We start from the raw sequence: 115343 nt of genomic DNA on the forward strand, positions 1-115343 counted from the left end.
CCCGTTTTGTGGCGTTTCATGCTTTGGATGGCGTATTTGGAGCAGAAGAACGTGCCTTTGACGTTGACCGCGAAGACGTCGTCGAAATCTTTCTCGGTGGCTTCGTGGGTCGGGCGCGAGGTACCGGTGATGCCGGCTGCGTTCACCAGGATGTCGATCGACCCCAGTCGATTCTGGATCTCGCTGAAAGCCGCTTCGACGGTTGCGTTCTCGGTGATGTCGACGGCCAGTTGGATAGCCGTCGACATCACTCACGTTCAGTTGCGAAGCGGCATCGATGACATCGGGGCGGTCGAGTATCGCGACGTGTGCGCCTTGGCGGGCCAGTTCTCGGCAGATCTCGATTCCCAAGCCACCAGCCCCTCCCGTGACGACGGCAACTTTGTTGTTCAGCTTCATGTTCACTCTGCTTTCCAGGTGAAGGAGTCCGGCGCGTGGTGCGCAGGGTTTGGTTGGAGTTTCGAGCCGTTCAGTTGCCGTCGATGCCCAGAGCGCGGCGAGTAGACGCACCCAGAAGTCGCCCGGCGTTCTGTGCCGATTCGGTGTCCAGACGGTCGGAGAACACTTCAGGTCCAGCGGTGCCGACCGATCGACGTTTCTGGACGACCTCGAGCACACTCTCCAGGTCGAGGCTTCCTTGACCCGGGAGATCGCGGGTGTGCAAGGTCAACTCCACGAGATCCGCACCGTCCGGTGCCTGGAAGCCGTCGGCGAGTTGCAGATTGACCGTGACGTCTTCGTCGATACCAGCCAGGAGGGCTAGGTCTTGCCCGCTGTGCGCGAAATGCCAGGTGTCCAGCAATCAAGCCGCTGTTGGGCTTTTGTGCGCGCTCGACGATGTTCCAGGCTGCGGCCAGGTCGGGAACGCCCCAGAACGGCATGAACTCGAGGTTGACGGGGATTTCGCGTGTCAGCGCGGCATCGCACAGGTCGGCGAAACCTCGTACCAGAGTGTCCGTGGGCACGGTATCGTGATCGAATACCGCAACGGCGAGCAGGGAGCGGAGGTCGAGTGCGTCGACCAGTTCCAAGCACTGCTCGACGGTGAAATCGAAACGCGCGACCAGCGCGTCGTCTGCACCACTGGGAACGCGGATCGGTGCCCAACCTGTAACGGTGTCCAGGTGCAGTCCGATGCCTCTGTCGTCGGCTGCCTTCTTCACGCCCGTAGCGCCGAGGCCGCTGTTGATTGCCGTCAGGAATGCGGCGGGTGTCAGTGCCAGTGAATCGAATCCGGCTTCGGCTGTTGCTTCGAGTTGTTCGCGGTAGGTCAGGGTGCGTACGCTGCCCTCCCACATGATCAGCTCGGTGGGGGTAGTCATGGATTCCTCCAATATTGTTGCAAATCAGTGGTTTTGGATGTGGTTCAGATGAGTCGATCAGGACGAAGATGTCGGCAGTCGGTCGGTGCGGCGACCGGGAACGATTGCCGCGCGACGCCCGGCGAACGCGAGAGCGAAGACGACGACGATCACTGCCAGTGCCGCCCACGGGAACAATCCGGGGCCGGCGTTGTCGAGAAGGATTCCGCCGGTCGTCCCCGCGCTGAAGATCGCGAGGTTCGCGGCCGTGGTCAACATGGAGTTGGCTACGTCTGCGTCGGGTCCGGTGGCGTCCGACACTGCTGTCTGTAGCAGGGTCGATGCTCCGGCAAAGGTTCCGCCCCACAGGATCACGGCGACAAGTAGCACCAGGGTGTTTCCGCCTGCCAGGCCGAGGGCCAGTGTTCCGGCGGCAAATGCGGTCAAGCTGAGCAGCACCATCTTGCGCAGTGCCCGGTCGATGATCGAGCCGGTGAGCACGATACCGCCGACGGATGCGAAGCCGAAGACGAGAAGGGCGACGTCGACCCGTAATCCGGCGTCGACGGAGGTCAGGAAGGGCGCGATGTAGGTGTACAGCATGTTGTGCGCGAGAAACCATCCGAACACGATGCACAGTATGATCGCGACACCGGGGACTGTGACAACGCGTTGGAGCGGTGTGCGGGTCTGCTGTTCCTGCCCGGGGGCGTCAGGAACGGCGCCGACGATCCAGACGAGGAGAATCGCGGAGAAGACGGCCAAGATCGTGAATGCCCAGCGCCACCCGAGCGCCGATCCGAGGTAGGTCCCCAGTGGTGTGCCGATGGAGAACGCAATTGTCGTGCCGGCCATCGCGATGGCGAGTGCTTTTCCAGTCTTCGCTGCTGGAGTGATCTTCCGGGTGTAGCCGGCGAGCATGCCCCACAGCACACCGGAAAATGCTCCGGCGACGAATCGTGCGACCAACGTAACGGTGAACGAGTCGACGACCGCGGTGATGGTGTTCGCGAGGAGCATCCCCGTAACGACTGCCAGCAGGATCGGTTTTCTCCGCAAACCTCGCGTAAGAGTGATGGCCGGAATCGCAGCGATGACAGCACCCAGCGCATACACGCTCACCATCTGACCGGCTGCGGATTCACTGATGGTCAGTCCCGAGGAGATCTGTAAGAGCAGTCCGGCGGGAAGTGTCTCGGTGACGATGGCGAGGAATGCCGTCGCAGTCAGAGGGAGAAGCGCTGCAAGTGGCAGAGTGGTGGCTCGGGCGTCAGACCCGGGAATACTGTCAGAGCGTGGTGCTTGACGCGGAATAGTCATTGTCGTCCTTGGGCAGATGAATGGTGCCCCGGTCACTTTCGTGGACAAAGCGGAAAGCGGGATGGGGCTGTAAGGTAACGGAGACAACGATTTCGGTGCTGGAAGCGACTCTCCGCTGAGCATGCTCTCGTCGCACTCGAGTCCGTTGACGGCAATCAGCCGCAGGTCCGCGGGAACCACCGACCCCAAAGTGAGGCGAAGGATGTCGCCGAGTACCAGATCGGCGACGTCGACCTCCGTCGCGGATCCGTCTCGTAGTGTCACCGCCGTGTGCCGTACCTGCGAATGGAGCGCTGCACTCGCCCGCTCCGCCCGGTATTCGTTGGTGAATCCGAGCCCGATGCTCGCCGTCAAGATGATGCCGATGATGACGGCATCGTTTCGGTCGCCCAAGAAGAACGAGATGACCGCAGTGACAGCGAGGAGCGCAAGGATCGCGCTTTTCAGTTGACGGGCCAGGACCGCGGTGGCACTGACGCGATGCGAGCGGACGGCATTGGGGCCGTACTCGGCGAGCCGCCGTGATGCTTCTGCGCTAGTCAATCCAGCCGAGGTGGTATCCAACAACGCGAGTACGTCCGCGAACTCGGCGACGGACGCCTCAGCCGCACCGTATTCGTCGGGCGCCTTCGACGGATCGAGCGAGGTAACAGGTAACGCGGACCGGCTCATCAGTACACCAGCACCGCAGCACCGGTGACACGATCGTCAGCCAGGTCCATGAGCGCGCGATCCGCGTCGGCGAGCGGATACCGCTGCACCCTGACATCCAGATGATGGTGGCCCGCAAAATCAAGGAACTCGACGGCATCGACGCGGGTGTTGGCTGTCACCGAGCGCACTTGACGTTCGTAGAAGAGGTGCCGCTGATAGTTCATCGGCGGGATGTTCGACAGGTGAATACCGGCGATCGACAGAACACCCCCTCGATCCAAGGACTCGAGCGCAACAGGAACCAGGTCGCCGACAGGGGCGAACAGAATCGACGCATCGAGCGGCACGGGCGGTCGATCGTGCGAGCCTTGAACGGAGGCCACGCCCAACTCGAGTGCGAGTGTGCGCGCCGAAGGACTGCGCGTCATCACGTGCACTTCGCATCCTCGTGCCATCGCGATCTGCGCCGCCAGATGCCCGCTACCTCCGAAACCGTAGATACCCAGACGCCCACCTTCGGGCAGATCGGTGCGTTCGAGAGCGCGGAAGCCGATGATGCCAGCACATAACAACGGCGCCAACTCGACGTCGCTGTAGCCCGAAGGCAACGCAAGCGCGAATGCTGCAGCAACGGAAATGTATTCGGCGTATCCGCCGTCGACGTCCCAGCCCGTGTACGTGGAATTCGGGCACAGATTTTCGGCCCCCCGCACACAGAAACGGCAGCTGCCACATGTGGAGTGCAGCCATGGCACCCCGACTCGATCACCGAATGCGAATCCGGATACAGAAGCTCCCACTTCCTCGACCAACCCGACGACCTCGTGACCGGGGACCACACCGGATTTGTGGATGGGGAGGTCCCCTTCACTGACGTGAAGATCGGTCCGGCAGACCCCGCACGCGACGACTCTGACGAGAAGCTCGTCAGGCAGAATCGTGGGCCGCGGAATGCGCCCGAACGTCATAGGGTGCGCATGGATCGACGTGGGTTCAAGGACGCGCCAACCCAGCATCGTGGCCGGCCCAGACGCCGACGTGTCGGCGCGTTCAGTTCCCGCTCGCGCTCTGTCCATCCTGTGATGATCGCCGGTTCAGCGACCCGACCATAGGGTCACTGGTCACCACGACGACCAGCGGGGCCGAGTGGTGCGGACTGCCGAAAGACCCTGCCACTGCGAGTAGGTGCCCACGGTCTGGGCGAAGGTCATCATCAGTTCGAGAGCCCCGAGCTCACTAGTGCTGTGCGGCGCTCGACATCTGCATCCGTAAAGAACTGCCCCGCAGGTACAAAGACTCTACGCACGCGATATGCCGTCCTCGACACTGATGACGGGTAGTCGATCGGCTACCCGGCGCCCCGATATCGCACCGCGTCCACATCGTGCGTTGGTACAGAACGGAATGTCGACTATGCAGGAACAGGGAAATTCAGTAAACGGATCCATGGGCGCCGCTCCTCCTACGAACAGCTTCCAGGTTCAGGGAGCTGAGGTCACTGATGCGGTGAAAAAGCTGCTACATGATGGCAACGTCCGAAGAATTGTGGTGAAAAACGACCATGACCACACTATTTTCGAGATTCCGGTCACGGTTGGCGTCGTGGTCGCCATAGCGGCACCTGTTCTGGTCGCAGTTGCTGCCGTCGCCGCTGTGGTGAAGGACTGTCGAATCGAGGTTCATCGCGAGACCGAAGAGATACCGGTCTCCTGACAGCGTTGCCGATTACCACAGACCCTGTCCGCTCCCTCAGTTCATCCCTCCGACGAAGGAACCCATATGCGTAGGCTTACAGCAACTCCGGGAGCCGAGGGGATGCGCGATCGCAGCCCGCAATTTCACGTGAGTGCCAGCGATGAGGAACGCGAGGCCGCGGCCTGTGCGACCGATACATGGCCCGGAACGATCTGCACCGCACCGACAGCGTCTGCGCAACCGAATTCTGGTAGGCCGTGATGAGCCACACGATCGAAGTTCGAGAGCTCAGCAAGAGCTACGGCGACAAGCTTGTGATCGACAACCTGTCTTTCGAAGTCGAATCCGGTTCAGTGACAGGGTTTCTCGGACCGAACGGGTCAGGCAAGTCCACCACGATGCGATTGATCGTCGGGCTCGACTACCCAAGTCATGGACACGCCCACATCAACGGCCTGAACTACACCCAGCTCCGTCAGCCCTTGCGTGAAGTCGGCACACTCTTGGATTCCGAGGCTGTTCACCCAGGTCGATCGGCGTACAACCATCTGCTCTATCTCGCTCAAACACAGTCTATTTCGAGGCACCGTATCGATGAGGTCCTCGATCTCGTCGGCCTCCGTGACGTCGAGGGAGAACGTGCGGGTTCCTTTTCGCTCGGTATGCGCAAACGTTTGGGAATCGCAGCAGCACTCTTGGGGGATCCGACGACCTTCATCATGGATGAACCGATCAACGGATTGGATCCAGACGGCATCTTCTGGATGCGCTCCATGATGAGGCACCTCGCAAGCGAGGGAAGAACTGTGTTCGTCTCCAGCCATCTCATGGGCGAAATGGCGCAAACCGCTGACAACCTCGTCGTGATCGATCACGGAAAACTGATAGCACAGTGCACCACCAAGGAATTGGTCGCTCGAAGCAGCCACACCTCGGTGTTGGTGAGGTCATCCGATTCGCCGGCACTCGTCGAACGTATCGCCTCGGCCGGCGGGCATACCGGCGCGCGTGATGACGGCGCACTCACCGTGCGTGATATTTCCGCTCAGCGTGTCGGCGAACTCGCCAATCAGCATCACATCGCGATCTACGAGCTGACACCGGAAGTGGCTACGTTGGAGGAAGCGTTCATGAACCTCACCCACCCTGCAATGACGCCCCACGAGCGGTCGCTGATGCCTCTCGCCACAGAAAGCGCCGCGAGATGAGTATCTCCGCGTTCCATGACGAACCCGCTGCGCCTGCGCAGCACCTCAGCAGCCTGAATTTTGTGGGATTGCTGAAATCGGAGTGGACCAAACTCGTATCGCTCCGCTCGGCGATCTGGTCCCTGTCGCTGCTGGTTGTCGTCACTGTCGGTTTCACTGCGCTGTTCACGTGGTTTACCGTGGCGTACTGGGACAGAGTCGATCCGCTGGCCCAAATGCAGATTGTGGCCGACCCTACTCGCCAGATTCTCGGCGCCGGTTTTCAGCTCGGACAGCTGGCGGTGTGTGTCCTCGGCGTTCTCGTCATGACCAGCGAGTATGCCAGCGGAACGATCAGAGCGAGCCTGCTGGCGGTTCCTGCGCGGATACCGGTCCTGGCCGCCAAGTCCGGACTGTTCATGGTTGTGGTCTTCGTGGTCGGCGAGCTCGCGGCCTTTCCGGCGTTCTTTGTCGGATCGGCGGTGATGGGGTCGCGTGTGTCGGTGTCGTTGGGTGATCCGGGTGTCCTGCGAGCCGTAGTCGGTGCGGGTCTGTACCTTTCGGTGCTGGGAGTGATAGCGATCGCGATCGGCGCTCTCGTCCGCCACACAGCGGGAGCCGTCACCGGCATCATCGGTTTCGTTCTCGTTTTGGCGCCCCTTGCTCAGCTGCTGCCCGGCAGTATCGGGCAGCACGTCCACGCCTATTTACCCTCGCAGGCCGGGAGCTTGATCGCCTCACCGAAGCAAGCCCCCGGAGATCTGCTCTCGGCATGGCAAGGTTTCGGCGTCGCGGTGATCTGGACCGTACTCTTGATCGGCTTCGCCGGTTACATGCTCAGACGTCGAGACGCGTAGACCGCACCCAAAACTGGTGTCGAACCGATTCGAAGACAAAACAATTGAGGCTCCCGTGACGACCATCGACCACAGTCCTGCACATGTGCTGCCAACCGTTGTGACCACAGTATTCGCCGCCGACCCAGAAGCGCTCCACCCGCTTGCCTGGTCGAATGCCGCTTTCGCGGCAATCGGTGCAGTCGCGGATCCGACAACCACCTCTGCAGAGGCGTGGCCGAAAGTCGCGTCGACGACAGCGGGGTGCACAGGCGAGTTCGGTGCCCGAGGGGCCTGGAGCGAAACCAGCCGCGTCTCGGCTGGGCAGCACGAGGATGTGGGCGCGGAATGAATGAGGCTGCGGAATCGATCGGCGGTGCTGGTCTCATTGCTTTTCACATACTTGCATCGAGGCCGTTGCGTCGGTGGAGAATTGGCTGGGGTGCGACGGCATCGGAGATCGCAGAGACGCTTCCCGGGGATGAGTTCGTCCCGAACGCGTCATGGTCGTACACACACGCGATCACTGTCGATTCCGCAGCAGATCAGTTGTGGCCGTGGCTGATTCAAATAGGCCAACAACGTGCGGGTTTCTACAGCTATCGCGGACTGGAGAACATGGTGGGATGTAACATCACGAGTGCGGCAGGTATCAATCCCGACTTCCAACTCCTCGAAGTGGGTGACAAGGTAGCTCTGCACCCGAAATCACCCCCTCTGACCGTGACGATGATCAAACGCGGCACGACAATGGTTCTTCTCGGCGAAGGCCCAGACATAGCCGACCATGCTCTGTGGTCGTTCCATCTACGTCCCATAACCTCGGACAGAACACGACTGATCGAGCGGGGGAGATACTCACATGGACAGTCATGGGCCAGCCGCCTTGCTTTCGGATGCTCGATCGTCGAACCGATAGGTTTCGTGATGAGCAGGAAAATGTTGCACACACTCCGCGCGAACGCCGAAGCGATGCCACGCTAGATCGAGCCGCTGCTGAGCTGGTACGGCCCTCGAACCTGTCGACGAGACGACATAGCAGGCAGGGCGCCGTCAGAGAGAGTGCCCTGCAGACTGGTCGCTGGCCCACCACCATCTTGGCAAGTGGCCGGCCAGCGGCGGTGTCGACAGCTTTCCGGTTGCGAATCATGCGAGGGTGGTTACCCGCGGAATCGGGCAGCGATCACCTCGCGCGGGAACTGCGTCGGGCTCGGATACGCGATGACGATTCTGATTCCGTCCGGGTCGCGTCCGTCGAGAAGCGTCAGCCCGTCGGACGTCGAGACTGATGCCGACGCGTCGTGCGCGCGCATCCGTTCCGCTATCTGTGTGAATTCGTCTTCGCTGTCGGTGGACCACATGATGTAGAGGACTCCGGTGATGCCGGCATCGACGGGGTGAAATGCAGACTTCGCGTGCATGTAGATGTGAAATCCGTCAGGGGTCAGGAGCAACGCCGAGTCCGGCGTGCGCAGGCCCGTAGTGCAGGAGAACACATCACGATAGAACTGCACAGAACGATCCAAGTCGCGTACATGCATCATCGACGACGACACCTTCATCTCGGTCCCCTTTCTCGGACATGATCCACCAGCGGCAACTGCGGGCCACTGTCCTGTGTGAACCTTCCTTCGTTTCGCACCTGAGGACGTGAACACAGATTCTTTGCTTCGCCAACGGTGATCGAAAAAAATTGTGGCTCAATGTTTTTCGGATCGGCACCAAATGGACTGTCGCGCTTCCGCTCCGCGACGGCTCTCACCGCAACCCAGCGATATCGCGATCGTAGACACCGGTGAGCGCCTTTCGTAGGGTGGGCCAGTGCGTGGGTAAACGGATTGTGTTGCATGGCATGGGCGCTCGCACGCCAACGGGGGTGTGGGAGATGTCCATCCGGGATTCCTCATCGCCGTTCTGTCGTCGTTCATCGCGTGACCGCCGTGTTTGTCCAGTGTGCTCGGTTGCTGCTTAAGTCGAGTAGGGCCGAAAGACCGCCATGGACACATACGCCCGGAAGTGCACCGCGGTTCCGGTGAAACACCGGTGTCGGCACCGCCGCACCAGTGGCAACATGCATGGCCGCACCGCCGAAGCAGCGGTGCACCTCATCGCTCTTACGGTGATGCCAGTGTTCTCCTGAGGCGATTCCGGCGAGAGATTCGACGATAGGCAGTGCGGAAATGGGAATCATAGGCAAATGGGCGGCCATGACTGCAGGAAATCATGGGCCCGACCTTTTGGGGTGTTCAGCATTCGGGGTCCTTCGACCTGCCGGGGTGACCTCTGACCCTACTTGGGCTGTGCTTGGTCGCGGGAGCATCAGTAGGTGCGGCGCCGAGATCGGCCGTCGACTTTTCGAGTCCACCCCAATCTGAGGATGATCGCGATGAGAGCAGCAGTAGTGACAGAGTTCGGAGCACCCCTGGTCGTCCAGGACATTGCGATCCCAACGCCTGGGCCGGACCAAGTTCTGATCAAGATCGAAGCCTGCGGACTGTGCCACACCGATATACACGCAGCGAAGGGCGACTGGCCCGCCAAACCCACCGTCCCCTTCGTGCCCGGTCACGAAGGTATCGGAGTGATCGAAGCGGCAGGAGAGAACGTTTCCCGCGATCGTATCGGTCAACGTGTCGCGATCGCATGGCTCGGTTCCGCGTGCGGTGAGTGCGACCACTGTGTCTCCGGATGGGAGACACTGTGCGAGAAGCAGCAGAACAGCGGATACTCCATCGACGGGGCTTACGCCGAATATGCTGTGGCGCAAGCACAGTACGTAGTTCGTGTTCCCGATTCGATTTCGTCGTTCGATGCTGCCCCGCTCACCTGCGCGGGTGTGACCACGTACAAGGCGGTCAAGGTCGGTGGGGTGAGGCCAGCGCAACGTGTCGCGATCTTCGGTGTCGGCGGCTTGGGGCACATGGCAGTTCAATACGCCAGGATCGCCGGAGGTTTTGTCACGGCAATCGACATCGAGGACGACAAGCTCAAGCTCGCCGCAACATTGGGGGCGGACCACACTGTCAACTCACTGACCGAAGACCCCGTTGAAGCGATCCAGAAGCTTGGCGGTGCGGATGTCGCGATCGTGCTGGCGGTCGTTCCGAGCGTCTTCGACCAAGCGTTCCGCTCACTTCGGCGCGGGGGCCGACTGGTCTGTGTCTCGATGCCGGCGCATGGTGTGTTTCCGATCCCGATCTTCGACACCGTCGTCGGGGGTATCTCCGTTCTGGGATCGATAGTCGGCACACGTGAGGATCTGCGCGAGGTGCTCGAGCTTCATGCCGCCGGAAAAACCACCGTATCTGCAGTTTCGCGCAAACTCGACGACGTCAACGAATGCTTCGACGACATTCTCGCCGGCCGTGTCACCGCGCGCCTGGTATTCGAATTCTGATGATGGCGAAGCCGGTTCGGGCTGGCGCTCTGCTGACCAGGTGATCGGTGCGCGTTTCGGAGAGGTGTTCCACAGGCCACACACCACCTCGACGACAACGGTCGGGTCGGAATGCTGTCAGACCCCTGCCACTCCGAGTAACTGGCCGACGGCGTAGGTGATGATCATTGCCAGGGCCCCTCCCACGACCACGCGAACCACCGCGCGTCGGCGACTGGCGCCGCCCAACTGTGCACTGACTGCGCCGGTCAGAGCCAACGCAAGCAGAACAGCGACGAACGTCACCGGCACCCGCACCCCGGGCGGTGGGGCGAGGATCGCGATCAAGGGAAGCATGGCTCCGACGGTGAACGATATTGCTGATGACAGTGCCGCCGAGATCGGGTTGGCCAATGCATCGGGGTCGATTCCTAGTTCGATGTCGACGTGTGCGGCGAAGGCATCGTGAGCAGTCAATTCCCCCGCGACGTGGCGGGCGGTTTCTTCGCTCAGGCCTTTGTTCTGGTACATCGCGATCAATTCGTCGAGTTCGGCGTCCGGGGTGTGGTCGAGTTCGTGGCGTTCTGTGGCCAGCAGTGCGCGTTCGGTGTCGCGTTGGGTGCTTACCGAGACGTATTCGCCGAGTGCCATCGACACCGCGCCGGCGACGAGGCCCGCGACTCCGGCGGTCAGGATCGGGCCGCGATCGGTGGAGAGGGCAGCGACTCCGACGACGAGGCCTGCGACGGAGACAATGCCGTCGTTGGCGCCGAGTACGCCCGCGCGTAGCCAGTTCAGCCGTGACGACACGCCACTGGTGTGCGGCTCGTCGTGGGTCGGGCCGCTACTGTCGTTGTCGGGTCCGTCCGGGATCGCGGGCTGGGGCGCGGCCGTCATGATCGTGGGCGTTTCGTGAAGTGCGCGCTGGCGCAGGTTTCGTCGCCGCACACGAACCACTCCGCGCTGGCTTTTGTGTCGTGCGAGGTCGAATCTCGACGATCACTTATGCTGCCGCAGGCCAATTCACGGATAGTCCAGGGCAGTGGTGTCACCTGAATCCTCTGTTCTTGCTGTGGCAGTAGCTCGAGATGCGTTGACGGGCCAACCGTTCGCTCAACTCGGGCATCGCTGCGTAGGACACCCAGGAAAGGTCGAGAATGCACCCGTCGAGGACGATTTCCACTCCTTCTAGGGAAAACTGGCCCGCGAACTCCAACGCCAACCGTGCGACCGTCACAGCACGACGGGGGCCGTATGGATCTGTAGTCGCTTCCTCTTCGACGATTCGCGAAGCGATGGAGCTTCTTTCCCTCGACGATCGGGTCACGGTGTGCGTCATGTGCATCGAACTTTCCTTTACAGGTGAAGAGGTGAATTCAATTACCCGCCAAGGATGCTCGGCCGACCGGACGATCAGGTAGGGCCGAACGGCCACCGAAAGCCACTGTTGTCCCAAAAGGGGACTTAGTAGTAGTCCTCGAGATGCTCGTCTGTCGACATCGAGGGACCGAGGGGAGCGGCCGTCCGGAGCCCTGAAGTTTAAGTACGGAACAAGTGACAAAAGACCTCGAATAATCAGCTTCAGGGCGCCGATCGCCAGTGAGAGATCCGTAGGCTGGTGAGGGGCGGGGAAGAGGAGAACAGTTGTGATCTCGGTGTTTCTCGTTGACGACCACGAAGTGGTCAGACGTGGTCTGGTCGACTTGATCAACAATGATCCCGATCTCACCGTGATCGGTGAGGCAGGAACTTACGCGCACGCTCTGGCTCGAATCCCAGCGTTACGCCCGAACGTGGCGGTGCTGGACGTGCGATTGCCCGATGGTGACGGCATCGAACTGTGCAAGAAACTGCATTCGAAACTCCCCGACGTCAAGTGCCTGATTCTGACGTCGTTCACGAAGACAAGGCCATGCTTGACGCGATTCTCGCCGGCGCGCACGGCTATATCGTCAAGGACATCACCGGCATGGCTTTGGCGAAGGCGATCAAAGACGTCGGCCACGGAAAGTCCCTGCTGGACAATCGCGCCGCCGCTGCTCTGATGAGCAAACTCCGAGCCGCTGATGAAGCGGACAACGAGCTGAGCGACCTGACCGATCAAGAATGTAAACTTCTCGCCCTTTTAGGGGAAGGTCTGACCAATCGTCAGATCGCCGAGCGCATGTTTCTCGCTGAAAAGACGGTCAAGAACTACGTGTCGCGGCTCCTGGCCAAACTAGGTTTGGAACGTCGAGCCCAAGCAGCGGTGTTCGCATCGAAACGCACACTGAAACTGAACCGGCGATGACGGAACCCACCGTACCCGCGGAGCCAGAGCAAACCGACGCCATCGCGCACTCGGAGCTGCCCGACGATCACATCGAAAGTCGAGCTGCTCGCGAGAGGACCGATGGGCTACTGAAGGCGATGCTTGTCGTCGGCGCCGGCCTTGATCTGGAACAGACGCTGCGCTCGATCGTGCATGCCGCGATCGAGCTCGTCGGCGCTCGCTACGGCGCACTTGGAGTCCGCGGACACGACGACCAGCTCACACAGTTCGTCTACGAGGGCATCGACGAACTCACTCGCGCCCGCATCGGTCCGCTGCCGACTGGTCGCGGCCTTCTCGGGTCTATCGTGACCGAGTCGCAGCCACTACGAATGACGACACTGTCCTCGCACCCTTCCTCCGTGGGATTCCCGCCCCACCATCCGCCTATGAACACCTTTCTCGGCGTGCCTGTCCGGGTCCGTGAGACCGTGTTCGGAAATCTCTACCTCACCGAGAAATTCGGGGGAGGCCCCTTCTCCGAGGAGGACCAGGCGGTCGTCGAAGTGTTGGCGTCCGCGGCCGGGGTCGCGATAGAAAATGCACGACTGTTCGAGGAATCCACTTCGCGGCAACTCTGGCTCGAGGCAACCCGCGAAATAGGTGAAGCACTGCTCTCGGGAGTCGCTGTCGAGGACGTGCTCCGCCTGATCGCGTGGCAAACTCGTCAACTCACCGGTGCGGACCGCACCTTCATCGCCGAACCAGTCGATGCACTCAGCCCGGACTCCGACCTGGTCGTCACCGTCGCGGACGGCAATTCGCCGGAAGAAGTTGTCGGGCACGTGATTCCGGCGATCGGCTCGACGATCGGCAGGTCCTTCCTCACTCGTACTTCTATCCGCGGCGAACACCTCGAATTCGACGTCAATCGTGGCTCTCATATGCAGTATGGGCCGGCGTTGGTCTCTCCACTGCAGACACCGGACTCGGTCTCGGGTGTCCTGGTGGCGCTGCGAGAGCGAAACGCCGAGCCCTTCAGCGAACAACAACTGGCATTGCTGACCACTTTCGCCGACCAGGCCGCTGTGGCACTTCAAATGGCGTATGCGGCGAGGCGATTACGTGAACTCGACGTGCTCAAGGATCGTGATCGGATCGCCCGCGACCTGCATGACAGTGTGATTCAACGTATCTTCGCCGCCGGCCTCTCGTTGCAGGTCACCGCCCAGCAAAGCCCTTCCGAGACTACGAAAGCTCGATTGGCGGCCACGATCGACGACCTGCAAGAAGTTGTCCAAGATGTTCGCAACGCCATCTTCCACCTGCAGGGCAGCACGCTCTCGGAGTCGACACTGCGAGCCAGACTGCACGATGCCGTCGACGAAATGTCCGCGGATTCATCCGTGCGCATCACTATTCGCGTGAACGGTCCTCTGTCGGTCATCGACCAGACCATGGCCGATCACGCGGTGGCGGTGATCAGGGAGGGAGTCAGTAACACCGTTCGCCATGCCCGAGCACGGACTGTGAAAGTCGCGCTCTCGATCAGCGACGACATCCGAATAGACATCACCGACGACGGCATCGGCATCGCCGATTCGGTGGCGTCGAGTGGACTCGACAACCTCCGCAGTCGCGCCACCGAGTGCGGAGGTTCATTGACTGTCCACAAGATGCCCAGCGGTGGGACCTCCCTGGTGTGGGCGGTTCCGCTGCCGTAGTCGGCACTGCGTGACCAACTACTACCGGCCTCGATTCGGCAGAAACAAGTACAGATCGGGCACAATCCTCGTTCGTGGCGACTCCGCCTACGGCACTCGTTCCGTCGTGACCGCCTGCTTGCGCGCGAAAGTCGAATTCTCGGTCGTGATGGCCAAGAACACCGCCGTCGCGCGCGCCATCGATTCGATTGCCGATGAAACCTGGACACCCGTGAAGTATCCCGGCGCGGTCCGTGACCCCGACACGGTGCCTGGATTTCCGATGCCGAGGTCGCCGAAACCACTTACACCGCTTTCGCTTCCAGCAAGAACCCGGTCACCGCCCGGTTGATCGTGCGCCGAGTCAAAGATGCGCGATTTCCGGACGCGTTGTTTCCCCGTCTGGCGGTATCACCCGTTTTTCACCAGCACCACCGGGCTCACCGCCGACGCAGATGTCACCCACCGTCGGCACGCGATCATCGAAACCGTGTTCGCCGATCTCATTGACGGACCACTTGCACACATGCCGTCGGGGAAGTTCGGGGCGAACTCCGCGTGGGTGTTGTGCGCGGCGATCGCCCACAATCTGCTTCGAGCTACCGGCGTTCTTGCCGGTGATCGGTATTCTCATTCCCGAGGTGCGACGCTCCGACGCAAGATCGTCAACATCCCAGCTCGATTGTGTCGGCCGCAACGAAAACCGATTCTGCGACTACCGACTCACTGGCCGTGGTCCGCTGCGTGGCTTCGATTGTGGGCCAACACTATCGGACACAGCCCGCCGTCCATCGCTTGAAACCTGACCGAATCGCCGGAAGCGGCCCGACACCTTTCAATCGTGGAAAAGCTGGGTAGACCAGCGGTCACACCATGTCTGGAAGCAGCGCTTGCTCGGGCCTTTCATCCGCATTGACTCTCACGGGCTCGTCGGTGGATTCAGGCTTAATAATGTTTTGGAGCAATTTCCGTGATTGGTCCTGAATGTGTCAACGAATGAGAAGTATTCGTTTGTGGAGCAAGTCGAAACCAGCTCGTCCATACATTTGCCGTTTGAGCGTCTTGATCCTTCGGTGGAATCTGACCACGCGGACGATCATGTTCTCCTCGGGTTGACCACGGAACTGAGGAGACGATATGAGCGGCACGGTGACGCTGGAGAACAAGTGGCCGATACTGGGCCTGTCCGGTGTGCCGAGTGAGGACGGTTGCCAAGCCTGTCCTGGCGTCGGGCTTGTCGCCGTCACCAGGGGAGCACGCCGGTGCGGTCGGTCACCGTGCCGGTGGGCGTGTTGGGCCCAAGGGTGGCGATACGCACCGCTGCCTCGGCGCCCTCCTCGACGCTCTGCCCGATGTGGCCGGTGAATTCGGTCGCGGTCTGCCCGGGGTCTACCGCGTTGAAGCGGACGTCGGGGATTGTTCTGGCGTACTGCGTGGTCAGCATGGTGACCGCGCTCTTTGACGAGCCGTAGGCGGCGAGCGGATACTGCGACTCGACCCGCTCAGGGTCGTGGGTCAGCGTGAACGAGCCGAGGCCGCTGGTGACGTTGACGACGGACGGGGCGGCCGCTTTCCGCAGCAGGGGCAGGAACGCGTGCGTGACGCGCACCAGTCCGAAGACGTTGGTTTCGTAGACGTGGCCGATCTGGTCGACCGTCATGTCCTCGGGGGCCGTGACTTCACCGAGGATGCCGGCGTTGTTGATGAGAATGTCCAGGTGGCCGACCCGTGCGCGCAGCGTCTTGACCGCCGCGTCGACCGACGCGTCGTCGGTCACGTCCAGCTGGACGAAGTCGGCGCCGAGCCGGTCGGCGGCCTTGCGTCCGTTCTCAGCGTCCCGGGCTCCGATCCAGACCGTCTGGCCCGCCTGGACGAGTCTGCGCGCGATCTCGTGGCCGAGACCCCTGTTGCCGCCGGTGATCAGTGTGATGGTCACGTTGTGTCTCTCCTGTGTATGTCGTCGGAGCGGGTGCTCCCGCAAAAGCGGTCAACGGGAGCACCCGCAGGGTAGGTTCGCGGTTGTGCGGCTCGCCGGCGGGCGTCCGGCGCTAGTGGGTGGGACGGAACGGGCGCAGGAGGCGGATGCCGTCCTCGATGGATCCGTCGATCAGTTCGAGCATCTGCGGGACAAGTTCCCGCATCCGGGGTGCAGCGAGGTGGGCGTCGAGGTGGGCGCGTGTCTCCCAGCGTTCGTAGATGACGAATTCGCAGGGTCTGCCCTCGATTTCGTGGGCCTCGTAGTCGATGTTGCCGGGGTCGTTGCGCGAGGGGGTGACGGCGGCGGTGATGAACGCCTTGAGCTCGGCCTCCCTGCCGGCCTTCGCCTTTGCGTCCCAGACGACGGTCACGTAGCCGGTAGGTGTTGCGGTCATGGTGATTCCTGTTCTGTTCCGTGCTGACGGGCTGAGTGTCGGTGCCAGACCGGTGTCAGCTCTCGATGAAGCTGAGGAGGTCGGCGTTGACGGTGTCGGCGTTCACGGTGCACATGCCGTGCGACTGCCCCGGGTAGACCTTCAGACGCGCGTTCTTGACCAACGTGACCGCCGTCTCGGCGGAGTTGGTGATCGGGACGATCTGGTCGTCGTCGCCGTGCATGATGAGCGTGGGCACGTCGATCGCCCGGAGGTCGTCGGTGAAGTCGGTCTCCGAGAATGCCTTGATCCCCTCGTAGTGCGCCTGCGCGCTGCCGGTCATTCCCTGGCGCCACCAGTTCTGGATGACGCCCTGGGAGATGTCCGCGCCCGGGCGGTTGAACCCGTAGAACGGCCCGGAGGCGAGGTCGAGGTAGAACTGGGAGCGGTTGGTAACCACGGCCTCGCGGAAGCCGTCGAAGACCTCGATCGGCAACCCTTCCGGGTTCGATTCGGTCTGGACCATGAGCGGCGGGACCGCTCCGATGAGGACGGCCTTGGCGACCCGCCCCGCACCGTGCCTGGCAACGTACCGGGCGACCTCTCCACCACCGGTGGAGTGGCCGACGTGGACGACGTCGCGCAGGCCGAGGTGCGCCACCACGGCGGCGGCGTCCGCTGCGTAGTGGTCCATGTCGTGCCCGTGGCCGACCTGGGCGGAGCGCCCGTGCCCGCGGCGGTCGTGGGCGATGACACGGTAGCCCCGCTGGACGAGGAAGAGCAGCTGGGAGTCCCAGTCGTCCGAGCTCAGCGGCCAGCCGTGGTGGAACATGATCGGCCGGCCCGAGCCCCAGTCCTTGTAGAAGATTTCGGTTCCGTCGCTGGCGGTGACGAACGGCATGGTCTGCTCCTTGTGGTCTCGCCCGGGTACCGGGCGGTTTCGATGTCTCCACAAGAATGACTCGGCCACCGTACCGACAGCCTCCGTCAGCTGACTGACATCCGGCCGGCGGCTCGCTTACGTCAGTGCCGGGGCCCGGCCGGTAGCGCTCACAGCCGGGCGGCCGAAGGCTCGGGAGGCAGCGCATCCAGAGCGTCGCGGAGCTCGGCCCGCGACGTGATCCCCAGTTTCGGGAACACATGGTAGAGATGCGATGACACAGTCCGCGGCGAAAGAAACAGACGCGACGCGATCTGCGGGTTGGACAGCCCCGTCGCCGCCAGCCTGGCGACCTCCAGCTCCTGCGGGGTGAGGGCCTCACCGGACTTACCCCGGCCGGTCCGCGTCATGCCGGTGGCGCGGAGCTCTGCAGCGGCCCGGGCCGCCCACGAATGGGCCCCGAGTTCCTCGAAGCAGTCGCGGGCGGCGGCCAGCTGCACCCGGGCGTCACGGTTGAGTCCTTGCCGGCGAAGCGCTTCGCCGTACGCCAGACGAGCATGACCGACCTCGAAGGGCCACTGCTCGATGTCCGGCAGTCCGAGGGCCTCCTCGAAGTACCGGACCATGTCCTCGGCAGTCGATGTCATCGCCGTGACCATGGCCGAGCTCAGCGCGAGCCGCGACGAGAGGTGGCCGACACCGGCGTCGCGCAGCGCGTCCGCGTGCCGTCGTGCCTCCGCGTGCCTCCCGGTGCGCACGGCGGCCTCGACGAGGTCCGGCGCGGACCACAGGGCCTCGGGGTTAAACGGCGGCAGCACGCCCGGGGCGCAGATCGCTGTGGCATGCCGGAAGGCCGTCTCGAAGTCGGCGGCGCCGAGGGCCGCCCGCGCCGCCGCTTGGTGGGCGCAGTTCTCCAGCCGCTGCAATCCCCTGGGCCTAGCCCACTCCCAGACGGCCTCACAGTGGCGGCGGCACGCGTCGAGGTCGCCGCGCTGGGCCGCGGTCATCGCCGCGATGTAGTGCCCCACCTGGGCGAACAAGTGGTATCCCGTCTCCTCGGACAGTGCGATGAGCTCGTCCGCGGCGTCGGCCGACGTCCGCCACCGGCCGCTGTACAGGTCGTCGAGGGCGACGAACATCAGGGCTGGCATGCTCGACCCCAGCGCGCCGCCGTCGCGTATGACCCGGGATACGGCCTCGCGACAGCCCGGAAGCCGGTCGAGGTACGAGGCGGTCAGGGCGGTGCGGATGACCACGTCGGCGTCACTCTTGTCCCTCAGCCGCGAGATCTCCTCGTCCAGGTGGCGCAGCATGCTGTCGGTGATGGAACCGAGGTCGTGGTGGACGCGCCCCAGTGACGCCGCGGCGGCGGGCGATGCCTCGGGGAGCTGATCGAGGACGTTGACCAGAGGCTGCCAGTGCTCGGGTCGGCCCGAGTACTGGCAGGCGAGGGTGAGAGTGAAGAGCGCGGTCTCCAGCTCCTCACGCGGCGGTCCGGGTATCACCGAGGCCTGCTCGACCGCCTCCATCAGGAGCGCGTGCGCGGTATCGGCTTCGCCTTCCGTGACGAGCACGAGGAAGCCGGCCGCCGCGGCCGCCGAGAGCGACCGGGCCGCCGGATCGCCCTCGACCTCACGCATGATCTCGTGGCTGATCTCCAGATGACCCGCGACCCAGGCGGCTACGTAGGCGGCCTTCGACAGGCGGCGCCTGCGGACCCCTCGGTCGGGACTCAGTTCGGCCGCACGCCGCAGCCTCGCGATGGCGCCGTCGGCGTCACCGCGTCGCAGGCTGCTCCGGGCTGCCGACTCCACGGCGGCGGAGACCGCCTCGTCAGGCGCCGTCGTGGCTCTCGCGAGGTGATCACCGCGCCGCTCGGGCTGGTCGCCCAGCGCGTCGGCCAGTTGGCGGTGGGCGCTGCGCCGCTGCTCGCCGGTGGAACCGTCGACCACCGCGGACCCGACCAGCGGGTGCCTAAAGCGCACCGCGCGGCCGTTCTCCGCGACCATGACCAGATGGTCACGCTCCGCGGGAGAGATTTGCTCGAGGCTGTCCGGCCCGCCGGCTGCCTCGAGAATGCCGATGTCGCCGGAGCCCTCGAGAGCTGCGAGCAGCAGTACCTCGCGTGTTCTCTGCGGCAGTCGTGCGACGCGGGCGCCGTACAAAGCGCGCACGTCCCGCCCTGGGCCGCTCGCCCACGCCGTCCCTTGCCCGTGTTCGTCGCCGGTCGCCCCCGTCGACCCGGCGAACTCGAGTAGAGCAAGGGGGTTTCCCTGTGCCTCGTGGGCCACGGTTGAAAGCACCCGGCGGGGGAGGTGGGCGAAACGCCGGGACAGCAGTCGCAGGGCGTCCGCGTCGTCCAGCGGCGCGATCTTGAGCTCCGGTAGGCCGACGGACCGGAAGGATTCGTCGGACTCCTCTCGCTGTGCTCCCAGCAGCCCGATGCGGCGACCGCCCAGTCTTCTGGCGACGAAACCCACCGCAGCTTGGCTCGCTTGGTCGACGGCATGAAGGTCATCGACCACGAGGAGGAACGGTTGCTCTTTCGCGGCCTCGTCGAACAGGGCCAGTGCCGCGTTCAGGACGGCGATCCGGCTCGACGCGGGACCGGCGCCGAGACCGAGGGCAACCTCGAGGGCCTCCCGCGTGGAACGCGGCAGACGACCAAGCTCGTCCGGCAGTGAACCGACGAGCTGGTGGAGTCCCGCGAAGCTGATGTCAGTCTCGTATTCGACGCCACTCCCGCGGACGACCCGCACTCCTTTCGCCACCGCCAGCTCGGCTGTCGCGTCCAGGAGCGCAGTCTTCCCCACGCCCGGATCGCCGGTGAGCAGCAGGGCGGCTCCATTCGTCCCGGCCATGTCCAGGAACGCCGCCAGCTCGGCGAGTTCCCCCTCCCGGCCGACCAGTCCGGCCGGGCCGACGCTCGTGTCTGTCCTTGACCTCGCCCACATTCGCCGCGTCCTTTGCTGTACCTCGCGAAGCGGTCGATCCACCAGCCACGCACTTGCCCAGTGATTATCGCACCTACCGGCAAACGGAGCGTGAAACCATCTGCTTCGCCGCCACCCACAGCTTCTAGACGAAGAGCATGCAGAACACCAGCCAGGCGCTGCAGTCCCACCGCAACGACAGCACGAAGGTCACGCGGATCATCGCGCCGGTCGCCTCCGCCGGCTACCGCCCCCTCGTCGCCGTCCTCCGAGACCTGCACAGTCATGATGAACGGCTCGCCGAGCAGTTCGCCTCCCGCGTCTACGCCAGCGGTCGGCGTAAAATCCACGTCCGATGCGACCGAGACGGACGGATCGTCGGCGTCGACGAGGACGACGCCGAAGACCAGGAACGCGGCGACGGTGACGCCGCTCCCGAGTCCACCTGCTCCACTTCTCCGCCCTGCCCGACCCGGCGACCATCGCGGCCGTATTGCCCACCTGGGTCTGCCGACCCGGATCCCTGGTCTGACCGCAGGTCTGAAGGCCCTGCGGCGCTGATGATTCGAGAACGAGATCGCCGAGAGTGACCCAGACCGGAATTGCCCCCTGGCCCTGTTGAGGAGCCAGAGGTCGTCCTTGGTGGAGAACAAGCCCTCGATGTCAGTCTTCTTGGGGAAGCCCTTCGAGTTGGCTGGGGACGGTGATGGGGGTGGCGTCGACATTGGCTGCCTGAGCAACGTTGAGGGCCGTGGCGGTCTCGGCTCCGTCGATGACTGCGTGACCTACTCGGCGGTGCCCACAGCGCGTACGGTCGCGTGAGTCACCGCGTCCGCGCCCCGCCGTGAGAGCGTCGTCCGGGGCCAGCGGGTTCGCGGTGCCGAGCGGGTGCATCCCCGGCGTCGGCGTGAACAACGTGTCGCCGTCGTTGAGCAGGGGCACCGGACGCACGGCGCGGGCGCCTTCGTACGCAGCGCCGGCCAGTTTCCCGCGGCGGCGAGGGTTCCCTCACAGAGCTGGCACCGCGGCGCTTTCCTCGCCTCTCCGGCGCTCCGGGCCGGCCCCGAGCGCCGTTAGCGTCACCCCGGCTGTCACCGCCAGCGCCGCCACCAGTCCCACCGCGAGCACCGTCCAGTGACCCAGGAACGTACAGACGACTACCAGCAGCGCGGTGACCGGCAGCACCGACTGCTGGGCGATTCCTACCTTGTAGAAGTGCGAGTGCAGCGCCCACACCGTGAGCAGGAACAGCGCTGTCGGCAGCGTCACCGCCGCCGACGCCGACAGCGCCGAAAGGTGCGCCTTGCCCACTGCCTGCTCCACCGCCACCTCCAGGCCGGCGCCAATCGCGGCACCTGAGACGAAGATCAGATAATGGCCGTAACCCCAGAGGAAGGACTGCCGGTTGGACCGGAGGTGCCCGTGGATGGGCACCGCGAAGTACACCCACCAGGCGGCGAAGATGATCAGCAGTCCGCCGGCGGCGATGGGCACCAACTCACCCAGAGCCTCGTGCTCGTCGATCCCCGACTTCACGGCGACGGTGGCCGCTGCGATGGTCTCGCCGAGCACGATGAGCGTGAGCAGCCCGTACCGTTCAGCGATGTGGTGGGGGTGCCAGGGCGTGGGGTGGGCGCGCTCCGCATACAGCGGTACGGCCATCTCCAGCAGCGCCATCACCAGGAAGACCCACGGGCGGCCGGCCTCCGGCAGGATCAGTAGCCCCAGCCAGCCGATCTGGCACAGCCCGATGGCGTACCGCAGCGCCATCGTCCGCTCGGGGCCCCGGCTCGACCGCGCCACGCGCAGCCACTGCGCCGTCATGGCTAGCCGCATGATCACATAGCCCAGGATGACGACCGGGTACGCGTGTTCCTCGAACGCCTGGGAGACCCCTGCCGTCAGGACGAGCACGCCGGCTATCTGGATCAGCGTGACGATCCGATACAGCACGTCGTCGTTGTCGTAAGCCGAGGCGAACCACGTGAAGTTCATCCACGCCCACCAGATAGCGAAGAAGATCATCAAGTAGTTGAGGATCCCATCGCCCGTGTGTCCCTCGACTATGGCGTGCACCAACTGGGCGCCTGCCTGGGCTATGGCCACGATGAAGCACAGGTCGAAGAAGAGCTCCAGTGAGGAGACGCCGCGGTGGGTCTCGTCGCGGCCTCGCGCCGTGAGCCTGCTCAGTGGTCTGTAATGTGCGGGCGCCGTGGAGCGTACCGGCGGCGGAGTTGGGCTGCTTGTCATCTGGTGAGCCAAGCTCCGAAACGCCGCTGCAGTCGGGGATTGATCTGCCAGACCATCGCTGCTGCTGCCGCCGGGACGAGTACAGCAAGTCGTACCGGCAGGTACAGATCTTCCAGAACAGGGTTCGTGGCCAGGCCCAGCAGGACGATGGTGGGGTAGATAGCGCACACGGTGAGCAGCCACAGCTTCCAAGGCCGGACGACGGCCGGAACGGTGGGGCCGAGACGGGGTTCGGCGTTCGCGAGATCGTTCCGTCTCTGCTCCCGGAGCATATGCCGGACGTCTGTCACTGTCGGTGGGCTTGGCAGTCCGGGATCGTCGGCACCGTAGGCATGGGAAACAAGTCTCTCGTTCATGGACCACTCCAAATCGTAATGTTGCGTTTTGATTCCATCGGTTCCTGCACGACCGACGCGATGTTGGCGCTGCGTGATGGGCTGTCCGCGCGCAACAGCGGCAGCAGTTGCCAGGTGAACAGCACAGGGCTCGGATGGTTTCACCGCCAGCCGCTGCGGGTGTCGTGCCGTCACTTCGGCCTCGAGATGCTGGGTCTTGGCCGGAGCGGACAAGTCGGCGATGAATTGCTCGGCCCTGAAATGTTGCGCCATCGGCACCGGTTGCTGCGGGTTGCGATCGTGCAGAAGCAACTGGTGCTCGGTTTCGTCAGACTCCTCAGCCAAAACAGACCAAGACCGTTCGTCGCTCCGGTGATCAGAATCGACGGCATGGTGCGGCCTTCTCATGCGAGGGCCCGGAGCCCGGGCGGGCTCCGGGCGAGTCATGTTCTGATCAGTGAGTGGACTGGGCGTGGTCCTGCTCCACATACACCTTGAGGGCCTGGAACTCCTCAATCGCTCGCGGGCCGCATAGATAGCCGTAACCGCTGCTCTTGACGCCGCCCTCCTCAAAGTCCTCGCTGATAGCTCCCCAGGTGTTGATCCATACAGTGCCGGTACGGATGCGCCGGGCGATCCGGCGGGCCTTCATCGAGTCCGAGCTGAACACCGAGGCGGCCAGGCCGTAGATGGTGGCGTTCGCCTTGGTCACGGCGTCGTCCTCGTCGTCGAAGATCTCGAACGTCTGGACCGGACCGAAGACCTCTTCCTGCACGATCCGGACGTCGGTGCGGTCCACCTCGATCAGGCTCGGCCGGTAGAACGCACCGGCGGCCAGGGGACCGTCGGTGACCACGCCGCCGCGCAGCAGTACCGTGCCATATGAGGTGGCTTCCTCGACGATCGCGTCCACCCGCTGGGCGGACGCCCTGTCGATCACCGGGCCGAGCTGGGCATCCTTGTCGTCGCCCGAACCGAGCCGCACCTGCGCGAGCGCGTTGGTGAGTCGAGTTCGCACCTGGTCGGCGATGTCCCGGTGCACCAGTACACGGGAGCCGGTGCAGCAGAACTGTCCGTTCATCAGCACCAGCGACTGCACCACGGTCGGGATCACCATGTCCAGATCGGCGTCAGGAAGGATCACCATCGGCGCCTTGCCGCCCAGTTCCAGACCGAGCCGCTTAAGCGTGGTGGAGGCCGCGGCCGCGATACGGCGCCCGACCGGCGTGCTGCCGGTGTAGTTGATCACGTCGACCTTGTCGGAGGAGACCAGGAACGGGGCCCCGGTGTTGCCGGACTCGGTGAACACGCTGACCACGCCCGCCGGGATCTCCGTGACCGAGGCCAGGGCCTGCGCGAAAAGCTCATTGGTCAGCGCCGTCTGAGCTGGAAGCTTGACCACGACGGTGCAGCCGGCGGCCAGCGCCGGGCCCAGCGCCCGCACAGTCAGCATGATGGGGGAGTTCCAGGGTGAGATGATCCCGGCGACACCAAGCGGTTCAGGCACCGAGTGGGTGTACTGGCCGGGTTCCGTCTCGGCGGCGCGCCCGGCGTTCTGGGTGCGCGCAGAGGCCGCCGCGTACCGTAGCCACCCGACCGCACCGCTGACCTCCCACGTGGTCTCGCCTAGCAGCTTGCCGTTCTCCCGGGACAACATGGCCGCAACCTCGGGTACCCGGGCTTCGAGGGCGTCGGCCAGCCGACTGAGTGCGGTCGCCCGAAGCGAGGGAGTGCGCGCCCATTCGGTGGTCTCGAACGCGGCGACGGCGGCGTCCACGGCGGCCGAGGCCTCCGCCTCGCCACCGTCGTAGAACGAGCCGACGACTGTGCCGTCGGCCGGGTTGATCGATTCCAGAACCGAGCCGGAGCCGGTCCACTGTCCGTTGATCCAGTGCTGCGCGATGGTGTTGATGGTCCGCTCCTCGTGGTCACGCCCGGGTACCGGGCGGTTTCGATATCTCCACAAGAATGGCTCGGCCACCGTACCGACAGCCTCCGTCAGCTGACTGACATCCGGCCGATGACTCGCTTATAAGCCGTTACCTTTCCGAGAACGGCGGGTGCGTTTCCGCTGTTCAAGGGGGGCGGTGTTTCGGAGGCAGGGACGAGGTGTCGTGTCGTGCTGGCTACAGCATGTGCATTTTGAATGACCGCCAGAACAGCCGAGCCGGCGGTATCGAAACATCGTTCTTCACGAAGAATCGCGTTTTGGATGGGGACAAGTTCCGAGTTAGGGGAGGTTCTTAAGGTTCTGAAGAACCTTGCGGGATGCTTCGGGGTCTCGAGCAGTTGCTCGGGACCCCCGGACGCATCACATGCGGGTTCTAGCGTCCGAAGCATTCGAGGAACTGTCTGACAAGTTCTTCGACGTCAAGGCCATAGCTGTTCAAGGCCTTCGCGGACTTCGACAGCTGCGACGACCGCGGGTGGTCGATATGCCGGGTCTCAAACGGGTGCGGCAGTCGGGTCGCTACCGAGTGTGGCGGACCTCGCACTCTTATCACGAGGGTGTGGTGGTACGGGTGATCTGCTGGTTCCCGCCCGACAGTGACGTAATCGTCGGTCACGTCCAGTTGGATGAAGTGCGCACCGAGCCGGTCGGCGGACGCACGGCCGTTCTCGGCGTCTCGGGCTCCGATCCAGACTGTCTGTCCGGCCTGGACGAGGCGGCGTGCCACTTCGTGGCCGAGGCTCCTGTTACCACCGGTGATCAATGTCGTGGTGATAGTTCTCTTTCTGGTATGTGGTGGTGCCGCTACCCTGCGCGGAGAAACACGCGGAGCACCAGCGACTTTCGGGGTGGCGGTAAGACTTGTCGCCTCCCGGGGTGGAAGGGGACCGCCGACGAGGGCCCTTCTAGTGGTCGGGCCGAAAGGGCAGCAGCAAACGAATGCCGTCCTCGATGGAACCGTCGATCAGTTCAAGCATCTGCGGGACGAGTTTCTGCATGCGCGGTGCGCTCAGATGAGCGTCGAGCAGCTCGTGGTTTTACCAGCGCTCGTAGATGATGAACGTGCCGGTGGACGTGTCTGATCTGGAAACGCGTGAGCTCCGGTATTTCCTCGCCGTTGCCGACGAGCTGCACTTCAGTGGGGCTGCAGACCGGCTCGGTATCGCGCAGCCGCCGCTGTCGTGTGCGATCCAGCGACTCGAGTCGAGGCTCGGCGTGAAGGTGTTCGAGCGCGACCGTCGCGGCGTCGAGCTCACCGACGCCGGACGGGTCCGGGTGAGCGAGGCGCGCATGGTGATCGAGGCGGTCGAGGCTGCGGCTCACCGGACTCGGCGAGCCGGAGGCCCTCGGGGACAGCTGGTGCTTGCGACGAAAGCAGGTGCGTCCCTTGAGCTGCTTGAGGAGGCTGCCAAGCGGAGTGACATTCCTGATATCGAGGTGCTGCTGTGTGAGGTCGGGGAGCAGGCGGCGCTGCTGCGTGGTGGCCGGGCCGATATGGCGATCATGCACCGGCCGGTCGATGACCTCTACGGCTTCGACACCGAAGATATGCTCGCCGAGGGGCAGGTGGCCATTGTTCCTGCGGGCCACTTTCTCGCGACGCGGACGCATGTCACGCTTTCCCTGATTCGAGATATCCCCGATCTGCCGTTGGCCCGGTGGCCGAAACTTGACGGCAGCTACCCGGAGGGTCCTGGGCCGGAGGTGCGTACCCAATCGGCTATAGCCCAGCTAGTCGCATGGGCAAGGCGCTCTTGGTAATTCCTGCCTCCAGTCGTGCGTGGCAGTGGCCACAACATGTGGCGATCCCGGTCACCGATGCCGTCGCGATCACCACGGTGCTGGCCTGGCCGGCAGGTAGTCGTTCCGCGGACATCGGGGCCCTGGCGCGATTGGCGGCCGAGGTCGATAGGTAAGAGGAACAGCCGGAACCAGCGTCGAGGTGCTGCGATAGCAGCTCTGTGCGCTGTCGGCATCCGACGAGAACAAGAATCAATCACGACCGCCAAATACACCCCCAAGCCGAAACGTATCGAAGTGAGCTAGCAACAACACATGTGGTACAGCCGCGTGGACTTGCGTTGCACTAGTGTGCTGGTTCTGGAATCTTCGATATATATTGGCGAGGAGACGAGCATCTCTTCGGCGGTCTTGCGCCAGACGAAGGGTTTCGGGTCCTGGTTCCAGTTGTCGATCCAGACATCTTTCTCCAGTGCCGCAACGCTTTTGCGGTCTTCGGCGCCGGTGAGGAACTCGCGCCAAAACTCGAACGACGCACTGTCGCCGACTGCGGTGACGAGGACTTCGCGGGTCCGTCGATCGAGACGCCGTGGACGCATGGCTGAAATGATGAGCGCGTGTAGGGCTTTGTCGATCCGCTGTCGCCGCAACCGTTTCCCATCGGCATGGGCAGGGGTCGGCAGGGCCGACTTGACCGGGCCCGTCAGCCGCCGACGCCGCCCGATGAACAACGGCACCTCTCGACCAGCTCCGGCCGGTCAGACACCGAACGGCACCCGGACGGGCCAGCACAGCAAAGAGAGCCGCTCCGCAGCGGGGCGTTCGCGTCAGGAGCTACCTCATTCCGCGGCGCACTGCCGCGTCGGCAATGCCGGGCAGAATCTAGGCCTATCGTACGGATTTTGACCACACCGACCAAGTTGTTCATTCGTTTAACCAGAAACTCTGCTTCTAGACGCGGCGGTCGGTTACAGATGATCAACACACCTTGCTTAGGCTTGCCCGCCAACGACTTCCACGTAGACAAGTCCCGAAGTTCGACACCAAGGCGCCAAAATATGGTCGTAAGCCGGGGAATGACGCTGGCAGTATCCTCACAGTCAATTGAGTACATTTCAAGCCTATCGGTTGTCCCCATCGACCGAAGGTGCGCCAAGCCGCAGCTAGTTAGACTGACATGCGCGTCCCAAGAGACATCAGCTGGGATTGCTTTTCTAGACATCTGAGTGCGATCTTCCGAGTTCGCGCAGGCGAGTCTTGTACAGCTCGATGTTGCCGAGCTTGATGTCTTCGTAACCGCGAACCACGTCCGGCAGTGCCGCGATCTCGACGGCGCGATCGTATCCGTCGGTTGCGAGCGTACGAGAGAGGTCAGCGATCATGGCCTCGTACTCGGCGAGCAGTTCACGCTCGACCTTGCGGACGTGCATGTAGCCGAAGGGGTCGAGCTTGGTACCGCGAAGCTTCTTACCCTTGGCCAAAACCTTCAGTGCAACATGCGACTTGGGCCCGAGACCGATCTTCTTCTTGCGGCCCATCACTCGGAGGATCGGGGGGTGGAGCTTGTAGGTCAGGTTCTCCCCGGCCGGCACCTGCGACTTGACGTCTTCGATGAAGGCAGGATCGACCAGCATGCGAGCAACTTCGTACTCGTCCTTGTACGCGGTGAACTTGAACAGGCCGCGGGCAACAGCCTCGCTGAAGTCGGTCCGCTCGGTTGCGGCACGTTCGGCGGTCCAGACTGCCTGAACCTGATCGATGTAACGCTGGGCGATCTTGACGGACTGGAACTCGATGAGCTGCGCCGCACGCAGTTCCACCAGTCGCAGGGTTTCACCGGTGAAGGTGGTTCCGGCGAACATGTGAGCCGGTGCGACCACGGGTTCGCGGACGGACTTGGCCGGCGTGGTGACGGCCGAGAACGCTGCGGTGTCGGCAATTGCTGCACGACCCCAACGGAATGCCGCGATGTTCGCGTCCACGGCAACGCCGTTGATGCCGATCGCTTCTTCGATGGCCTCGGCCGGCAGACGGAGTCCGCCGCTCTGGTAGGCCGCACCGATCAGCAGGAAGTTGGCGGCTGCGGTGTTACCGAACAACTCCTGTGCCGCGGCGAGTGCGTCGAACGAACGCAGGGTGCGCGACACCTTGTCGAGACGGGCGAGGAGTGACGTCTCCTCGGGGTAGCGAACAGCCTTGTCGTAGACCATGTCTCCGGTCGGCGTCTGCGACGTCGAGGCGATGGAGACCGTCTTCTCGGCGTTGCCGTAGTCGAGGTTCTTGTTGTCCGTCGCGGTCAGCAGGTCGAAGGCGACGATGCAATCGGCACTGCCCGGGGTGAGGCGGTTGGACGGCTCGAGCGCGCTGGAGCTGAAACGCAGGTGCGAGACAACCGGTCCGGCCTTCTGGCTCAGTCCGATCTGGTCAAGGCTCTCCACCTCGAGGCCGGCGCGCAGTGCAGCCGTTGCGAGCACCTGGTTGACGGTCACGATGCCGGTGCCGCCGATGCCCGCGAGGAAAACGTTCTGCGTGCTGGTGAGCGGTCCGAAATCGGGGTCTGCGACGACGGGCGGGACGGGACGTGCGGCCTTGGGAGCCTTCTTGCCCGGTACCAATTCGACGGTCACGAACGACGGGCAATCGCCGTCCATGCAGGTGTAATCGGTGTTGCAGGACGTCTGGTCGATCTTCGTCTTGCGGCCGTACTCGGTGTCCACGGGCTGGACCGAGAGGCAGTTCGACTTCACACCGCAGTCACCGCAGCCTTCGCACACTGCCTCGTTGATGACGACGCGAGTGTTGCGAGTGGGCAGCGTGCCACGCTTGCGCTGGCGACGAGCGTCGGCCGCACAGTGCTGGTCGTAGATCAACACTGTGACGCCCTTGATCTCGCGAAGCTCCTTCTGGGCCTCGTCGAGGCGATCGCGGTGCCAGAGCTTGGTGCCCTTGGCCAGAGCGCGCTTGTTGTGACGCGAAGGCTCGTCGGCGCAGATGATGATCTGCTTGACGCCCTCGGTGGTCAGCTTGTGGCTGAGCTGAGCAACGGAGAGGGCACCTTCCGCGTCCTGTGCACCGGTCATCGCCACTACTTCGTTGTAGAGCAACTTGTAGGTGATGTTCACGCCTGCGGCGATGCATGCCTGGACAGCCAACTGACCGGAGTGGAAGAAGGTGCCGTCGCCGATGTTCTGGAACAGGTGAGGCACGTCGGTGAACGGTGCCTGCCCGATCCACTGGCTGCCCTCGCCGCCCATTTGCGTCAGGCCGGTGACAGCGCTGTCCTCACGGCCGGACATGGTGACGAGTGTGTGGCAACCGATTCCGCCGCCGCCGATGGAACCCTCGGGAATAGCGGTGGAACGGTTGTGGGGGCACCCGCTGCAGAAGTACGCGGTTCGCTTGGCGGAGAGCACGTTGAGCGACAGCGGGGCCGGGAGGGTGCGCTTGAGTTCGACGTGCGGCTTCAGTACGCGGCGCAACGGGGCGAGCAGCCGGCCTGCGGTCAGTTCACCACTGGCAGGCATGAGCAGACGGCCCTGGCCGTCACGCTTGCCGATGATGCGAGGGGCATCGTCGGTGCCGTACAGGACTTCCCGGATCTGAGCTTCGATGAACGCGGTCTTGTCCTCGACCACGACGATCTGCTCGAGACCTTCGGCGAACTCCTTGATCTTCTCGCCCACGACGGGGTAGCACATTCCGATGCGAAGGAGACGGATCCCGGCGCGGTGCAGCGCGGCATCATCGACACCGAGGTCTGCCAGAGCTTGTCGGACGGAGTCGAAAGTTGTACCGGTGGCGGCGATACCGATCTTCGCACCGGAGGGGTTAACCTCGATCACATCAAGCTTGTTCACGGCGCCGTAGGCCTGCACCAGATCCCAACGTGGACCTACGAGATCGGCTTCAGCTGGAATGATCTTATCGGGAGACACATCCATCGGTCGTTGTTTGTAGACGAAGGGCTTGCCCTCGAACTGCACCTCGGGCACCACGATGTCGAAATCGGCGATGCTGCCGTCGATCGTCCAGGCGCCGTCCGCCACGTCGGCAACGATCTTCAGGGCCACAACACAACCGGACGCGCGTGAAAGTGCCACGGCGTGCATACCCATCGTGATGATCTCTTCGGCATTGCGCGGGAACAGAACCGGCACACCCATCGCGGCAAGCGAGCGCTCACTGACGGCCGGAACCGTGGAGGACTTCGACGCCGGGTCGTCGCCCACCAGCAGGACTACGCCGCCCTTGGGGTTCACGCCGTACATGTTGGCGTGGCGAATGGTGTCGGTAGCGCGGTCGACACCGGGCCCCTTGCCGTACCAGTAGCCAGTGACTCCATCGAACTTCGCGGTTCCCGCAGGTAAATCTGCCTGGCTACCCCACACCGCGGTGGCCGCAAGTTCCTCGTTGAAGCCAGGGATGAAGGTGATGTCGTGCTCGGCGAGAACCTTGGGCATCCCGTGGAGCATCTTGTCGACGCCGCCGAGGGGGCTGCCCTGGTAACCGGAGACAAAGGTGGCGATCCGCTTGCCTGCGCGGACGTCGCGGACATGCTGTTCGACGAAGCCGCGAGCGATTGCCTGAACGCCGGTCAGCAACACCGGTCCCGATCCCGAACGGTACCGATCATCGAGATCGTAAGGCTTCGAGTCTGATTCTGTCGATATCAGTGCAGTCATCGTGACCACGCGTCCCATCTCGTTGCGCCTGCGAATGCGATTAGTTGATATGGATTGAGAGTTGAATTTCATTCAATAAAAGTAGAATATGATGATCATTTCGATCATATGATGGGGCTGCTCGTCCCGGTCGAATGGCGGAATTTTCTGTGACATTTCGCCAAGTGTCAAAGTTGAAGTTCCGGTACACCCCGATGTGGATAGTTTGATCCTGTTTCTTCTAGGCTTTTGCGGGAAGTGTAAATTCTTTTGTTTCTTTGTTGAATGGGTTCTCCTGCAACCTGAACTTCTCGACCTTTCCGGTTGGAGTCTTCGGCAAATCGGTAACGAACTCGATATAGCGAGGAACCTGAAACCTAGCCATCGTGGCATAGCAGAATTCCCAGACTTCTTTCTCTGTCAAAGCCGCCTCAGATTTTACGACGACAGATACCTTGACTTCTTCTTCGGTGAGGTCTGACTTTACTCCAAATGCGGCACAGTCCAGAACAGAAGGATGTTCTCGAATTCCTTCTTCCACCTCAAATGAAGAGATGTTTTCGCCTCGACGTCGAATACTTTCCTTCTTGCGGCCAATAAAGAACACATTTCCGTCGACATCCATGCGCACCAAATCTCCACTGTGGAACCACATGTTCCGGAGGGCCGAGGTGCTTGCATCAGGATTTTCATAATATCCGGAGAAGGTAGTCCACGGCACTTTGGGACGAATTAGCAGTTCCCCAGGCTCACCCGGTGCAACTTCTTGATCAAATTCATCCGCGACGATAATTTCGAATTCCTCTACGGCGCGTCCGCATGAACCTGGAATGCGGGGTTGCGAAAAATGCTGAGTTATCGGAATATTCGCCTCGACGGATCCATAGAGTTCGACAACTGTCAACCCGAATCGTTTTTCGAACATATCGACAGATTCCGGAACCGGTACACCCCACGCCAGTCGCACCGGATTGTCTGCGTCGTTTGGCTTCGGTTCGGCCTTCGCCAAGATAGATAACGTCGCTCCCATGAAGTCGAAAACAGTGGCGCCTGCTTCGCGGATTTCGTCCCAGAATCGCGAAGCGCTAAATCGTTTACTAATCGCAGCAGTCCCACCCACAAGGAGAGCGGGAACAGTTGTCAAAGCTGTGGCATCGGCGTGAAACAGTGGGAAAGGACAGTACAGGACGTCCGCTTCCGTTAAGCCGAAGTCTCGAATCGCGATCCGCGCCTGAGAGGTGAAGTAGCGATGCGAGAGCATACATGCCTTCGACCGCCCGGTCGTTCCCGAGGTATAGAGAAGGGCCGAGATGTCTGAGAACTTGACATCGACAGTGGGGGCTTTTCGATCAAGATAGAGATCGGAGAGCCAAAGGCCATTACCTTTCGCATCCTCGTTGCTGGCCACAACAACGGTGGCGTCGATACCTGCTTTGAACAATGCAGTAGTCAGGATTTCATAGAGATCCTCGTCAACCACGTAGACTTGTGCGTCAGCTAGGTTCACTGCGTGCTCGAGACTCAATCCCCTGAACTCGGTGTTGATGGGCACCCAGATTGCTCCGAGCCTGTTGGCAGAAAACCATGTGTGCTCGCATGCCAATGAATTCCGCATGAACACGCTCACGCGATCGCCAGCGTTGATCCCGCAGATATCACTCAAACCTGCGGCCAGCCTGCCGACCTGGTCCTCAAACTGCGAGAATGTGATGTCCTGTCCATCAATTTTGAGGAATACTCTGTTGGGCCAATGTTCGATTGCGTCGTTCAGTGCCGAATTCAAGGTCGTTTCGTCATGCATTTTTTCACCTCAGTTGGCTTGGTACCGAATAAATGTGCGGAATGCTATGGGGTGTGTGTCGTGCGTGTCCGATTCTGGAACGCAGAGAAGCTTTCTTTGGTCTCAATAGATGCAAAACAGTATGAGGCAAGTTCTACTTCTAGTTGGAGATAGGATTCTTGTTGCGGAACGAGTGCGAGTTCGATGGCCCGCTTTACTCCAGTCTGCGACCGTCGCGGATGTCCTGCGAGTTCCGTGGCGATCTCCAAGGCCCGTGCCTTCGGATCTGCATTCAGTTCGGTATAGAGCCCGAGTGACAAGCCCTCTTCTGGCTCAACCCACCGACCTGTCAACAGCAGTTCTTTGGCGCGAAGCAGTCCCACCATCAACGGCAGTCGTGCTGTGATTCCGCCAGTCGGAGCGTGTCCGATTACTGCCTCAGGGAATTTGAGCCGGGCTTGCGGGCCTCCGACGACAAAGTCGGCGGTGAGCGCGATTTCGGCGCCTCCACCAACAGCGTATCCGTGGACGGCGCTAACGACAGGGCACGGCGCTCCGGCCATCAATCTCGTCAAATCCTGCAGCTGATGGAACGCAACGCGCAACTCCTCAGCTGTTCCGGTTTGCGGGGCGAGAGTCTCATTCAAATCTTCGCCTGCACAAAATCCGCGACCCGCGCCTTGCACCACAATTGCACCGGCTGACTGCGAAGCACGTAACGCGTCGACCAGGTTTGTCAACAGGTCGGTATTCAACGCATTCAATGACTGAGGCCGATTGAGGGTAATTACTGCGACGTCTCCGACGTATTCCGTCAAAACTGTGCGTTCACTCATTGCATTTCTCCTCTATGTGTGGGGTGATACCTCAGCTGGGGTACCACGCCTTCACTACCAAGCGCTGTAAAGAGCAGTGTTTGATGGCAGCCCCGGGCTGAAGGAAATTGGCCAATCGTCCCTTTTGCCTCCGCCAACATCACTCACATCGACCCGCCCTAGTGGACTGACCAGTAGAACACCAGCTGTGTCGAGTGTTGTCAAGCCCACGCGCGCACAACAAGTCGTCGCAACCCATCGGAATCGGGGTGCCAAGTCCGCAAGGCCCGCCGGCTGGGTGGAGGTTCGAGAAGCGAAACATGGGTTCTGGTTTGCCGACCCATTGCACTCCAGCGCTTCTCGCCGCAGCCGTCATTCCCAAGTTTCAGTAAAGTCCTTGATGGTGGCGGCATTTCGATCTCTCAAGCACGCAGATCGAGTCGCTAACCGTTGCGAACCGCAGGCCTATGCAAGGCCTCCGAGTCCCCCCGCAATGGCAAGCGGTCGGACGTCGATGTTGTGACAATCCGCTCGGTCCCACGCCTTTCTGGGAAAAATTCTTCGGCCGGTGGTTGACAGAGTGATGGTGATGTAGTTCACTTACCGCACTGGCTAGACCACTGAATTTTGGCCCATTCTTTCGGCACGGAGATCGACTTCCCTTGTAGGGTTACAAGGATTTTACGGAGCGATCGGTAAGCGAGTCACAATGCTGTCGCCCAATAGAAAATTACGGGACTGCTGAAGGGTGTGACGAATAGGCCGATCTCGATGTGACGAAAGGAACTGCAATCCATTGTATTTTCAGAGACGACAAGGAAAGCTATGAAACAGAATCAGGCACAGATGGCGCCGGTTGCTAACCGATCCACGATGAACAGGGTAGCTTTCGCGAGTTTTGTCGGTTCGGCGATCGAGTACTACGATTTTTACATCTACGGCGTAGCAGCCGCACTTGTATTCCCGCATGTTTTCTTTCCAAATCTCTCACCTACTGTTGCAACGATCTCTTCATTCGCTACATTTGCGGTCGCATTCATCATTCGTCCCGTCGGTTCGGCTTTCTTTGGCCATTATGGAGATCGAATTGGAAGGAAAAAGACTCTGATCGCAACTCTATTGATCATGGGATTGTCGACGGTTGCGATCGGTCTAATCCCTAGCGCTTCCTCGATCGGTGCAGCAGCACCGGTAATTCTCATATTCCTTCGTGCGCTCCAAGGATTTGCAGTGGGGGGCGAATGGTCGGGAGCGGCGCTACTTACAGCAGAGTATGCACCGGAACGAAAACGTGGCCTCTATGGCATGTTCCCGCAGATAGGCGTCGGTACCGGACTTGTGCTGAGCAGCCTCGTTTTTCTCCTCGTCAGTCAAACTGTGGGAGAGGGGAACGATGCCTTTCTAACCTGGGCATGGCGACTTCCTTTCCTCTTCAGTATCGTCCTTGTTGCAATTGCGCTGTACATGCGCTTGAACATTGAAGAAACTCCGGTATTTCGCGAAAGTGCGGGTAACATCACAAAAAGTCCATTGAAGGAACTTCTCCGCACACAACTGAAGCAGACGATGCTCGCAGCAGGAGCCATGATGAGCGTTTTCACTTTCACCTTCATGGGCGGGACGTACCTGACCGGGTACGGGCGCACTGAACTTGGACACTCCTTTTCTTTGGTGCTCGTTTCGAATGTTGCGGGCGGGCTTGCCATGGTTGTCTTCTGCGCGCTATCGGCTGTTCTCTGCGATGTCTATGGCCGTCGGCGAGTCATTCTATGCGGATTTATGCTGGGGGTTCCATGGTCGTTCGCCGTGCTGCCAATTCTCGACACAGGATCGCCATTCCTATTTATCATTGGAATTGTCGGAACCTTTACCGTTCTCGGAATCTCGTATGGACCGATGGCCTCGTTCATACCTGAACTCTTCGCTACGAAGTACCGTTATACTGGAGCCGGACTTGCATACAATCTTGCGGGCGTAGTTGGTGGCGCCGTTCCCCCGGTTATCGCCGGCGTCCTGCTGGCAGCCTTCGGCAGTTACGCCATTGCAATTCTGTTGGTCACGTTCGTTCTGATCAGTTTCCTCTGCACGTATGCACTACCCGAGACCAATGCCAAGCGTCTCTAGACGGTATGCAGATCGAGCTGTTGTGGGGATTCGCTTGCACGTTGCTGAGTAGATGAAACCTAGATTGGTAGTGCCAACATATGCAGGAGGCCACAGAGATCTACCAACGACGAGCGGGGGCTTGGATGGTCGCGCGCTCTCCGTCGTCGGCTGCAGAAAGAATTCGATCCGCAGCAGAGGGGAGAAGATATGGTCCTTCGAGGTTGAGGAGGCCATCCGCGAACATTCTGCAACCTTGGAATGCGCGTCATACGGCTTTCGATCGAATCTCATCGAGGGAGAAGTCAAAGTATCGGTAGTCGCCAAAGACGGATCGGAGCTGTCGGAGCGGGAACCGCGGAAATTCTGCTACACGACTATGGCGCATTTTCAAGTTCCCCGCGATGTCGAGCTCGGCCGTGAGCTGGCGAAGACCCGACCGGCAAGATTGAGAAAGCCCGCCTGCAGGAGCGCCCTTCAAACGAGGACACCGTCGAGTTCGAGCTCCCCGCCATCACTGACCCACCACCACCTTGGAAGAAGAACTATGACAACGACGAAATGGCTCACCTTCGACTGCTACGGAACCCTGGTCGATTGGCGGTCCGGCATGACAGCAGCTCTTCGTAGTGTCGCAGGCAGCGATGCCGACCGGCTGCTCACGGAGTACCACCGCCACGAGCCGAATGTCCAGACCGAACACCCGGAGTGGGCGTATCGCGTGGTACTCGCTGAAGGTCTCCGTCGAGCAGCTGAGCGATGCGAGATCGAACTTGATGAGGAACAATTGGACGTACTCGGCAGAACACTGCCGACTTGGCCGATGTTTCCCGACACCAACGAAGCGTTGAAGGCGTTGGAAGCCAGGGGTTACAGACTGGGCATACTCTCGAACGTGGACCGCGAAATGCTGCTGCTCACATTGGAAAGCTTCGAAGTGGGAATCGATGAGATCGTGACCAGCTCGGACATCGGAAGTTACAAACCTGCTGCCCCTCATTTCGAGACTTTTCGCGCCCGAACCGGCACGGACTGCACCACCTGGATTCATGTCGCATGCAGCTTGTTCCATGATGTAGAAGCCGCGGATAGCGCCGGCATCAGATCGATATACATCAACCGCGAGAATACCGACTACCCGGCCGAACTTGTGGCAGCCGTAATGCCTGATCTCAAGAGACTCCCAGAGGTGGTGGAGGAACTGTTCGGCCAGGAGCCCAGCTAACGGAGCTCGATCGAAAGACCGCGGTTATTGTCTCAATCTGCAACATGATGCGGCCCTGGGCCGAACTGGTCCAGGGCTGCAGTGGCTGGTTCAGCTGGTTTGCAGGATTTGACTTGCACGGGTGCTGTCGCTTCGGGGCGCCCGCTACGCGTTCATAAATGCATGGATGAGCAACTATGGGGTGCAAAAGGAATGCTCCATGTTCACCGTGAACTTTGAGGAGTGGGGCAATCTGCGATGGGCCTGACTTTTTCGAGCAGCTCGCGGAGGATTGCCTGTGGATTGCTTCCTTCCTGCATCTAGTGCGGCGTGGGATAAATAATTAGACGGTGTGGTTTGCGGTACTTGCTTGCATGCGAGTTGCGCCTTTGGTTTTACGGGACGGGGATCTCGGGCGTGTGACGGCGTTGATACGGTCCAGATCGGTGCGGGCCGGTATCGCGCAGCGGGCTCGGATCATCGTGCTCGCATCTGAGGGCGAATCGAACACACGGATCGCGGAATTGGTGGGCGTAACCCGACAGACTGTCATCACCTGGCGGGCACGCTACGACGAAGCCGGGATGAACGGGCTTGTCGACGAGCCGCGTTCGGGGTGTCCGCGCACGATCGATCACCGCCAGATCGTGTCGGAAACATTGATGCCGCCGCCGAAGAAGCTCGGCGTCACCCATTGGAGTACACGTTTGCTGGCAGATCGATTGAAGATCAGCAACAACACCGTTGCCGATGCGTGGCGTGAGTGCGGTGTACAGCCTTGGCGCAGTGAGACATTCAAGTTTTCCACCGATCCGGAGTTGGTTGCGAAGGTGACCGACATCGTCGGCTTGTACTTGGAGCCGCCGGAGAACGCGATCGCGGAAGTGCGTGGACGAGAAATCGCAGATCCAGGCATTGGATCGGACGGCTCCGACGTTGCCGATGCAGATCGGGATCCCCGAACGGCAAACTCATGACTACGTGCGCCACGGCACGACCACCTTGTTCGCTGCGTTGGAGATCGCGACCGGAAAGGTGACCGGGATCTGCCGGCCCCGTCACCGTCACCAGGAGTTTCTGGTGTTCCTCAAGCATGTGGCGCGGGCATATCCGGACCAGGAATTGCATCTGATCATGGACAACTACGCCACGCACAAGAAAGTCGAGGTCCGGGACTGGCTGGCGGCGAACCCGCGAATCTACGTCCATTTCACCCCGACCTCGGCATCGTGGATGAACCTCGCCGAAGTCTGGTTCGGCATTATCGAACGACAAGCCATCCACCGCGGCACCTTCCGAAATGTTCGCGAGCTCACCGCCAAAATTCGGGACTTCATCAACGGGTGGAACCCACGAGCGCAGCCGTTCATCTGGACAAAAACCGCCGAGCAGATACTCGCGAAAGTCGACCGTCGAAAAACTTCATGAACACCGCACTAGAACCGCAACATGGTTATGGGATGATCTACAAAATATGGCGTCGCCGAGCACGGTCTGTGTGGGCTTCCTGGCTGTGTGCAATGGATCAGCTCGTCTGGTGGAGCTTTCTTGCGAGGGTTCGTTTGAGGTTTCAGATTCATCTACCGCGACGTCGACCGGCTGCGGGAGATCATGCGCGCACCGGCACGTCGTCAGCCACCGCAGATCGAAGTGGCGATGGGAATCAGTCTGATGTCGCTACTGCGGCAGTTCGACGCCGCCTGCACAGCAGCTGGTACTGTGCCCGACCTTCAGTCTTCGGATCGAAGTCCGATGGCCTCGACGCGGTGATGTTGGCGAACATCGTGCGTATCGATGCCGCGTTGGCCATTCGGGTCCCAGCCCACGCCCAGCAGGACGCGGTCTGGTCTCGGCAACGCTTCCAGAACTGTTTGCTGGTGATGCTCGGGTCTGAGCAGACGGTCGGAAGGAGTTCGTCGCCCTCGCCCTCGCCCTCGCCGACGGCTACCGCGAATCGACTTCAGTCCTGGGTGGACCTGCTGCGCGACTGCCGCCGCCGAGGGATGTGGGCCCCGGTGTTGGTGGTCGGGGACGGCGCGCTGGGGGTCTCGGAAGGCGTTGAGGGAAGTGTTCCCCGAGACCCGGGAGCAGCGCTGTTGGTTCCCCAGGAAAGCCAATGTGCTTGCTGCGCTAACGAAGTCAGCCGACCGGGGTGCATTGGCTGCGATGAAGAAGTCCTACAACTCCGTGGATATAGACAAGGCGGTCGCGACGATCGCCGACGACGCCGAGCCACCAGATTGGACTATTTCTCACCGGAAGATCTCATCGAAACAGTTGTATGGATCGCAGGCGACGACAATGTCTGCGGGGCAACGGATCTTGGGCTCCCGTGGCGCGGCACTACTGATCGCCTTGCTTGGCAACCACTCCCAGCAGTTGTTCTATATCCCGGGACGGATCGTGCACCGCGCGGCAGCCACCTACCGTGGCGACGGTAAGACCGACGCGAAAGATGCCCGGATCATCGCCGATCAAACACGGATGCGCACCAACCTGCACGTACGTCCGCGGAGCGGACCAGATCAGTGTCGACCTACGCCTGACTGCTCACAGCCCGCCGCACCGACCGGGTCCGCGCGATCAGCGAATGTTTTCGATCGCCGATCGCCGATCGTCAATCGCCGCTCTCGTCGCCCATCATGCCAGGAAAACGCGTCTGTGATTGTCCGGCCGGGCATCGTGGTCCGGCCTTGTTGCTGCGGTATTGGCTAGACTCGCGCTACCTAAACCGACTTGAACCGGCGAATCACGTTGGCACGAGCGGAAAGAACACGACTCCGAAAAGTGGAATCCGGCAGCATCCCAACTGCACACAGGTCGGTCTGCCACATCCGAACATAGATTCGGAACACAAACATGATCGGTGAACCTCTCGGATCGCCGGCGACCTCTCGTACAAGATCGAGGCTAACGAGTAGCGATGATCGGATGGGGAAGGCCTTCAACCAGCCTCAGCCTATCGGCCCGTATGCCGCAAATGCCTCCATCGGTGCTCTGCGGTCGTCTGGGATGAACCGGCCGTAATGCTCGATGATGTCCTTAAGTGCCATTCTGGCGGCATCAGCTCCATTGCCTTGTTCGATCTGTTCGAGAACCAATCCGTGCCGACGACAGCTGTCGATCATCATTTCTTCGACGTCGAAGGAGGCCTTGAGTTTGATTTCAATCAGGTTCATGACCACGCCGCACGCGACATCGTTGCATACTTTCAGCAACCCGCTGTTCGCGGATTCAGCCACGGCTTGGTGAAATTTTACGTCCGCCGCAGAGAACGCTTCGTACCCTGATCTGATTGCACTGGCAGCCTCGGAATGTGCCTTCTTCATATTCTCCAGCTGTTCGGCCGTGTGGGCCACCGCTGCGAGAAATGTGGCCGATCCTTCGATGGACATGCGGAACTGAAGTAGATCCGCCAGGTCGAAGTGCTCGAGATGGACCATGGTGGTCAGCGACCGGTTCAAGGCAGTAGGTGAGAATTCCTGCACCACCGCACCTCCCGTAGGGTCACCTTGGCGTGACTGGATCAGTCCGGAACTTTCCAATACCCGCAGAGCCTCACGAACTGTGGTACGGCTGACTGCGAACTCCGTCGTGAGCTCGCGTTCACTTGGGAGCCTGTGACCTGGCCGTAGCTCACCCCTCAGTATCGCGTCCTCGATCTGTTTGACAATGCTCTCGTATGCACGCACTCGTTTGGCCGGAGCGAACTGACGGCGTGGTTCCGTGGTGGGTTTCGCTGGCACGAGTTTGGCTCCCTAGCGCGTAAGTGGTCGGACCGCTATCACTCTACCCTCCGATAGTCGACATCATCCGCCGTGCTGGGCGAGGCGGTCGGCGATCTTCTGCGCTTGAGCTACAGCTCTGCTGTGGGTCAGGGTCGCGCACACATTGTCACCATCGAAAACCTCGACGGTGAAGTGAAGGCGTCTGCCGTCGCGCTCGACGAGTGTCGCACGAGCTGTCAACGTTGCTCCTACCGCGCTGGGCAGCAAGTGCTCGATCGTAGCGGCGGTACCCACAGTGAGTTCTCCGTCTTGCAGCTCACCGGCAACGATGTTGTGGCATGCCACTTCCGCCAGGCCCAGCACGAACGGCGTTGATGCCGCCTTGGGGAAGTCGGGTCCAAACATTGCTGCAGTGTCCACATCGCTGACGGTCTGCGATAACGATCCTGTTAACGACATGTGTTCTCCCTGTTGATGATCCAGCTCCCGGTAGGTGCGTCGGGTCACTGTTTTTTGAATTTTCCGAAACGACTTGTGCCGCCAGCCATAAAGCATACTATCCATAGTGGCTAGACCACTAGTCGATTCGTTTACTGCCTGAAGCGCGGTTCCACCGATTGGCTTTGGCCGGCTCAGTGCGGCACCCATTCCTACGAGGAGATCTACTGTGAAGCTCCACCCTCTCGACGACGCACCGCTGTCCGGATTCCACAAACGCTTGGCGCTGTATGCGGCAGGTGGTCCATTCCTTGACGGTTACATCTTGAGCAGCATCGGGGTTGCGCTGGTCGCCGCTGGTCCCGAACTGGAACTATCGACTGTGATGAAAGGACTGATCGGCGCCGGCGCCCTGATCGGAATGCTCTTCGGGGGGGCGGTATCAGGCTTCCTTACCGACCGCTTCGGACGACAGGTGATGTTCACCCTCGACTTGGGACTGATAGCAGCAATTTCCGTGTCCCAGTTCTTCGTCACCGAAGGATGGATGCTGCTCGTTGCCCGACTGTTCCTCGGCGCCTGCGTGGCGGCCGATTACCCGATGGCATCATCCCTACTCACCGAATTCTCGCCCCGAAAATACCGAGGACAATTTCTCAGCGGACTCGTATGCATGTTCTTCATCGGCGCAGCGGCGGCGTACTTCGTCGGCGACGCCATGCTCAGGCACCTGGGCGATGATGGCTGGCGCTGGTTCCTCGCCAGCGCCGCTGTTCCGGCGCTCACCCTGCTTCTTCTACGACTCGGAACCCCAGAGTCGCCGCGATGGCTGCTGAGCCGAGGGCGCGGGAGTGAAGCACAACAAGTACTCACCCGGGTATACGGGGCACATGTGACCGTGGCAGACATCGCCCAGGACGCGGGTCCCACCAGCACGTGGCGTGACCTCCTGCGACGCGGCTACCTCGGACGTCTTGTCTACGTCGTGATCTTCTACACCTGTTCCAACATCCCAGTTTTCGCGATCTACACCTTCGGACCCGAGATCCTCGGAGCGTTCGGCTTGGAATCCATATCCGACAACATCGGATCCGCTGTGCTCGAATTCCTGTTTCTCATCGGGGTAGTGACAGCGTTGTTGGTCATCAACAAGACCGGACGCAGGCGAATGGTCATCTGGGGCTCGATCCTTGCCGGACTCGCCCTACTAGTTCTCGGTCTGGCTCCCGAGGCATCGCCCCTCGTAGTAGTTACCGCGTTCACATCTTTCGCGATCTTCAACGGCGGACCCCAGGTCCTGACATGGGTCTACCCCAACGAACTGTTTCCCACTGCCATCCGTGCGACCGCAGTGGGTATCGTGACGGCATTGACACGCGTCGGCTCAGCAGTAGGCGTCTTTCTCGTCCCCCTGTCGCTCGAGCACCTTGGAATTGGTGGCACGATGCTGATCGCTGCTGCGATCCTGATATTCGGCGGCGTGGTGTCCATCATCTGGGCCCCAGAGACCACTGGCTTATCCCTCGACGAAGCCAGCAGCATCGACAATGGAGCAGGCGGGCACCGGCCTGCTGCGCAGACCGGACAATCACCCCTGGCCGCAAAGTCCGATCGCTACTGACACCCCGTAACGTGTTCCCCGAACGCCAGAACACGTGGCATGTCTCGTCTCGAAACCGAGGCGAGCGATGTCGTGTCTCCAACAAACGGGGACACGATGCGACCGGTCGTGGCAGTGGGAACTCCCGCAACGGCACGCGGGCGAAGGTGGTGTTCACCGAGATCGGACCGGTGCAGATCGAGGTACCTAGGGTCAACGATTCCTTGTCCGCGCCGCAGATCGTCAAGAACCGTCAACGACGCTTGACCGGTATCGACGAGATCGTATTGTCCCTCACGGCAATGGGGTTGACGACCGGAGAAGTATCTGCACATTTTCAGGACGTGTACGGGGCAACGGTCTTGAAAGACATCATTTCCTGGATCACCGACAAAGTCGTCGGAGAAGTGATCCAGTGGCAGAACCGGTCACTCGATCGGGGGCGGACTCCACTAGTCGTGGCGAATCGTCGGGTCATTATGCGGGGTCACCATCGTCGCATGGCCTGAGCTGGATTGAAGTCGTTCGGGCATAGCCTCGGACGATCGTTGAGTCAGGTGGCAACCTCGTCGAGCTGGTCTTGGGTCCAGTAACCAGGTCGGTTCCCTTCGGAAAATGTTTCTGCAGAAGGCTATTCATGTTCTCGTTCGATCCCCGTTGTCACGGCGAATGTGGATCCGCGAAGTAGATCTTCACTCCTGTGGCGGCTGCGATGCATTCGTGTTGGAATATCTCATTGCCCTGGTTCCAGGTCAGCGACCGTCGCAGTACGACAGGCGTCAGCGTGACGCGTGCGATGAGAGCGTCCCCGACGATCTGGGCGGAGTGTCCACGACGGATCGCGACCAGGATGGTCAATCGCATCTTGTGATCGACGAGAATCGCGATGGTGTTGTCAAGTTCTTTGGGATGCAGCAGTTTTCGGGCGCACACGGAGCAGTCGGTCAGGCCCTAAGGGGCAGTTCGGTGACCTGATCCCACACCCAGAGTCGTCATGTCGGTGCGGTGATCGGTGGCGGTCACACCGGTGTCTCGGTGGGTGGAAGTGCGGGGAGATGCGCCTGAAAGCGGCCAGAAACCGTTGCGCTGCACCGACAGAGAGGAACCCTTTCATGGCGCGTTCGCGTTGCCGGGTCGGTTGATGGGAGTTCTCGCACCGATTGTTGAAGTATTTGTTCTGCCGGTGCTCGACCGTCGACATAGTGGTCCGGTGCGTGACCTGGTAGCTGGGGAGTTTGTTGGTGACCAGCATCCGCGGCGGGTGACTCTGGTGTTTGAGGAGTATGCGGAAGAACCTGGGTGCAGCCTTCCCATCCCGCTTGTCCTGAGTCAATACGTCGGGCACGTTTCCGTGCTGATCGACAGCCCGCCACCGATATTTTCGGACTCCGCCGATCTTGATGAAGACTTCGTCGAGGTGCCACCTGTCACCAGGTCGGGGTGTCTGCCGCCGCAGTCGGCGGGCGTATTCGGGCCCGAACCGGGTGCACCAGGTACGGATCGTTTCGTAAGTCACCTCGACCCCACGGTCGGCCATGAGTAACTCGATGTCCCGGAACGAGAGGGTGAATCGGTGGTGCAGCCACACGCAGTGCGCGATGATCTCCCGCGGAAACCGGAACCCTTTGTATGTCGACGACACCACCAGATCATCCCAGATCCCGCGATCTCAACAACTTGACAGTGCCCTCAAGGACCGTTACTTCCAGGCGGATGTCCCGTCCGACGAGAAGCTGATCCGCGAGGGCATCGAGGGTCAGGTTCCCTATCGCGGACCTCGAGTCGAGCGGGCTGCTGAGCACCGACAAGTGGCGTACCAACGCCCGAAGACTTGATCGACACCGTGATCGGCGCAGTCACACCGGAGCGCACCTCACCAGTGACGAAATGTCCTGCCCGCCCGTGGGCACCCCTCGAATGAGGATTGGGCGCCAGAGTGATGTTCTCGAGCGCGTGACTCGTTCTGAGCTCACTGACGATATCGCTGGCAAAGCTCTCGACGACGATTCAATATTGGGACCTGGACGTGGAGGGTGTGCAGTACGAGTGCGAGACCAGTACAGACAACCTTGAACGCATAGAGCACGGTCGAGTTCTCGTGGCCACGCCTGTTCAAATCACGCGGAGCCGGTAGCCGCAAAAGCGGGTCGGCACACCCACCGCCGCAGACACACCCACCATCCGCTGGCCCCAACCCGATCAGGCGATGGGCACAAGTAAACGGATGAACTCGGCAGTCGTAGTCGCGCGCCCGCCGGCATCATCGACGCCTTCCACACGCAGCACTAGTAGCCGTGCATGCACTGGCCAGCGTCGAGCACACGTCGTTGCCCCTCAGCACCCGGCCGGGCCTGATACGCCCCGAAACTTCCGCAGCGCTCAGGGCGCGTATGCCGCAGCTGTCGCAGCAGTGTCCTCGAAAAGGTGCATACGCGTAATCTTTCCATCCGTCACGGTCAGCCGCAGGGCGACATCGGTGTGGAAGGGTCGGCCGGTGGGAACTGCGACATGGTCAAAGCTGCCGAAGATGACTGCGTTCTCGCCCTCCGCGACGACAGCCTCGGCCGAGACGACGCTCTTGCCGGGTTCGACTGCAGCCCAGAGGGATCGAAAATACTCCGGCACTTCGCTGTTGCGTGTCCGCCTGCCCACCCACGATGCCACATCCGGGTTTCCGGGAACGAACCAGTCGATCTTGTCGGCGAAGAGCTCGCCCAGGCCTTCGGCGTCCTGTGCGCCGAGACGCTGCAGGAAGGCGGTGACGGCCTCTGCGGTGGTGTTCATGAGTGCCCTTTCTCGAGCTGCTGGTGGTGTGGGATCGCTACTTCTGTAGTGATCGATACAAAACGGTATCACATCTGTAGTGATCGTTATACAATCGGTGAATGGGCCGACCACGAAGCTTCGATAGAGGCGTCGCCCTGGATACGGCGATGCGCCTGTTCTGGGAGCGCGGATACGAACAGACCTCGATCAGCGATCTCACCCGGGAGCTCGAGATTTCGGCGCCGAGTCTGTACGCGGCGTTCGGGGACAAGCGAACACTGTTCGAGGAGGCAGTAGCGCGTTACGAAGCCAGTCCGAAGTCGGTGACCACAGCCGGGCTCGCCGGGACGAATGCACGCGAGGTGCTCAAAGCGATGTTCGACCGCGCGTCGGAGGAGTATCCGAGCGCGGCGCATCCGCGTGGATGTCTGGTCAACACCGAGCCCGGGTTGAGCGTGAACCGCACCCAGAACCGCGAGATCACAGCCGCACGGCTGCGAGAAGTGGCCGCGGACCGCGAGGCTGTCCCCGACGCGGAGACGCTGGCGGCGTTCACCCATGTTCTGCTCGTCGGCTTGTCGTCCTACGCCCGCGACGGCGCCGACGAACAGCAACTGCGCCGCGTGACTGAACTCGCCTTACGCGTAACTGGGCCATGAACTGGCCGCCATCGAAGTGGCACTGTCACGTTGTTGAACGCGGCAAACTGGGAGAATGTGGCGTGACCACCCCGATCCTGTCGTACAAAGGTCACCGCTACCCGGTCGAGATGATCAACCACTGCGTGTGGCTCTACGTCCGGTTCCCGCTCAGTCTCCGTGAAAGTCGAGGAGATGATGCTCCAACGCGGTGTCGTGGTGAGTTACGAGACGATCCAAAAGGTGGTGTGTGAATCGCACCGGCGAGTCCGGAGACTTACTGATTTGAGAACTCCGCAATTCGCGTAGTTCTGTGTTCACCGTAGTAGAACGCCTCGAGTTCGGCAGGAGGCACATCCCCACAATGCTCGTAGAGTCGCCGGTGGTTGAACCAGTCCACCCACTCCAACGTCGCGATCTCCACATGCTCGACCGTTCGCCACGGCCCACGAGGTTTGATCAACTCGGTCTTGTACAACCCGTTGATCGTCTCGGCGAGAGCATTGTCGTAACTCGACCCAGTCGCCCCGATCGAGGCATCGATACCCACCTCAATGAGCCTGTCGGTGAACGCAATTGACGTATACTGGGCGTATTCAACCCGTCGTCGCAACAGTGTGTAGTTGTGCAGATCGTAGCTGTTCTTCGAACACTTCCGCGGGGGTGCGCCAATCAAGGATCCCTCGCGGGCGGTTGTTGATCACGTTCGCCACTGCAGCGATCTCCGCGGAACTCCATCGGGAAAGGTCGGTCCCCTTCGGAAAGTACTGGCGCAGCAAACCATTGAGATGCTCATTGCTGCCTCGCTGCCACGGACTCTTGGCATCAGCGAAATATACTGGGACACCTGTCTGTTCGGTGAAGAGAGCGTGAGCTGAGAGTTCCTTGCCTCGATCCCATGTCAAAGACCGCCGGAGGGTTTTCGGTAGAGGGGTGACGGCCTTGGCCAGAGCGTCCTTCATGGTCAAGGCGCCGTAACCGGCCAGTGCTGGGCCGTTTTTCCTCGGGGAAATCACCCCGTATCCTTTCTGGCGAGGGAGATGGACGAGCATCGCATAGCGGGAGGTGCGCTCGATCAATGTAGCTACCGCGGAACGCTTGAGCCCGATGATTAAGTCGCCCTCCCAGTGGCCGGCGAGTTTACGATCAGCGACCTCTTTCGGGCGTTTGGCCAGCACGGTATCCGCAGTGACATGAGCCCACGTTTGCTGACGTGCACGCGATCTGGGCATTCTTTTGGTCCTGCCTCGCCGTAGATGCCAGGATTGCATTCGCTCCAACCCGCCACGGCTTTCGATGTAAAGTGCCTGATAAATCGCCTCGGCCGAGATTCTCATCGATTCGTCATCGGGGAAATCCAGCGGCAGCCGTTTCGAGATCTGCTCGGGACTCCACCCCGTCACCCACGCCCGATCTCCGCGATGGGGCTTGTTCTTCCCATCCCAAGACGGACCGTCTGGACCTACGACTTTCCCTGCGGTGGTGTGGACCTCACCGCTGAGCCTGTCCTGCACGTACTCACGCAATCGACCGTTGGTGACCATTTTGGCGACTCTGGGCCTGCGAGCACGCCGCTCGGCGTGCCATTGAGCTGTCGATGCTTTGTACTCGAGTCGGTAGGTCCGCGTTGACGCGTTCCGGCGCAGTTCCCGCGAGATCGTCGACGGGCTGCGATGAAGTCGGCGAGCAATTTCTCGGACGCCTTCGCCTTGCGCACGCCACAGGGCGATGTCCTCACGCTCGGACGACGAGATGTACCGAACAGAAACATTCGGGGACAGTTGCGGATTCACCCCACCAGCATGCTTGAATCAACGATGAGCGACCGGCTCTGACACTCCGGCAGCGATCCCCGCGTCAACGGTTTTCGCTCCACCCGCGATCGCGATCCAGAAGCGAACACGGTCTTGCCGCCACGCTATTGTCGGTCGCCCTGGCGAAGCGATCTGTCCTCGATACTCCCGGACTCGCTTCTGCTTCTCGACGACCCTCATCGAACACCTCTATCGGGTAGGTGTTGCGACGATGGGTTGAATACGCCCTGAGTTCCTCTGTCCGAGTGCATGATTGTGCCGACCACATCACCGCCGCGAGCAGCTACAGTCATGTCCAAGGCTTCGATGACCAGTTCGGTACGCATGTGATCCGCAATCGACCATCCCAGAACCCTTTTCGAGTGCTCGTCCTTGATCGCACACAGGTACATGTCATTTGCGCCGCAGGTCAGATAGGTGATGTCGGAGGTCCATACCGCATCGAGTCGTCCCTGATCGAACTTGCGCCGCACTAAGTCCTCCGGAAAGGAAGCAAACGGGTCGACTACGGTGGTGCGGACCTTGAACGTCCGGGGGCTGATCCCGACTATGCCAAGCGATCGCATGATCTTCGCGACCGTCTTCTCGGTGATCACCTCGGCGCGATCGTTGAGCTCAGCGGTGATTCTCGGTGCCCCGTAGACGCCTTTCGACTCCTGGTGGATCGTGAGGATCTTTCGTTCCAGATCAGCTCTTCGCTTCTGTCGTTCTTCCAATCGGGTTGTCACACTGCGACCTTGATGTTTGTAGAAACCGGAGGTCGATACTTCGAGCAGGCGTGCCATCCGATGAATTGCGGAGTTCGCGCACTCCGTGGCCATCAACGCGTAGAGTTCTACTTTTGTTGATTGGCTGCGAAGTACGCGGACTTACAATCAAAGGGTCAGTGCAACAGTGCAGTTGAAGGACGGTGTGAGTGTCGAAGATCGGCCGGCCAGGGATGTCGGATGAGAAGAAGGCGGAGTTGTGGCGCCGGTGGCGGGCTGGAGAGTCGATCAGCGTCATCTCTCGTGCGTTGCGAAAGCCGCCGGGCTCGGTGTTTACGGTACTGAAGTATCACGGCGGCATCGCACCCGAACCGCATACGGTGCGTTCCGGCCATTTGACTCCTGTTGAGCGCGAGGCAATTTCGCGGTCGATCGTTTCGGGCGATTCCGTGCGCTCGATGGCCTCAGCTCTCGGCCGGGTGCCCTCGACGATAAGCCGGGAAATCAACAGGAACGGTGGACGGCACGCCTACCGAGCTGCGGCCGCACAGGAACGTGCAGGCACGCATGCTAAACGACCCAAGCCATGCTTGCTGCAACGACGACCAGCGCTGCGCGAGAAGGTGGTATCGATGCTCGAAGACGAGTGGTCGCCGGAGCAGATCGTCGGACACCTCAGACGCCACCACAGCGGCGACGACGAGTTGGCGATCAGCCACGAGACGATCTACCGCTCGATCTACACCACGCGGTGGGGTGTTATTCCTCAAAAGCTGTGCAAACGCCTACGAACACGACGACCGATCCGAAAGAACAAGCGACACACTGTCAAAGGACAATGGAGGTCGCAGATCATCGATGCTCGCCCGATCGAGGGTCGGCCCGCCAGCGCCGAAGATCGTAGCGTAACCGGCCACCTGGAAGGAGATCTGGTGATCGGTTCGAAGAACAGCCAGGTTGCCACCCTGGTGGATCGCAAGGCCCGCTACCTGACGATCGTGGCGACACCCACCCGGCACACCATATCGGTGGTGCCCGCACTGGTGCGGGAATATGCACGGATGAATCCGGCATTGCGTCGGAGTTTGACCTGGGATCGTGGGATGGAATTGGCCGATCACAAGCTGCTCAGTGCCGCAACGGGTATCGAGATGTTCTTCGCAGCACCACGCAGTCCCTGGCAGCGAGGAACGAATGAGAACACCAATAAGCTTTTACGCCAATATCTTCCGAAAGGAATGTATCTCGGGGATCTGAGTCAGGCAGACCTCGATGCCATCGCGGCCAAGCTGAACAACCGGCCACGGAAGTGCCTCGGGTTCCGAACACCTGCGGAGTTCATGGCGGACGAGAGTGTTGCGTTGACAGGTTGAATTTACGGCGGCTTCTTTCAGAAACTCGTTTTCCATCCGTAGCCTGCGGATTTCTGACTCCATCTCCGCCACACGTGCCGCCTCCGCAGGGGTCGTCGCGGTCGCGGGGTCGGGATTCTCCTCGCGCCACGCTTTGACCCAGTTACCGAGCGTGCCCGGATTGATCTCCAGGTCCCGGGCGACAGCGGCGAATGAATGTCCCAGTCCGACAACCATGTGCACCGCTTCCGCCTTGAACTGCGGGCTGAACTGACGACGCTTCTCGGTCATGTACAGATCCTCTCTCATCCCGAGATTCACTGTCCAAGATCATTGGTACACCCCGCCTCCCGAAAACAGCCGCGAAGCAGGACAAACCCGCGCACAGTGGAGAGATGAGTCCCGCCGCGGGAAAGCCGGTGCCGCCGATGCTCGCCACGCTCGGCAATCCACCCACGGGGGAGCGCTGGCGTATTAACTGAACTAACGAATCGCATTATTGCAGGTCAGGGTGTGTGCTGATACTTTCCTCAGTATGTGCAGCGAGATGCGCCGGGCTGATCTTGCAGGGCTGGTCGTTCCCGACGTGGGGCGGCTGATTTCGACAGGTTCCGAAGCAGAGCCCTACCGGTTACTCGATGCGTCGGGTGAGGTAATCGGCGCTGCGACACTATTTTTCGAGGAACTTCACGCGTGTGACCGATCGTCGGCGACGATCCGATCGTACGGGCATGACTTGTTGCGGTGGTGGAGATTTCTCGCAGCGGTCGACGTGGGATGGGAGAGAGCCAGTCCCGCGGAGGGCCGTGATTTTGCGCGTTGGATGAAGATTGCGGATAAACCCAGGCGTGAACATTGGCGGAGGCGGGGCGAAAAAGTCTCCGGCACAACACCTGTAGGGGGCAATGCGGCCAAGAGTGGTCATTGGGTGGTCAACGAGGTCACCGGCAAGCCGCGGCAGGGACAGAAATTCTCCCCGGCCACTCGAGCGCACGCGGAAACGGTGTTGCGGGCGTTCTACGATTTTCAGATGAGCATCGGTGCTGGGCCGGTCGTCAATCCGTTCCCGGTGGATCGCTCGCCCCGCGCTTTTCGGTCGAACGCGCATCACGATCCGCAGGATCCGTTTCGTAACGAGCGGAAGGGGCGATACAGACCCAAGGTTCCGAAACGGATACCCAAGCGCATTCCCGATGATCGTTTCAACGAACTATTCGCGGCGTTGTCGTCTAACCGAGATCGGGCAATGTTGGCCTTCTGGGTTTCGACCGGCGCCCGCGCCGACGAGCTCCTGTCGATGTCCCAGAAGAGTGCGGACCCGGGCCAGCAATTGATCACCGTAATAAGGAAGGGGACCCGGGAGGTCCAACAGTTGCCGGCGTCGCCAGATGCATTCGTGTGGTTGCGGATCTATCAAGAAGAGGCCTGGGGAAAGGATGCCCCTCACGGCTGCGATCATCCCTTGTGGATGACGTTGCGCAGGCCGTGGCGGCAGCTGTCGTATTCGGGAGCGCGCGCGATGTTCTCACGGGCGCAGTCGATGTTGGGATCCAATTGGACCATTCACGACCTGCGCCACACCGCAGCCTTTCGGATGACGAGCGATCCTGACATGCCGTTGTCCGATGTGCAATGGATCCTGGGCCACGCGCACCTGACAACCACTCAGCTGTATCTGACCCCGAGCCGCGACGAAGTTTTCGCGCACGTACGAGCCCACCATGCTCGGTACACCGGCAACACCCAATCGCTGCACGCACCGCCAGCGCCGGGCTACAACCCGGCAGTGTTGGACGTACTTTTCGGAGGTCGACGCTGATGGTTTCTGCACGTGTCTCCAAAGCGCCTGCCAGTTGGAGCCTGAACGTCGATGCCCGCGAAGGTGCGAATCGCAGTGTCATCGACACACTCCTCGATCGGTATCCACCGCGTGTGGTGCCATCGTCGTGGAAGACGACTGAACTCGGCCGAGCGGCCGCACTGAAGCGGGTGGAAGCACTCATGATCCGGGCTCCGGGTAGCGAGAACTTTCAGCGCGATGCTGTCCGAGGTGCGGGGATGCTTCTGCGGTGGCTGAATTCGTTTCCAGGAAAGAGCTGGCAAGGCCGCTGGAACGGCAGTTGCGTCGCCGAACACGGTCTCGGATGGGTTTCGATACCGGAAACGTGGATGGACGAACAGGGAGTGCAATCGGTTCGGCCCACAGTCCTGACGCATGCCCTGATCGGATTGTTCGTCGCGGATCTGATTCGCCCCGATTTACGTTTCGTGGTCCAACTGCACCGGTCGCACTACTGGCGCGACTGGGCGGCAATCAGCCGAGATCCGAGAGGATTCGAACGACTGGAGGCCGCGGCCGGTGCAGAGACTGCCCAAGCAATGCAAGGTCGAACTGCACGATGGCAGATCTCCATGTTGATCCTGTCCAAAGGCGGCGGCCTATCCGACATCACCGTCGGCGACTGCGTCGAACTTCGCCAGGCGGAGCTCGCCGTATGTTCGAGAGGTAAAACGCGCTACCTCTTCTACAAACTTCTCCACGACATCGGGATCTTCCCACCAGACGCGCCACCGACTTTACGATTCGTCACGGTGTACCGAGGACAGAGCACCGTCGCAGAACTCGTCGATCGCTTCGACATCGCAAACGCCGACGTCCGGAATCTCCTCGTGGACTATCTGTCCGAACGTCACCCTTCGCTGGATTACACGACGCTCGACAATCTCTCACGACATTTGGCGCTGCATTTCTGGAAAAACCTGGAGACCACCCATCCCGGAATCAACTCGCTGCAACTCGACCGCGGCGTAGCCCAGGCATGGAAAGAACGCATGCATTGGAAGGTCAGCCGCCGCCGACTCCCCGACGGAACGTACGCCGAGACCCGTAGTCCACGAATGAACTACACCGACATGCTGACAGCTGTGCGCGCGTTCTATCTCGACCTGGCGGCGTGGGCAGCACTCGACCCCGCACGGTGGGCGAGGTGGGTAGTGCCGTGCCCGATCGGCCCAGGAGAGACGAGCGCGAAGAAAATCGGACGCCGACGCAAAGCACGCATGGATCAGCGCACACGAGAGCGACTACCTCGACTGCCAGAACTGGTGCGTATCGCAGAACAACGAGCCCATGACGCCAGGATGCTCCTCGAGGCCGCTGTTGCAGCATCGCCGGGCTCCAAATTCACCGTCCTCGGCAAGACCTACACCAAGTCGGACCCATGGTTGAAAGCAAGCGCTGACGGCATTCCGGTCATCTACGACTCCGAGGGACGAACCATCCGGCTCCGAGAAGCCGAGAACCGAGCATTCTGGGCTCTGGCAACTGTGGAAGTCCTGCGACACACAGGCGTTCGAATCGAAGAGATGCTCGAAATCAGCCATCACAGCATCACCCAATATCGATTACCCGCCACCGGAGAGCTCATCCCGCTACTGCAGATAGCACCCTCGAAGACAGACGAGGAACGCCTACTTGTGGTCAGCCCGGACCTCGCCGACATGCTGTCGACAATCGTGTCCCGAATACGCGGCGCGGACGGAGGAGTACCGCTTGTGCCTCTTTACGACCGGAACGAACGTATCTGGGTGGCCCCGGCCCCACTCTTGTTCCAATGGAAATGCGGTGGTCACCACCGCGCGGTATCTGCAGGTTTGATCCGCAATGCACTGACCGAACTCATCGATGCGGCAGGAGTGAAGGACGCAGCAGGCGAACCGCTGTACTTCCAGCCCCATGATCTGCGCCGAATCTTCGCTACCGACGCCATCATGAACGGCATGCCTCCGCATATCGCTCAAGTTCTGTTGGGGCACAAGGACATCAACACAACCATGGGATACAAAGCCATCTACCCGGAGGAAGCGATCAACGGTCACCGCGCCTTCATCTCGCGCCGACGTGCCCTCCGCCCGAGCGAGGAGTACCGCACCCCGACAGATACCGAATGGGATGAGTTTCTCGGACACTTCGAGCGCCGCAAACTCGCCCTCGGCGAATGCGGCCGCGCCTACGGCACCAGCTGCCAGCATGAACACAGTTGCATCCGGTGCCCTGTATTGCGTGTTGATCCCGCACAACGTTTCCGGCTCGTCGAGATACGCGACAACCTTGCTGCCCGAATTGCCGAGGCGGACAGCGAAGGCTGGATCGGTGAAGCAGAAGGTCTCCGCGTGAGCCTCGTGGCTACCGAGGAAAAGCTCGATCAGATCGATCGACGGGCCCGTCGTGCCGTTCAACTCAACATGCCCAGCTTCCCGGACATCGTCGCGCACATCGTCCAACCTCCTGCATGACGAGCATGAACCTGATTGGGGTGAGCGTGCCGGATCGGGAACCTTCCGTGCCGGGTGCAGCAGCCGGTAGACGGATGGCAGGTGGTAGCGACCGAGAATTTCCGGTAGGCACTCTACTCTCTTGTGAGGGTAGAGTGCCTCTGTGTTTGTGCGCTGCCGAGCGCGGTGGTGTGCACAGGTAAATCCGATTCGTAGGCGCTTGCAGCCTCGAAAATTACGTATTGATTCCGCGCTCGAACGTGGGCGGAGTCGGATGGAGCAATGTGATGGCCCAGAACACGGGCGGTACGGCCCCGCAGGTGCGAGAGGCGGGGGAGGCGGGTACGTCTGTGCGTGCGGCGTTGCGTTCACCTCGCCGGCTCAAGATCGAGGTCCTTGCCGGACTGGTCGTCGCGCTCGCGTTGATCCCCGAGGCAATTTCTTTTTCCATCATCGCCGGGGTCGATCCGCGGATCGGGCTGTTCGCCTCGTTCACGATGGCGGTCACCATCTCGATCGTCGGGGGCCGCCCGGCGATGATTTCCGCTGCTACCGGTGCGATAGCGCTTGTCATTGCGCCGGTTGCGCGTGAGTACGGGATGGATTACTTCATCGCCACTGTCATCCTGGCCGGCATTTTCCAAGTGGTGCTCAGTGTTCTCGGTGTCGCCAAGTTGATGCGTTTCATCCCGCGCAGCGTGATGGTCGGGTTCGTCAACGCGTTGGCGATCTTGATCTTCACTTCGCAGCTGCCGCATCTGATCGGTGTGCCGGCTTTGGTGTATCCGATGGTCGGAGTCGGTTTGTTGGTGATGATTTTCCTGCCGCGGTTGACCTCGGTGGTGCCGGCGCCGCTGGTGGCGATCGTGCTGTTGACTGCGGCGACGGTGGTGTTTGCGTTGAACGTTCCCGATGTCGGGGACGAGGGCGAATTGCCGTCGAGCTTGCCGTCGTTGTTCTTTCCTGATGTGCCTTGGAATATGGAGACGCTGACGATCATTGCGCCGTATGCGCTGGCGATGGCGCTGGTCGGCCTCCTCGAATCGTTGATGACGGCGAAGTTGGTCGACGACATCACCGACACTCACTCGAACAAGACTCGCGAAGGGTGGGGGCAGGGTGTGGCGAACCTGGTCACCGGGTTCTTCGGTGGCATGGGCGGTTGCGCGATGATCGGGCAGACGATGATCAACGTGAAGGTCTCCGGTGCCCGCACGCGCATCTCGACGTTCCTGGCCGGTGTGTTCTTGTTGATTCTCGTCGTCGGGCTCGGTGACGTCGTCGCGTTGATCCCGATGGGCGCTCTGGTTGCGGTGATGATCATGGTGTCCGTCGGAACCATGGATTGGCACAGTATCGATCCGCGCACTCTGAAGCTGATGCCCAAGAGTGAGACGTTGGTGATGGTGGTGACGGTCGCTGCGACTGTGGGTACTCACAATTTGGCGATCGGCGTGATCTTGGGTGTGTTGACGGCGATGGTGATGTTCGCCCGCCGCGTCGCGCATCTGACGAATGTGGAGAAGGTGTCCGAAGCGGACACCAACGAGGACGGCCTGGTCGATACCCGCGTCTATCGGGTGACCGGGGAGCTGTTCTTCGCTTCGAGCAACGATCTGGTCTATCAGTTCGACTACGTCGACGATCCGGCGAACGTGATCATCGACCTCACCGGTGCCGACATCTGGGATGCCTCGACGGTCGCCACTCTCGATGCCATTCAGCACAAGTACGAAGCGAAGGGAAAGCACGTCGAGATCATCGGTCTCGACGGCGCCAGCCTCGAGCGGTTGGATCGGCTCTCCGGCAAGCTCGGCGGCGGTCACTGACGTCAGCTCATCCTCACCGAAGGGGCCGTTTCTTCACCTGCTCACACGGGTGAAGGAACGGCTTCTTCCACATCCTGACGGGATGCGGGAGCAGGGGCTGCATCGGAGCCGGTGCGGTCCCGGGTCGCAGCGACACGCACCGCGCACACGAAGAGGACGAGCGCTGTCAGGAGTTGGGCGTTTCCGATCACCTGCTGCGCAAGTTCACCAGCCCATCCCCCCGGGAACGTCCATCTCAGGACGAAATAGGGGCCGATGGCGAAAATTGTGACGGCAACGGCGATGAGGGGCCTCCACGATCGGTACTGCGGCGCCACCCCGAGGGGGATCAGCATGATGACGTACACCCAGTGGTGAGTGACCGCGATCGGTGCCGCGAGCAGCGACGCCAGCGCGACGACCCCGAGGGCGAGGACAGGTTCCCCGCTGCGCGTGAAGCGGTGCCCTGCGTAGGCTGCGGCGGCGATGATCATGGCGACGATCAGCAGCCAGATCGCATCTTTGAGCATGCCCTGGGCGCCGAGTCGGGCCAACAGTCCGGTGACGGCTTGGTTGCGGAAGAACTCGTGCGCACCGCCGCGGTCACTGCGGAAGAATTCCGTCGCCCAGAACCACACCGAATCCTTGGGCAGAAATACGAAACCGATACCGACGGTGACCAAGAATGCGCCGAGGGCGCGGGCGATCGAGGGTAGGTCTCGCCGCACGAGCAGGACGAGCCCGAAGGCAGCGGGAGTGATCTTGATGGCCGCGGCAATTCCGATGCCGATTCCTCTGAATCTGCGGGGCAGGGCGCCGCAGCAATCGGCGACGACCAACGCCATCAACGCGATGTTGACCTGCCCGAACCCGAGGTTCGAGCGCACCGGCTCGAGGACCAGCGCCACACCAGTCAGCGCCGCAGCCACAAGAGATGGCCGCGGTATCGACAATTGGCGCAGGACGACTTTCAGGATCCACCACACCAGCGCGATATTGATCGATGTCCATATCACCTGCAGGACAACGGGATCACTCCACGCCATCGGCGCGAAAATTATCGCCGCGAACGGCGAGTAGATGAACCGGAACCCGGACGAGCTCGGAAAATCTTCCGAATACAGCGGCAACCCTGATGTGAAAGCCAGTCCTGCGTCACGGAAGACGGACAGATCCATCAAATATCCGTTGACTGCGATGATCGAGTACGCGGCGACCACCGCAATCGAGAATGCGGTACCCATGGCAATGGTGACAGGTGCCCAGCGGGGTGACGTCAGCGATGGAACAGGCAACGAACTGTCTCCTCGGATTTTCGCCGATCAACTCAGGACGGCAACTCTACCCGTACGTTACAGTAGAGTTTGGTGGCTCGCACCTCGCGTTCGGTCCGGCAGGTCTGGTCCGATGCGGGTGCTCGCTAGAGTGGTCACCGAGCGCGGGCGCAAACATCTGCCCGTCATTCAAGGCCGGGTAGATGGATGTGGAGGTGCACCGATGGGTGACGACGACGGCATGCATATGCAGATTGGGCAGGTCGCGCACCGCACCGAGTTGTCCATCCGCACCGTGCGGCATTACGACGACGTCGGATTGGTCGTTCCCTCGGAGAGAAGCGTCGGCGGTTTCCGTCTCTACACCGAAGCCGATGTCGAACGCCTACTGGTTATTCGGCGTATGAAGCCACTCGGATTCACCCTGGCCGAAATGAAAGGCCTACTCGATGCGCTCGACGTCGTCAACGACGACTCGGCTACCGAGAAAGAGCGCTCCGAGGCGGAGGACTTCATCAACGAATGCCACGGCAAGGCTTCGGAGAGCTGCACCACGCTTCGGCGGCAATTGGCGTACGCCGAGGAACTGACCGAACTGCTCGCAGCGCGAAGCGCGACTTCGGGTTCATCGTCGCCGGCATCTCTCTGATCCGGGAGCGCGCCGGCGGAGTAGGCCCCGTCCCAGGGCGGGTCGAGGCTCTCCGTCCAGATATTCGGATTGCCTCCGGTCTGTGAACTATTATTGCGCACTTGATATTCCGGCGATTCGACACGGCTGAATTGCGGTGACAGGCGAGCGCTAGGCGCCGGTAGCTCCTGTCGAACCGTGGGGAACGCTCCAGAATCTCGCCTCGTCGATGGTGACCTCGATCAGCGCCGCCCCGGTGGTTCCGCGGGGGAGCCACGGGGCAAGCATGCTGTGCCAGTGCTCGGCCACACTGTTGTAGTTGGTGGTGAAATCCGCAGTACCAGTGAGGGATACGGAACTGTTCGCCGATGTGAACGATATGTTGACCGCCGATCTCGCGGCGATGTGGGAGATGATGCGCGAGTTCGTCGGAGCAAGGAAGAACAAAGTTCCGCCGAAATCGCCCACGCGCAAGGCCATCGGCCTGCTGATCAACCGGTTCTGATCGTCGACGGTCGTGACCATCACCGTGTCCAGTGTGCGCAACAGTGCGTGAAGTTTCTCCACATTCTCCGCCGCCATCGTTGTCCCCTTCGGTCACGGTCATGCGCAGCAGCTGCGCCCAGTACTGCAAGAACGTGGATGCGGGTTACCCACATGCCCCGATCTTTCTTCACGGCACGGTGGGGCGCGTCACACTATTTTGCCTATCCGGTAACCAAACTCTACCATTCCGTAAGAGTAGGGTTCGCCGTTCTCGGTCAACCCCGTCGCCTGTCCAGGCGGCCGCGGCCAGGAGATTCCCAGGTTTGCCGCACGCATCCCCGGCGCACGACGCGCCACCCCAGCCGAGTAGGAACTCTCCTGCTCACACGTGAACGGAGCATCGTGGCAGCACATGCCTCACCACCCTCGACCATTCGGGACGCACAGATGACCGCACCGACGGTCATGAGCGCCTTGCGATCACCGCGACTACTCAAAACCGAGGTCCTCGCCGGATTGGTCGTTGCCCTCGCCTTGATTCCCGAGGCGATCGCGTTCTCCATCATCGCCGGCGTAGACCCCCGTGTGGGGCTGTTCGCATCCTTCGTCATGGCCGTCTCCATCGCATTCCTCGGAGGCCGCCCGGCAATGATCTCCGCCGCTACCGGTGCGATAGCCCTGGTCATTGCGCCGGTTGCACGTGAATACGGACTGGATTACTTCATCGCCACCGTCATCCTGGCCGGCATCTTTCAGATCGCCTTCGGTGTCCTCGGTGTTGCCAAGTTGATGCGTTTCATCCCGCGCAGCGTGATGATCGGTTTCGTCAACGCACTGGCGATCTTGATCTTCACCTCCCAATTCCCACACCTGATCGGTGTCCCCGCCATGGTGTATCCGATGGTCGGAGTCGGATTGCTGGTGATGATCCTGCTCCCCAAACTCACCACCGCAGTACCGGCACCACTGGTGGCGATCGTGCTGCTGACCGCGGCGACGGTGGTCTTCGCGTTGAACGTCCCCGACGTCGGGGACGAGGGCGAATTGCCGTCGAGCCTGCCGTCGCTGTTCTTTCCTGATGTGCCGCTCACCGTCGACACCTTCACCATCATCGCTCCCTACGCGCTGGCGATGGCGCTGGTCGGCCTCCTCGAATCGCTGATGACGGCGAAGTTGGTCGACGACATCACCGACACGCACTCGAACAAGACCCGCGAAGGGTGGGCGCAGGGAGTATCGAACGTCCTGACCGGATTCTTCGGTGGCATGGGTGGTTGCGCGATGGTCGGCCAGACCATGATCAACGTCAAAGCATCCGGCGCCCGCACCCGCATCTCGACGTTCCTGGCCGGAGTGTTCTTGCTGATCCTCGTCGTCGGACTCGGTGACGTCGTCGCCTTGATCCCGATGGCCGCGCTCGCAGCGGTGATGATCATGGTCTCCGTCGGAACCATGGACTGGCACAGTGTGCACCCGAAGACCCTGCGCCGCATGCCGCGTAGCGAAACCCTCGTCATGGCCGCCACCGTGATCGTCACCGTCACCACACACAACCTCGCCTACGGCGTGATCGTCGGTGTGCTGACGGCGATGGTGATGTTCGCCCGCCGCGTCGCGCATCTGACGAATGTGGAGAAGGTGTCCGAAGCGGACACCAACGAGGACGGACTCGTCGATACCCGCGTCTATCGGGTGACCGGGGAGCTGTTCTTCGCTTCGAGCAACGATCTGGTCTATCAGTTCGACTACGTCGACGATCCGGCGAACGTGATCATCGACCTCACCGGTGCCGACATCTGGGATGCCTCGACGGTCGCCACTCTCGATGCCATTCAGCACAAGTACGAAGCGAAGGGAAAGCACGTCGAGATCATCGGTCTCGACGGCGCCAGCCTCGAGCGTCACCGAGGGCTCAGCGGCACCCTCACTTCATCGCATTGAGATGGGTGGACGCCGTCTGCGCTCGGTTATCACCTAATTGTGCTGTAGCGCAACGAATTATGGTGGTACTTCACGTCTGGTTCTCGCCGTGTTGTCGAGAAACCGGAACTCGCCACCCGGCGGGCCCCCGTTCGCGGCGGTCGGTGAAATGGCACCAGGACGCTCCGGACCCTCGATAAACCTACTGTAACGTAAGAGTAAAGTTGTGGCGGGTGTTCGACCGCCGCCAAGTCCATGAGAGTCACGTCCGCCCAACACCATCGAGGAGAAAGATCCGGTGCACCGAATCAACGACGGAACCATCGAACCGAAATCGGGCGATACGGCAGCGCACACAGGGCGGGTGGACTGGGTCGACCTGGCGAAAGGGATCAGCATCGCGTTGGTCGTCCTCCTGCACAGCACCAACTTTCTCGTCACCCGCGGGTTGGCCGCAGGGATCTGGAACGACATCAACGCTGTTGCGGAACCGATTCGGATGCCCTTGTTCTTCCTCACCGCCGGCCTCTTCGCACACAAAGTGACATCACTGCCGTGGGCAACGGTGATCCGGCGGCGAGTCCTGCCTCTGGCATACCTCTACCTCATGTGGACGGTTCTGCGCTTCGTGTTCTTCAGCGCCTTTCCGGCCACCGCAGGAACCGACGAAACCTCGAGCCCACTGAACTTGATCACTGCGCTGGTCGTACCGACCAGCGGGTTGTGGTTCCTCTACGCACTCGCGGTGTACACGGTGCTCACGAAAGCACTCGGCGGAATCGACTATCGAGTCCAACTGCTCGGTGCGATCGCGTTGGCCTTCACCGCTCCCAGCATCGGAGGCGTCGACTGGACCTGGGGAAACATGATGGAACTCTTCCTCTTCTTCCTCGCCGGAGCGCACCTGCAACAGATGATCCGCGCCGCCGCCGCATCGACGACGATGACACGTCTCGCGCTCTCCGGCACCGCATTCGCGCTCGCGTACGCCCTGCACGTCAATGGGTACATCACCTCGGTCGGCGCCGCGACGATCACCCTGAGCGCCTTGGGTCTGTTCGTCGGCATCACTCTCACATCGCAACTGCAGGCACTGCGGATATTCGCCCCCTTCAGAAAGCTCGGAACACTCACCTTGCCGGTGTACCTCATGCACGAAGTACTTCTCGGCATCATCGTGGTCGCCGCTGTTCACGCAGGCTTCGATTTCACCCGTAACGCGCTGTTGGTGTTCGGCCCCCTCCTGGTAGCCACCGTTGCAGTCGGTGGATCCCTGGCGATTCACGCAGCGCTGACCTCCGCCGGACAACGATGGCTCTTCGTCATGCCGCGCCGGAGCACCTCATGACACCTTCGTCGTACATGTTCCCCCAGCCCCCACGCCGGAAAGCGCAAACGTGACCTCGGCACTGACCATCCTCTCCCAAGCCCTCGTGTACGCCCTGCCGCAGCGCTGGATCGCGAGGCTTCTGCGCTACCCCGAAGCCGTGAAATTCCTCCTGATCGCAACAGCGGGCACCATGGCCACGACGACACTGTTTTCGATCCTGAAATGGACGGCGCTCACAGACAATCCGGTCACAGCGCACATGCTCGCCGCACTGATCTCCGCCGTGTACGCATACATCCTGTGCCTGGCATGGTCGTTCGCCGACATCGATCATGCAAGCGGAGGACGCTGGGCAGCAACCTTTTTCGCCCTCATGGCAGTCTCCATCACTCTCGGTGCCATTCCCCTCTGGATTGCCCGATACCACCTGGAATTGAGGGAACCCCACGTGCATGCCCTCACTGAAACCGCAAGCGATTTCGTCGCGAGCACCGTGGTCGGTGCCTTTCTCTCGACGTGGTTCCTCTGGCACGCGTGGCAGCGAGTTCGCTCGACTTCGGCCGCGGACTTCGACGCCGCTGCCGTCCCGGCGACGGAGAGGCTCGACCCACCGGCCTGACCACCCATCCGCCACCTCACCGGAAACCACTCCAGGTGTGAACTCATGAAAGTGACGGCATGACCATCACATCCGATGCATCGACCCGCCTCCACGCACTCAGCGAATGGATCAACGACCATCCCACCGCCACGTTCGTGGTTTTGTTCGTCCTTGCCGTACTGCTGGTAGTCCTCGCAGTATGGGCAATCTTTCGCTGAATCACCTCAGCTGGCCCCGCAGCCCAGGGGTTCGTCGAGCGTAGATGCCGGCACTGCAGTTGTAATCAGGTGGCAGGCTCGGTGATCGTTGCTGGTGGAACCGCGAAGAGGCGATCGAGGTGGTAGGTGATTACTTCGGTGGCTCGATCTATGGAGCGCTGACCGACCAGGATGCTCGTGCCCAGACCGTTGACCAGTGCCACCAGGCGTGCAGCCTCAATCGCCGCGTCACAGTCGACAAGTTCGTCGGCATCCGCCGAGCGTTGCAGTGCTTCGGTGAGTTGGCGCTCCAGTCGGTCGATGCCGCTGATGGACGGATGCCGTGCAACCTGAGTATTGGTCATCGCGAGAACCGCGTAGGACATCCACACCAGATGAAACATGCTGCTGGGTTCGTCGGTTGGCAACGCTTCGGCCGCGAACGCATCGATGATCGATCGTGGTGGCGGAGGACTCGGAAGATCGGCCAGTCGTTGTGCCCATCGCTCCTGGCTACTTTGTTCCAGATGTTGGAGAGCGCCGACCAGGAGCTCCTCTTTGCTGGTGAAGTAGTACTGCACCAACCGCAGCGACACACCGGCTTCGGCGGCGACGGATCTCATTGTTACCGCATGCAGACCGTCTCGATTGGCGGCACGAACAAGCGCCTCGGCAATTTCTGCACGGCGCCGGGTGGGGTCGGGTCTGCGTGGCACCGTGAAATCTCCCTGCATGTGTCGAACCGATCCTGGTACAGCCGTAGATGATACGTCTGTACCGCTTGTCTTGTGCTCGGAAACTGTGGCTCCGCGAGGGCTCCCTGTGTCGGAGGTAGAGCCGGAACTCGACATCTGCAAAAACTCACCTTGGTACGTTTGTATAAGATACAGATGTACCAAGTTTTGGGGAGTGGCCTATGCCTCGAAGTCCGATGAACACCACGCTCGTCGAGGAAAACCGACATCGCTCCGCGAGCATCGCACTCGCAGTGGTGTGTGCCGCGCAGTTCATGGTTGTTCTTGATATCTCGGTGGTGAATGTTGCTCTGCCGTCCATCCGCGAGAGTCTTGGGTTCGACGCTGGCGGATTGGCATGGGTAGTGAATGCCTACGCATTGACCTTTGCGGGCTTCCTGCTGCTCGGTGGCCGTCTGGCGGATCTTCTGGGGCGCCGACGGGTCTTTTTGATCGGCTTGGCAGTGTTTTCCGGAGCAAGCCTCGCCGGTGGCCTCGTAAATTCGGCGTCTCTTCTCGTCGTGGCCAGGGCGGTTCAAGGCTTGGGTGCTGCGATCCTCGCGCCAGCGACGCTAACTGTTTTGACCGCCACTTTCCCCGAAGGCCCTCGTCGCACTCGTGCACTGGCCACTTGGACGGCGGTGGGCATCGCAGGCGGTACAGCAGGAAATTTGGTGGGAGGTATCCTCACCGAATATCTGACATGGCGGTCGACGCTGCTGATCAATGTGCCGATCGGGATGGCTGCAGTGCTGCTGGCTGTTCGCTATATTGCCGCTGATCGTCCCTCTGGGCCGCGTCCACGACTGGACTTCGCTGGAGCAGTCTTGGCGACAGCAGGTCTCGGATCCTTGGCTTACGGTATCGCCCAGGCTGCAGATGATGGTTGGTCGGCAAACTCGACCATCTCTGGCATTGCGATTGGCGTATCGCTCCTGATCGCCTTCGTCGTCGTCGAAAAATGGGTGACATCGTCACCTCTGATACCGCTGCATATCTTTCGGAACAGGGCAGTCTCCATCGGCAATGTGATCATGCTGCTGGCTGGAGCATGCCTGAACCCGATGTGGTACTTCCTGACTCTGTCCATGCAGAATGTTCTCGGCTACAGCCCCGTACAAACAGGTCTGGCCTTTCTGCCTCATACCATTGTCGCGATAGCTATCGGGGTGGGGCTGACTCCCTGGATGATGGGCAGAATTGACGGCCGCTTTCTCATTGCATCCGGATCGATCGTGGCTGCTGCAGGATTCTGGGTACAAGCCCAACTCGATACCGACAGCGGTTATGTGCAGGGAATCCTTCTGCCCGCCATCATCTTCAGCGTCGGGAGTGGAATACTGAACACTCCCATCACTGCTGCTGTCACCTCAGGGATCCCCGCCGCCGACGCGGGTGCTGCCTCAGGGCTGATGAATACCACCAAACAGATCGGTGGCGCGCTCGGGCTCTCCGTCCTGGTCACTTATGCAGCTACGAGCAGTCTCGACAAGGACGACCTCCTGGCCTCGTACAACGGTGCGTTCTACGCCATTGCGGCAATCATGATCGTGACGGCACTCTGTGCGCTGGCCTTACCGGCGCACAGGGACCACGCAGAATGAAACCTCTACCCCGCCAAAGATATACAGCTGAGGTCGAGAACTGATCGCGTGCTGTCCGGTTTTGTGAGATATGACGTGCTGGCCTTGGGAGGCACCGTCACCAGTCTCGGCAAATTTGTTATCTGCCTCTCCTCCTGGCATCCGCCCAAGTCGCTGAGCGACTAGGGCCGAACTCTCACCGCTACGACTGCGGTGAAACCCCGCGAAAACTCCGCCCATTGGGCGCCCTCGACAGATGAGCCGAGCAGATATAGAAAAAATTCCCCAGTTCGACCAGGCGTCGCTACGCACTAGTTCAGATAAGGGCCTTCGAATCGAAATGGGATGGCCAAAGAGCAATAGCAACAACAGGTTCCGTGCATCCGATGCTCTGGTCGCGCAACGGTAACAACATCAGCGCATCATTCCCCGAGATCGTCGATGCACTCCGCTCGGTGCTCGAACACCGAGAAACCGTCCTCGACGGGGAAATCGTCGCCCTCGGACCGGACGGTGTGCCGTCCTTCTCCCTGTTGCAACGCCGGATGCACGTGCTCAGACCCACCGCACAGCTCCGCAACGAGGCCGTGACCTCGTATTACGTGTTCGACGTCCTCGACATCGACGGCACATCAACCAGCGATCTGCCCTATCTCGAGCGCCGCGAGGCGCTCGCCAATCTCAGTCTCGAACACCCGCGCATCAAAGTCCCACCGCACTGGCTCAACGTCGACGGACCGACCATGCTCGAGGTGGCGCGCAAACACCATCTGGAAGGTATCGTGGCCAAGAACATCTCCTCGATCTATCAGTCCGGCAAGCGATCTCGCGACTGGATCAAAACGCCTCTGAGAGCTAATTGTGAGGCCGTAGTGTGCGGCTTCCTCCCCGGCTCGGGAGGTGCGGCAGGAGGAGTCGGATCGTTGATCCTCGGCGCTCACGACGATTCAAGGGTCCTCAGATATATCGGAAACGTTGGTACGGGTCTGACCGATCGACAGCGGCGCGAACTACGAGACAAGCTCGTCGAACTCCATCAGCCGATCAGCCCGTTCACTATCGAGCCGCCGCGAGCGGTCACCCGCAATGCATCCTGGTCGAGGCCGATCCTTGTCTGCGACGTGGAATACCGCGAGTACACCGGTGGCAGCCTTCGGCACCCATCCTTTCGAGGGCTGCGCAACGACAAGACCGCCGATGAGGTCAACGTACCGGGTCGTCACTGAGTCACTGCAACAGTGCAAATCAGAAAGATTCGCTGATGGACAATTTGGTGGTTGTATTGGAGCCCGTTTCCGCAGCCTAAGTAAACGACGGGATCATCTACGAGCCAGGATGTACCAAACCAGAATGGCCAGGAGGGATGCCAGCGAGCAATACGCGAGGAAGCCTCCCATATCAATCCAGGTGCGTTCACCGAAGGGTCCTGGGCTTTATCAGCGAAACCTGGACTTCACGACTGCTGCGTCGGGCGAGGTGGATCCACCACACAGCAACATTGCCCACGCTCCATCCCAGCAGTAGCCACCGAAGCGCCCTGTTGGCTTTGTCGACTGAAGTTCGGTCCTCACTGCGTTGGCGCATGATTTAGTCTCCATCGTCGGCCGGAATACAGCACCTTTCGAATACTGCACATCCGCCAGTCGACCTCCCCGGCCGCCACTGATCGCCACCGGATATGACGAAGCCGCCGGCCCCGAAAAGGGTGTCCAGCGGCTTCACAGGGTCGGTGCCCGTCTTGCGCCTCTCGGCAAGTGGCCGCTCGAAGCGGCATTTCTGGGGTGGTACCCGGGGCAAAGAACCGAACACCGACAGCCTCTACAACGAGACGATGCGCGAACTTATTCCGCGCTGCTGACCAGCAAAGAAGGTCATTTTCGGGTGATGATCGAGCGCAGTACGAAACGGAAGACAACCGCGGTGCCGGCTCCGACCACAACGCCGGCCACCACTTCGGCAAGGAGAACCCCGACCGTGACACCGAGGACTGTGGCGGACGCGACCGCCAACGCGACATCGGCAGGTGCCGGCCGGGGACCGTTGATCGCACAACCCCTTTCCCTGCTTGTGATGTATTTGCTGAGATCATCACACGCCATGCGAGCGTGGAAGTAGGACCCACGCTGTTCAATGGGATAGGAACCGACTACGAGGAGGTCAGGCCATGTGCGGGCGCTACGCCAACCGAAGCTCAGGTAAGGAATTGCAGTCGTTTTTCGACACGATGCAGACTGTCGGCGACGAACTGCCCCCGTCGTACAACGTCGCACCCACTCAGCCCGTCCGCGTGATCCTCGAACGAACCCCACGCGAGGAACCCGGCGCCGAGCCCCAGCGCCAGCTCAGGACGGTCAAATGGGGCTTGCTCCCTGCTTGGTCAAAAGACCGGAAGATGGCGTCCAAGCTGATCAACGCCCGCAGTGAAAGCGTCACGGAGAAGCCCTCATTCAGAAGTAGTGCTTCCAAAAGGCGTGCCATCATCCCGGCCACGGGATACTACGAGTGGATGAAAAGTGAAGCAGGGTCGAAGGTTCCCTATTTTCTTCACGGCGAGGACGACATTCTCGCGATGGCCGGGCTCTACGAGTTGTGGCCCGATCCTGAACTGCCCGAAGATGATCCGAACAAGTGGGTATGGACCTGCACAGTCTTGACTCGGCCAGCCTCAGATTCCTTGGGACACATACACGACAGGTCCCCGCTGATTCTGCCTGAATCGTTCTGGGAACACTGGCTCGATCCGAATCTCACCGACAAAGGTGAAGTCCAGGCCATGATCAACTCCGTTCCGGAGTCGCACCTCGAACCGTACGAAGTCTCGACCGCGGTGAACTCTCCGAGGAATAACGATCCGAGTTTGCTGGAGCCGATCGCTGGACCGGCGTAAAACCCAACCGCTCCCGACTCTGTTTTTATCGAACCTGTGTTCGAGTATCCTGGTGGGCGGGAAGTGCGTGCGGATCCAGGAAAGCGGGGCGACGATGAACCAAAAGCCCCACTCGTCAGCAACAACAGTGCTGACCAAGGCGGAAAAGCTCGAACAGCTACGCCGCAAGATGGCCTCGATCCCTGCCCGCGCGGACGGCACCGAACCAGCTACTCCGTCGGTGATGCTCAAACCCGTAGGCGAGCGTGAGCCAACTCCGATCGTGGCCACCGCGCAATCGACTCTCCGGATGCTTCCCGTTCCGGAGCCGATCGGTGATCTGCTCCCACGCGGGGGGTTGGCACGAGGGACCGTCGTCAGTGTCGACGGCGCAGCCTCGGTCCTGATCGGCCTACTCGCCACCGTCACCGCTGCCGGTGGGCACGTGGCGGTGATCGGAATGCCCGGTCTCGGACTTCTCGCCTTCCACGAGCAAGGGGGCGACTTGGCGAAGGTCGCGCTCGTGCCGCAGCCCAAGGATGCTGGAATCGACTGCGCCGCAATTCTGTTGGAGGGTTTCGACGTGGTTGTCCTGGGCCTCTCTGGTGGCGCTGTAACGCCCTCTCGCGGAAGGGCTGTGGCCGCGCGTGCGAGGAGTAAGGGATCGCTGTTGATTGTCACTGAAGGGCAATGGGACGGTCCGGATCTGCGGATCTCGTCGCGGGTGGCCGGATACACAGGACTCACGGCGGGGAGAGGGCGTGTGACAGGGGTTCGGCTCGACGTCGCGGCCGTCGGCAAAGGATTTCAACAACGCACCGGCAGCCTGGAGATCCGGGACGAGAGCGGACAGCTCCGCTGGGCGACCGTCGACGACACCGCCCTCGCATCGACACCGCCATTGAGGGCTGCACAGTGATCAACACTGACCACTGGACCGAACGCTGGCCCGATCACCCCGTGATCAGGACATTCGACGAGCCGAGGGCAGTGAAAGTCGACATCGGCCGCGCGCTCCCGCTCGGGCGTGGGGGAGCATCACGCGCCGATCACGTGAGCATGCGGGTGAAAACGTCCGCGCTGTACATGTCCGGATACCTGGACGGAATTTTGAGGTACTGGGCGGGAAAATGCACGATGGCCAATGGTTGGCTTGTAGACAGACTTTGCGGTTGACCATTGACCACATCTGCAAATGTGGGTGGGTGAAGCTTTGAGGAGACGAGACTTTCGGTAGACGATGCCATCACGTCGGTTTCAGACTCCGAGAGTCCGGACGACATGGTGTGCATCGCGGCCCACCCCACGTAGGGACGCGGACGAGAGGCTTCGTTGCCATTCCAGTCCCACGTACCCGAGCCCGGGGTGGGTGGTGGACAGACCTTTCTTGTGGCGGGGACGGCCGGTGTCGGTGAGTGCCCCTAGTTCTGTGAGGTAGTCCAGGTTGGGGGTGTATCCGGTGGCGAGGATGACCGCGTCGACGGTTGTTGTGGTGCCGCCGGGCCAGAAGGCTTGGTTTCCTTCGAGTTTGGTGAACATGGCGCGGCGTTGCGGTGCGTCGGCGGTGAGCGCGGCGCGGTAGCGGCCGGTGTCGAACACCGGCGACGTCGGTGGCCGCGAGAGGAGATGCCCGATCGGGAGGGTGTCGATTCCGGTGTACTTGAACCAGAAATGCATGTCGCGACGTAGAGGGCGTTGCGGCGCGAATGTCACGGGTTTTCGGCTGGCCAGGATCACATCGGCTGTTTCGGCGAGCTCGGCAGCGATCTGTACTGCCGAGTTCCCGGCTCCGACGACGATGACGTTCTGCCCCGTGTAGGTGGTGGGTTCGCGGTAGTCGGCGGCGTGCACAACAGTCCCGGTGAAGGCATCGAGCCCCTTCAGTGCGGGAATGTGGGGAGTGCCGAATCCTCCTGTGGCGGCAATGATTCGAGGGGCAGTGAAGATGGATCCGCTGTCGGTCCGGACGGTGAACTGGCCCTCGCTGGTGGTGACCGTGTCGGCTCGCTCGTTGACGTGGAAATCCACATCGAGAGTCTTCGCGTAACGCCGGAGATAGTCGACGACTTCGTCGCGGCCGGGATAGCGGTCACCGTCGCCGCCGAACGGTAAACCGGGGAGGGAGCTGTACTTTGCTGGTGAAAACAAAGTGAGGCTGTCGTAGTACTGCGGCCAGGATCCGACAGGTTCGCTACCAGCTTCGACGATTGCGGTGTCGAGCCGCTGGCGGCGCAGATGATGCGCTGCGGCCAAGCCGGACTGACCGCCCCCGACGACGATCGCGTCGTAGTGCGTCATGAGAGTTCTCTTTCGGTCAGGAAGTGATCGGAATCGTTGTGATGGTGCGGAGGGCGGGGATGGTTGCTGCGCTGATCACCGCGCCGACCAGGGCGATCGCTCCAAGGACGAGGTAGGCGTGGGCGTAAGTACCGGTCCAGGTGGAAAGCACGGCGCCGGCCCACGGCGCCAAGGCCATGACGATGACGATCGGCGCGGACATCAGCCCGTTGAGGCGCCCGTAGTGTTCACCGCCCCAGCGGTCGGTGATGGCGGTGGCCTGTATCAACGTGAAGATGCCGCGGACCAGTCCGGCGCCGACGGCGATGCCGATCAACGCCGCCGCCGAGCTCGCCAGACCTAACCACGCGGTGCTCAGGGCGGCAACGACGATGACCGATACCGTGCGTACGCGGACACTGGTTTTCGCTGCGAGCGGTAGGTAGAAGATGCGGCCGATGACCTGACCGGCGCCGCCCAATCCGAGAGTGAGTGCGGCGAGGCTGGGACTGAAACCGCGTTCGATCAGCAGCGGTACGAGGTTGAAGACGCCGGCGGATGCGGCGAAGGCAGCTGCAGCGAGGGCGACGAGCAGAGCAAGAAATGGGATGCTGCGGGAGGTGCGGTGATAGTCGCCGGGCTGCGCATGGGGTAGCCGGTCGGGGTTGGGCCATCCGCCACGCAAACCCCAGATATGTCCGGGGATGGTGATCACAGCCAGTATGACCGCGAGGATCAGGTAGGTTGTGCGCCAATCGAATCGATCGGCCAGAGCGACAGACAGCGGCGCGAAGACGGTACTGGCCAGACCCGCGGCGAGGGTGAGAATCATCAGTGCTTTGACGTAGTTGTCGCCGTACCAGCGAGTCAGTGCGGCGAATGCCGGTGGATACAGCACCGCGCCCATCGCGATTCCGGCGAACACCCAACCCGCGAAAAACAGTGGGAGGGTGTGAGCTGTCGCGATGACCACCAGTGCGGGTACAGCGAGTACAGATCCTGTGGTCATGACCCAGCGGGGCCCGTGGCGATCGAGGATCCGTCCCACCGGTATGCCGACGGCGGCGGCGGCGAGTTGGCTGACCGAGAACGCCGCCACGATCACAGCGCTCGACCATCCGGTATCGCGGGAAATGGCTACCGACAGAACGGGAAACGCGTAGTACAGAATCCCCCAGCTGGTGATTTCGGTCAGACACAGCGCCACCAGGACCCGCCGCAGCCCCGACGGATCGAGGCTGACGGGGCGAGGCGGATCTTCGATGGTCGTCATCGGCTGTGCCCTATCCGCAGGAGTTGGAACTGCCGGAGGGACTGGACAGCGAGATCAGCTCCGGAGCAGGTGCGGCGCAGCAGCCACCCTCGGATTCCGCGGTATCGGGTTCGTCGAAAACACCAGCGCCGCCGCAGACTCCGGTTTCCGGGAGGATCAACTCCACCCGGGCGGCGGCCTCGTGATCGCCGGCGAGTTCGGCGGCGATGCTGCGTACCTGCTCGTACCCGGTCATCGCCAGGAACGTCGGCGCGCGGCCGTAGCTCTTCATCCCCGCCAGGTACATACCCGGTTCGGGATGGCGAAGTTCTTTCGCGCCGTGCGGATAGACCGTGCCGCAGGAGTGGACGTTCGGGTCGATCAGAGGCGCCAACTGTGTCGGGGCCTGCAGCACGGGGTCGAGGCCGAGTCGGATTTCCGACAGCCACGACAAGTCGGGGCGGAATCCGGTCAAGGTGACGACGTTGTCGACGTTCTCGATCCGGGTGCCGGCATCGGAGACCAGTGCGAGCTGACCATTGTCGGCGGATTCGACGGCGGCGGTGCGGAAACCGGTGACCACGGTGAGAAGTCCGTCGTCGACAGCCTTCTTCGCGCGGAGTCCGAGTGCGCCGCGAGCGGGCAGCTCGTCCGACTCACCGCCGCCGAACGCGGAACCGATAGCCCCGCGGCGAACAGCCCACGTGATGCGCGTACCGGGGGCTTGCTTTTCGAGTCCGGCTAGCGCGACGATGGCAGTCAGTGCGGAATGGCCGCTGCCTGCGATGACGGTGTGTTTCCCGGCGAACTGGGCACGGATCGCCTCGTCGTCGAGGTCGGGCACACGGTAGGTGATCGCGGCAGCGGCAGCCCTCTCGCCGAGGGCGGGCAGTCCTTCCCCGCCGAGCGGGTTCGGGGTGCCCCAGGTGCCGGAAGCATCGACGACGGCCTGGGCGAAGACGCGGTCCTCGCTGCCGTCGGCGCGGCGCAGGTGGATGGAGAGAGGTTCGGTATCGCGGCCGGCGTCGACGACCAGGTCGCGGCCACGTCGGGCGACGCCGATCACCTCGGTGTCGAACTGCACCGCATCACCGAGGGCGGCGGCGAGGGGTTCGAGGTAGAGCTGACGCCACTGCTGTCCGGTCGGGTACGCATCTACGTCGGGAGCGCTCCACCCGTTCTGCTCGAGCAGACACTGCGCGGCGGGATCGACGAGTTCGGACCAGCGGGAGAAGAGCCGGACGTGATTCCATTCGGCGATCGCCGTACCGGCGACGGCGCCTCGCTCAAGCACCAGCGGCGTGAGTCCTCGTTCGCGCAGTTGCGCGGCGGCGGCGAGGCCGATCGGTCCAGCTCCGATCACGACAACGGGTAGTTCGGTCATCACAAATTCCTTTCATCGACAATGATCGATCTTTAATTCGAACTGTATCGATATCAGTCGATGAATGCAACCATCGACGAAGGTCGATATAGTGTGTGCATGACATCGCTGCAGACCCCGACGGTGCGCGTCGGCGATTCGGACCCAGGTGCGGTCGACTCGAATGTGCTCGAGCAAGCTGACGCCGACACCTACGCGCAGTGGTTCGCGTGCCTGGCCGAACCGATGCGGGTGCGGCTGCTGCACCGCGTCGCGAGCGCTGCTGGCGGCATCACGATCGGGGCTCTCGCCGAGGCGTTGGGGATCGGGCAGCCCACGGTCTCCCACCATGTACGTAAGCTCGCCGATGTGGGATTCGTCAGCCTGCGCAAAGAGGGGACCAGCACCGTTGTCGCGATGAATCCGACGTGCTGCGTCGCGTTGCCGCAGGCCGCCGACATCGTGATGGGAGTTCTCGCGCCGCGGCCGTGCTGCCCGAGCGATCTTCCTGACGATGTCGCCGTCCGGGTCATGTCCGATGACGACTGGGACGCCGTTCTGCGGATCTACGGCGAAGGGATCGCCACGCGCAACGCCACTTTCACCACCGAAGTCCCCAGCCGGGAGTATCTCGATGCGCAGTGGCTGCCGAATCATCGCTGGGTCGCCACCATCGACGATGTCGTCGTCGGCTGGGCTGCCCTGAGTTCGACCTCCGGGCGGGACTGCTACCGCGGAGTCGCCGAAAATTCCGTCTATGTCGCCGACGGGATGCGCGGGCGAGGTGTCGGAAAAGCGTTGCTACGCAAGCAAGTCATGGCAGCGGACGCGGATGGGCTCTGGACCCTGCAGACGTCGATCTTCCCTGAAAATCGCGCCTCCGTCTCCCTGCATCACTCGGCAGGGTTCCGCACCATCGGGATCCGCGAGAAGATCGCCCAACTCGACGGGATCTGGCGCGACACAGTCCTGCTCGAACGCCGAACGGCAGCGGATTCCTGATTTTCTGAACCGCCAATCGAAGCATTTTTCGGCAATCGATCCGCCATATGTGATCAGCAACTCGAAGCAACCCCTTAGCTCGAGTGCAGAGTGAATCTGCTGAGACGTGATTCCCGCTGTAACTGGCAAATTATTCGTGGGCTGGTGTCACGTCCTCCTGCAGTGAGTTCTTGAGGGCTCGGGATCAGCGGCTTCACAGCAGAGCGGTCACCGTCGGGGATGTACGTGCAGACGAACTGGAGCGGGTGAAACTGAAAGTCTTCGCGAGTCGCCGATCGGAGTGTGCAACGCCGCCTGCATCTACATGCCGGTTGAGTATCACATCTGCTGCTCTCGCTTGCCTGTCACTCGGCTGCCCGGTAGCTCGATTGGGCAGGACTGTGCAGATTGTTGCTGAAAAGCGGTCGGTCCATGCCAGGGGTGCGGAGGTCGAGCGAGGACGGCTAGACCACGGGTTGCGCGGCGTCCTTGTCGAGAATTCCGTCTCTCTCCCACGGCCACGTCATCAGAGCCCAGATGATGAATACGATTGTCATCCCAGAAAACAGATACACCGGCCACGGACCCATCAGGTCCAGCAGCGATGCGGTGGAAGGTTTGGCGTTGAGAAAGCCGTAATTGGTATCGGCGATGCGATTGAAGATGAAAGTGACTATCGCCCATGTCAGCGTGACCAGTACCGCGAAGCGGTAGCTGCGCCATGTAGGTCGCATTCTCCGGCCCCACGTGAGATAGATCGCGGCCCAGACGACAAACAGGTGAATCGCCCAGAAGGCAAGAAACTCGTAACCGGGGAAGTCGGGCCCGGCCAGAGCCGGTGAAATCAACGCCTGCGTACTCAATACAAGCCCCCAGTAGTAGGTGAGGGCGAACGGCCAATGTCGGTGCGACCACAATGCGTAGATCGCGGACACTGTCGCGAGATCGGTGAGTTGTAAGGGTACGGATCCTCCTAGCGTGGGTGAGGACAGCGAGTAGAGCACCGCCGAGCCGTATATCACCGCCAGTATTCCGCCGAGGGCGCGGCTGAGGTGGCGAGCTTGCGCTTCGGTCTGTCTACGTCCCGCCCAGATCAGAAACACCGAACCCGCGACAAACAGAGCGATGGCTGCCCAATGCGATGGGCCGTACGCCGAGAACTCGGGTTGTGCAGAATACACATCTCTCACTTCCTCAGCGCCGCCGAACGCACTGTTCCATAACAACCTTCGCAGATAGCTGTCCCAGTTCGGAAGTGCCGTTCTCCGGCTTAGTTGACGATGATCGTGTCCGCGGTGCGAGAAAGGGCGTAGCTGTGCAGTGGCTTCTGAGCAGGTCGTTGCACGACCGAGCCATCGACGATGGAGTATCGGCTGCCATGACATGGGCAGTTGATCGTTCCATCGCTGACCTCGGAGACTACGCATCCCTGGTGGGTACATACCGCAGAGAAGGCTTGGAACACGCCTTCCTGCGGCTGGGTGATCACGACTTGCTCGTCCGCCAGAATGACTCCGCCGCCGACAGGAACCGCTGATATCGGAACCTCGGCACTGCCCAGGGTTACGCCGGGTGCATTGCTGTTGTTCTGGGTGCTACATCCGGCAACGGCGAGACAAGTTGTCGCGCAGGCTGTGAGGAGGACCGTTCTGCGCCCGACCTTGATGTCGGATGGATCGATCGTGCTCATGCGGGGACCACCAAACCAGTGAGAAACATCAGGAGTATTCCGACACCGACGCCGACGAGAACCATCGGATCCAGATCCGAGCGGCCTTGTGTGCGCAAGGACGGTGCAATTTGGATGACGACCTGGATGATTGCGCCGACCCCGACTCCGAGCAGCAACGCAGATACTTCACGGTTGTCGACGCCCGCCCCGATAACAGCACCGAGAATTGCCGGCGCACCCGCGATCAATCCCAACCCCAACAAGGTCAACAGGGGGGTACGTCGCCGAGCCAACGGTGCGATGATCGCGAGTCCCTCTGTTGTGTTGTGCAGGGTGAATCCGATAACGAGGAACGCGCCGAGCGCAAGCTCACCTACCGCATACGCGGATCCGATCGCGAGGCCTTCTCCGAGATTGTGCAATCCGATGCCGATGGAAATCATCAGTGCCAGTCTGAGTTCGGATGCACCTGTCGTACCGGCTGGGCGTCTTCCGCGTAGGTAGCGGTCGATGCACGTGAGCGTCAGGAAGGCGATCGCCGCGCCGAGAACGACGAGAGTGCCGCCGCCGAAGGCTCCGCTCGAGGCTGCTGCCAGCTTGAACCCCTCGCTCGTGCCGTCGAAGATCAAAAAGGCGAGCAGACCGACCGTGACGGCCAGCACGAATCTGACTGCCCTGACGCCGGCGCCCCGCATCACAGGTAGCAAGAGCATCCCGAGCAGGACCGGGATGACTCCGACGTATGTGCCCAATAGAGCCATCAAGCCGAAGAACGCCACTCCCGGGACGGGAGTTGCTACGGCAGCGGGAATTTCGTGTTCGATGACCAACCCTGTGGAGGTGAGCATCGAGACGAGGTACGGCTGTCCGGTGATCCACGGGTAGTCGAGGGTGATCGTCTGGGACTCGAGTCTGCCGATGGGATCTGCAGCGCCTACCAAATCGACGAATGTGTCGTTCACGGCAACTTGCGCGACGGTCACCGCGTCGGGGCCGGTGTTGCGTAGCGTCAACGTGATTCGGCCTGGTTCGAGGGCCGTTCGTTCGACGGAGATGTTCTCGATCGGTGGGCCGGTGCGTTCGGGGAGGCTTTGTCCGGCGAGCATTGCCAGCGCAGTCAGGGCGATGACGATGATCGCGAGTACTGCGGCGCCTCGGAGCCAAAGGCCGGTGCGAGATGCGCCTGTTTGATCGGACTCTGTATGCGCGGAACCCGCAGTGTCAAAGGAATTCTCATGAGTGCTCGTAGGAGAGGGAGGATCTGGGGTGCCGGTCATTCGGTCACCTCGAAGAATCCCATCCAGCCCAGATCGGCGAATTCGGTCTTGTGGGCGTGGAACATGTACTTGCCCAGGTAGGGAAAGCGCAGTTCGCATATTCCGCGCTGACCTTGGGCCTGGATGATCGTGTCCGTGAATTCGCTGGACTCGAGCCGAGTCCCGGTCGGGTAGTAGTCGAAGAAGTTCCCGTGCACGTGGAAGCTGTTGATCGGATCGTATTCGAGGACGTTGACCAGGTAGATGCGAACCAGCTCGCCTCGTTTCACCTGTACCGGTTCGTGCATGTGATGGAACGGGATGCCGTTGACCGCGTAGAGCTGGTTTCCTTGCCCGTCGAATGTGGTGTTGTAGCCGTGCATCACCATCACCATTTCGTCAGCCGCCGGGCGCCCCTGAGCTGGATCGACGATGAATGTGCCGTACATGCCGCGGGCGATGTGCTCTGCCAGTGGATTGACGTGGCAGTGATAGAGATGCAATCCGAAAGGGGTTGCATCGAATTCGTAAGTGAATGATTCGCCCGGCTCGATGATGCCCCGACCTACCCCGGGAATTCCGTCCATGTCAGCGGGATGGATTCCGTGAAAGTGCATCGTGTGTGGGTGCGCGGAGCCGTTGACGAACTTCACTCGGAGCCGGTCTCCCTCACTGCATCTCAAGGCGGGACCTGGAATGCGGGAGTTGAAGGTCCACGCGGGAAAATAGACTCCGGGTGCTACCTCGATCTCTTCGTCGGCTGCGAAGATCTCCCACTCGCGTAGCGTTCGACCGTCAGGCAATTCGGAGGTCGTCCCGTAGTCGAAGTCACGCAGCATTGCCGTGGGATGAAACCCGTTGGCAGTGTGGTTCACCTGCTGACCGGCCCGAAAGGTCGCGCCGCTCGTGCCGCCGTGACGGACTCCGCCGTCTCCGTCAGGTGCGGCGGTACTCGGGTTGGTGTTTCCGGGATGCTCGGTAGGCGATGCGCCCGCAACTCTTCCTGCGTTCATCATGAGTCCGGCTGATCCGGCGAGCGCCCCACCGATCAACAATTGTCGCCGCGACGGTGCGCTCATGGCCACCCGACCGAAGCATCGACATTCCTGGCAGTCACGAGAGTCACACCTCAAAGTTTGTCATGCCGAACTTTATTTTCATAGCCCCCAAACTATCCGAACGCATTCGACCGAAAACAGGCGGACCACGCGAATTTTCGACGAGTGGGGGCGTCGTGGTTTCGCCACCTCGAACCGCAGAAGTTCGCAGAGATGGACTGCTTCCCTGCTGACAGCGCTCCGGCTCCCTCCTCGCTCCGAGTCAGGTCACACGGATTGCGGACGCTGAATCTCACGTTCGGACCCGCGCGAGGATTCGACCAGCAGCGACACGACGACCAGGATGAATCCACAGGTGAGGTAGGTATCGGCAAGATTGAAGGTGGGCCACCAGCCGGTGTGGAAGTAGTCGGTGACCTTCCCGTCGAGGGCTCGGTCGACCACGTTGGAGGCAGCTCCGGCGACAATCAGAGCGAAACCGATCACAGCCACCCCACGACTTTGCGGGACACTCCGCCAGGCGTATACGGCGATTCCCATGGTGGCGAGAGCGGTAAAGGCGATGATGACGGCACTCGGCAGCTGATTACCCAGACTGAAGGCGACACCACTGTTGTATGCCAGCCTCAAACTGACGACGCCCAGATCCATCTCGTTGACCCCGGACAGGTGCTTCCGCGCAACGGGCTCAATCGTCAGGGCGACGACGACCGAAATCAGCGCCGTCGTAGCGAAGAGAATTCGTCTCTTGTGATGGGCGGATTTGTCGTTCGTGGTCACCTCGTTGGTACTCACCACGGAAGCTCCTGGCAACGCCCGTCACCCGCGGCGGGTTCTACCTGCAGGGTCGCGTGAACGAGATTGAACTGGGTGGCCAACAGATCCTGGGCAGCAGCGAGAACCTTGGTCGGATCGGACTCCTCGTCGATCGTCAGATGCGCCGACGCAACTTCCATGCCCGATGTGAGCGTCCAGATGTGAAGGTCGTGGGCGTCCTTGACCCCGGGGATCCCCTGCAAGGCTTGCGTCACCTCGGTGATGCTCACGCCGGCGGGGGCGTGCTGGAGCAGGATCCGCAGGGCATGGCGGCCGAGATTGTAGGCACGCGGTAGGACGAACAAGCCGATCGCAACACCGATCACCGGATCCGCGTACCGCCATCCGAAGATCAGTGTGACCAATCCGCTGATCAGGACTCCAACGGACCCGAGCATGTCAGCCATGACCTCGAGATAGGCGCCCCGGACGTTGATGCTTTCCTTCGCCCCGCTGCGAAGGAGCAAGAATGCCGCGATGTTCATCACGAGGCCGACGACAGCGACAATGCTCACCGGGAGTCCAGGGACCTCAGGCGGATCGGAAAGTCGACCGAGAGCTTCGTAGAGAACCCATCCGGCGACACCGAACAGGAGTAGGGCATTGAACAAGGCAGCGAACACCTCCGCCCGGTACATACCGAACGTGCGATCCGGGCGCGATCGCGCTCTTTGCGCAAGCAAGATAGCGGTCAATGCCATGAGGATGCCGAACACATCGGTGAAGACGTGTGCGGAGTCGGAGAGCAGGGCGAGCGATGACGTGGACAACCCCACGATGACTTGCGTGACGAACGTGACCAGACCGAGCCCGACGGCTATCCATAATTTGCGGACATGTTTACCCGATGCACTCGCAGCTTGTTCCGCAACGCCGTGCCCATGGCCGTGACCCATCTCGATATGCCCTTCTCGCCTATGACTGGAGCGTCGTATTCTCATATGCGCATATTTGCCAACGAGAGAGTTTCAGTAAACCCTGGCTGAAGCACCCATGCAACTATCCGTCATAGTATTTTGGTCCGGAGCGCCGATCGCGCGGGCGAGATCCACAATGCTGAGAGGTCCACCCGCAAATGATCGAAACCGAACCGTCCGGCGCCGATACCCTCGTCGTCGGACGACCCATACGGAAAGTATTGGGATGGGGTGTCATAGCTGCAATCACTGCGGCGGCATTGGCGCGCGCATCAACTTCCGAGGCGCTGCGATTGCTCGGACTTCCAGATCCGGGGCCCTTGACGATTTACGGACTCCCGGCGGTGATGGCGTTCGGCGAGGTTGCCGCCGTGATGACCGTAGGCAGTCTACTTTTGGCTGCCGTTCTCGTTCCGCCTCAAGCCTCAGGTGTACTCGATGTCGACGGATATCTGGCGCTACGAACCGCAAGCGTCGCCGCCGCTATCTGGGCGGTATGCGCGGCGCTGCTCGTTCCACTCACCCTCTCGGACAGTTCAGGCCAACCTCTCTCCGTCGTGTTCGCCGATCCAGGGCTGTTCGCTCGCGCGATTTCGGACATCGATGTCACAACTGCATGGGCATGGACCGCAGGGCTCGCACTCGTGCTCGCGATTGCGTGTCGTCTGACCCTGCGATATTCGTGGACACCGTTACTTCTCGCATTCGCTTTGTTCAGCCTGCTCCCCAGGGCATTGTCGGGTCACTCCTCTTCGGGTGGATCCCACGACATCGCCACGAACAGTTTGGTTCTGCATATCCTCGCGGCGTCGATTTGGATGGGAGGAATAGCGGCTCTCGTGTTGCATGCCCGCAGAAAGGGGAGCTATCTCGACTTCGCCGCGCGCCGCTTCTCGGCCGTGGCACTCATGGCGTTCGTCGTCATAGCGATCAGCGGTGTGGTCAACGCTGCCGTGCGGGTGCCGCTCACCGCGGTGTGGAGTAGCACCTACGGTGTCTTGATTCTTGCCAAAGTCGCCGCCTTGGTCCTCACCGGACTGGCAGGTTGGCGCCAACGGAAAATCGCGATCGCCGAACTGACGAAGGATCCTAGCGACGGTCGCACCTTCATTCGTCTGGCAGTGGTGGAGTCGGTGGTTCTCGCAGTAACCGTCGGTATCGCCGTCGCCCTGGGCCGCACGCCGCCCCCGGCGCCCACGGAGCGACAGGATCCGAGCAGAGTCGAGGAGGTGCTCGGGTATGCGCTCGATGGCGTACCGACTGCGGGCCGCTTGCTCGTCGACTGGCGATTCGATCTCATTTTCGGAACTCTCGCCGTGGTGTTGGCTGCGTGCTACGTCGTCGGCGTTTTTCGCCTCCGACAGCAGGGCGTGCAGTGGTCGACGTTCCGATCGGTCAGCTGGGCTCTGGGGTGCCTGGTGTTGCTTGTCGCAACATCATCGGGAGTGGGTAGGTATGCACCTGCAGTGATGAGTATGCATATGGCGGCAACGTCCGCCGTGGCGGTCCTTGCTCCACTCTGTCTGGTCCTGGGCGCCCCGTTCACGCTGTTCAGGCTCTCCGTTCGGCGATCGTCCGGAGATGCGCCGGGGCTGAGGGAATGGGCGCAAAGCGTGTACAGAGGCTCCTGGTTCCGATTCATGTCCCAGCCCTATGTGATTGCTGTGATTTTCGCCGGAGCCCTGCCTCTCCTTTACCTGGGAGGGATGTACAGCGCTGTCGCCGGCTCGCACGTCCCCCACCTGGTGATCAACGGAATCCTGCTGATCTGCGGTTTCATGTTCTTCTGGGTCATGGTCGGCGTCGATCCCTTGCCGAGACGAGCGAGCGCCGCGATCAGGACGGCCCTGCTCCTTGCGGCGTTCTTGGCCTACGGGGGCCTCGCAGCAGCACTGATCACCACTGACGCGGTGATTGCCGATCAGTACTTCACATCGTTGCAGCGCGGCTGGCTCGACGACCTCGCACGAGATCAACGGTTCGGTGCCGGACTGATACTCGCGATCGGAGCAATACCCCTGGCAATCGCGACAGGGCTTCTCCTCAACGCGTGCTGCTCGCCGAGATGTCATCGCGCGGCAGATGAGTAGGAGAAGGTGCATTTGCAGCGGGGCGTCTCGTCGAGATTCTGAATTTTGTCAACGCTCGCCCAAAAACTATGCGAAATAGTAGTACGCTGTCTGGGACCGTCACCATTCTGTGACCTTCCGCGACGCAAGGAATGCGATCTTGGCCCGACACCGCAAGCCCGACACCGACGATCTCGACTGCCCACTTCGGGAAAGTAGCTTTTTCGACACGCCACGCAGCGATCGCGACCTGCCAGTCGACACGATGTACATCTCCACCGCATCTGCAGTCGACCGTGAATCCGTCGCTGCAAGCGTTCAGGCGCGACGCGGCGGCGCTCATCGCCGACAGTCCCGCAATCGTCCTGGTGGACGGGCTTTGGTTCTCTCTGTCGCCACCGGCGCTTTGCTTGCCGCCGGCACATCCGCCTCACATGCATCGACAGGGAGCGTCAGTGTTCCCGTCGAGCTCGACCAGCAACCGTTGGCACCTCTCGAGCAGGCGCTGGCATCGGCTCCGGAAATTCTCCAGGTTCCCAAACTGGCCGAGCTGGGGAGGCTGGCCGAACAGTTGGCTCGAGGCACCGAACGCGACACCGATCGCGCTTCGAGAGAGGCAGCTGCACGCCAACCGCTGACGATGGCTCCTGTCAGCGGAACATTGACGTCGAACTACGGACCGCGTTGGGGGTCGACTCATTACGGGTTGGACATTGCCAATGAGATCGGTACACCTATCGTGTCCGTCACCGACGGCACGGTACTCGAGTCCGGACCTGCGTCCGGTTTCGGACTGTGGGTCCGTATCCTGCAGGATGACGGGACAATCGGGGTCTTCGGACACATCAACGAGACTCTGGTAACCGCGGGTCAAAAGGTGCGTGCCGGAGAATTGATTGCGACGGTAGGAAACAGGGGACAATCAACAGGGCCACATCTGCATTACGAGGTGTGGCAGGCAGACGGCCAGAAGGTCGATCCCATGGCATGGTTGGACGCGCGTGGGGTACAGATCCAGCCTCCGGCCGTCAGTGACTGACGCAATCGACGATTTCCGAAGGGGGAAGGAAGATGAAGAGACTCGGCGGGCTCGAATCCGAAGTGATGGATCTCCTGTGGGATGCAGAAGAGCCGCAGTCTGTGCGGGATCTGGTCGACCGCTTCGAGGGCGGCGCCCCGAAGGCATACACCACGATCTTGACCGTCGTGACGCACCTTCACGAAAAAGGGTGGGTGCAGAGGGAAAAACGAAGCCGCGCATACATCTATTCGCCATCGCGTAGCCGCGATGAAGCGACCTCACTGGCCATGCGCGAATTACTCGACAACAGCAATGACTCTGTTTCAGCGCTTCTGCACTTCGCGCAAAACGTCTCCGATGACGAATACGAGGCACTGCGGCGAGCACTGGATCACGGCAAGGTTCGGTAGATGACTCTCGCCGCAGTCCTCCTTCTCGGGGCCGTGCTCATCGGAGCGTTCATGCCCAAGGTTTTGCGGCGTTTCGAATCGACCACTCTGGCTCCTGCAGCGATTCTCGCGGCATGGATCGGCAGCATCGTGGGTCTGGGATTCCTTGCCGTATCGGCAGTAGTGATCCTTCTGTGGCCGAGCCATGCACCAGCGGAAGGGCTCTCCGAGGCCCTTGTGCGATGCTTCACTGCCTTCCAACACGCGATGGCCCCCTGGATCGGGGAAGCGCTCGCTGTCGGCGGAGTTGCGGTTACCGCGCTCATCGCCGTTCGCAGCTTGTTCTTGGCTCATCGGCAACATAAGGGCCGAGCCAAGGTCCGCGACTACCACCGTGATGTCGTATCGATCATCGCCCGCGCAGATCCGGCATCGGATGACGTTCTCTGGCTTGATCATCCGATGCCGATGGCCTACAGCGTCGCTGGACGGCCGGGATTCGTCGTAGCGACCAAAGGTCTCTCCGATTGCTTGACTGCATCCGAGCGTGAAGCGGTGATCGCCCACGAGCGGGCACACTTGCGAGGTCACCATCACCGAATCATCAATGTGTGTGAAGTCTTCGCGAAGGCGCTGCCGGTGATCCCGCTGTTCAAAGCGGCTCCCGCTGCGGTGCGGCGGCTGGTCGAGCTCGCTGCCGATGATCGGGCCGCACAGGCCACCAGCCCCGATGCCGTCAGGTCGGCGTTGCGCGTGGTGGCGACGTCGCCGCTACCTCAGCCGGTGTGGACTCTCGGGCTCGGTGACGACGAGATCTCGGTGCGCTTGGTCAGGCTGCAGACGGATTCCCGGATTCGCGGCACCAAACTGGTCTGCATCTCTGCTGCGATGCTCCCGATGATCGTTCCCGTCATCGCCGCGTTGACCACCATGGTCGTCTTCTCTGCGTCCGCTCATGCCCTCGTGACCTGACGGCAGTCGGAAAGGGTGGCCGAGGCGCCACCCGGACCCAAAAACTATGCAACGTAGTATTTGGGTTATGCTTCTGTCGCACACTCTATTTGCGTCTCGACAGGAAGCGGGCTGACTATGACCGCAATTGCATCACCCCCGATCCCCGCCCGGCCGTACCCCGCGCGACGGGCGCCGAAGGGATCGGTGCTGCGGAACCTTGTGACGACGACCGATCACAAGACGCTCGGCTTGATGTATTTGGTGACTTCGTTCGCGTTCTTCCTCATCGGCGGGCTCATGGCGCTGATCATGCGCAGCGAACTGGCGATTCCGGGCATGCAATTCCTGTCGAACGAGCAGTACAACCAACTCTTCACCATGCACGGCACGATCATGCTGCTGCTGTACGCGACGCCGGTGGTGTTCGGATTCGCCAATTTCGTTCTCCCCCTGCAGATCGGTGCGCCGGATGTCGCCTTCCCGCGACTGAACGCGTTCAGCTACTGGCTCTACCTTTTCGGTGCTCTCATCGCTACGGGCGGGTTCGTCACTCCCGGAGGTGCCGCAGATTTCGGCTGGACGGCCTACACGCCTCTGAGTTCGGCAGTCAGCTCACCTGGGGTCGGTGCGGATCTGTGGATTGTGGGGCTTCTCGTCTCCGGTCTCGGCACGATTCTCGGCGCGGTCAACATGATCACCACCATTGTCTGCTTACGCGCTCCCGGTATGACGATGTTCCGCATGCCGATCTTCACGTGGAACATCTTCATCACCTCTGTCTTGATTCTGTTGGCCTTCCCGCTGTTGACCGCCGCACTCTTCGCACTGCTTTACGACCGTCGCCTCGGTGGCAACATCTTCGACCCCGCGAATGGCGGAGTCCTGCTGTGGCAGCACCTGTTCTGGTTCTTCGGCCACCCCGAGGTCTACATCATCGCGCTGCCCTTCTTCGGTATCGTCTCGGAGATATTTCCGGTCTTCAGCCGCAAACCGATCTTCGGCTACAGCGGCCTGGTCTACGCGACGCTCGGTATCGCGGCGCTGTCGATCGCAGTGTGGGCGCATCACATGTACGCGACGGGCGCGGTTCTCCTGCCGTACTTCTCGTTCATGACGTTCCTGATCGCCGTGCCGACGGGTGTGAAGATCTTCAACTGGATCGGCACGATGTGGAAGGGACACCTGACGTTCGAGTCACCGATGCTGTTCTCTCTCGGATTCTTGATCACCTTCCTCTTCGGTGGTCTGTCCGGTGTGCTGCTGGCGAGCCCTCCGCTGGATTTTCAGGTCACGGATACTTACTTCGTGGTCGCCCACTTCCACTACGTGGTTTTCGGTACGGTCGTGTTCGCGACGTACGCCGGTATCTACTTCTGGTTCCCGAAGATGACCGGTCGCATGATGGACGAGCGCCTTGGCAAGTGGCACTTTTGGACCACGTTCGTCGGCTTTCACATGACGTTCCTCGTTCAGCACTGGCTCGGTGCCGAGGGTATGCCGCGTCGTTACGCCGACTACCTACCCGCGGACGGGTTCACCACACTCAATACAGTCTCGACCATCGGTTCCTTCATTCTCGGAGCCTCCACTCTCCCGTTCATCTGGAACGTCTTCAAGAGCTACCGATTCGGCGAAGTGGTCACTGTCGACGATCCGTGGGGCTACGGAAACTCGCTGGAGTGGGCAACGACCTGCCCGCCGCCGCGTCACAACTTCACCGAGTTGCCGCGCATCCGCAGCGAGCGTCCGGCCTTCGAGTTGCATTACCCGCACATGGTTGCTCGGATGCGAGCAGAAGCACACGTCGGGGCCGGTCACCGGCCGGAGACGAGTTCATCAGAATCGGAGAAGGTACTTACCGCATCCACGTCCGATGATGACGAGAAGAATTAGCTCGGCGGCCATACCGATGGGAAAGTCAATGTCAACACGAACAATGCCGGTGGTCATCGTCCCGGCAACAGATACCGCTGCCGCCCTACTCACGGACTGGTTGATTCGAGACGTACTGCCGACCGCTCTCGACGGCGGCGTGGCGAACCATGCTGGTGCCCGGTTGCGGACTTTGCCACCGGTATCTCGTCGCCACATCCGGCACCCCCGCAAACTTCGGGTTCACACCCGTCGAGTCAGCGAAGTAATCGCCGCAATCGAGAATCATCTCCAGACCGGAGCGGATTTCGTTGACGCAGAGCGGACCTTCATGCGTTCCACCACTGTCCTTCCAGACCCCGTGCTGAACGCCGCGGCCAGTATCAGTGGCGCAGTGATGGATATCGGGAGTTCCGCGGCGGCATTGGCGAATCGTGCCCTCCTTCTCGTTCCGACGACAATCGAGTCGTCGGAAGCGGCGCTCTCGACGCAATCGAGGGTAACCGAATCCTATTACGCCCTCCTTGCGCGGCTGTGGCACAGAGATTTTCACGCGAGTATCGTGATTCCGCAGACCGAACCCTGAGCGCTCCTCGCTTCGGTGTGCTGTCACGAGGGGGGCACACCGAAGCGAGATTATTCGCGCTCTCGACGCCGATTCTCAGTCGTACGGCGTGGAGACCAACGAGCAATCAGGCGGCAAGGCAAAGAGAGTCGCTACTTCTTCGGAGGAATCGCTCTCTTTGCCGCAAGCGCAGCCCTCCGGATCTGGCTGGTCAGTTTTCCACCGGTCTTGGCTTCGGCAGACGCGGCGGTTTTGTCGATCGCGTTTTCGATCTTGTCTGCGTTCTTCGAGGCAGCCTCCTTGCCCTTGTCGACTAGCGCTTTCGCTGCACCCATGAATTTCATATTCGTCTCCTTCTCCTGGCCTCATCGCCCTCTACTCGGGAGGGTTGCGGATCTAAAAACTAAGATCCATAGTAGTTGAGTTGAAGGTTGACTGATCGTGCAACAGTTGGCCGAGTGCGACGGCGTTGGCAGATTTTCGTGGGACTCGTCAGACCAGTGTCGACCAGTAGTCCCAGAATGCGCTGAGAATCATGCTCGCGACGGACACGATCCAGATAGTAAGCACGAGAGTGTGTTTCTCGGTGCCGACGGTCACGATTCGCGAGGAGGTCGACGCGCTACGAGCACCTAGATGCAAAATGGCATACCAGAGGGCTGTCATCGTCACCACCCACACGACCATGCAGTATGGGCACAGTGCCTGGATTCTGTACAGGCTTTGGAAAATCAGCCAGTGAACCAGCACCGCTCCGGTGAGCAAGCCGATGACGATACAGCGCCAATACCACTGAGGTAGTGCCTTTGCGGCGGTGAGGGTCACGATTCCCGTGGTCAGTAGGACGGTGAACCCGACTATACCGAGGATCGAATTCGGGAAACCGAAGATCGAGGCTTGTGGAGAACTCATCACCGATCCACAACTGAGGACGGGGTTGATGCTGCAGGACGGGCGATATGAGGGATCCGCGAGAAGCTGAAACTTCTCGATAGTCAGTATCAGAGACGCCGCCAAGCCGAGAGCGCCTGCTGCAGTGAGAAGAGATATTGTCAAGACCTGTGGATGAGGGTGTTTCAGGCGACCTCCGTTTCGCTTGATTCGTCGGGCTCAGCGGGTGAGATGTCGATGGGTCGTTCGAGCAGCTTGCCTTTGTGGAACACCGCGCCGGCACGGACCAGCGCGACCAGATGGGGGGCGTTGACCGCCCGCCAGCGGGCTTGTGCGGCGTCGATCAGCTTGTAGGCCATGGCAATCCCCGCTGCGCGTGACCCAGGGCCCTTGGTGACCTTGGTTCGCAACCGCACGGTCGCAAACGTCGATTCGATCGGATTCGTAGTGCGCAAGTGGATCCAGTGCTCGGCCGGGTACCGGTAGAACTCCAGGAGCACGTCGGCGTCGTCGACGATCTTGGCGACCGCCTTGGGGTACTTCGCGCCGTAATCTACCTCGAAGGCCTTGATCGCGACCTGGGCCTTGTCGATGTCCTCGGCGTTGTAGATTTCCCGCATCGCCGCGGTCGCACCTGGATGAGCCGACTTGGGCAGCGCAGCAAGCACATTGGCCTGCTTGTGAAACCAGCAGCGCTGTTCACGGGTATCCGGAAACACCTCCCGCAGTGCCTTCCAGAACCCCAGCGCCCCATCACCGACGGCCAGCACCGGGGCGGTCATCCCGCGGCGTCGGCATGAGCGCAGCAGATCAGCCCACGACTCTGTGGACTCCCGGAACCCATCGGTGAGCGCGACGAGCTCCTTGCGGCCGTCGGCGCGGACGCCGATCATCACGAGCAAGCACAGCTTCTCCTGCTCCAGGCGGACCTTGAGATGGATGCCGTCGACCCATAGGTACACGAAATCGGTGCCCGAGAGATCCCGGTCGGCGAAGGCCTTCGCCTCGTCCTGCCATTGCGCGGTCAGCCGGGTGATCGTCGAGGCCGACAGCCCGGCACCAGTGCCGAGGAACTGCTCCAACGCCGCACCGAAGTCGCCGCTGGACAGCCCGTGCAGGTACAGCAGCGGCAACACCTCGGTCATCTGCGGGGACTTGCGTGACCACGCCGGCAGGATCGCCGAGGAAAACCGTTGCCGTTCACCGGTCTCGGCGTCGACACGGCGGTCGTTGACCCGCGGTGCGGTCACCGTCACCGCCCCCGCCGCGGTGAGCACGTCACGCTCGTGGTGATAGCCGTTGCGGACCACCAGCCGCCGGCCGTGCTCATCGAGATGCTCGGCGAACTGCTCGATGTATGCGGCGACTTCGGCGGCCAACGCCGCCGCGAGCATCTGCCGGGCACCGTCGCGAACGATCTCGTCAAGCAACGACCGACCAACACCGCTGTCGTCGTTGGAGGATTGCTGATCCTGAACTACCGTGAGCATGGGCGTACCTTCCCGAACCAGCGCGCCAACGCCGGTCCTGATCAGAGCTGATGGAATTTCAGATCATTCCCGGGAAGGTGCGCCCACTCACGCCGCCTCGCCGAGAACCATCCACAGGTTCTGATCATTGCTCAGTGAGAATCCATCCGACGACATAGGGGGAGCACACTTTCGGGGCCGAGTCGACAGTCGGAGGTATACCAGTGTCGACGTGGGCACCGCGTGCTCCCGTTGATGTCATTGGGCCAGCGCTGCGTCGATGCGAGCGGTGAGATCGTCATATGTCGGCATGGACGGCAACTGGACGCCGTTGAGGAACAGCGTCGGTGTGCCCTGCACGCCCAGGTCGATACCTTCGTTGAAGTCCCCTTCGACACGCTCTGCGACTGCGGGATCATTCATATCTGCTTCGAAGGTCGCCATGTCGAGTCCCAGATCCTGGGCGAACGTACGGAAGAGGGCTACTTGAGATTCGGACGACTCGCCCCACTGGGTCTGCGTGTCGTACATTCGCTGGTACATCTCCACGAACTTCCCTTGCCTGGACGACGCTTCGACGACTCGCGCCGCGAGTCGACTGTTCGTGTGACTGGGAATGGGGAAGTACCGTACACCGAACGTGATGCGGTCAGCGTACTCAGCACGTATCCGCTCCATCGTCGGATACATCGCCAGGCATGCCTCGCACTCGAAGTCGAGGAATTCGACCAGAACGACATCGTTGTCCGGCGCAGAGGAAAGTAGATGCGTGTCGTCGCGAAGAACCGATGCGTCCGAAGCGCTGGCGCTGTTTGTCTCCCTCCCGCTGCGGTTGCCGAGCAACAGCGCGCCGAGGACGACAGCGAAGACAGCTATCAGGGCTATCGAGAATTTCGCGTTGGTGGTCAACTTCATGGATCCGCCTACCTGGTCGGTGTTCGTCGATGCGTGCAACCTTCCGGCCACCACACAGCCCTGAATACTATGCAACATAGTAGTCGGAGGTATTGTCTCAGCGAAGTGCGGTGTGCATCGATCGCCGGACTCCGCACCTCGATGGTGTGAGCCGAGTAGGAGGAACAGATTTTGAGGCGTGCAATGGTTGTGCTGCTGGTGGCTGCGGGGTGTGCGCTCATAAGCGCAGGCACCGCGCAAGCACACAGTGCACTGGTCGGATCGACTCCATCCGCCGACGCAGTTCTCGACACTGCGCCGAGTTCGGTGGAATTGGTTTTCAATCAGGAGATTCAGACGAGTTTCGCGAACGTGACCGTCAGTGCGGCCGACGGGACGCAGGTCGGAGCCGGGGAGCCGTCGGTGCAGGGAGAGCGCGTTTCTCTCGTGACGACCGGTCAGATGTCGTCTGGCACTTACACCGTTGGTTACCGGGTGATCTCTGAGGACGGACACCCGATCACGGGGTCGTACTCCTTCACCTTGAACGCGGCGAAGAACAATGCGGCGCCGCTTCCCGGAGGTGCAACACCTCCGGCAACTGTTGCGCCGTCGGCGGCGACCGCCGATGCCGACTCCGACGACGGATCCCCACTGTTGTTGCCGATTCTCGGTGGCGCAGTGGCAATCCTGTTCGTGATCGGGATGGTCATCGTTCTCCGCGGAGACAAGCGCTCGAAGCGCTGAGATGTTACAACACAGTACGAGCGGGGAGGGACCACGTAGGTGATGGACTGGATACGTTTACCCGAGGCCGTGCCTTCGTTCGGAGCAATGGTGGGGTGGGCGCCGCAGCCGCTCCCGGTCCTACCACTGATCGGAGTCCTACTGGCAGCGTGGTATGGCTGGGGTGTCTACCGGGTGACGTCTTCCGGTCGGGTGTGGCCGTGGACGAGGACGGCCAGCTTCCTCTTCGGCTGTATATTGCTGATCCTGGTCACGGGGCTCGCCGTCGAGGGCTACGGGTACGAACTCTTCAGTATCTGGATGTTCCAGCATTTGACCTTGTCGATGGCGATTCCACCACTGCTCGTTCTCGGCAGCCCAGGTCTTCTCCTGCTGCGCTCCACCCCTCACACAGGGTGGGGAATTCCGATCCTCAAGCTGGCATTGACGGCACTCAGAAGCCGGACGGCGAAGATTCTGCTACACCCCGGCGTCACGATTCCACTGTTCCTGTTCAGCTACTACGGCATCTACCTCTCGCCGGTATTCGACCTGGTGGCGTCGTCCTGGGTCGGTCACACAGGCCTGGAGCTCTTCTTCCTGGCCACTGGAGTGTTGTTCATCGTTCCGGTGCTCTCATCTGGGCCGTTGCCCGTCAAGCAAAGCAACCTGGGTCGATGTTTCGACCTCTTCGTCGAAATGCCTCTCCATGTTTTCATCGGCGTGATCCTGATGATGGCAACCTCGCCACTCCTGAGTACCTTCACCAATCCGCCGGCGTCCTGGAACGTCGATCTGATGGCCGATCAACAAATGGCGGGGGCTTTGGCATGGTCGTACGGAGAACCCGTCGCGTTGATCATCATGGTGGTTTTCGCGATGAGGTGGAATCGCGACGAGACCCGCACCAACGCCGCCGTCGACAAAAAGGCCGCCAGGGACGGTGACGTCGACCTCGAGGCCTACAACGAATTCCTCAAAACCCTTCCCCGTCGATGACTGCTCTCGGCATCTCGATGATCGGGTTCGGCGGATGCGACGGTGTGTGAGATGAGTGGTCAGTTCATCGGGATCGGTTGGGCACCTCTCACTGCGAGCAGTTCTCGCAATGCGGTCGATTCGGCCTGCTGTGTAGCGGCGATCTGTCGAGCAAGATTTGTCACGACGGGGAGATCGGCATTGTCAGCGGCGTATTGGGCCATCGGAATTCCCCCTTGATGGTGGCGCAACAGTAATTGCAAATAGCGAATCTCAAATGCCGGTCCGGTCAGGGTGCGTAGTTCCGCGAGTTCGGCGGGAGAAGCCATTCCCGGCATCGCGACTGATTCAGTTACGCCGGAATCACTTTGTCCGGTGCTCATGCCGGGCATCGAGTGATTCATCGCCGAGGAAGTTGAGGGCATCCACTCCATATACTCGCCCGTGCTCCGGGCGGGTCGATCCCAGATGGACAGCCACCCCTGCATCATTCCTATCTGACTTTGCTGAGTAGTGACGACGTCGTACGCGAGCGTACGGATAGCGGGGTCGGCAGTGTTCACCAATGCGAGGGACGACATCTCGACCGCTTGCCCGTGGTGAACCGACATGTCCTGCGCGAAGCCGACCTCCACTGCGCCGACGGCTGGGACCCCCTGCGAGGTGTTCTCGATCCGCCCCTTTGCCCACAGGCCGATGATGATTCCGATCAACAGAGCGATGACAATACCGACCACCAACACTGCGGCCGGCGTGGCATGGCGTTTGCCCGATGAATCGGATACCGACTCGGATTGAATCGATACCGCCTCGTGTTCAACCATTTTCGCGACTCCTCGTGATCGCCGGCGCAGGTGGGGTCGTTGCTGCGGGAAGACCAGTGGCTGACTGCTCCGACGCTGCGGGAATCGCGTCAGGGCCTGGCGGAGATGCGTCGAAGGGGAAAGGAGCGTTCGGGTCGAATCCTCCCGGGACCGTTGCACAGCTGGCACCGGCCTCTGGATGGGTGTTCGGGTTCTGTTTGAGGGCGGTGATGAATTTTGCGATACGGGGGTCGTCGACGCTGTCGACTTTGAGTTGGTGCCCCCACGACTGAATCGAAACGGGGGAATCGATGCCAGGGAACGGTGACATCAGGGAATACGGCTTACCGTTGACTTGGGAGGTAAGGGCGTCGACGTCGGACGGATTCAACGAGTCGGGGTTGTAGGCAATCCAGACCGCACCGTGCTCGAGTGAATGCACCGCATTCTCAGTGCGTATCGGCTCCGGGTAGACGATGCCTGTGCATGTCGCCCAGTACTGATCGTGCGCTCCTCCCAAGGGGGGAGTTTGATCGTATGCAACGCGCTGAGGCGCTTGAATATGATTGCCGGCCGCGTATTCGATTTCGGTTACCCCTTCGATGGACAGCGAGGGGTCCGGGTTGTCCGCGCTCGGAGCGTATTTTTGTGCTTCGGTCCTCTCGATGGCCTTGGGCACCATGTTGTAGGCGATGACCGAGACCAGGCCGGCGATAATCAGGACTGCGATCGATATCGACCACGGAAAACTTCGGCCACCGGGCACCCCACCGCCGCGGGGGCGGGGTGTGTTCTTCTTGCGGTTCTTCGACATTGGTGGACTCGTTCCCTTGCGCGCTGGCACCGACACTGAATTACTATCAATCATAGTAATTCATGGTTTCGTTCTTCTGCCGAGACAGAAGCGGTACGCGCCCCCGAAGAGAGATGCGGCAGCGAGAGAAAGGACGATCACCGCCAGGGCGATCTCGGGAACCGCGCCCAGACGTGTTGCCGGTGTGAGATCGGAACGCAGGGCGATCTCGTCGGTCAATGCCTGTGCTGTGAAGATCTCGCTCTGTTGGCGTACCTCTCCCGTCGGCGTGATGATCGCACTGACACCGCTGGTCGCGGCGATCAACACAGTGCGACCGTGCTCGACTGCCCGCACCCGCGACATGGCCAATTGCTGAAAGGTCATCTCCGTCCGGCCGAAGGTCGCATTGTTGGTGGGAACCGCGATGACGGTGGCTCCCGCCTGGACCGACTCGGTCACCAGATCGTCGAAGGCCACCTCGTAACACGTGGCAACAGCTACCTGAACTCCGTTGAGGTCGACGACACCGTTCCCATTCCCGGCAACGAAATTGCCCGCAGAATCGGCGTACGACGACACTGCACGAATGATCGGTCGGAGCGGCAGGTACTCCCCGAACGGCACGAGTTGTCGTTTGATGTGTTGCTGGCCAGGGCCATCCGTGGGATCCCACACCATGACACTGTTGATCGATGTGCTCGCTTCACCTACGAGAACCGTACCGACCAGGATCGGGGCGCCGATAGAACGGGCTGCTCGGTCCAGTCGCTCTGCCGCATCCCGATTCGTCAAAGGATCTATATCCGAAGCGTTTTCGGGCCAGATGACAAGTCGTGGCCGGGCTGCTCGGCCCGCTGTGACCTCAGCTGCGAGTTGTTCGGTGCGGGCAACATGATTATCGAGCACCGCTCGGCGTTGGGCGTTGAAATCGAGGCCGAGTCGCGGCACGTTGCCCTGAACGACGGTCGCAGTGACGACCTCGTCAGGGGCGGCACCGGGAGAACTTGTCACCAATGCACTCACAAAGATGAGGACGATGCAAGCGCCACCTTTCGCCAATGCTTGCCATCGAACACGGGAGGGTCCGGCCAGTGACCAGGCGATGAGTGTTCCGATCAGTGCAGTCACGAAGGAAAGACCTGGCGCCCCTGCGATCGAAGCCAACGGCAGCAGCGGGCCGTCTGCCTGCCCGAAGGCCAAACGCCCCCACGGGAAACCGCCGAACGGAATTCGGCTACGAAGTGCTTCGGCGGTGACCCATGCACCCGCAATCCACACCGGGGAAAGGGGAGCGTGGCCGACGGCCACTGCCAGTACGCCGAACACGCCGAACGCGAGCGCTTCAATCGCCGCCAACGCCAACCAAGGCGTTGCACCCACGTACGCTCCGACCCATGGCAGCAAGGGAACGAAGAATCCCAGTCCCGCGGCATAGCCGAATCCGAAACCCGCACGGAGACTGCGACCCTGGAGAACGGCGGTCAGCAGGGCGATGGCGACAGGGGCGAGAAACCACAGCGTGCGCGGCGGAAAGCTGAGAAACAGCAGCCACCCAGCGCCCACCGAAAGCGCGAGACGCAAAGCGTTCCCACCGTGGTGCCGTTTGGGGCGACCACTCTTCAGGCATGCATCTAATTCACTGTCGGCAGTGATCGCACGGTCGACCGAAAGGACCCTCACAGGCCCGCTCTCGTAGAAGGAGAACTGCGCTGGTCAGTCAACAATTTCTCACAGAGATCGTCGAATTCGCCGCCCCAGCCGGCATGATCGGTCCGCGCGAGTCCACCGAGTTCGAGATCAGCCTGCTCCGGTCCCGTCCCCGGGCGTAGGCGGATCCACACTCGCCGCCTCCTGATCACGAGCGAGGTCAGAAGTCCGAGCATCATCGTGATCGCAAAGACGAGAACCCACTGTTGCGCAGGGTCGTACGACACCTGTAGATTGGCGAATTCCTTGGCGCCGTCGATCCGAACCTGTGTTCCATCGGTGAGAGTCCGCGTCTCTCCAGGGCGGAGGTTCACACGATCTTGTTTGACCAGCCTTCCTTGGTTGATCATTTCCTTGTTCAACGAGAAGATCGATTGCGGGATGCCGGTGTCCAGACCCGTATCGCCCTTGTAGATGTCGATCGCGACCGCAGGGTCACGCGCGTCGGGAAACGACGAAGTCAGGAGCGTCCCGCTGAAGGCCGCGGTCGGCGCGAAGAGTCCCTCGATGGCGATCTGATTCTTCCGGCGCTCGTCCGGATTCGGAAACGATCCACCTGGCGGATCGAACCGCAACGCCCCACTGCTCAGGAACGTGACCGCATCGTCCGGTTGAAACTGCATCGTCTCGGTACGGGACTGGCCGTCAGGAAAAGTGACGGTGAACTGCGGCGCGTACCCGTGGCCGGTCAGATAGACGCGGGCGCCATCGGTACGCAACGGTTCGTTGACTCGAAGACGATAGTCTTTCCAGGTATTGGTCGCGATGTCCTGCCCGCTCTGGTACGAAATGTTGGAGGTGAACATTTCGGCCTGACCAGTATCGAGATAGTCCGCGGAAAAATCGTTGACCTTGATGCAGAACGGTGCGAGACCAGTTCCGTCAGTTGCATTTCCGGATCGAAACGAGTCGTACACGGCAGGTGACGTATTACAGAAACCGGGGCCGCCGTCGGCAATGACGATCACCGAACCCTCGTACCCCACCAACTTGCCGATCGCGACGGTGACGAGCAACCCGATCAGCGAGAAGTGGAACACCAGATTCCCGGCCTCACGCAGATACCCCTTTTCCGCGGAAACCGATACCTCGGAATCCTTTTCGGACCTGACGGCTACCCGCCAGCCCTTGAGCGACTGCCGCACTCTGGTGAGGGCCTCGTCATGCGAGATGTCAACTACGCCGTGGAAATGGTGCGGCAACCTGGACAGATTCCGAGGTGCTCGTACAGGTTGGCTCCGAAGCGCGCCGAGATGCGCCTGCAGGCGTGGAACAAGACAGCCGATGAGAGAGAGAAACAGCAGGACGTAGATCGCAGTGAACCAGAAGCTGGAAAAGACGTCGAACAACTCCAGCTTGTCGAACAGCGGGCCGAGGGTTGGCTGCGCCGCGATGTACTGGGAAACTTTCTGCACGTTGAGATTTCGCTGAGGCAACATAGCGCCGGGAAGTGCTGCGAGCGCCAGGAGGAACAGGAGCACGAGCGCGGTACTCATCGACGTCAACCTGCGCCAATTTTGGCGCAGTAGTCGAATGCTTTCTCGGATAATCAGTGTCGAGAGGTGGCGGATGCGACCTCCCGCGGTGGCGTTATCTGTCATATCGGCAGCACGACCGAACTGACGAATTCGTTGCGTAACCAGCCGATGAACATGCCCCACACGCCGGTGACCAGTGCGAGCCCGACAGCGACGAGCATTATTCCGCCGACAATCTGGATCGTCCGTGAATGGCGTTTGAGCCATCCGACGCCGCGGAGTGCTTTCGCCGACCCGAACGCAAGCACGATGAACGGCAGTCCCAATCCCAGACAGTAGGCGACAATCAGTATCACGCCTCGCGCTGCTGTCGTGCCTTCAGTTCCGGCCGCCACCGAAATAACTCCGGCGAGAGTGGGGCCGAGACATGGTGTCCAGCCCAACGCGAACACGCCCCCCAACAAGGGCGCGCCGGCAAGGGAGGAGATACGCCGCGGGGCGAACCGTGTGTCTTTTTGCAAGGCCGGAATGAAGCCGATGAAGGTCAACCCCATCACGATGGTGATCACACCACCCACCCGTTGGAGCAGGTCTTCGTTGATGCGCAGGGTGCCGATCACGCCGAACACCGACGCGGTGGCGAGCACGAACACCACCGTGAATCCGGCAACGAACATGGTTGCCGCGCCGGTAACCCGCCATCTGCCTGTGGGCTGTGCATTCTCGCCGCCGGGGATCGCTGCCGGAGAATCAGCTCCCGAAATGCCGGCCAGATACGACAGATATCCGGGAACGAGCGGCACCACACACGGCGATGCGAAAGACACCAGACCGGCAAGAATGCACGCTGCTACGGCGAGCAGTAACGGGCCGCTCGAGGCGGCGGTCTGGAAGCTGGAGCCGACACCTTGGGCGAGTTCGTTCACCGCTCGGCCGCCACGCGCTCGATGACCGGTTGCAGATCCTCGGTGAGAAGTGCGCGAAGAAACACAGCGGCGACGCGCTGTCTGCGATCCAACACCAAGGTGGAGGGAATCACGCTTGTCGGATAGTTTCCGCCGAGCGCTGTCAAAGTTCTCATCGACGGGTCGTAGATCGAGGGGTAGCTGACGTTGTTGTCGACGACGAAGTCCTGGGCCTTGTCTCGTTGAGGATCTCGAACGTTGATCCCGAGAAACTGAACACCGAGACTTTCGGTTGCTTCGTACGCGCGCTCGAGATCGTCGGCCTCGGACCGGCACGGGGCGCACCATTGCCCCCACAGATTGATCACGACGACCTGACCGGCGTAATCAGTGAGTGAAATATCGCTACCGTCGGCCATGAGGTCAGGTCCGGCCAATACACCGATCATGTTTCGCGATTCGGGCGGGTCGTACAAAATATCGGTTTGTCCTCCCGGTGACACGAAATCGAAATTCGCACCCGAAGCGACTGCATCGGTGCCGGTTGCACATCCACTCGCGGCGACGACGATCGCAGTGAGAATAGCGACCAGTGGGAGGATGCGGGTCGGTTTTCCGAGTACGCGTTGTCTCGATTTGCGAGGGAGTGCGGGGGCATTCATTTCATCAACTCACTTACAGCGGAGCGTATTTGGTCAGTGTTTTCGAAAACCATGGGGGTTGTAATCTGTTCGACGGACCCGTCTTGTTGGACGAGAAAGCTCAGCGGCAGAACTGGCGGCGCCGATAGCGCAATTCCGATGTCGTCGACCGCAGCGAACGAGGGATAGTGCACGCCTGCAGCGGTGAGAAGCGCTAGTGCTGTGGACATGTCGTCCTGGACGTTGATCCCGACTACTCGGATGGAGCCCGGAGTACCTGCATAGTCATTCAGGACCGGGATTTCCGATCGGCACGGCCCGCACCACGAGGCCCAGAGGTTGATCAGGGTCGGCTCCCCGGACAGCGCTGCACCGAGGTCGACCACAGTATTCTCGCCAAGACACGTCGCTTTGATTCCCAGGAGTTCTCCTCCTGCGGGCGGTACTGCCGGGGCCACAGGACAGGGAACCGCTGCTGCCGCGGACTTCGAGGAAAACCCCGAGTCGACGCGATCTTCATCTGCCTGGGCGGCCGGAGGCACTTGAGGCCGGGTCGAGGAATGGGTCTCGGTTGACGTTGATCGAGGCCAGATCGCCACGACGAGAAGACCGATCACAACCAGGAAGAGCAGGAACCACCGAGACTGTGCCTGCATGCACTTCCTCCAAGCGTGGTGCGGTGAACCGGGACAACACTGAACTACTATTGTGCATAGTAGACATATGGTTCGTTCTGTCGTCCCCGCCAACCAGAGGCGGGATCCGAACCCGAGAATCGAGCATCGTGAAACGCCAGTCCGCTCCGAAGGGCCGTATCAATCCACCAGTCAGCCCAGAAATTGCGGCACTGGGTGCCCATCAAGCACCGCAGACGCGCGTGGCGCGGATCAACCGTGTAGCACGGTCAAAGCTCGTGCGTCTGGTGATGTACTACACCGCGGTTCGACTCGCCCTAATCGCCGGCCTCGCAGTGATCATCATGGGAATCAACGCCATACTCGAACTCGAAATCCCCGGTGTGTTAGCACTGTTCGGGGCGGTGCTGCTCGGATTCGCCATCTCTGCGATCGCGTTCCGGTCATTGCGCCGCCGGATCAATGAAGAAGTGATGGTCGTAGATGAAAAACGGCGTGCAATGCGTACCCGGTGAAGGGTTCCCTCCGGTTAGGTGCGCGTGAAAGCTCCAGTAACGAAAATGCCCAGCATCGGTGCCACAACCTGTCTTTTTTGGACGTATGACCGCTCAAAGCTGCCTTCCTGGGTGATGCCGAGGGCGCGCGATCATGCATTGATTGGCATTGGGATGAAGATGTCAGGTGACGGGATCAGGTGCGGAGTCGGCGGTATCCGTGGTGGTCTCGAGTTTCGGAATCGGTACAAGCTGCGGGATCAGGCGGACGAGACTCGAGCAGGCGCAGTACGGAGGACCGTTGAGTCAGCTCGCCCTTGTGAGGAACCCCGGGGCTGCTGCTGGAGACGACCCTGTTGGGACCACCGGTGGGTGGCCGATACTTTCACTCATCGCCCTCTACATCAGCTGTGGGCGCAGCCATACCGAACGCACCCCTCAGTGCAGCAACGGTAGGAGCGCCACCGACCTCGCCCGTGGAATCTCGATAGAGCCTGCATGACACGTTGGGGACCTGGTCCGGTTCGGCAAACGGATCGCGGCCGTCGACGAGCAACGTCGGCGATCCGGTCATGCCCGCAAGCCTTGCGGATCGAGGATCGTCGACGATTACGTGGCGCAGTTCCCAATCGATGGACTCCTCCGCGAGAACGTGCTCGATCCGTTGTTCGAGGAGCTGCACGTTCGGGCAGTCCGGGACTTGCAAAATTTCAAGGTGCATCATGGTGTTCCTCCGTCGGCGTGTGGTTTCGAGTATGCGGCAGTGCAGGACAGCTCGCGGTAAACGAAACCCAGGACTGGTAGGTCTGCATTTTCTCGGCAAGATCGTCAGGTATCGGCATCGGTGTCATAAGACCGGCACGAGTTCGTTCGGTGTTGCCCTCCGGATAGCGGCCCAGTGCGGATCCCGGGGCGGCGACGACGATGATGCGAAGAACCTGCCCGACGGCTTCGCGGCAGTCACGCTGATGTAAGGCCAGGGGAGCATGGCGAGGTGGTTTGTGTGGCCATGGACAGGGCTGGGAGAGGACATGTGTGCGTTCGAGGTGATGCCAACGCTGGGTGTCATCGCTGGTGCGGCCGGCTGCGGTCCTCTTTGCGGGCCCAAACGCGACGGCGCTGTGTCGGTCGTGCAAGCGATGCGCTTCGTGTAGACACTGCGCAATTGTGCGAGCATTCGGTTCATCGGATGCAGAGCCGGCGGCAGGTGCTGCAGGTCTTCGCCCATCAGAGCAACATCGGCGGTCTCGATGGCCACGTCGGAACCCATCGCGCCCATGGCAATGCCCAAGTCGGCGGTGGCCAGGGCGGGGGCGTCGTTGACACCGTCCCCGACCATTGCCGTCGGGCGGCTCGCACGCAAGGTTTCCACGATCCGTGCCTTGTCCTCCGGGCGCAGGTCGGCGTGCACGTCGTCGATCCCGACGTCGGCGGCCAGCGCCTGGGCGGTGCGTTCGTTGTCGCCGGTGAGCATCGCGACGGTATATCCGCCGCGTCGTAGCCCGGCGATCACCTCATGTGCTTCCGGTCGGAGCTCGTCTCGTACGGCGACTGCCCCGATGACGGTTCCGGCGCGCTCGATCCACGCCACGAGTTCCCGAGACCTCTCACCGATGGCGTGGCCGCCGCACCCGGACTGAGTCGTCTCGACGGATGCGCCGACGTGTGCGTCGGCTACCCAGAAAGCGGTACCTCGCCTGGGCACTCGACGACCCGGACGGCCCACCCCCTCGGGTGGGCGCCCGAGAGGAGCGAACGGCCTACCCGAGCGTATACCCCCAGGGGTACTTGCATACCCCCCTGGGTATATGCAACAGTGGGTAGACGCTCGTCAGAAAGGACTGTCTATGTGTTACTCCGTCCCGTGCCCGATATGCGACAAGATCGCGTGGGCAGGTTGCGATCGACATGTCGACGACGTCACGAAGGATGTTTCACGGCCTCGGCAGTGCACCTGCTCTGCTGAGACCGTTGGTCCTATCGATCGGCGCCAGCGCCTCGCGATCGCTGTTTCGCCGCCAATCCCGGTCGCGAGTGCAAGGGCCTAACCTTCCAATTGGGTCAGGTTTACCGAGGTCTAGCTCGCTCATTTGAATACCCCCGCCCGTATTTTAGGAGAAGTTATGTCTGTGCCCGACACCGTGACGGCCACCGGTCGTGACGATCGTGATCGCGTATCTACACCCGGCATACTCGGACGCCTGGGAAGCGCGATGGTCGCACGCCGCCGATGGGTGTTCGGTGTCTGGCTGATCGCGCTTGTCGCGCTCGGATCTGCAGCGCCGTCGGTTTTTTCGTCACTGGCGGGTGCTGGGTGGCAAGCCAACGGATCCGAATCGGTCCAGGTCCGTGAACTCGCGCAACAGCATTTCGGCGGGAACTCCTCGGCCGCGGTTCAGGTGGTGGTCCATTCGGACACCGCGTCGATCGACGATCCCACCGTGCAGCAGAGACTCATCGACGTCACAGCTGTGTTCGACGGTGACACCCGGTTCGGTGCCGTCATCGCCCCACAGCCTGGTATGACCATCAGCCCCGACGGCCACACCGGCATCCTCATCGCCGGCGCCAACGCAAACACGGACGACATGGTCAAAGCCGTCGACGATGTCAAAGACGAGCTGACCGCACTCTCCGGCGACGGTATCGAGGTCTATCCCACCGGATCCTCCGCGTTGTGGTCCGACTTCAACAAAGCCAACCACGATGCGATGATTCAGGCTGAACTATTCTCTTGGCCAGTCACTTTGGCGATCATGGTGCTCGCATTCGGCTCCCTCGTCGCTGCCGGGCTGCCGCTGTTGCTCACAGTGGCCGGACTCGTCGCCTCCGCCGGCGGTTTGGTGCTGCTCAACGAGGTCACACCGATCTCGGTATGGGCGATGAATTTCGCGATGATGTTCGCCCTCGCTCTCGGCATCGACTACGCCTTGTTCATCGTCGCCCGCTTCCGCGACGCCCTCCGTACGGCCGATCCACGAGCAGCCGTTGCCGAAACCATGGACACCGCAGGCAAAGCGGTGATCCTGTCCGGACTTACCGTCCTGGTCAGCCTCTCGGCAGTGCTGCTCGTTCCCGCACCGGCCGTGCGCACCATGGCCGTAGGCATCATGCTGGCCGTCACGTTCGTTCTGATCGCCACCATGACACTTCTTCCGGCCACGCTGGGCGCACTCGGCCCCAAGGTCAACGCAGCATCCCTGCCTTACGCGAAACGCCAACAGCACCGATCCCCGAAGTTCGCTGCGTGGGGCGAATTGCTTCACAAGTACCCATGGCCGTTCGCGCTGGTCTCCGTCGGCATCCTCGTCGCCCTGGCCTTACCTGTCCTGGGACTGAAGGTGGCAATGCCGTCCATCGCTGTCGTTCCCGACGATGCGCCCGTTCGGCAAGGTTACGAGTTGGTTCAGGCCCAGTTCGGTGACGGGGCACCCGGCGCGCTGCAGATAGTTGTCCCGTCTTCCGATGCGGCTGCTACCGCCGCGGCAGCGAGCAGCGTCGACGGGATCTCGATGGTCACCCCGCCCACACCATCAACAGACGATTCGAACTACACACTGCTGCAAGCGTTTCCTGCCGTGGACCCTTCCGCAGAGGCCATGGGCACGATCCTCGGTGACCTACGCGCACAACTACCGGAGTCCGCGCTCGTCGGCGGCGCGCCAGCGGAGAACCTCGACCTGCAGCAAGCCCTGAACGACTACCTACCGTTGGTTATCGGGATCATCCTCGCCCTCGGCTTCATCCTGCTGCTCGTCGCTCTGCAGGCACCACTGATCGCGATCCTCGGCACCGCCGTCAGTTTGCTGTCGACCGCCGCAGCGTTCGGGGTTGCGAAGCTGATCTTCCAAGACGGACACGGATCGTCGCTGCTCGGCTTCACCCCTCAAGGTTTCCTCGACGGCTGGGGGCCGGTGTTCTTCTTCGCGATGATCTTTGCCATCGCCATGGACTACACCGTGTTCCTGCTCGCCACCGCGAAAGAACACTACGAGAAGACCGGGGACCCGAAGGCTGCTCAGGTTGACGGCCTCGCGCACTCCGGACGCGTCATCTTCGCCGCTGCGGCGGTCATGGTCGCCGTGTTCTTCACCTTCGCGCTCTCCGATCCGCTCCCACCCAAGGAAATGGGCATCATCCTCGGCGTCGCGGTGTTGCTCGACGCCTTCCTGATCAGGCTGATCCTGCTCCCGGTCCTGCTCCGGCTGAGCGGTCACGCTGCATGGTGGGCACCGGGCTGGCTGCGCAGAATGTTGCCGTCGATCCGCTTCTCGCACTGACCATTACAACACCTCACGGAGGAATCATGACCGATCCGAACATCACGCATTCGAGCACGTCTGCCGGGTGGCCGATCGAACGTATCGTCCCCGCACTGGCCGCCGGCGTCACCGCCACGGGCCTGACCCTCGGCGAACTCCACGCACCACGGTGGAGGCTGCTCAGCGCCTTCGCCGCCGCGAACCTCGCCCTCTACGCCGCGGTCGGCTGGTGCCCGGCAAGTGCGCTTCTCACCAGAGCGGGCGTACCAAGTCTTCGCCACCCCCGAAGCGGATAGGCACACAATTGCCGCAGTTCGACGAACGGAAGGAATTCTCCACCATGACCATCGCACTCTCGACCACCTTGACCGACACCGACTTCGAGACGGCGGTCACCGCCACCAAAGCAGCACTGTCCGAGCAAGGCTTCGGTGTGCTGACCGAAATTGACATGCAGGCCACCCTGAAAGCCAAACTTGGCACAGACATGGAGAAGTATCTGATCCTAGGCGCGTGCAATCCCACGCTTGCACACCGCGCCGTAGGAATCGTGCGTGAGATCGGCCTGCTACTGCCCTGCAACGTCGTCGTCCGTGCCGACACCACCGCCGGATCGGTCATCGTCGAGGCGATGAACCCGGACCTCATGGTCCAAGTGACGGGCGAACCAGCACTGTCAGATGTCGCGGCCGAGGCCACCACCAAACTCCAAGCCGCCCTGGACACGCTCGGCAGTCGGGATGCAGTGCGCAGTTGATGACGTTGACCCTGGCGCTGGCGCTCGGCCTCACCGTCGGAATCCTGCTCGGTCTCCTCGGAGGCGGTGGATCGATCCTCGCTGTCCCGATCCTCGTGTACGCCCTCGGGTTCCCCCTGCCGGAGGCGATACCGACTTCGCTGTTGGTGATCGGTGTCGCCTCCGCGGTCGGGGTCATCTCCAAGGTGCGGGCGCGGCTCATCGAATGGCGACTCGCGGCAATCTTCGCCGCCACCGGAGTCCTCGGCACCCTGGCCGGCACTGCCCTTGGCAAGCATCTACCTGAAACTGCCGTGATGATCGGCTTTGCGATCGTCATGATCCTCGCGGGGGCACGCATGCTGCGCAGCCCCGACAATCCCGGAACCGCCTGCAGGACGAGCAATTCCGGGATCAACTGGCGCCGATGCGCACCTCGGTCCATACCGACCGGATTCGGCGTCGGTGTCCTTACCGGACTGTTCGGCGTCGGCGGGGGCTTCTTGATCATCCCCGCATTGGTTCTGCTGCTGGGAATCGAGATGAGTGTCGCCGTCGGAACCTCTTTGGTGGTCATCGTCGCCAACTCCGCCGCCGGACTCATCGCTCAGGCCGACGGCCTCGGTGGAAACTGGCCCTTGACGGCAGCGTTCGCAGGTTCAGCCATTGCGGGTTCGTTGGTGGCCGGACGATTCGGTACACGCATCGCCACGGACTCACTTCGGCAGTGGTTCGCCTACCTGGTGTTTGTCGTGGCAGGTTACGTCCTCATCGACACTCTCGTTCTCGGATGATCTACCGTGCACCCCGTTGGATGCCCCCGGGGGTAATCTGGCAATTTCTGGCATCATCATGCATCTGAAGGAGACCCCATGATCGGCGACGAAGACAGCATCGCATTGGTCCTCAACCGCCTCCGCCGCGCACACGGCCAACTCTCGGGAGTGATCGGCATGATCGAGAACGGACGCGATTGCAAAGACGTTGTCACCCAGCTCGCCGCTGTTTCCAGGGCCCTCGACAAAGCGGGCTTCAAGATCGTCGCTACCGGTCTCCGAGAGTGTATGACAGGCGAAGCGGCAGACAACAAAGAACCCATGACCGAAGCAGAACTGGAAAAGCTCTTCCTGGCGCTGGCCTGAACGCCCGCTTCACATCAGGAACGAGGCCGACCGACAACATGTAGGAGCTCCCCATGAGCACGACCGACCCGGACATCGCCATCATTGAAACTTCCAGCCTCGGCGACCGCAGCTATCTGATCAGCCACGACGGTATCGCCGTGGTGATCGATCCACAACGCGACATCGACCGCGTCCGGGCGCTGGCAGCAGAAAAGAACGCTGTCATCACCCACGTGCTGGAAACTCACATCCACAACGACTACGTCACTGGCGGCCTGGAACTTGCGCGCGCCACGGGTGCCGAATACGTCGTCCCGGACGGCGATCCGGTCGAATACGAGCGCCGAGCAGTCGTCGACGGCGATGTCGTCGACGCGGGATCGACGACGTTCGAGGTCATGCACACCCCAGGGCATACTCATCACCACGTCAGTTACGTTCTGCACCGGCGCGGCGAGCCGATCGCAATCTTCACCGGCGGCTCCATGCTCTACGGGTCCACCGGGCGTACTGACCTGCTCGGCTCCGAGCACACTGATGAACTGACCCACGCGCAGTACCATTCGGTCCGCCGCATCGCGGCCGAACTGGCCGCTGAGGTGGAGGTCTACCCCACACATGGGTTCGGTAGCTTCTGTGCCGCAACTCCGACCAGCGGGGACTCATCCACCATCGGTGAACAGCAGCAGTCCAACCCCGCACTGACTCAGGACGAACACACCTATGTCGACGAGCTGATCGCGGGCCTGTCTGCATATCCCGCGTACTACGCCCATATGGGCGTCATCAACACCAAAGGGCCGGCCCCGATCGACCTGTCCATGCCCGAGCCCGTCGATCCAGACGAACTACGTCGCCGCATCGACGCCGGGCAATGGGTCGTTGACCTACGAGCACGCACCGCTTTCGCCGCCGGCCACGTCGATGGCTCTCTCGGGTTCGAACTGTCGACCAGCTTCGTCACCTATCTCGGATGGCTTTATCAGTGGGGCGTGCCGTTGACGCTGATCGGTGAAACAACCGACCAGATCGCCGAGGCGACCCGCGAGCTGGCTCGGATCGGCATCGACAGTCCCTCCGGATCCGCCGTCGGTGAGATTCACTCGCTCGTCGGCGACGGAAAGGTCCGCTCCTACGATGTATCCGACTTCGCCGGACTCGCGGCGGCCACCGGCGAACGTGAGATAAGCGTCCTCGATGCGCGTCAACAGTCCGAGTACGCGGACAGCCACCTTCCTGGTGCCGTGAACATCCCCCTCCACGAGCTACCACACCGACTCGAGGAAGTTTCCGCGGCCGAAGTGTGGGTGCACTGCGCATCCGGTTACCGCGCATCGATCGCCGCTTCACTTCTCGACCGCGAACACCGCACAGTGGTCCTCATCGACGATGACTACGAGCATGCCGTGCAGCTCGGTCTCCACACATCGCCCGCCTGACGAATGCGCCGCCGCTGCGCAAGCCGCACGATGCGAGTGGTTCACGGGGCTGATCTCCCCGATTTCAGCAAACGGCCATCGGATAATTCCGACAGAGGGCAGGAAGCCCAACCCCTGCCCGTGCCGACGTCCGAGAAGGCGGCCACCGCTGGTCCAACGATCATTCGGGCGCCGTCCGAGTTTGTCGTTCTGCCAATTCGCACTGGATCTTCCGCTCGCCTTTGCTTCGGTGGCCGGACCGTTGTGACGCGCCATGCACGGCTCCGGCCGGGATGCGGTGCGCGGAGTCGCAGACATCCGAGTGCCCCGGCGACCGCGAGGAGCCGGGACGGATCAAGGTGCCACCGTGCCAGCAGTGTCGGTCATGCCGCGGCGGCGATCAGGCGGCCGATCACACCGGATTCGAGCAGGATGATGACGCCCAGCCCGATGAAGACTGTGGGCACGAGCCAGTGCTCGACGCGCTCGAGGGTGTCGATGACCTTCTTGTGGGTGCCGAGCATTCTGCCGGCGGCGCACCAGAGTCCGACACAGATCAGGAACACGGCGATGGTAACGATGGTCTGGGGCGCACCGAGAGTGCGGAAGACCGGGGTGTAGACGGCGATGTTGTCGGCGCCGTTGGCGATGGTGATGGCGGCGACGCTGATCGTCCCGGCCGCGAGGACTACGGGTTCACCGTCTCCGTCGCTGCGTAAGCCCTGGATCAGTCCCCAGATTCCTAGCGACAGGGGAAGTAACCCGAGTAGTCCAACCCAGTCCTCGGGCACGATCACCAACCCGAGGGCGGCGACCACACTGATCGCGACGAGGGTGATCAGGCCGAGGTACTGGCCGGCAACGATCTGCCATGCCCGCGGCCGTCCTTGACTGGCGGAGGCGACGAACAGGACGGTCAGTACGACGATGTCGTCGATGTTGGTGCCGGCGAACATCGCTACCGCCGCGGCGATGGTGCCGATCATCCTCGCATCCGGCGGCTGCCGCGGCGCGGCCTGATCTCGGGTATTGCTGTCATTTCGAACTCTCCTGTGCGGGCGGGGGATCGGCCGGGTCGTGGGTGGACTCAAAGATCAGTGATGCGACGAGCAGCACGACGCCGCAGGTGATGTAGGTGTCGGCGAGGTTGAAGGTGGGCCACCAGCCGGTGTGGAAATAGTCGGTGACCTTTCCGTCGACGGCACGATCGATCACGTTGGCGGCAGCTCCGGCGAGGATCGCCGACCAACCCACCGTCCCCACCAGTGAAGCGGTGGGGACGGTGCGCCAGGCGTAAATTCCGACGCCGAGAGTGATGGCGGCGGTGACCGCGAGGATGATCCAGGCCGGAAGCTGTTGGCCGATGCTGAACGCGACACCGCTGTTGTACGCCAACTTCAGTTGCAGCAATCCCATATCGACGGTGCGTGCACCGGAAAGGGTACGGCGCGCAACGGGTTCGGCCGACAGTGCGATCGCGATGAGAGCGAGACCGACGACCACGAGAATCACCCGCCGCGTGCTACCTGTGCGGATTGATCGAGCCGCTAATTCGCTCACGTGCGGGCCTCGACCTTCCCCGCCGGTGCGGGTACCGATCCGGTGGGGAAGGCTTGCGCGCGGCCGGCCCGGACACCGTTGGCGATGACCACGATCTCAGCGACCTCGTGCACCAGGACCACGGCGGCCAGGCCGAGAACCCCGAACAAGGCCAACGGCATCAGAACGGTGATGATCGCCAGCGACAGTCCGACGTTCTGCAACATGATGGTCCGGGAGCGGCGCGCGTGCGCCAACGCCTGCGGCAGGTGCCGCAGGTCCTCACCCATCAGAGCAACATCGGCGGTCTCGATGGCCACGTCGGAACCCATCGCGCCCATGGCAATGCCCAAGTCGGCGGTGGCCAGGGCGGGGGCGTCGTTGACACCGTCCCCGACCATTGCCGTCGGGCGGCTCGCACGCAAGGTTTCCACGATCCGTGCCTTGTCCTCCGGGCGCAGGTCGGCGTGCACGTCGTCGATCCCGACGTCGGCGGCCAGCGCCTGGGCGGTGCGTTCGTTGTCGCCGGTGAGCATCGCGACGGTGTACCCGCCGCGTCGTAGCCCGGCAACCACCTCACGTGCTTCCGGTCGGAGCTCGTCACGGACGGCGACCGCCCCGATGACCGTTCCGGCGCGCTCGATCAGCACCGCAGTGGCGCCGGCATGCTGCATCCGCTCGATATCCCCTGCCAGCGGACCCGGGTCGATCCAGCCCGGTCGACCGAGGCGCACAGGTATGCCGTCGATGGCCCCGGTCAGGCCCGCCCCTGTGACCGCGTCCACGTCGTCGGCGGGTGCGTAGTCGTCGACGGCGGCGAGAATCGCGCGAGCGAGAGGGTGCTCGCTGCGCGCCTCCAACGCTGCGGCCACCGCGAGAACGTCCTCGCGGCTGGCGCCGTCCGCCGTGGCCACATCGATCACGGCAGGCTGGTTGCGGGTGAGGGTGCCGGTCTTGTCCAACGCAACGGTGCGGATCCGGCCGAGGGCCTCGAGTGCACCGCCGCCCTTGACCAGGACACCGAGCTTGGACGCCGCACCGATCGCGGCGACAACGGTGACAGGGATCGCGATGGCCAGCGCACACGGGGAGGCGGCGACCAGCACCACCAGGGCGCGTTCGATCCACACCAGCGGATCGCCGAGCACACTGCCGACCGCGGCGATAACTGCGGCGACGATCATCACACCTGGAACCAGCGGTTTGGCGATCTTGTCGGCGAGGCGTTGCGCCTCGCCCTTGCGGGACTGCTCGGCCTCGACGATCCGCACGATTTTGGCCAGCGAATTGTCCTGCGCATCTGCGGTGACCTCGACTTCGAGGACGCCGGTGCCGTTGATCGATCCTGCGAACACCTCGTTGCCGGGACCGGCTTCGACGGGCACCGATTCACCGGTAATCGCGGAGGTGTCCAGAGCGGTGCGTCCGGTGCGGATGACCCCGTCGGTGGCGATCCGTTCCCCAGGCTTGACGACCATGAGCTCGCCGAGCTGGAGTTCGGAGGGCGGAACGGTTTCCTCGCGGCCGCCGCGGAGAACTGTCGCGGTGGCCGGCACCAGAGACAGCAAGGCCCGCAGGCCCCGGCGAGTGCGGGTGACCGCATACTCTTCGAGTCCCTCGCTGATCGCGAACAAGAACGCGAGCATGGCCGCTTCGCCCACCTCACCGAGCAGTACCGCGCCGACAGCCGCGATCGTCATCAGGGTGCCGACCCCGATCTTGCCCTTGACCAGGCGTGCGAGAGTGGACGGGACGAACGTGTAACCGGAAATGAGCAGGGCGCCCACCTCGAGACCGAGCCCGAGAGCATCCGGCCCACCGGCCAGGCCCACTATCAGCGCCGCGATCAGCAGCACGCCCGCAGCTGCAGCCGCCCGGATCTCGGTAACCTGCCACCACTTTTCGGGCCCGTGTTCTTCCTCGCCTTCGACGCGGGGTTCGTCGTGACCGCAACCGCATGCGTCACTCACGGCTATCTCCGATGGCGGTGCCGTAATTCGGGCACAAGGCAACCGCGTTCCCCGTCGCGGCAAGCAGCGTCTCCGCCGAGGCGAGTAGGTCCATCAATTCCGGCCGGGCCAGCGAGTAGAACACCTGCCGACCTTCCGGTCTGCCGTCGACCAAACCGCAATCACGTAGGCATGCAACATGTGCGGACACCGTCGACTGGGCGAGGCCGAGTTCACCGATCAAATCCGCAACCCGCGCCTCTCCTTCGGCGAGACGGCGCACGATCGACAACCGGGTGCCGTCCGAGAGACTGTGGAACAGTGCCACTGCCGCATCCAGGCTCGACCCGCTGCCGGTTGCGGCGAGGCATCCAGGCTCGTTATTCATCGTCATACGACGATGATAGCAATATTGGACGATTCCAGGAAGGGTGGACGCACTGGACTTGAAGTAGATGCGGTACGTCAGCCGAACGGTGGCCGGCCGACGTACCTCACCAGGAATGGCGAAGTGACATCTGTAGTTTGCGAGTTGCTCGCCACGGCATCACATGGGGGGACAGCAAGGACCCATCGCTCGACACAGCCAGTCGCACAACATCTCCAGTGGATTCATTTCATTCACCTCCTTCTGAGTGTTCATCGCCAGCGCGGCGACGAACGGTCCGAGTCACCTGCGGTTCCCGAACGTCATCCATAATGGACATTCCAGTGCGATGGAAGGTCAAGGATCTCGTGAAAATTGGTGAACTGGCCGCTCGAAGTGGCGTTGCCCCGAAAACGCTGCGTTTCTACGAGGACAGTGGGGTGATTCCCGTCCCGGTCCGAAAGTCCAACGGCTACCGGGACTACGGTCCGGAATCTCTTGCGCGTTTGCGGTTCGTCCGCAGCGCCCAGTCTGCAGGTTTCACCTTGCGAGAGATCCGCGAGATCCTCACCACCCATGACCGCGGGGCGGCTCCTTGTGAACAGGTCGTGGAGATGCTCTCGGAGCATCTTTCCCAGGTTCGTGGCAAGATCCGCGAACTTGCCACGCTCGAAACAAACCTTGTTGCTTTGCTGAGTCGAGCGGAAGGTGAGATTCCGTCGGAAGCCGACGATGTCGGTGTGTGCTGGATCCTGGAATCCGAGTCTCAGGAAGGTGTTGCCGAATCGTGAAATTGATTGCGGCCATGCATCCCTTCCTATTTCAGCAGGTTCGGCGCTCTGCAACGTGATGAGGTGCGCGAAGCGGTTGTAGTGGTGTTGTCGGTGTATTGATCAGTCAGGTACGGAAGTAGCGGCAGTGGGTGAATCCCGTTCGAATGCATTCCTCAGGGCAGTCACAGTGGGAGCGCCACCGACCGCGCCCACGGCGTCGCGGTAGAGCCTGCAGGACACGCTTGGCACCTGATCCGGTTCGGCAAAGGGGTCGTGGCCGTCAACGAGCAACGTCGGAGATCCCGCCATGCCCGCAAGTTCCGCTGATCGAGGATCTTCGATGATCACGTGGCGCAGTTCCCATTCGATCGGCACGCCTGAAAGAGCGTGCTCGATTCGTTGTTCGAGGAGCGGCACGTTAGGGCAGTCCGGGACCTGCAGAATTTCGAGATGCATCATGGTCGTCCTTTGTCGGTGTGCAGTGTCTGGAGCATGGGGCAGTGCCGGTCCGCTCGCGGTCGCGCGCAGGTGGACGCGAACTCGGTCAGCGAGGCCCGCATGCGTTGCAGATCTCGGATCTTTTCGCCGAACTCGGTGATCTTCGTCTGCGCCAGTCGCCGAGCGGTGTCGCAATCGTCCGGTCCGCCGCCGGCGAGATGGAGAAGTTCGTTGATTTCGTCGAGGCTGAAGCCGTGTTCTTGGGCGCGTTTGACGAACCGGACAATTTCGACAGTTTCGTCCGGATATGAGCGGTATCCCGAGGTGGATCGCGGCGGGTGCTGCAGGAGTCCGCGCCGTTCGTAGTACCGCAACGTCTGTACGTTCACCCCGGCGAGGGTGGCCAGTTCACTGCTACGCATGTCGCCATTGTGAACCCGGTACCCGGCTACGGAGTCAAGTCGTCTCTCGTCGGCGGAAATTCATCTGAGGTTGGTTGCGCGTTATTTCGATATCTGTCAATATCGAAGCATGTCGAATCAAGATGGGGCGGAGGCCGGCGCTTGCTGCTCGCCGCTCGTCCGTGAACCGTTGACCGAGGATTGGGCCGGCGACCTGGCGCGGATGTTCAAAGCCCTCGGCGATCCCGTCCGCTTGCGCCTGCTGAGCTTGGTGGCAAGTCACGAGGGTGGTGAAGCCTGCGTCTGCGACATCTCGGATACGTTCGACCTGTCTCAGCCGACTATCTCGCATCACCTCAAGGTGCTGCGACAGGCCGGGCTGCTCGACTGTGAACGCCGCGGGACCTGGGTGTACTACTGGGTTATTCCGGCTGCGCTGCAACAGCTTTCCGCCGTGCTCCTGGTCGAAGGTACGAGCGTGAGTGTCGCGGACGCGTGCGCAGAGGTCACCGCATGAGCAACACCGCTGCCACCACCGAACACCCCGAAGTCGTCGGAAAACTCTCCACCCTCGACCGCTATCTTGCGGTCTGGATCGGCGTGGCCATGGTCGTCGGCCTGTTGGTTGGACGCTGGATCCCCGGTGTGAACACTGCCCTGGAGAAGGTGCAGATCGACGGCATCTCCCTGCCGATCGCCCTCGGCCTGCTGATCATGATGTACCCGGTGTTGGCGAAGGTCCGCTACGACCGCCTCGACACAGTCACCGGGGACAAGAAACTCCTCGCCGGCTCCCTGTTCCTGAACTGGGTTCTCGGCCCGGCGCTGATGTTCGCCCTCGCCTGGCTGTTTCTGCCCGACCTGCCGGAATACCGAACCGGTTTGATCATCGTCGGTATCGCTCGCTGCATCGCGATGGTGATCATCTGGAACGACCTGGCGTGCGGAGACCGCGAAGCCGCCGCGGTGCTGGTCGCCATCAACTCGGTGTTCCAGGTGATCATGTTCGCCGTGCTCGGTTGGTTCTACCTCTCGGTCCTGCCCGGGTGGCTCGGCCTCGAACAGACCACCATCGACACCTCGCCCTGGCAGATTGCGAAATCGGTCCTGATCTTTCTCGGTATCCCGCTGCTGGCAGGTTTTCTGTCCCGCTTCTTCGGTGAACGCGCCAAAGGCCGCGACTGGTATGACACCAAGTTCATCCCCAAGATCAGCCCCTGGGCGCTCTACGGTCTGCTGTTCACCATCGTCGTGCTCTTCTCGATGCAGGGCGAACAGATCACCTCCCAGCCCTGGGATGTCGTCCGGATCGCGTTGCCGCTGCTGGCGTACTTCGCGCTCATGTGGGGCGGAGGCTACATCCTCGGCGCCGCAATCGGATTGGGCTATGAACGCACGACGACCCTGGCGTTCACCGCAGCGGGCAACAACTTCGAACTCGCGATCGCCGTAGCCATCGCCACCTACGGCGCCACCTCGGGGCAAGCTCTTGCCGGTGTTGTCGGCCCGCTGATCGAGGTACCGGTGCTCGTCGGGCTGGTCTATGTCTCCCTTGCTCTACGCAAACGCTTTGCCGTCAAAGAGGTTTCACCCGCACCCACCGCTACGTAAGTCACCTACAACTCTTCGGGAGTCATGATGAACGAGCACCGCGCCCAGCCCGATCTCCTCTCACCGCAGGCCGTTCTCTCGCGCACCGCGCACGACTTGGCGGCGAAGTACGTCGGAGTGTTCTCCGCGCAAACCGTCGAACGCTATGTCTTCGAGTCCTACACGGCGCTGCGCCGGACCGCGAAGATCCACACTCATCTCACCTCGCTCGCGGCGCGGTTCGCCGCCGACCGCCTCACCGCTTTGGCCCAGTCCAGCGGAGCACTCGCCAAGGACGTGCCCGAAGTTCTGTTCGTGTGTGTGCACAACGCGGGGCGGTCGCAGATGGCGGCGGCACTACTCGATTACCACGCCCGTGGCCGCGTTCATGTGCGCTCAGCCGGATCCGCGCCGGTCCACGAGATCAACCCCGCCGTCACCGCGGCGATGGCCGAGATCGGGATCGATCTGGCCGACGGGTTCCCGAAACCGCTCACCGATGATGTGGTCGCCGCGGCGGACTGTGTCGTCTCGATGGGCTGCGGTGATGCGTGCGTCGTCTACCCGGGGAAGAGGTACCTCGACTGGGCTCTCGACGATCCGGACGGGCAACCCCTCGAGGTGGTGCGGGCAATCCGCGACGACCTCGATGCACGGGTGATCGCGCTGCTCACCGAACTGACCACACCCGTCGCCGTCTGACCGACCTCTTACTTCCGTCTTCGAAGGGAACCTTCATCCTCATGACCAGCAAGCCCAGCGTCCTGTTCGTCTGTGTCCACAACGCCGGCCGATCGCAGATGGCCGCCGGATTCCTCAGCCACCTCGCCGGCGACGCCATCGAGGTCCGCTCCGCCGGATCCGCCCCCGCGAACACCATCAACTCCGCCGCAGTCGAAGCGATGGCCGAACTCGGAATCGACATCTCCGCCCAGACCCCGAAGATCCTCACCACCGACGCCGTGCAGGACTCCGATGTCGTGATCACGATGGGCTGCGGCGACACCTGCCCGATTTTCCCCGGCAAGAGCTACCGCGACTGGGTCCTCGACGATCCGGCCGGCAAAGGCATCGATGCGGTTCGCCCGATCCGCGACGAGATCAAGACTCGCGTACAAGCCCTGATCAGCGAACTCACCGCCCCGTCGGTATCGCGCTGACCGCCCACGCTTCCCGTATTCGATCCCGTGAAAGAGACACTATGACCATCCCGTCCGCGGTCCATGACGTCATCATTGTCGGTTCCGGACCGGCCGGCTACACCGCTGGTGTCTACACCGCGCGTGCTGAGCTCGCGCCCCTCCTCTTCGAGGGAACCCAGTTCGGTGGCGCCCTCATGACCACCACCGAAGTCGAAAACTTCCCCGGATTCCGCGAAGGAATCATGGGCCCCGATCTGATGGAACAGATGCGCGAGCAGGCACTGCGCTTCGACACCGACATCCGCACCGAGGACGTCGAGGAGATCGATCTGAGCAAGCCGATCAAGACCGTCGTCGCGAACGGCGAAACCTACGCCGCGCACGCGATCATCCTCGCCATGGGCGCGGCAGCCCGCTACCTGGGCATTCCCGGTGAAGAACGCCTCCTCGGCCGCGGCGTCAGCGCCTGCGCCACCTGCGACGGTTTCTTCTTCCGCGACCAGGACATCGTCGTGGTCGGCGGCGGTGACTCCGCCATGGAAGAAGCAACCTTCCTCACCCGCTTCGCCCGCAGCGTTACCCTCGTGCACCGCCGCGAAGAGTTCCGGGCCTCGCGCATCATGCTCGAGCGCGCCAAGGCGAACGAGAAGATCC

103 protein-coding genes and 18 pseudogenes (2 of these 121 cut by a window edge) are annotated in these 115343 nt (G+C 61.6%); 57 read left to right on the forward strand and 64 right to left on the reverse strand.

Annotated features, from left to right (window positions below):
• The 5 genes and pseudogenes from M0639_RS32720 to M0639_RS32735 all read right to left on the reverse strand — a co-directional run.
• Positions 1 to 248, reverse strand: partial view of an SDR family NAD(P)-dependent oxidoreductase gene (locus tag M0639_RS32720; protein WP_082893181.1) — the beginning only. Its footprint begins 364 nt before the window's first position; 248 of the gene's 612 nt are visible here — the first part of the coding sequence; the start codon lies at positions 246 to 248; its stop codon lies off the left edge, out of view.
• Between the two features lie 82 nt (positions 249 to 330).
• Positions 331 to 399: pseudogene (locus M0639_RS35300) on the reverse strand (hypothetical protein); the annotation flags it as partial.
• A 167-nt stretch (positions 400 to 566) separates the two neighbouring features.
• A complete protein-coding gene (locus tag M0639_RS32725) occupies positions 567 to 1322 on the reverse strand; it encodes a sugar phosphate isomerase/epimerase family protein (protein ID WP_064233847.1) in 756 nt (251 codons plus the stop codon).
• Positions 1323 to 1379: 57 nt separating this feature from the next.
• Positions 1380 to 3293 carry an MFS transporter gene (locus M0639_RS32730; RefSeq protein WP_082893180.1) on the reverse strand — a complete coding sequence of 638 codons (1914 nt, stop codon included), beginning with the start codon at positions 3291 to 3293 and terminating at the stop codon, positions 1380 to 1382.
• Entirely contained in the window at positions 3293 to 4291 is a 999-nt protein-coding gene (locus M0639_RS32735) for a zinc-binding alcohol dehydrogenase family protein (RefSeq protein ID WP_064074439.1), read from the reverse strand. The genes M0639_RS32730 and M0639_RS32735 overlap by 1 nt, the downstream gene beginning before the upstream one ends.
• 397 nt (positions 4292 to 4688) lie before the next feature.
• Here M0639_RS32735 and M0639_RS32740 point away from each other — a divergent pair, with 397 nt between their 5' ends.
• The 5 genes from M0639_RS32740 to M0639_RS32760 all read left to right on the forward strand — a co-directional run bounded on the left by M0639_RS32740 (position 4689) and on the right by M0639_RS32760 (position 7977).
• Positions 4689 to 4988, forward strand: a complete 300-nt coding sequence (locus tag M0639_RS32740; protein WP_197486168.1) for a DUF4342 domain-containing protein — start codon at positions 4689 to 4691, stop codon at positions 4986 to 4988.
• A 242-nt stretch (positions 4989 to 5230) separates the two neighbouring features.
• A complete protein-coding gene (locus M0639_RS32745) occupies positions 5231 to 6178 on the forward strand; it encodes an ABC transporter ATP-binding protein (RefSeq protein ID WP_064074431.1) in 948 nt (315 codons plus the stop codon).
• Positions 6175 to 7014 (forward strand): ABC transporter permease, encoded by an 840-nt coding sequence (locus M0639_RS32750; protein ID WP_064074430.1) that lies wholly within the window; start codon positions 6175 to 6177, stop codon positions 7012 to 7014. The genes M0639_RS32745 and M0639_RS32750 overlap by 4 nt, the downstream gene beginning before the upstream one ends.
• A gap of 55 nt (positions 7015 to 7069) precedes the next feature.
• Positions 7070 to 7345, forward strand: coding sequence for a hypothetical protein (locus M0639_RS32755; protein ID WP_156525029.1), 276 nt, complete (start codon positions 7070 to 7072; stop codon positions 7343 to 7345).
• Positions 7342 to 7977 (forward strand): hypothetical protein, encoded by a 636-nt coding sequence (locus M0639_RS32760; protein ID WP_064074428.1) that lies wholly within the window; start codon positions 7342 to 7344, stop codon positions 7975 to 7977. The genes M0639_RS32755 and M0639_RS32760 overlap by 4 nt, the downstream gene beginning before the upstream one ends.
• Positions 7978 to 8153: 176 nt before the next feature.
• Here M0639_RS32760 and M0639_RS32765 read toward each other — a convergent pair whose 3' ends face one another.
• Positions 8154 to 8537, reverse strand: a complete 384-nt coding sequence (locus M0639_RS32765; RefSeq protein WP_331712743.1) for a VOC family protein — start codon at positions 8535 to 8537, stop codon at positions 8154 to 8156.
• 842 nt (positions 8538 to 9379) lie between these two features.
• Between M0639_RS32765 and M0639_RS32770 the strand changes: the two genes are divergently transcribed.
• Entirely contained in the window at positions 9380 to 10390 is a 1011-nt protein-coding gene (locus tag M0639_RS32770) for a zinc-dependent alcohol dehydrogenase (RefSeq protein WP_064074438.1), read from the forward strand.
• 117 nt (positions 10391 to 10507) lie between these two features.
• Here the strand turns inward: M0639_RS32770 and M0639_RS32775 are convergent, their stop codons facing one another.
• Positions 10508 to 11266, reverse strand: coding sequence for a VIT1/CCC1 transporter family protein (locus M0639_RS32775; protein ID WP_082893182.1), 759 nt, complete (start codon positions 11264 to 11266; stop codon positions 10508 to 10510).
• A gap of 151 nt (positions 11267 to 11417) precedes the next feature.
• Positions 11418 to 11708, reverse strand: coding sequence for a hypothetical protein (locus M0639_RS32780; protein WP_231915190.1), 291 nt, complete (start codon positions 11706 to 11708; stop codon positions 11418 to 11420).
• Between the two features lie 307 nt (positions 11709 to 12015).
• Between M0639_RS32780 and M0639_RS32785 the strand changes: the two are divergent.
• From M0639_RS32785 to M0639_RS32795, 3 genes and pseudogenes are all read left to right on the forward strand, one after another.
• A pseudogene (locus M0639_RS32785) lies at positions 12016 to 12659 on the forward strand (response regulator).
• Positions 12656 to 14344, forward strand: a complete 1689-nt coding sequence (locus tag M0639_RS32790; RefSeq protein ID WP_064074427.1) for a sensor histidine kinase — start codon at positions 12656 to 12658, stop codon at positions 14342 to 14344. The pseudogene M0639_RS32785 and the gene M0639_RS32790 overlap by 4 nt, the downstream one beginning before the upstream one ends.
• A 55-nt stretch (positions 14345 to 14399) precedes the next feature.
• Positions 14400 to 15122 (forward strand): annotated as a pseudogene (locus tag M0639_RS32795) (transposase); the annotation flags it as partial.
• Between the two features lie 444 nt (positions 15123 to 15566).
• Here M0639_RS32795 and M0639_RS32800 read toward each other — a convergent pair.
• The 4 genes from M0639_RS32800 to M0639_RS32815 all read right to left on the reverse strand — a co-directional run bounded on the left by M0639_RS32800 (position 15567) and on the right by M0639_RS32815 (position 20508).
• Complete coding sequence (locus M0639_RS32800; protein WP_064074426.1) at positions 15567 to 16259, reverse strand: SDR family NAD(P)-dependent oxidoreductase; 693 nt, start codon at positions 16257 to 16259, stop codon at positions 15567 to 15569.
• Between the two features lie 112 nt (positions 16260 to 16371).
• The gene (locus M0639_RS32805; RefSeq protein WP_054801418.1) at positions 16372 to 16695 is read right to left on the reverse strand and encodes a putative quinol monooxygenase; all 324 of its coding nucleotides are present in this window, start codon (positions 16693 to 16695) and stop codon (positions 16372 to 16374) included.
• A gap of 55 nt (positions 16696 to 16750) precedes the next feature.
• On the reverse strand, positions 16751 to 17575 hold the full coding sequence (locus M0639_RS32810) for an alpha/beta fold hydrolase (RefSeq protein ID WP_064074435.1): 825 nt from the start codon (positions 17573 to 17575) through the stop codon (positions 16751 to 16753).
• 149 nt (positions 17576 to 17724) lie between these two features.
• Positions 17725 to 20508 (reverse strand): ATP-binding protein, encoded by a 2784-nt coding sequence (locus M0639_RS32815; RefSeq protein WP_064074425.1) that lies wholly within the window; start codon positions 20506 to 20508, stop codon positions 17725 to 17727.
• Positions 20509 to 20645: 137 nt separating this feature from the next.
• Here M0639_RS32815 and M0639_RS32820 point away from each other — a divergent pair, with 137 nt between their 5' ends.
• A complete protein-coding gene (locus tag M0639_RS32820) occupies positions 20646 to 21077 on the forward strand; it encodes a hypothetical protein (protein WP_064074424.1) in 432 nt (143 codons plus the stop codon).
• A gap of 73 nt (positions 21078 to 21150) precedes the next feature.
• Here the strand turns inward: M0639_RS32820 and M0639_RS35135 are convergent, their stop codons facing one another.
• The 5 genes and pseudogenes from M0639_RS35135 to M0639_RS32845 all read right to left on the reverse strand — a co-directional run.
• The gene (locus M0639_RS35135; protein ID WP_064074423.1) at positions 21151 to 21438 is read right to left on the reverse strand and encodes a hypothetical protein; all 288 of its coding nucleotides are present in this window, start codon (positions 21436 to 21438) and stop codon (positions 21151 to 21153) included.
• Positions 21439 to 21495: 57 nt separating this feature from the next.
• On the reverse strand, positions 21496 to 22737 hold the full coding sequence (locus tag M0639_RS32830; protein WP_064074422.1) for a low temperature requirement protein A: 1242 nt from the start codon (positions 22735 to 22737) through the stop codon (positions 21496 to 21498).
• On the reverse strand, positions 22734 to 23417 hold the full coding sequence (locus M0639_RS32835; protein WP_231915023.1) for a putative antibiotic biosynthesis monooxygenase: 684 nt from the start codon (positions 23415 to 23417) through the stop codon (positions 22734 to 22736). The genes M0639_RS32830 and M0639_RS32835 overlap by 4 nt, the downstream gene beginning before the upstream one ends.
• 109 nt (positions 23418 to 23526) lie before the next feature.
• Positions 23527 to 24984 (reverse strand): aldehyde dehydrogenase family protein, encoded by a 1458-nt coding sequence (locus M0639_RS32840; RefSeq protein WP_170320434.1) that lies wholly within the window; start codon positions 24982 to 24984, stop codon positions 23527 to 23529.
• A gap of 643 nt (positions 24985 to 25627) precedes the next feature.
• Positions 25628 to 25798: pseudogene (locus tag M0639_RS32845) on the reverse strand (SDR family NAD(P)-dependent oxidoreductase); the annotation flags it as partial.
• 278 nt (positions 25799 to 26076) lie between these two features.
• Here M0639_RS32845 and M0639_RS32850 point away from each other — a divergent pair.
• Positions 26077 to 26939 (forward strand): annotated as a pseudogene (locus M0639_RS32850) (LysR family transcriptional regulator).
• 312 nt (positions 26940 to 27251) lie between these two features.
• On the opposite strand, the pseudogene M0639_RS35305 reads toward M0639_RS32850, so the two are convergent.
• The 4 genes and pseudogenes from M0639_RS35305 to M0639_RS32870 form a co-directional block, all read right to left on the reverse strand.
• Positions 27252 to 27335 (reverse strand): annotated as a pseudogene (locus M0639_RS35305) (transposase); the annotation flags it as partial.
• 642 nt (positions 27336 to 27977) lie between these two features.
• Positions 27978 to 31445, reverse strand: coding sequence for an indolepyruvate ferredoxin oxidoreductase family protein (locus M0639_RS32860; protein WP_248671238.1), 3468 nt, complete (start codon positions 31443 to 31445; stop codon positions 27978 to 27980).
• A 220-nt stretch (positions 31446 to 31665) separates the two neighbouring features.
• Positions 31666 to 33225: an AMP-binding protein gene (locus tag M0639_RS32865; RefSeq protein WP_064075672.1), complete on the reverse strand. Its 1560-nt coding sequence runs from the start codon at positions 33223 to 33225 to the stop codon at positions 31666 to 31668.
• Positions 33226 to 33269: 44 nt separating this feature from the next.
• Positions 33270 to 34040, reverse strand: a complete 771-nt coding sequence (locus tag M0639_RS32870) for an enoyl-CoA hydratase/isomerase family protein (protein WP_064075671.1) — start codon at positions 34038 to 34040, stop codon at positions 33270 to 33272.
• 804 nt (positions 34041 to 34844) lie between these two features.
• Between M0639_RS32870 and M0639_RS32875 the strand changes: the two genes are divergently transcribed.
• The 5 genes and pseudogenes from M0639_RS32875 to M0639_RS32895 form a co-directional block, all read left to right on the forward strand.
• Positions 34845 to 36143 (forward strand): MFS transporter, encoded by a 1299-nt coding sequence (locus tag M0639_RS32875; RefSeq protein WP_064075670.1) that lies wholly within the window; start codon positions 34845 to 34847, stop codon positions 36141 to 36143.
• A 121-nt stretch (positions 36144 to 36264) separates the two neighbouring features.
• Complete coding sequence (locus M0639_RS32880; protein ID WP_231915086.1) at positions 36265 to 37347, forward strand: HAD-IA family hydrolase; 1083 nt, start codon at positions 36265 to 36267, stop codon at positions 37345 to 37347.
• Positions 37348 to 37700: 353 nt separating this feature from the next.
• Positions 37701 to 38754: pseudogene (locus tag M0639_RS32885) on the forward strand (IS630 family transposase).
• Positions 38755 to 39194: 440 nt separating this feature from the next.
• Positions 39195 to 39543 (forward strand): annotated as a pseudogene (locus tag M0639_RS32890) (transposase); the annotation flags it as partial.
• A gap of 44 nt (positions 39544 to 39587) precedes the next feature.
• Positions 39588 to 39839, forward strand: a pseudogene (locus M0639_RS32895) (IS110 family transposase); the annotation flags it as partial.
• Between the two features lie 441 nt (positions 39840 to 40280).
• Here the strand turns inward: M0639_RS32895 and M0639_RS32900 are convergent.
• From M0639_RS32900 to M0639_RS32910, 3 genes and pseudogenes are all read right to left on the reverse strand, one after another.
• Positions 40281 to 40817, reverse strand: coding sequence for a FadR/GntR family transcriptional regulator (locus M0639_RS32900; RefSeq protein WP_231915090.1), 537 nt, complete (start codon positions 40815 to 40817; stop codon positions 40281 to 40283).
• A gap of 69 nt (positions 40818 to 40886) precedes the next feature.
• Positions 40887 to 41072, reverse strand: a pseudogene (locus M0639_RS32905) (FadR/GntR family transcriptional regulator); the annotation flags it as partial.
• Between the two features lie 63 nt (positions 41073 to 41135).
• Positions 41136 to 41459 (reverse strand): thioesterase family protein, encoded by a 324-nt coding sequence (locus tag M0639_RS32910; protein ID WP_231915087.1) that lies wholly within the window; start codon positions 41457 to 41459, stop codon positions 41136 to 41138.
• A gap of 262 nt (positions 41460 to 41721) precedes the next feature.
• On the opposite strand from M0639_RS32910, the gene M0639_RS32915 reads away from it, so the two are divergent.
• Both M0639_RS32915 and M0639_RS32920 read left to right on the forward strand, forming a co-directional pair.
• Positions 41722 to 43113 (forward strand): MFS transporter, encoded by a 1392-nt coding sequence (locus tag M0639_RS32915; RefSeq protein WP_064075667.1) that lies wholly within the window; start codon positions 41722 to 41724, stop codon positions 43111 to 43113.
• 92 nt (positions 43114 to 43205) lie between these two features.
• Positions 43206 to 43529 (forward strand): annotated as a pseudogene (locus M0639_RS32920) (transposase); the annotation flags it as partial.
• Between the two features lie 223 nt (positions 43530 to 43752).
• On the opposite strand, the gene M0639_RS32925 reads toward M0639_RS32920, so the two are convergent.
• On the reverse strand, positions 43753 to 44025 hold the full coding sequence (locus M0639_RS32925; protein WP_064075666.1) for a hypothetical protein: 273 nt from the start codon (positions 44023 to 44025) through the stop codon (positions 43753 to 43755).
• Between the two features lie 18 nt (positions 44026 to 44043).
• Positions 44044 to 44740: pseudogene (locus tag M0639_RS32930) on the reverse strand (IS6 family transposase).
• On the opposite strand from M0639_RS32930, the gene M0639_RS35045 reads away from it, so the two are divergent.
• On the forward strand, positions 44691 to 44927 hold the full coding sequence (locus tag M0639_RS35045) for a hypothetical protein (RefSeq protein WP_064075664.1): 237 nt from the start codon (positions 44691 to 44693) through the stop codon (positions 44925 to 44927). The pseudogene M0639_RS32930 and the gene M0639_RS35045 sit on opposite strands and share 50 nt — an antisense overlap.
• A gap of 544 nt (positions 44928 to 45471) precedes the next feature.
• Here M0639_RS35045 and M0639_RS32940 read toward each other — a convergent pair.
• Complete coding sequence (locus M0639_RS32940) at positions 45472 to 45876, reverse strand: nuclear transport factor 2 family protein (protein ID WP_054801825.1); 405 nt, start codon at positions 45874 to 45876, stop codon at positions 45472 to 45474.
• A 101-nt stretch (positions 45877 to 45977) separates the two neighbouring features.
• Here M0639_RS32940 and M0639_RS32945 point away from each other — a divergent pair, with 101 nt between their 5' ends.
• A complete protein-coding gene (locus tag M0639_RS32945; RefSeq protein ID WP_231915088.1) occupies positions 45978 to 46517 on the forward strand; it encodes a TetR/AcrR family transcriptional regulator in 540 nt (179 codons plus the stop codon).
• A 110-nt stretch (positions 46518 to 46627) separates the two neighbouring features.
• Positions 46628 to 46736 (forward strand): annotated as a pseudogene (locus M0639_RS32950) (IS6 family transposase); the annotation flags it as partial.
• A gap of 37 nt (positions 46737 to 46773) precedes the next feature.
• On the opposite strand, the pseudogene M0639_RS32955 reads toward M0639_RS32950, so the two are convergent.
• The 3 genes and pseudogenes from M0639_RS32955 to M0639_RS32965 form a co-directional block, all read right to left on the reverse strand.
• Positions 46774 to 47088: pseudogene (locus M0639_RS32955) on the reverse strand (integrase core domain-containing protein); the annotation flags it as partial.
• Between the two features lie 4 nt (positions 47089 to 47092).
• A pseudogene (locus M0639_RS32960) lies at positions 47093 to 48490 on the reverse strand (IS30 family transposase).
• Positions 48487 to 49131 carry an IS3 family transposase gene (locus M0639_RS32965; protein WP_082893339.1) on the reverse strand — a complete coding sequence of 215 codons (645 nt, stop codon included), beginning with the start codon at positions 49129 to 49131 and terminating at the stop codon, positions 48487 to 48489. The pseudogene M0639_RS32960 and the gene M0639_RS32965 overlap by 4 nt, the downstream one beginning before the upstream one ends.
• A gap of 95 nt (positions 49132 to 49226) precedes the next feature.
• Between M0639_RS32965 and M0639_RS32970 the strand changes: the two genes are divergently transcribed.
• A complete protein-coding gene (locus tag M0639_RS32970) occupies positions 49227 to 50390 on the forward strand; it encodes an IS30 family transposase (RefSeq protein WP_064075662.1) in 1164 nt (387 codons plus the stop codon).
• Between the two features lie 87 nt (positions 50391 to 50477).
• Here M0639_RS32970 and M0639_RS35310 read toward each other — a convergent pair.
• A pseudogene (locus M0639_RS35310) lies at positions 50478 to 50678 on the reverse strand (transposase); the annotation flags it as partial.
• Positions 50679 to 50904: 226 nt separating this feature from the next.
• Between M0639_RS35310 and M0639_RS35315 the strand changes: the two are divergent.
• The 3 genes from M0639_RS35315 to M0639_RS32985 all read left to right on the forward strand — a co-directional run bounded on the left by M0639_RS35315 (position 50905) and on the right by M0639_RS32985 (position 56473).
• Positions 50905 to 52188: a tyrosine-type recombinase/integrase gene (locus tag M0639_RS35315; RefSeq protein ID WP_003944659.1), complete on the forward strand. Its 1284-nt coding sequence runs from the start codon at positions 50905 to 50907 to the stop codon at positions 52186 to 52188.
• A complete protein-coding gene (locus M0639_RS32980; protein ID WP_003944634.1) occupies positions 52188 to 54665 on the forward strand; it encodes a site-specific integrase in 2478 nt (825 codons plus the stop codon). Before M0639_RS35315 ends, M0639_RS32980 begins: the two co-directional genes overlap by 1 nt.
• Before the next feature lie 266 nt (positions 54666 to 54931).
• Positions 54932 to 56473 carry a SulP family inorganic anion transporter gene (locus tag M0639_RS32985; RefSeq protein WP_064073728.1) on the forward strand — a complete coding sequence of 514 codons (1542 nt, stop codon included), beginning with the start codon at positions 54932 to 54934 and terminating at the stop codon, positions 56471 to 56473.
• A 41-nt stretch (positions 56474 to 56514) separates the two neighbouring features.
• On the opposite strand, the gene M0639_RS32990 is transcribed toward M0639_RS32985, so the two are convergent.
• Positions 56515 to 57696, reverse strand: coding sequence for a glycosyltransferase 87 family protein (locus M0639_RS32990; protein WP_064073726.1), 1182 nt, complete (start codon positions 57694 to 57696; stop codon positions 56515 to 56517).
• Positions 57697 to 57949: 253 nt separating this feature from the next.
• Between M0639_RS32990 and M0639_RS32995 the strand changes: the two genes are divergently transcribed.
• A complete protein-coding gene (locus M0639_RS32995; protein WP_003944676.1) occupies positions 57950 to 58375 on the forward strand; it encodes a MerR family transcriptional regulator in 426 nt (141 codons plus the stop codon).
• A gap of 150 nt (positions 58376 to 58525) precedes the next feature.
• Here the strand turns inward: M0639_RS32995 and M0639_RS33000 are convergent, their stop codons facing one another.
• On the reverse strand, positions 58526 to 58936 hold the full coding sequence (locus M0639_RS33000) for a pyridoxamine 5'-phosphate oxidase family protein (protein ID WP_064073725.1): 411 nt from the start codon (positions 58934 to 58936) through the stop codon (positions 58526 to 58528).
• 351 nt (positions 58937 to 59287) lie between these two features.
• On the opposite strand from M0639_RS33000, the gene M0639_RS33005 reads away from it, so the two are divergent.
• The 4 genes from M0639_RS33005 (at position 59288) to M0639_RS33020 (ending at position 62909) form a co-directional block, all read left to right on the forward strand.
• Positions 59288 to 60781 (forward strand): SulP family inorganic anion transporter, encoded by a 1494-nt coding sequence (locus M0639_RS33005; RefSeq protein WP_011331654.1) that lies wholly within the window; start codon positions 59288 to 59290, stop codon positions 60779 to 60781.
• A 277-nt stretch (positions 60782 to 61058) separates the two neighbouring features.
• Positions 61059 to 62108 (forward strand): acyltransferase family protein, encoded by a 1050-nt coding sequence (locus tag M0639_RS33010; RefSeq protein WP_003944632.1) that lies wholly within the window; start codon positions 61059 to 61061, stop codon positions 62106 to 62108.
• 49 nt (positions 62109 to 62157) lie between these two features.
• Positions 62158 to 62709 carry a GtrA family protein gene (locus M0639_RS33015; protein ID WP_003944671.1) on the forward strand — a complete coding sequence of 184 codons (552 nt, stop codon included), beginning with the start codon at positions 62158 to 62160 and terminating at the stop codon, positions 62707 to 62709.
• Positions 62710 to 62768: 59 nt separating this feature from the next.
• Positions 62769 to 62909 carry a hypothetical protein gene (locus M0639_RS33020; RefSeq protein WP_003944648.1) on the forward strand — a complete coding sequence of 47 codons (141 nt, stop codon included), beginning with the start codon at positions 62769 to 62771 and terminating at the stop codon, positions 62907 to 62909.
• Between the two features lie 65 nt (positions 62910 to 62974).
• Here M0639_RS33020 and M0639_RS33025 read toward each other — a convergent pair whose 3' ends face one another.
• Positions 62975 to 63604, reverse strand: coding sequence for a TetR/AcrR family transcriptional regulator (locus tag M0639_RS33025; protein WP_054802509.1), 630 nt, complete (start codon positions 63602 to 63604; stop codon positions 62975 to 62977).
• Positions 63605 to 63804: 200 nt separating this feature from the next.
• Between M0639_RS33025 and M0639_RS33030 the strand changes: the two genes are divergently transcribed.
• Both M0639_RS33030 and M0639_RS33035 read left to right on the forward strand, forming a co-directional pair.
• Positions 63805 to 65226, forward strand: coding sequence for an MFS transporter (locus tag M0639_RS33030; protein WP_003944647.1), 1422 nt, complete (start codon positions 63805 to 63807; stop codon positions 65224 to 65226).
• Positions 65227 to 65591: 365 nt separating this feature from the next.
• On the forward strand, positions 65592 to 66431 hold the full coding sequence (locus M0639_RS33035) for an ATP-dependent DNA ligase (RefSeq protein ID WP_011331652.1): 840 nt from the start codon (positions 65592 to 65594) through the stop codon (positions 66429 to 66431).
• A gap of 645 nt (positions 66432 to 67076) precedes the next feature.
• On the opposite strand, the gene M0639_RS33040 is transcribed toward M0639_RS33035, so the two are convergent.
• Positions 67077 to 67214 (reverse strand): hypothetical protein, encoded by a 138-nt coding sequence (locus M0639_RS33040; protein ID WP_003944609.1) that lies wholly within the window; start codon positions 67212 to 67214, stop codon positions 67077 to 67079.
• 155 nt (positions 67215 to 67369) lie between these two features.
• Between M0639_RS33040 and M0639_RS33045 the strand changes: the two genes are divergently transcribed.
• The 3 genes from M0639_RS33045 (at position 67370) to M0639_RS33055 (ending at position 69247) form a co-directional block, all read left to right on the forward strand.
• On the forward strand, positions 67370 to 68092 hold the full coding sequence (locus M0639_RS33045; protein ID WP_003944653.1) for an SOS response-associated peptidase: 723 nt from the start codon (positions 67370 to 67372) through the stop codon (positions 68090 to 68092).
• Positions 68093 to 68186: 94 nt separating this feature from the next.
• Positions 68187 to 68990, forward strand: coding sequence for a hypothetical protein (locus M0639_RS33050; RefSeq protein ID WP_003944658.1), 804 nt, complete (start codon positions 68187 to 68189; stop codon positions 68988 to 68990).
• Entirely contained in the window at positions 68987 to 69247 is a 261-nt protein-coding gene (locus tag M0639_RS33055) for a hypothetical protein (protein WP_003944643.1), read from the forward strand. Before M0639_RS33050 ends, M0639_RS33055 begins: the two co-directional genes overlap by 4 nt.
• A gap of 81 nt (positions 69248 to 69328) precedes the next feature.
• Here the strand turns inward: M0639_RS33055 and M0639_RS33060 are convergent, their stop codons facing one another.
• From M0639_RS33060 to M0639_RS33070, 3 genes are read right to left on the reverse strand one after another with little or no spacing between them, the layout of a single operon-like run.
• Positions 69329 to 70369: a flavin-containing monooxygenase gene (locus M0639_RS33060; RefSeq protein ID WP_003944645.1), complete on the reverse strand. Its 1041-nt coding sequence runs from the start codon at positions 70367 to 70369 to the stop codon at positions 69329 to 69331.
• Positions 70370 to 70385: 16 nt separating this feature from the next.
• Positions 70386 to 71621, reverse strand: a complete 1236-nt coding sequence (locus tag M0639_RS33065; RefSeq protein WP_011331649.1) for an MFS transporter — start codon at positions 71619 to 71621, stop codon at positions 70386 to 70388.
• A 10-nt stretch (positions 71622 to 71631) separates the two neighbouring features.
• The gene (locus M0639_RS33070) at positions 71632 to 72984 is read right to left on the reverse strand and encodes an NAD(P)-binding domain-containing protein (RefSeq protein WP_003944612.1); all 1353 of its coding nucleotides are present in this window, start codon (positions 72982 to 72984) and stop codon (positions 71632 to 71634) included.
• A gap of 99 nt (positions 72985 to 73083) precedes the next feature.
• On the opposite strand from M0639_RS33070, the gene M0639_RS33075 reads away from it, so the two are divergent.
• Positions 73084 to 73965 carry a helix-turn-helix domain-containing GNAT family N-acetyltransferase gene (locus M0639_RS33075; RefSeq protein ID WP_037131630.1) on the forward strand — a complete coding sequence of 294 codons (882 nt, stop codon included), beginning with the start codon at positions 73084 to 73086 and terminating at the stop codon, positions 73963 to 73965.
• A gap of 443 nt (positions 73966 to 74408) precedes the next feature.
• Here the strand turns inward: M0639_RS33075 and M0639_RS33080 are convergent, their stop codons facing one another.
• The 6 genes from M0639_RS33080 to M0639_RS33105 form a co-directional block, all read right to left on the reverse strand.
• Entirely contained in the window at positions 74409 to 75125 is a 717-nt protein-coding gene (locus M0639_RS33080) for a YwaF family protein (protein ID WP_003944610.1), read from the reverse strand.
• A gap of 89 nt (positions 75126 to 75214) precedes the next feature.
• Positions 75215 to 75634 carry a QcrA and Rieske domain-containing protein gene (locus tag M0639_RS33085; RefSeq protein ID WP_011331647.1) on the reverse strand — a complete coding sequence of 140 codons (420 nt, stop codon included), beginning with the start codon at positions 75632 to 75634 and terminating at the stop codon, positions 75215 to 75217.
• Positions 75631 to 76893 carry a ZIP family metal transporter gene (locus tag M0639_RS33090; RefSeq protein WP_011331646.1) on the reverse strand — a complete coding sequence of 421 codons (1263 nt, stop codon included), beginning with the start codon at positions 76891 to 76893 and terminating at the stop codon, positions 75631 to 75633. The genes M0639_RS33085 and M0639_RS33090 overlap by 4 nt, the downstream gene beginning before the upstream one ends.
• A complete protein-coding gene (locus tag M0639_RS33095; RefSeq protein WP_064074599.1) occupies positions 76890 to 77951 on the reverse strand; it encodes a multicopper oxidase domain-containing protein in 1062 nt (353 codons plus the stop codon). The genes M0639_RS33090 and M0639_RS33095 overlap by 4 nt, the downstream gene beginning before the upstream one ends.
• Positions 77952 to 78197: 246 nt before the next feature.
• Entirely contained in the window at positions 78198 to 78725 is a 528-nt protein-coding gene (gene lspA, locus M0639_RS33100; RefSeq protein WP_047270588.1) for a signal peptidase II, read from the reverse strand.
• A complete protein-coding gene (locus M0639_RS33105) occupies positions 78722 to 79642 on the reverse strand; it encodes a cation diffusion facilitator family transporter (RefSeq protein ID WP_003944635.1) in 921 nt (306 codons plus the stop codon). Before M0639_RS33105 ends, lspA (M0639_RS33100) begins: the two co-directional genes overlap by 4 nt.
• Positions 79643 to 79821: 179 nt before the next feature.
• Between M0639_RS33105 and M0639_RS33110 the strand changes: the two genes are divergently transcribed.
• From M0639_RS33110 to M0639_RS33135, 6 genes are all read left to right on the forward strand, one after another.
• Entirely contained in the window at positions 79822 to 81753 is a 1932-nt protein-coding gene (locus M0639_RS33110) for a bifunctional copper resistance protein CopD/cytochrome c oxidase assembly protein (RefSeq protein WP_047270589.1), read from the forward strand.
• Positions 81754 to 81892: 139 nt separating this feature from the next.
• Positions 81893 to 82771 (forward strand): M23 family metallopeptidase, encoded by an 879-nt coding sequence (locus M0639_RS33115; RefSeq protein WP_230691701.1) that lies wholly within the window; start codon positions 81893 to 81895, stop codon positions 82769 to 82771.
• A gap of 32 nt (positions 82772 to 82803) precedes the next feature.
• On the forward strand, positions 82804 to 83163 hold the full coding sequence (locus M0639_RS33120; RefSeq protein WP_003944627.1) for a BlaI/MecI/CopY family transcriptional regulator: 360 nt from the start codon (positions 82804 to 82806) through the stop codon (positions 83161 to 83163).
• Entirely contained in the window at positions 83164 to 84114 is a 951-nt protein-coding gene (locus tag M0639_RS33125; protein WP_047270591.1) for a M56 family metallopeptidase, read from the forward strand.
• Positions 84115 to 84231: 117 nt separating this feature from the next.
• A complete protein-coding gene (ctaD, locus tag M0639_RS33130; protein ID WP_047270592.1) occupies positions 84232 to 85989 on the forward strand; it encodes an aa3-type cytochrome oxidase subunit I in 1758 nt (585 codons plus the stop codon).
• Positions 85990 to 86017: 28 nt separating this feature from the next.
• Positions 86018 to 86554, forward strand: coding sequence for a hypothetical protein (locus tag M0639_RS33135; protein WP_223304456.1), 537 nt, complete (start codon positions 86018 to 86020; stop codon positions 86552 to 86554).
• Positions 86555 to 86685: 131 nt separating this feature from the next.
• Here the strand turns inward: M0639_RS33135 and M0639_RS33140 are convergent, their stop codons facing one another.
• The 4 genes from M0639_RS33140 to M0639_RS33155 form a co-directional block, all read right to left on the reverse strand.
• Positions 86686 to 86877 carry an antitoxin gene (locus M0639_RS33140; protein ID WP_047270593.1) on the reverse strand — a complete coding sequence of 64 codons (192 nt, stop codon included), beginning with the start codon at positions 86875 to 86877 and terminating at the stop codon, positions 86686 to 86688.
• 148 nt (positions 86878 to 87025) lie between these two features.
• A complete protein-coding gene (locus M0639_RS33145) occupies positions 87026 to 87589 on the reverse strand; it encodes a vitamin K epoxide reductase family protein (RefSeq protein WP_248671239.1) in 564 nt (187 codons plus the stop codon).
• 20 nt (positions 87590 to 87609) lie between these two features.
• Entirely contained in the window at positions 87610 to 88914 is a 1305-nt protein-coding gene (locus M0639_RS33150) for an IS256-like element ISRer3 family transposase (RefSeq protein WP_042927240.1), read from the reverse strand.
• Between the two features lie 237 nt (positions 88915 to 89151).
• Complete coding sequence (locus M0639_RS33155; RefSeq protein WP_047270652.1) at positions 89152 to 89808, reverse strand: DsbA family protein; 657 nt, start codon at positions 89806 to 89808, stop codon at positions 89152 to 89154.
• Positions 89809 to 89991: 183 nt separating this feature from the next.
• On the opposite strand from M0639_RS33155, the gene M0639_RS33160 reads away from it, so the two are divergent.
• Positions 89992 to 90534 (forward strand): copper resistance CopC family protein, encoded by a 543-nt coding sequence (locus M0639_RS33160; protein ID WP_223304457.1) that lies wholly within the window; start codon positions 89992 to 89994, stop codon positions 90532 to 90534.
• 42 nt (positions 90535 to 90576) lie between these two features.
• Positions 90577 to 91512 (forward strand): cytochrome c oxidase assembly protein, encoded by a 936-nt coding sequence (locus tag M0639_RS33165; RefSeq protein WP_054827426.1) that lies wholly within the window; start codon positions 90577 to 90579, stop codon positions 91510 to 91512.
• A 59-nt stretch (positions 91513 to 91571) separates the two neighbouring features.
• Here M0639_RS33165 and M0639_RS33170 read toward each other — a convergent pair whose 3' ends face one another.
• The 7 genes from M0639_RS33170 to M0639_RS33200 form a co-directional block, all read right to left on the reverse strand.
• Positions 91572 to 92315, reverse strand: coding sequence for a DUF305 domain-containing protein (locus M0639_RS33170; protein ID WP_047270597.1), 744 nt, complete (start codon positions 92313 to 92315; stop codon positions 91572 to 91574).
• Complete coding sequence (locus M0639_RS33175; RefSeq protein ID WP_047270598.1) at positions 92308 to 93108, reverse strand: thioredoxin-like domain-containing protein; 801 nt, start codon at positions 93106 to 93108, stop codon at positions 92308 to 92310. Before M0639_RS33175 ends, M0639_RS33170 begins: the two co-directional genes overlap by 8 nt.
• Before the next feature lie 60 nt (positions 93109 to 93168).
• Positions 93169 to 94671, reverse strand: coding sequence for an apolipoprotein N-acyltransferase (gene lnt, locus M0639_RS33180; RefSeq protein ID WP_428481020.1), 1503 nt, complete (start codon positions 94669 to 94671; stop codon positions 93169 to 93171).
• 95 nt (positions 94672 to 94766) lie between these two features.
• Complete coding sequence (resB, locus tag M0639_RS33185) at positions 94767 to 96293, reverse strand: cytochrome c biogenesis protein ResB (protein WP_231914967.1); 1527 nt, start codon at positions 96291 to 96293, stop codon at positions 94767 to 94769.
• A gap of 101 nt (positions 96294 to 96394) precedes the next feature.
• The gene (locus M0639_RS33190) at positions 96395 to 97201 is read right to left on the reverse strand and encodes a cytochrome c biogenesis CcdA family protein (protein ID WP_020971555.1); all 807 of its coding nucleotides are present in this window, start codon (positions 97199 to 97201) and stop codon (positions 96395 to 96397) included.
• A complete protein-coding gene (locus M0639_RS33195) occupies positions 97198 to 97842 on the reverse strand; it encodes a TlpA disulfide reductase family protein (protein ID WP_003944594.1) in 645 nt (214 codons plus the stop codon). Before M0639_RS33195 ends, M0639_RS33190 begins: the two co-directional genes overlap by 4 nt.
• Positions 97839 to 98477: a TlpA family protein disulfide reductase gene (locus M0639_RS33200; RefSeq protein ID WP_003944602.1), complete on the reverse strand. Its 639-nt coding sequence runs from the start codon at positions 98475 to 98477 to the stop codon at positions 97839 to 97841. The genes M0639_RS33195 and M0639_RS33200 overlap by 4 nt, the downstream gene beginning before the upstream one ends.
• 128 nt (positions 98478 to 98605) lie before the next feature.
• On the opposite strand from M0639_RS33200, the gene M0639_RS33205 reads away from it, so the two are divergent.
• On the forward strand, positions 98606 to 98971 hold the full coding sequence (locus M0639_RS33205) for a DUF4229 domain-containing protein (protein WP_019747393.1): 366 nt from the start codon (positions 98606 to 98608) through the stop codon (positions 98969 to 98971).
• 364 nt (positions 98972 to 99335) lie between these two features.
• On the opposite strand, the gene M0639_RS33210 is transcribed toward M0639_RS33205, so the two are convergent.
• The 3 genes and pseudogenes from M0639_RS33210 to M0639_RS33220 all read right to left on the reverse strand — a co-directional run.
• On the reverse strand, positions 99336 to 99674 hold the full coding sequence (locus M0639_RS33210) for a hypothetical protein (protein ID WP_003944633.1): 339 nt from the start codon (positions 99672 to 99674) through the stop codon (positions 99336 to 99338).
• A gap of 91 nt (positions 99675 to 99765) precedes the next feature.
• Positions 99766 to 100086, reverse strand: a pseudogene (locus M0639_RS33215) (DUF3703 domain-containing protein); the annotation flags it as partial.
• 56 nt (positions 100087 to 100142) lie between these two features.
• Positions 100143 to 100529, reverse strand: a pseudogene (locus M0639_RS33220) (HAD-IC family P-type ATPase); the annotation flags it as partial.
• Between the two features lie 544 nt (positions 100530 to 101073).
• On the opposite strand from M0639_RS33220, the gene M0639_RS33225 reads away from it, so the two are divergent.
• The 6 genes from M0639_RS33225 to M0639_RS33250 all read left to right on the forward strand — a co-directional run bounded on the left by M0639_RS33225 (position 101074) and on the right by M0639_RS33250 (position 106511).
• Complete coding sequence (locus M0639_RS33225) at positions 101074 to 103230, forward strand: MMPL family transporter (RefSeq protein WP_064075213.1); 2157 nt, start codon at positions 101074 to 101076, stop codon at positions 103228 to 103230.
• Between the two features lie 26 nt (positions 103231 to 103256).
• Positions 103257 to 103508 carry a YgaP-like transmembrane domain gene (locus M0639_RS33230; protein ID WP_003944652.1) on the forward strand — a complete coding sequence of 84 codons (252 nt, stop codon included), beginning with the start codon at positions 103257 to 103259 and terminating at the stop codon, positions 103506 to 103508.
• Positions 103509 to 103552: 44 nt separating this feature from the next.
• On the forward strand, positions 103553 to 103969 hold the full coding sequence (locus M0639_RS33235; protein ID WP_011133463.1) for a DUF302 domain-containing protein: 417 nt from the start codon (positions 103553 to 103555) through the stop codon (positions 103967 to 103969).
• On the forward strand, positions 103969 to 104742 hold the full coding sequence (locus tag M0639_RS33240; RefSeq protein WP_003944622.1) for a sulfite exporter TauE/SafE family protein: 774 nt from the start codon (positions 103969 to 103971) through the stop codon (positions 104740 to 104742). The genes M0639_RS33235 and M0639_RS33240 overlap by 1 nt, the downstream gene beginning before the upstream one ends.
• A 78-nt stretch (positions 104743 to 104820) precedes the next feature.
• Entirely contained in the window at positions 104821 to 105090 is a 270-nt protein-coding gene (locus tag M0639_RS33245) for a metal-sensitive transcriptional regulator (protein WP_003944639.1), read from the forward strand.
• Positions 105091 to 105143: 53 nt separating this feature from the next.
• Complete coding sequence (locus M0639_RS33250) at positions 105144 to 106511, forward strand: MBL fold metallo-hydrolase (protein ID WP_003944677.1); 1368 nt, start codon at positions 105144 to 105146, stop codon at positions 106509 to 106511.
• 362 nt (positions 106512 to 106873) lie between these two features.
• Here M0639_RS33250 and M0639_RS33255 read toward each other — a convergent pair whose 3' ends face one another.
• From M0639_RS33255 to M0639_RS33270, 4 genes are read right to left on the reverse strand one after another with little or no spacing between them, the layout of a single operon-like run.
• Entirely contained in the window at positions 106874 to 107476 is a 603-nt protein-coding gene (locus M0639_RS33255; protein WP_020971550.1) for a cadmium resistance transporter, read from the reverse strand.
• A 49-nt stretch (positions 107477 to 107525) separates the two neighbouring features.
• The gene (gene lspA, locus M0639_RS33260) at positions 107526 to 108050 is read right to left on the reverse strand and encodes a signal peptidase II (protein ID WP_011133466.1); all 525 of its coding nucleotides are present in this window, start codon (positions 108048 to 108050) and stop codon (positions 107526 to 107528) included.
• Positions 108047 to 109999, reverse strand: a complete 1953-nt coding sequence (locus M0639_RS33265) for a heavy metal translocating P-type ATPase (protein ID WP_020971549.1) — start codon at positions 109997 to 109999, stop codon at positions 108047 to 108049. The genes lspA (M0639_RS33260) and M0639_RS33265 overlap by 4 nt, the downstream gene beginning before the upstream one ends.
• Positions 109992 to 110372: an ArsR/SmtB family transcription factor gene (locus tag M0639_RS33270; protein ID WP_011133468.1), complete on the reverse strand. Its 381-nt coding sequence runs from the start codon at positions 110370 to 110372 to the stop codon at positions 109992 to 109994. Before M0639_RS33270 ends, M0639_RS33265 begins: the two co-directional genes overlap by 8 nt.
• Positions 110373 to 110677: 305 nt before the next feature.
• Here M0639_RS33270 and M0639_RS33275 point away from each other — a divergent pair, with 305 nt between their 5' ends.
• Positions 110678 to 111136, forward strand: a complete 459-nt coding sequence (locus M0639_RS33275; protein ID WP_011133469.1) for a heavy metal-responsive transcriptional regulator — start codon at positions 110678 to 110680, stop codon at positions 111134 to 111136.
• Positions 111137 to 111238: 102 nt separating this feature from the next.
• Here the strand turns inward: M0639_RS33275 and M0639_RS33280 are convergent, their stop codons facing one another.
• Both M0639_RS33280 and M0639_RS33285 read right to left on the reverse strand, forming a co-directional pair.
• Positions 111239 to 111577, reverse strand: coding sequence for a hypothetical protein (locus M0639_RS33280; RefSeq protein ID WP_020971548.1), 339 nt, complete (start codon positions 111575 to 111577; stop codon positions 111239 to 111241).
• Positions 111574 to 111978 carry a MerR family transcriptional regulator gene (locus M0639_RS33285; RefSeq protein ID WP_011133470.1) on the reverse strand — a complete coding sequence of 135 codons (405 nt, stop codon included), beginning with the start codon at positions 111976 to 111978 and terminating at the stop codon, positions 111574 to 111576. The genes M0639_RS33280 and M0639_RS33285 overlap by 4 nt, the downstream gene beginning before the upstream one ends.
• Before the next feature lie 109 nt (positions 111979 to 112087).
• On the opposite strand from M0639_RS33285, the gene M0639_RS33290 reads away from it, so the two are divergent.
• The 5 genes in view from M0639_RS33290 to trxB are tightly spaced (at most 41 nt apart) and all read left to right on the forward strand, a layout consistent with a single transcriptional unit that may run on beyond the window.
• Positions 112088 to 112474: an ArsR/SmtB family transcription factor gene (locus M0639_RS33290; protein ID WP_020971547.1), complete on the forward strand. Its 387-nt coding sequence runs from the start codon at positions 112088 to 112090 to the stop codon at positions 112472 to 112474.
• Entirely contained in the window at positions 112471 to 113568 is a 1098-nt protein-coding gene (gene arsB / locus M0639_RS33295; RefSeq protein ID WP_011133472.1) for an ACR3 family arsenite efflux transporter, read from the forward strand. Before M0639_RS33290 ends, arsB begins: the two co-directional genes overlap by 4 nt.
• Before the next feature lie 24 nt (positions 113569 to 113592).
• A complete protein-coding gene (locus tag M0639_RS33300; protein ID WP_371335444.1) occupies positions 113593 to 114249 on the forward strand; it encodes an arsenate reductase ArsC in 657 nt (218 codons plus the stop codon).
• A gap of 41 nt (positions 114250 to 114290) precedes the next feature.
• Positions 114291 to 114707, forward strand: a complete 417-nt coding sequence (locus tag M0639_RS33305) for an arsenate reductase ArsC (RefSeq protein WP_058038023.1) — start codon at positions 114291 to 114293, stop codon at positions 114705 to 114707.
• A gap of 41 nt (positions 114708 to 114748) precedes the next feature.
• Positions 114749 to 115343 carry the 5' portion of a thioredoxin-disulfide reductase gene (trxB, locus tag M0639_RS33310; protein WP_058038022.1) on the forward strand. The gene runs 401 nt beyond the window's last position, so only the first 595 of its 996 coding nucleotides appear in the window; it begins with the start codon at positions 114749 to 114751; its stop codon lies off the right edge, out of view.

The organism is Rhodococcus qingshengii JCM 15477 (assembly GCF_023221595.1).
Lineage (GTDB): Bacteria > Actinomycetota > Actinomycetes > Mycobacteriales > Mycobacteriaceae > Rhodococcus_F > Rhodococcus_F qingshengii.

Bases quoted from the DNA above. Each gene is read 5' to 3' on its own strand.
- M0639_RS33150 (WP_042927240.1), bottom strand. From the start codon at position 88,914: ATGCTCACGGTAGTTCAGGATCAGCAATCCTCCAACGACGACAGCGGT.
- M0639_RS33200 (WP_003944602.1), bottom strand. From the start codon at position 98,477: ATGCAGGCACAGTCTCGGTGGTTCCTGCTCTTCCTGGTTGTGATCGGT.
- M0639_RS32810 (WP_064074435.1), bottom strand. From the start codon at position 17,575: ATGCCGTTCGTCACCGCCAGCGACGGAACCGAAATCTTCTACAAGGAC.
- M0639_RS32945 (WP_231915088.1), top strand. From the start codon at position 45,978: ATGGGCCGACCACGAAGCTTCGATAGAGGCGTCGCCCTGGATACGGCG.
- M0639_RS33290 (WP_020971547.1), top strand. From the start codon at position 112,088: ATGTCGAATCAAGATGGGGCGGAGGCCGGCGCTTGCTGCTCGCCGCTC.
- M0639_RS33305 (WP_058038023.1), top strand. From the start codon at position 114,291: ATGACCAGCAAGCCCAGCGTCCTGTTCGTCTGTGTCCACAACGCCGGC.
- M0639_RS33155 (WP_047270652.1), bottom strand. From the start codon at position 89,808: ATGAAGTTGACCACCAACGCGAAATTCTCGATAGCCCTGATAGCTGTC.
- M0639_RS33125 (WP_047270591.1), top strand. From the start codon at position 83,164: ATGACTCTCGCCGCAGTCCTCCTTCTCGGGGCCGTGCTCATCGGAGCG.
- M0639_RS32750 (WP_064074430.1), top strand. From the start codon at position 6,175: ATGAGTATCTCCGCGTTCCATGACGAACCCGCTGCGCCTGCGCAGCAC.
- M0639_RS33085 (WP_011331647.1), bottom strand. From the start codon at position 75,634: ATGAGCACGATCGATCCATCCGACATCAAGGTCGGGCGCAGAACGGTC.
- M0639_RS32745 (WP_064074431.1), top strand. From the start codon at position 5,231: ATGAGCCACACGATCGAAGTTCGAGAGCTCAGCAAGAGCTACGGCGAC.
- M0639_RS33170 (WP_047270597.1), bottom strand. From the start codon at position 92,315: ATGGTTGAACACGAGGCGGTATCGATTCAATCCGAGTCGGTATCCGAT.
- M0639_RS32770 (WP_064074438.1), top strand. From the start codon at position 9,380: ATGAGAGCAGCAGTAGTGACAGAGTTCGGAGCACCCCTGGTCGTCCAG.
- M0639_RS32765 (WP_331712743.1), bottom strand. From the start codon at position 8,537: ATGATGCATGTACGCGACTTGGATCGTTCTGTGCAGTTCTATCGTGAT.
- M0639_RS32735 (WP_064074439.1), bottom strand. From the start codon at position 4,291: ATGCTGGGTTGGCGCGTCCTTGAACCCACGTCGATCCATGCGCACCCT.
- M0639_RS33020 (WP_003944648.1), top strand. From the start codon at position 62,769: ATGACCATCACATCCGATGCATCGACCCGCCTCCACGCACTCAGCGAA.
- M0639_RS32995 (WP_003944676.1), top strand. From the start codon at position 57,950: ATGGGTGACGACGACGGCATGCATATGCAGATTGGGCAGGTCGCGCAC.
- M0639_RS33225 (WP_064075213.1), top strand. From the start codon at position 101,074: ATGTCTGTGCCCGACACCGTGACGGCCACCGGTCGTGACGATCGTGAT.
- M0639_RS32790 (WP_064074427.1), top strand. From the start codon at position 12,656: ATGACGGAACCCACCGTACCCGCGGAGCCAGAGCAAACCGACGCCATC.
- M0639_RS33110 (WP_047270589.1), top strand. From the start codon at position 79,822: ATGATCGAAACCGAACCGTCCGGCGCCGATACCCTCGTCGTCGGACGA.
- M0639_RS33045 (WP_003944653.1), top strand. From the start codon at position 67,370: ATGTGCGGGCGCTACGCCAACCGAAGCTCAGGTAAGGAATTGCAGTCG.
- M0639_RS33250 (WP_003944677.1), top strand. From the start codon at position 105,144: ATGAGCACGACCGACCCGGACATCGCCATCATTGAAACTTCCAGCCTC.
- M0639_RS32740 (WP_197486168.1), top strand. From the start codon at position 4,689: ATGCAGGAACAGGGAAATTCAGTAAACGGATCCATGGGCGCCGCTCCT.
- arsB (WP_011133472.1), top strand. From the start codon at position 112,471: ATGAGCAACACCGCTGCCACCACCGAACACCCCGAAGTCGTCGGAAAA.
- M0639_RS32830 (WP_064074422.1), bottom strand. From the start codon at position 22,737: ATGACAAGCAGCCCAACTCCGCCGCCGGTACGCTCCACGGCGCCCGCA.
- M0639_RS33300 (WP_371335444.1), top strand. From the start codon at position 113,593: ATGATGAACGAGCACCGCGCCCAGCCCGATCTCCTCTCACCGCAGGCC.
- ctaD (WP_047270592.1), top strand. From the start codon at position 84,232: ATGACCGCAATTGCATCACCCCCGATCCCCGCCCGGCCGTACCCCGCG.
- M0639_RS33230 (WP_003944652.1), top strand. From the start codon at position 103,257: ATGACCGATCCGAACATCACGCATTCGAGCACGTCTGCCGGGTGGCCG.
- M0639_RS32910 (WP_231915087.1), bottom strand. From the start codon at position 41,459: ATGTTTGGACCCGACTTCCCCAAGGCGGCATCAACGCCGTTCGTGCTG.
- M0639_RS33240 (WP_003944622.1), top strand. From the start codon at position 103,969: ATGACGTTGACCCTGGCGCTGGCGCTCGGCCTCACCGTCGGAATCCTG.
- M0639_RS32965 (WP_082893339.1), bottom strand. From the start codon at position 49,131: ATGGCCACGGAGTGCGCGAACTCCGCAATTCATCGGATGGCACGCCTG.
- M0639_RS33030 (WP_003944647.1), top strand. From the start codon at position 63,805: ATGCCTCGAAGTCCGATGAACACCACGCTCGTCGAGGAAAACCGACAT.
- M0639_RS33070 (WP_003944612.1), bottom strand. From the start codon at position 72,984: ATGACCGAACTACCCGTTGTCGTGATCGGAGCTGGACCGATCGGCCTC.
- M0639_RS33060 (WP_003944645.1), bottom strand. From the start codon at position 70,369: ATGACGCACTACGACGCGATCGTCGTCGGGGGCGGTCAGTCCGGCTTG.
- M0639_RS33095 (WP_064074599.1), bottom strand. From the start codon at position 77,951: ATGAGCGCACCGTCGCGGCGACAATTGTTGATCGGTGGGGCGCTCGCC.
- M0639_RS33035 (WP_011331652.1), top strand. From the start codon at position 65,592: ATGCTCTGGTCGCGCAACGGTAACAACATCAGCGCATCATTCCCCGAG.
- M0639_RS33270 (WP_011133468.1), bottom strand. From the start codon at position 110,372: ATGACGATGAATAACGAGCCTGGATGCCTCGCCGCAACCGGCAGCGGG.
- M0639_RS32815 (WP_064074425.1), bottom strand. From the start codon at position 20,508: ATGTGGGCGAGGTCAAGGACAGACACGAGCGTCGGCCCGGCCGGACTG.
- M0639_RS33005 (WP_011331654.1), top strand. From the start codon at position 59,288: ATGACCGCACCGACGGTCATGAGCGCCTTGCGATCACCGCGACTACTC.
- M0639_RS33175 (WP_047270598.1), bottom strand. From the start codon at position 93,108: ATGTCGAAGAACCGCAAGAAGAACACACCCCGCCCCCGCGGCGGTGGG.
- M0639_RS33255 (WP_020971550.1), bottom strand. From the start codon at position 107,476: ATGATCGGCACCATCGCCGCGGCGGTAGCGATGTTCGCCGGCACCAAC.
- M0639_RS33195 (WP_003944594.1), bottom strand. From the start codon at position 97,842: ATGAATGCCCCCGCACTCCCTCGCAAATCGAGACAACGCGTACTCGGA.
- M0639_RS33165 (WP_054827426.1), top strand. From the start codon at position 90,577: ATGGACTGGATACGTTTACCCGAGGCCGTGCCTTCGTTCGGAGCAATG.
- M0639_RS32860 (WP_248671238.1), bottom strand. From the start codon at position 31,445: ATGACTGCACTGATATCGACAGAATCAGACTCGAAGCCTTACGATCTC.
- M0639_RS32805 (WP_054801418.1), bottom strand. From the start codon at position 16,695: ATGACCGCAACACCTACCGGCTACGTGACCGTCGTCTGGGACGCAAAG.
- M0639_RS33000 (WP_064073725.1), bottom strand. From the start codon at position 58,936: ATGGCGGCGGAGAATGTGGAGAAACTTCACGCACTGTTGCGCACACTG.
- M0639_RS32980 (WP_003944634.1), top strand. From the start codon at position 52,188: ATGGTTTCTGCACGTGTCTCCAAAGCGCCTGCCAGTTGGAGCCTGAAC.
- M0639_RS33120 (WP_003944627.1), top strand. From the start codon at position 82,804: ATGAAGAGACTCGGCGGGCTCGAATCCGAAGTGATGGATCTCCTGTGG.
- M0639_RS32820 (WP_064074424.1), top strand. From the start codon at position 20,646: ATGCAGAACACCAGCCAGGCGCTGCAGTCCCACCGCAACGACAGCACG.
- M0639_RS32730 (WP_082893180.1), bottom strand. From the start codon at position 3,293: ATGAGCCGGTCCGCGTTACCTGTTACCTCGCTCGATCCGTCGAAGGCG.
- M0639_RS32760 (WP_064074428.1), top strand. From the start codon at position 7,342: ATGAATGAGGCTGCGGAATCGATCGGCGGTGCTGGTCTCATTGCTTTT.
- M0639_RS32875 (WP_064075670.1), top strand. From the start codon at position 34,845: ATGAAACAGAATCAGGCACAGATGGCGCCGGTTGCTAACCGATCCACG.
- M0639_RS33275 (WP_011133469.1), top strand. From the start codon at position 110,678: ATGGACATTCCAGTGCGATGGAAGGTCAAGGATCTCGTGAAAATTGGT.
- M0639_RS35315 (WP_003944659.1), top strand. From the start codon at position 50,905: ATGTGCAGCGAGATGCGCCGGGCTGATCTTGCAGGGCTGGTCGTTCCC.
- M0639_RS32865 (WP_064075672.1), bottom strand. From the start codon at position 33,225: ATGCATGACGAAACGACCTTGAATTCGGCACTGAACGACGCAATCGAA.
- M0639_RS32725 (WP_064233847.1), bottom strand. From the start codon at position 1,322: ATGACTACCCCCACCGAGCTGATCATGTGGGAGGGCAGCGTACGCACC.
- M0639_RS33105 (WP_003944635.1), bottom strand. From the start codon at position 79,642: ATGGGTCACGGCCATGGGCACGGCGTTGCGGAACAAGCTGCGAGTGCA.
- M0639_RS33280 (WP_020971548.1), bottom strand. From the start codon at position 111,577: ATGATGCATCTCGAAATTCTGCAGGTCCCGGACTGCCCTAACGTGCCG.
- M0639_RS33075 (WP_037131630.1), top strand. From the start codon at position 73,084: ATGACATCGCTGCAGACCCCGACGGTGCGCGTCGGCGATTCGGACCCA.
- resB (WP_231914967.1), bottom strand. From the start codon at position 96,293: ATGAGTACCGCGCTCGTGCTCCTGTTCCTCCTGGCGCTCGCAGCACTT.
- M0639_RS33140 (WP_047270593.1), bottom strand. From the start codon at position 86,877: ATGAAATTCATGGGTGCAGCGAAAGCGCTAGTCGACAAGGGCAAGGAG.
- M0639_RS33065 (WP_011331649.1), bottom strand. From the start codon at position 71,621: ATGACGACCATCGAAGATCCGCCTCGCCCCGTCAGCCTCGATCCGTCG.
- M0639_RS33160 (WP_223304457.1), top strand. From the start codon at position 89,992: ATGGTTGTGCTGCTGGTGGCTGCGGGGTGTGCGCTCATAAGCGCAGGC.
- M0639_RS33090 (WP_011331646.1), bottom strand. From the start codon at position 76,893: ATGACCGGCACCCCAGATCCTCCCTCTCCTACGAGCACTCATGAGAAT.
- M0639_RS33285 (WP_011133470.1), bottom strand. From the start codon at position 111,978: ATGCGTAGCAGTGAACTGGCCACCCTCGCCGGGGTGAACGTACAGACG.
- M0639_RS32780 (WP_231915190.1), bottom strand. From the start codon at position 11,708: ATGACGCACACCGTGACCCGATCGTCGAGGGAAAGAAGCTCCATCGCT.
- M0639_RS32870 (WP_064075671.1), bottom strand. From the start codon at position 34,040: ATGAGTGAACGCACAGTTTTGACGGAATACGTCGGAGACGTCGCAGTA.
- M0639_RS33245 (WP_003944639.1), top strand. From the start codon at position 104,821: ATGATCGGCGACGAAGACAGCATCGCATTGGTCCTCAACCGCCTCCGC.
- M0639_RS35045 (WP_064075664.1), top strand. From the start codon at position 44,691: ATGATCTCCCGCGGAAACCGGAACCCTTTGTATGTCGACGACACCACC.
- M0639_RS32775 (WP_082893182.1), bottom strand. From the start codon at position 11,266: ATGACGGCCGCGCCCCAGCCCGCGATCCCGGACGGACCCGACAACGAC.
- M0639_RS33135 (WP_223304456.1), top strand. From the start codon at position 86,018: ATGTCAACACGAACAATGCCGGTGGTCATCGTCCCGGCAACAGATACC.
- M0639_RS32990 (WP_064073726.1), bottom strand. From the start codon at position 57,696: ATGGGTACCGCATTCTCGATTGCGGTGGTCGCCGCGTACTCGATCATC.
- M0639_RS33210 (WP_003944633.1), bottom strand. From the start codon at position 99,674: ATGATGCACCTTGAAATTTTGCAAGTCCCGGACTGCCCGAACGTGCAG.
- M0639_RS32940 (WP_054801825.1), bottom strand. From the start codon at position 45,876: ATGAACACCACCGCAGAGGCCGTCACCGCCTTCCTGCAGCGTCTCGGC.
- M0639_RS32985 (WP_064073728.1), top strand. From the start codon at position 54,932: ATGGCCCAGAACACGGGCGGTACGGCCCCGCAGGTGCGAGAGGCGGGG.
- M0639_RS33235 (WP_011133463.1), top strand. From the start codon at position 103,553: ATGACCATCGCACTCTCGACCACCTTGACCGACACCGACTTCGAGACG.
- M0639_RS33050 (WP_003944658.1), top strand. From the start codon at position 68,187: ATGAACCAAAAGCCCCACTCGTCAGCAACAACAGTGCTGACCAAGGCG.